The 115343-nt window shown below is 46.6% G+C and carries 103 protein-coding genes, 1 riboswitch and 1 other annotated feature (2 of these 105 running past the window's edge); of the genes, 77 read left to right on the top strand and 26 right to left on the bottom strand.

What is annotated here, in order from left to right; genetic code table 11:
* Together LOZ80_RS18710 and LOZ80_RS18705 are read left to right on the top strand one after the other, a co-directional pair.
* Positions 1-474, top strand: partial view of an RNA polymerase sigma-70 factor gene (locus LOZ80_RS18710; RefSeq protein WP_238172734.1) — the 3' portion only. The gene continues 429 nt to the left of window position 1, outside the view; the window shows 474 of its 903 coding nt (coding positions 430-903); the start codon falls outside the window, past its left edge; it ends in the stop codon at positions 472-474.
* Between the two features lie 39 nt (positions 475-513).
* Entirely contained in the window at positions 514-957 is a 444-nt protein-coding gene (locus tag LOZ80_RS18705; RefSeq protein WP_238172733.1) for a carboxymuconolactone decarboxylase family protein, read from the top strand.
* An 870-nt stretch (positions 958-1827) separates the two neighbouring features.
* Here the strand turns inward: LOZ80_RS18705 and LOZ80_RS18700 are convergent.
* Positions 1828-2457: a peptide-methionine (S)-S-oxide reductase MsrA gene (locus LOZ80_RS18700; RefSeq protein ID WP_238172732.1), complete on the bottom strand. Its 630-nt coding sequence runs from the start codon at positions 2455-2457 to the stop codon at positions 1828-1830.
* A 122-nt stretch (positions 2458-2579) separates the two neighbouring features.
* On the opposite strand from LOZ80_RS18700, the gene LOZ80_RS18695 reads away from it, so the two are divergent.
* From LOZ80_RS18695 to LOZ80_RS18685, 3 genes are all read left to right on the top strand, one after another.
* Positions 2580-2858: a hypothetical protein gene (locus tag LOZ80_RS18695; protein ID WP_238172731.1), complete on the top strand. Its 279-nt coding sequence runs from the start codon at positions 2580-2582 to the stop codon at positions 2856-2858.
* Between the two features lie 58 nt (positions 2859-2916).
* Complete coding sequence (locus LOZ80_RS18690) at positions 2917-3369, top strand: macro domain-containing protein (protein WP_238172730.1); 453 nt, start codon at positions 2917-2919, stop codon at positions 3367-3369.
* 141 nt (positions 3370-3510) lie between these two features.
* Positions 3511-4287 carry an RNA ligase family protein gene (locus LOZ80_RS18685; protein ID WP_238172729.1) on the top strand — a complete coding sequence of 259 codons (777 nt, stop codon included), beginning with the start codon at positions 3511-3513 and terminating at the stop codon, positions 4285-4287.
* Between the two features lie 21 nt (positions 4288-4308).
* On the opposite strand, the gene LOZ80_RS18680 is transcribed toward LOZ80_RS18685, so the two are convergent.
* Together LOZ80_RS18680 and LOZ80_RS18675 are read right to left on the bottom strand one after the other, a co-directional pair.
* The gene (locus LOZ80_RS18680; RefSeq protein WP_238172728.1) at positions 4309-5340 is read right to left on the bottom strand and encodes a sensor histidine kinase; all 1032 of its coding nucleotides are present in this window, start codon (positions 5338-5340) and stop codon (positions 4309-4311) included.
* Positions 5337-6008, bottom strand: a complete 672-nt coding sequence (locus tag LOZ80_RS18675; protein ID WP_238172727.1) for a response regulator transcription factor — start codon at positions 6006-6008, stop codon at positions 5337-5339. The genes LOZ80_RS18680 and LOZ80_RS18675 overlap by 4 nt, the downstream gene beginning before the upstream one ends.
* Positions 6009-6188: 180 nt before the next feature.
* On the opposite strand from LOZ80_RS18675, the gene LOZ80_RS18670 reads away from it, so the two are divergent.
* The 4 genes from LOZ80_RS18670 (at position 6189) to LOZ80_RS18655 (ending at position 10807) form a co-directional block, all read left to right on the top strand.
* Positions 6189-6956: an ABC transporter ATP-binding protein gene (locus tag LOZ80_RS18670; protein ID WP_238172726.1), complete on the top strand. Its 768-nt coding sequence runs from the start codon at positions 6189-6191 to the stop codon at positions 6954-6956.
* Entirely contained in the window at positions 6943-8874 is a 1932-nt protein-coding gene (locus tag LOZ80_RS18665) for an ABC transporter permease (RefSeq protein ID WP_238172725.1), read from the top strand. Before LOZ80_RS18670 ends, LOZ80_RS18665 begins: the two co-directional genes overlap by 14 nt.
* Positions 8875-8913: 39 nt before the next feature.
* Positions 8914-10269, top strand: a complete 1356-nt coding sequence (locus LOZ80_RS18660; protein ID WP_238172724.1) for a TrkH family potassium uptake protein — start codon at positions 8914-8916, stop codon at positions 10267-10269.
* Positions 10270-10351: 82 nt separating this feature from the next.
* Positions 10352-10807, top strand: coding sequence for a GNAT family N-acetyltransferase (locus LOZ80_RS18655; RefSeq protein WP_238172723.1), 456 nt, complete (start codon positions 10352-10354; stop codon positions 10805-10807).
* Positions 10808-10930: 123 nt separating this feature from the next.
* On the opposite strand, the gene tnpC is transcribed toward LOZ80_RS18655, so the two are convergent.
* On the bottom strand, positions 10931-12376 hold the full coding sequence (gene tnpC / locus LOZ80_RS18650) for an IS66 family transposase (RefSeq protein WP_238166678.1): 1446 nt from the start codon (positions 12374-12376) through the stop codon (positions 10931-10933).
* A 282-nt stretch (positions 12377-12658) separates the two neighbouring features.
* Here tnpC and LOZ80_RS18645 point away from each other — a divergent pair, with 282 nt between their 5' ends.
* The 12 genes from LOZ80_RS18645 (at position 12659) to LOZ80_RS18590 (ending at position 23856) form a co-directional block, all read left to right on the top strand.
* Entirely contained in the window at positions 12659-14143 is a 1485-nt protein-coding gene (locus LOZ80_RS18645) for an IS1182 family transposase (RefSeq protein ID WP_238166762.1), read from the top strand.
* 531 nt (positions 14144-14674) lie between these two features.
* On the top strand, positions 14675-14956 hold the full coding sequence (locus LOZ80_RS18640; protein WP_238172722.1) for a hypothetical protein: 282 nt from the start codon (positions 14675-14677) through the stop codon (positions 14954-14956).
* A 194-nt stretch (positions 14957-15150) separates the two neighbouring features.
* Positions 15151-15303, top strand: coding sequence for an aspartyl-phosphate phosphatase Spo0E family protein (locus tag LOZ80_RS18635; RefSeq protein ID WP_238172721.1), 153 nt, complete (start codon positions 15151-15153; stop codon positions 15301-15303).
* 501 nt (positions 15304-15804) lie between these two features.
* Positions 15805-15990 (top strand): hypothetical protein, encoded by a 186-nt coding sequence (locus tag LOZ80_RS18630; protein WP_238172720.1) that lies wholly within the window; start codon positions 15805-15807, stop codon positions 15988-15990.
* A gap of 59 nt (positions 15991-16049) precedes the next feature.
* Entirely contained in the window at positions 16050-16682 is a 633-nt protein-coding gene (locus LOZ80_RS18625) for an SGNH/GDSL hydrolase family protein (RefSeq protein WP_238172719.1), read from the top strand.
* A 442-nt stretch (positions 16683-17124) separates the two neighbouring features.
* Positions 17125-18093 carry a quinone oxidoreductase family protein gene (locus LOZ80_RS18620; RefSeq protein WP_238172718.1) on the top strand — a complete coding sequence of 323 codons (969 nt, stop codon included), beginning with the start codon at positions 17125-17127 and terminating at the stop codon, positions 18091-18093.
* A gap of 260 nt (positions 18094-18353) precedes the next feature.
* Positions 18354-19412, top strand: coding sequence for a Gfo/Idh/MocA family protein (locus LOZ80_RS18615; RefSeq protein WP_238173035.1), 1059 nt, complete (start codon positions 18354-18356; stop codon positions 19410-19412).
* Positions 19413-19437: 25 nt separating this feature from the next.
* Positions 19438-20298, top strand: a complete 861-nt coding sequence (locus LOZ80_RS18610) for a sugar phosphate isomerase/epimerase family protein (protein ID WP_238172717.1) — start codon at positions 19438-19440, stop codon at positions 20296-20298.
* Between the two features lie 56 nt (positions 20299-20354).
* Entirely contained in the window at positions 20355-21227 is an 873-nt protein-coding gene (locus tag LOZ80_RS18605) for a sugar phosphate isomerase/epimerase family protein (protein WP_238172716.1), read from the top strand.
* 216 nt (positions 21228-21443) lie between these two features.
* A complete protein-coding gene (locus LOZ80_RS18600) occupies positions 21444-22448 on the top strand; it encodes a DUF3231 family protein (RefSeq protein WP_238172715.1) in 1005 nt (334 codons plus the stop codon).
* A gap of 474 nt (positions 22449-22922) precedes the next feature.
* The gene (locus LOZ80_RS18595) at positions 22923-23588 is read left to right on the top strand and encodes a GntR family transcriptional regulator (protein ID WP_238172714.1); all 666 of its coding nucleotides are present in this window, start codon (positions 22923-22925) and stop codon (positions 23586-23588) included.
* Positions 23589-23661: 73 nt separating this feature from the next.
* Positions 23662-23856, top strand: a complete 195-nt coding sequence (locus LOZ80_RS18590; protein WP_238172713.1) for a hypothetical protein — start codon at positions 23662-23664, stop codon at positions 23854-23856.
* Positions 23857-23979: 123 nt separating this feature from the next.
* Here LOZ80_RS18590 and LOZ80_RS18585 read toward each other — a convergent pair whose 3' ends face one another.
* Positions 23980-24579: a 50S ribosomal protein L25 gene (locus LOZ80_RS18585; RefSeq protein ID WP_238172712.1), complete on the bottom strand. Its 600-nt coding sequence runs from the start codon at positions 24577-24579 to the stop codon at positions 23980-23982.
* 168 nt (positions 24580-24747) lie between these two features.
* Here LOZ80_RS18585 and LOZ80_RS18580 point away from each other — a divergent pair, with 168 nt between their 5' ends.
* Positions 24748-25038, top strand: coding sequence for a hypothetical protein (locus LOZ80_RS18580; protein WP_189020910.1), 291 nt, complete (start codon positions 24748-24750; stop codon positions 25036-25038).
* A 19-nt stretch (positions 25039-25057) separates the two neighbouring features.
* Here the strand turns inward: LOZ80_RS18580 and LOZ80_RS18575 are convergent, their stop codons facing one another.
* Positions 25058-25918, bottom strand: coding sequence for an AraC family transcriptional regulator (locus tag LOZ80_RS18575; RefSeq protein ID WP_238172711.1), 861 nt, complete (start codon positions 25916-25918; stop codon positions 25058-25060).
* Between the two features lie 135 nt (positions 25919-26053).
* Here LOZ80_RS18575 and LOZ80_RS18570 point away from each other — a divergent pair, with 135 nt between their 5' ends.
* The 6 genes from LOZ80_RS18570 (at position 26054) to LOZ80_RS18545 (ending at position 34933) form a co-directional block, all read left to right on the top strand.
* Positions 26054-29200: a beta-galactosidase, LacZ type gene (locus tag LOZ80_RS18570; RefSeq protein WP_238172710.1), complete on the top strand. Its 3147-nt coding sequence runs from the start codon at positions 26054-26056 to the stop codon at positions 29198-29200.
* 53 nt (positions 29201-29253) lie between these two features.
* Positions 29254-29475, top strand: a complete 222-nt coding sequence (locus LOZ80_RS18565; RefSeq protein ID WP_238172709.1) for a hypothetical protein — start codon at positions 29254-29256, stop codon at positions 29473-29475.
* Between the two features lie 288 nt (positions 29476-29763).
* Complete coding sequence (locus LOZ80_RS18560; protein WP_238172708.1) at positions 29764-30645, top strand: NAD(P)-dependent oxidoreductase; 882 nt, start codon at positions 29764-29766, stop codon at positions 30643-30645.
* Positions 30646-30668: 23 nt separating this feature from the next.
* Positions 30669-31808, top strand: a complete 1140-nt coding sequence (locus LOZ80_RS18555; RefSeq protein ID WP_238172707.1) for a glycerate kinase — start codon at positions 30669-30671, stop codon at positions 31806-31808.
* Positions 31809-32885: 1077 nt separating this feature from the next.
* Positions 32886-34337: a catalase KatA gene (katA, locus tag LOZ80_RS18550; protein ID WP_238172706.1), complete on the top strand. Its 1452-nt coding sequence runs from the start codon at positions 32886-32888 to the stop codon at positions 34335-34337.
* Positions 34338-34441: 104 nt separating this feature from the next.
* The gene (locus LOZ80_RS18545) at positions 34442-34933 is read left to right on the top strand and encodes a hypothetical protein (protein ID WP_238172705.1); all 492 of its coding nucleotides are present in this window, start codon (positions 34442-34444) and stop codon (positions 34931-34933) included.
* On the opposite strand, the gene LOZ80_RS18540 is transcribed toward LOZ80_RS18545, so the two are convergent.
* A complete protein-coding gene (locus LOZ80_RS18540) occupies positions 34927-35136 on the bottom strand; it encodes a hypothetical protein (protein ID WP_238172704.1) in 210 nt (69 codons plus the stop codon). The two genes, LOZ80_RS18545 and LOZ80_RS18540, sit on opposite strands and share 7 nt — an antisense overlap.
* A gap of 267 nt (positions 35137-35403) precedes the next feature.
* Here LOZ80_RS18540 and LOZ80_RS18535 point away from each other — a divergent pair, with 267 nt between their 5' ends.
* A complete protein-coding gene (locus tag LOZ80_RS18535) occupies positions 35404-36309 on the top strand; it encodes a DMT family transporter (RefSeq protein ID WP_238172703.1) in 906 nt (301 codons plus the stop codon).
* Between the two features lie 130 nt (positions 36310-36439).
* Here LOZ80_RS18535 and LOZ80_RS18530 read toward each other — a convergent pair whose 3' ends face one another.
* On the bottom strand, positions 36440-36808 hold the full coding sequence (locus LOZ80_RS18530; RefSeq protein WP_238172702.1) for a hypothetical protein: 369 nt from the start codon (positions 36806-36808) through the stop codon (positions 36440-36442).
* Positions 36809-37050: 242 nt separating this feature from the next.
* Between LOZ80_RS18530 and LOZ80_RS18525 the strand changes: the two genes are divergently transcribed.
* The 16 genes from LOZ80_RS18525 (at position 37051) to ald (ending at position 54871) form a co-directional block, all read left to right on the top strand.
* The gene (locus LOZ80_RS18525; protein WP_238172701.1) at positions 37051-37692 is read left to right on the top strand and encodes a chromate transporter; all 642 of its coding nucleotides are present in this window, start codon (positions 37051-37053) and stop codon (positions 37690-37692) included.
* A gap of 16 nt (positions 37693-37708) precedes the next feature.
* Complete coding sequence (locus LOZ80_RS18520; protein ID WP_189020955.1) at positions 37709-38251, top strand: chromate transporter; 543 nt, start codon at positions 37709-37711, stop codon at positions 38249-38251.
* A gap of 832 nt (positions 38252-39083) precedes the next feature.
* Positions 39084-39719 (top strand): helix-turn-helix transcriptional regulator, encoded by a 636-nt coding sequence (locus tag LOZ80_RS18515; protein ID WP_283214797.1) that lies wholly within the window; start codon positions 39084-39086, stop codon positions 39717-39719.
* A gap of 27 nt (positions 39720-39746) precedes the next feature.
* Positions 39747-40532, top strand: a complete 786-nt coding sequence (locus LOZ80_RS18510; protein WP_238173034.1) for a pyruvate, water dikinase regulatory protein — start codon at positions 39747-39749, stop codon at positions 40530-40532.
* A gap of 48 nt (positions 40533-40580) precedes the next feature.
* Positions 40581-41549: a class II fructose-bisphosphatase gene (gene glpX / locus LOZ80_RS18505; RefSeq protein ID WP_238172699.1), complete on the top strand. Its 969-nt coding sequence runs from the start codon at positions 40581-40583 to the stop codon at positions 41547-41549.
* Positions 41550-41655: 106 nt separating this feature from the next.
* A complete protein-coding gene (locus LOZ80_RS18500) occupies positions 41656-42318 on the top strand; it encodes a hypothetical protein (protein ID WP_238172698.1) in 663 nt (220 codons plus the stop codon).
* A gap of 190 nt (positions 42319-42508) precedes the next feature.
* Complete coding sequence (locus LOZ80_RS18495) at positions 42509-43588, top strand: Gfo/Idh/MocA family protein (protein WP_238172697.1); 1080 nt, start codon at positions 42509-42511, stop codon at positions 43586-43588.
* Positions 43589-43636: 48 nt separating this feature from the next.
* Positions 43637-44722 carry a Gfo/Idh/MocA family protein gene (locus LOZ80_RS18490; RefSeq protein WP_238172696.1) on the top strand — a complete coding sequence of 362 codons (1086 nt, stop codon included), beginning with the start codon at positions 43637-43639 and terminating at the stop codon, positions 44720-44722.
* Positions 44723-44841: 119 nt separating this feature from the next.
* A complete protein-coding gene (locus tag LOZ80_RS18485) occupies positions 44842-45624 on the top strand; it encodes an SDR family NAD(P)-dependent oxidoreductase (protein WP_238172695.1) in 783 nt (260 codons plus the stop codon).
* A 17-nt stretch (positions 45625-45641) separates the two neighbouring features.
* Positions 45642-46586, top strand: a complete 945-nt coding sequence (locus LOZ80_RS18480; protein WP_238172694.1) for an LLM class flavin-dependent oxidoreductase — start codon at positions 45642-45644, stop codon at positions 46584-46586.
* Between the two features lie 410 nt (positions 46587-46996).
* Positions 46997-48346, top strand: a complete 1350-nt coding sequence (locus LOZ80_RS18475) for an ABC transporter substrate-binding protein (RefSeq protein ID WP_238172693.1) — start codon at positions 46997-46999, stop codon at positions 48344-48346.
* A gap of 148 nt (positions 48347-48494) precedes the next feature.
* Entirely contained in the window at positions 48495-49514 is a 1020-nt protein-coding gene (locus LOZ80_RS18470) for a LacI family DNA-binding transcriptional regulator (RefSeq protein ID WP_238172692.1), read from the top strand.
* Between the two features lie 21 nt (positions 49515-49535).
* Entirely contained in the window at positions 49536-50657 is a 1122-nt protein-coding gene (locus LOZ80_RS18465) for a glycoside hydrolase family 88 protein (RefSeq protein WP_238173033.1), read from the top strand.
* On the top strand, positions 50650-51801 hold the full coding sequence (locus tag LOZ80_RS18460; RefSeq protein ID WP_238172691.1) for a DUF2264 domain-containing protein: 1152 nt from the start codon (positions 50650-50652) through the stop codon (positions 51799-51801). Before LOZ80_RS18465 ends, LOZ80_RS18460 begins: the two co-directional genes overlap by 8 nt.
* Before the next feature lie 177 nt (positions 51802-51978).
* Positions 51979-53631 carry a PucR family transcriptional regulator gene (locus tag LOZ80_RS18455; protein ID WP_238172690.1) on the top strand — a complete coding sequence of 551 codons (1653 nt, stop codon included), beginning with the start codon at positions 51979-51981 and terminating at the stop codon, positions 53629-53631.
* 124 nt (positions 53632-53755) lie between these two features.
* Complete coding sequence (gene ald / locus LOZ80_RS18450; protein WP_238172689.1) at positions 53756-54871, top strand: alanine dehydrogenase; 1116 nt, start codon at positions 53756-53758, stop codon at positions 54869-54871.
* A gap of 433 nt (positions 54872-55304) precedes the next feature.
* Here ald and LOZ80_RS18445 read toward each other — a convergent pair whose 3' ends face one another.
* Genes LOZ80_RS18445 through LOZ80_RS18435 form a run of 3 tightly spaced genes read right to left on the bottom strand, consistent with a single transcriptional unit; the run spans position 55305 to position 57887 of the window.
* Positions 55305-56153, bottom strand: coding sequence for a MetQ/NlpA family ABC transporter substrate-binding protein (locus tag LOZ80_RS18445; RefSeq protein WP_238172688.1), 849 nt, complete (start codon positions 56151-56153; stop codon positions 55305-55307).
* 46 nt (positions 56154-56199) lie between these two features.
* The gene (locus tag LOZ80_RS18440) at positions 56200-56862 is read right to left on the bottom strand and encodes a methionine ABC transporter permease (protein ID WP_238172687.1); all 663 of its coding nucleotides are present in this window, start codon (positions 56860-56862) and stop codon (positions 56200-56202) included.
* Positions 56859-57887, bottom strand: a complete 1029-nt coding sequence (locus LOZ80_RS18435; RefSeq protein ID WP_238173032.1) for a methionine ABC transporter ATP-binding protein — start codon at positions 57885-57887, stop codon at positions 56859-56861. Before LOZ80_RS18435 ends, LOZ80_RS18440 begins: the two co-directional genes overlap by 4 nt.
* Before the next feature lie 208 nt (positions 57888-58095).
* Between LOZ80_RS18435 and LOZ80_RS18430 the strand changes: the two genes are divergently transcribed.
* Both LOZ80_RS18430 and LOZ80_RS18425 read left to right on the top strand, forming a co-directional pair.
* On the top strand, positions 58096-59748 hold the full coding sequence (locus tag LOZ80_RS18430; RefSeq protein ID WP_238172686.1) for a hypothetical protein: 1653 nt from the start codon (positions 58096-58098) through the stop codon (positions 59746-59748).
* Positions 59749-59772: 24 nt separating this feature from the next.
* Positions 59773-60732: an alpha/beta fold hydrolase gene (locus LOZ80_RS18425; RefSeq protein ID WP_238172685.1), complete on the top strand. Its 960-nt coding sequence runs from the start codon at positions 59773-59775 to the stop codon at positions 60730-60732.
* Positions 60733-60777: 45 nt separating this feature from the next.
* On the opposite strand, the gene LOZ80_RS18420 is transcribed toward LOZ80_RS18425, so the two are convergent.
* Positions 60778-61662 carry an AraC family transcriptional regulator gene (locus LOZ80_RS18420; RefSeq protein ID WP_238172684.1) on the bottom strand — a complete coding sequence of 295 codons (885 nt, stop codon included), beginning with the start codon at positions 61660-61662 and terminating at the stop codon, positions 60778-60780.
* Positions 61663-61783: 121 nt separating this feature from the next.
* On the opposite strand from LOZ80_RS18420, the gene LOZ80_RS18415 reads away from it, so the two are divergent.
* Entirely contained in the window at positions 61784-64759 is a 2976-nt protein-coding gene (locus tag LOZ80_RS18415) for a family 78 glycoside hydrolase catalytic domain (protein ID WP_238172683.1), read from the top strand.
* A gap of 122 nt (positions 64760-64881) precedes the next feature.
* Here the strand turns inward: LOZ80_RS18415 and LOZ80_RS18410 are convergent, their stop codons facing one another.
* Positions 64882-65619 carry a response regulator gene (locus LOZ80_RS18410; RefSeq protein WP_238172682.1) on the bottom strand — a complete coding sequence of 246 codons (738 nt, stop codon included), beginning with the start codon at positions 65617-65619 and terminating at the stop codon, positions 64882-64884.
* Positions 65567-67225, bottom strand: a complete 1659-nt coding sequence (locus LOZ80_RS18405; protein WP_238172681.1) for an ATP-binding protein — start codon at positions 67223-67225, stop codon at positions 65567-65569. Before LOZ80_RS18405 ends, LOZ80_RS18410 begins: the two co-directional genes overlap by 53 nt.
* 225 nt (positions 67226-67450) lie before the next feature.
* Here LOZ80_RS18405 and LOZ80_RS18400 point away from each other — a divergent pair, with 225 nt between their 5' ends.
* The 5 genes from LOZ80_RS18400 (at position 67451) to LOZ80_RS18380 (ending at position 72325) form a co-directional block, all read left to right on the top strand.
* Positions 67451-68464 carry a Bug family tripartite tricarboxylate transporter substrate binding protein gene (locus tag LOZ80_RS18400; protein ID WP_238172680.1) on the top strand — a complete coding sequence of 338 codons (1014 nt, stop codon included), beginning with the start codon at positions 67451-67453 and terminating at the stop codon, positions 68462-68464.
* Between the two features lie 72 nt (positions 68465-68536).
* Positions 68537-68995 (top strand): tripartite tricarboxylate transporter TctB family protein, encoded by a 459-nt coding sequence (locus LOZ80_RS18395; RefSeq protein ID WP_238172679.1) that lies wholly within the window; start codon positions 68537-68539, stop codon positions 68993-68995.
* 51 nt (positions 68996-69046) lie between these two features.
* Entirely contained in the window at positions 69047-70573 is a 1527-nt protein-coding gene (locus LOZ80_RS18390; RefSeq protein WP_238172678.1) for a tripartite tricarboxylate transporter permease, read from the top strand.
* 73 nt (positions 70574-70646) lie between these two features.
* Positions 70647-72080 carry an NAD-dependent malic enzyme gene (locus LOZ80_RS18385; RefSeq protein ID WP_238172677.1) on the top strand — a complete coding sequence of 478 codons (1434 nt, stop codon included), beginning with the start codon at positions 70647-70649 and terminating at the stop codon, positions 72078-72080.
* On the top strand, positions 72077-72325 hold the full coding sequence (locus LOZ80_RS18380) for an HPr family phosphocarrier protein (protein WP_238172676.1): 249 nt from the start codon (positions 72077-72079) through the stop codon (positions 72323-72325). Before LOZ80_RS18385 ends, LOZ80_RS18380 begins: the two co-directional genes overlap by 4 nt.
* Positions 72326-73280: 955 nt before the next feature.
* Here the strand turns inward: LOZ80_RS18380 and LOZ80_RS18375 are convergent.
* Positions 73281-73490, bottom strand: coding sequence for a YrzA family protein (locus tag LOZ80_RS18375; protein ID WP_238172675.1), 210 nt, complete (start codon positions 73488-73490; stop codon positions 73281-73283).
* 173 nt (positions 73491-73663) lie between these two features.
* On the opposite strand from LOZ80_RS18375, the gene LOZ80_RS18370 reads away from it, so the two are divergent.
* The 9 genes from LOZ80_RS18370 (at position 73664) to LOZ80_RS18330 (ending at position 87878) form a co-directional block, all read left to right on the top strand.
* Positions 73664-75415 carry an ABC transporter ATP-binding protein gene (locus LOZ80_RS18370; protein ID WP_238172674.1) on the top strand — a complete coding sequence of 584 codons (1752 nt, stop codon included), beginning with the start codon at positions 73664-73666 and terminating at the stop codon, positions 75413-75415.
* The gene (locus LOZ80_RS18365; RefSeq protein WP_238172673.1) at positions 75402-77198 is read left to right on the top strand and encodes an ABC transporter ATP-binding protein; all 1797 of its coding nucleotides are present in this window, start codon (positions 75402-75404) and stop codon (positions 77196-77198) included. The genes LOZ80_RS18370 and LOZ80_RS18365 overlap by 14 nt, the downstream gene beginning before the upstream one ends.
* Positions 77199-77447: 249 nt before the next feature.
* Positions 77448-77533: riboswitch (cyclic di-GMP riboswitch) on the top strand.
* Between the two features lie 91 nt (positions 77534-77624).
* The gene (locus tag LOZ80_RS18360) at positions 77625-79292 is read left to right on the top strand and encodes a pyridoxal phosphate-dependent decarboxylase family protein (RefSeq protein ID WP_238172672.1); all 1668 of its coding nucleotides are present in this window, start codon (positions 77625-77627) and stop codon (positions 79290-79292) included.
* Positions 79293-79298: 6 nt separating this feature from the next.
* The gene (locus LOZ80_RS18355; RefSeq protein ID WP_238172671.1) at positions 79299-81041 is read left to right on the top strand and encodes a methyl-accepting chemotaxis protein; all 1743 of its coding nucleotides are present in this window, start codon (positions 79299-79301) and stop codon (positions 81039-81041) included.
* A 164-nt stretch (positions 81042-81205) separates the two neighbouring features.
* Positions 81206-83431, top strand: a complete 2226-nt coding sequence (locus LOZ80_RS18350) for a GDYXXLXY domain-containing protein (RefSeq protein WP_238172670.1) — start codon at positions 81206-81208, stop codon at positions 83429-83431.
* 60 nt (positions 83432-83491) lie between these two features.
* Complete coding sequence (locus tag LOZ80_RS18345; protein WP_238172669.1) at positions 83492-84358, top strand: EamA family transporter; 867 nt, start codon at positions 83492-83494, stop codon at positions 84356-84358.
* A 48-nt stretch (positions 84359-84406) separates the two neighbouring features.
* Positions 84407-84628 (top strand) — a binding site (T-box leader).
* A 55-nt stretch (positions 84629-84683) separates the two neighbouring features.
* Positions 84684-86567 carry an arginine--tRNA ligase gene (locus tag LOZ80_RS18340; protein WP_238172668.1) on the top strand — a complete coding sequence of 628 codons (1884 nt, stop codon included), beginning with the start codon at positions 84684-84686 and terminating at the stop codon, positions 86565-86567.
* Positions 86568-86685: 118 nt separating this feature from the next.
* On the top strand, positions 86686-87315 hold the full coding sequence (locus tag LOZ80_RS18335; protein WP_238172667.1) for a hypothetical protein: 630 nt from the start codon (positions 86686-86688) through the stop codon (positions 87313-87315).
* A gap of 308 nt (positions 87316-87623) precedes the next feature.
* A complete protein-coding gene (locus LOZ80_RS18330; RefSeq protein ID WP_238172666.1) occupies positions 87624-87878 on the top strand; it encodes a hypothetical protein in 255 nt (84 codons plus the stop codon).
* A 20-nt stretch (positions 87879-87898) separates the two neighbouring features.
* On the opposite strand, the gene LOZ80_RS18325 is transcribed toward LOZ80_RS18330, so the two are convergent.
* From LOZ80_RS18325 to panD, 3 genes are read right to left on the bottom strand one after another with little or no spacing between them, the layout of a single operon-like run.
* The gene (locus tag LOZ80_RS18325) at positions 87899-89467 is read right to left on the bottom strand and encodes a threonine synthase (RefSeq protein ID WP_238172665.1); all 1569 of its coding nucleotides are present in this window, start codon (positions 89465-89467) and stop codon (positions 87899-87901) included.
* Complete coding sequence (locus tag LOZ80_RS18320) at positions 89464-90228, bottom strand: YheC/YheD family protein (protein WP_238172664.1); 765 nt, start codon at positions 90226-90228, stop codon at positions 89464-89466. The genes LOZ80_RS18325 and LOZ80_RS18320 overlap by 4 nt, the downstream gene beginning before the upstream one ends.
* Positions 90221-90622 (bottom strand): aspartate 1-decarboxylase, encoded by a 402-nt coding sequence (panD, locus tag LOZ80_RS18315; RefSeq protein ID WP_238172663.1) that lies wholly within the window; start codon positions 90620-90622, stop codon positions 90221-90223. The genes LOZ80_RS18320 and panD overlap by 8 nt, the downstream gene beginning before the upstream one ends.
* Positions 90623-90796: 174 nt before the next feature.
* On the opposite strand from panD, the gene LOZ80_RS18310 reads away from it, so the two are divergent.
* Positions 90797-91513 (top strand): ABC transporter ATP-binding protein, encoded by a 717-nt coding sequence (locus LOZ80_RS18310; protein ID WP_337951036.1) that lies wholly within the window; start codon positions 90797-90799, stop codon positions 91511-91513.
* Between the two features lie 6 nt (positions 91514-91519).
* Positions 91520-92263, top strand: a complete 744-nt coding sequence (locus tag LOZ80_RS18305) for an ABC transporter permease (RefSeq protein WP_238172662.1) — start codon at positions 91520-91522, stop codon at positions 92261-92263.
* A gap of 92 nt (positions 92264-92355) precedes the next feature.
* Here the strand turns inward: LOZ80_RS18305 and LOZ80_RS18300 are convergent, their stop codons facing one another.
* Complete coding sequence (locus LOZ80_RS18300) at positions 92356-93120, bottom strand: sulfite exporter TauE/SafE family protein (RefSeq protein ID WP_238172661.1); 765 nt, start codon at positions 93118-93120, stop codon at positions 92356-92358.
* 196 nt (positions 93121-93316) lie between these two features.
* Here LOZ80_RS18300 and LOZ80_RS18295 point away from each other — a divergent pair, with 196 nt between their 5' ends.
* Positions 93317-94636 carry an MFS transporter gene (locus LOZ80_RS18295; RefSeq protein ID WP_238172660.1) on the top strand — a complete coding sequence of 440 codons (1320 nt, stop codon included), beginning with the start codon at positions 93317-93319 and terminating at the stop codon, positions 94634-94636.
* A 62-nt stretch (positions 94637-94698) separates the two neighbouring features.
* Here the strand turns inward: LOZ80_RS18295 and LOZ80_RS18290 are convergent, their stop codons facing one another.
* Entirely contained in the window at positions 94699-95817 is a 1119-nt protein-coding gene (locus LOZ80_RS18290) for an MHYT domain-containing protein (RefSeq protein WP_238172659.1), read from the bottom strand.
* 184 nt (positions 95818-96001) lie between these two features.
* Here LOZ80_RS18290 and LOZ80_RS18285 point away from each other — a divergent pair, with 184 nt between their 5' ends.
* Both LOZ80_RS18285 and LOZ80_RS18280 read left to right on the top strand, forming a co-directional pair.
* Positions 96002-96652 (top strand): HAD family hydrolase, encoded by a 651-nt coding sequence (locus LOZ80_RS18285; protein WP_238172658.1) that lies wholly within the window; start codon positions 96002-96004, stop codon positions 96650-96652.
* Between the two features lie 32 nt (positions 96653-96684).
* Positions 96685-97122: a GNAT family N-acetyltransferase gene (locus LOZ80_RS18280; protein ID WP_238172657.1), complete on the top strand. Its 438-nt coding sequence runs from the start codon at positions 96685-96687 to the stop codon at positions 97120-97122.
* 294 nt (positions 97123-97416) lie between these two features.
* Here the strand turns inward: LOZ80_RS18280 and LOZ80_RS18275 are convergent, their stop codons facing one another.
* A complete protein-coding gene (locus LOZ80_RS18275) occupies positions 97417-98070 on the bottom strand; it encodes a transcriptional regulator (RefSeq protein ID WP_238173030.1) in 654 nt (217 codons plus the stop codon).
* A 549-nt stretch (positions 98071-98619) separates the two neighbouring features.
* Here LOZ80_RS18275 and LOZ80_RS18270 point away from each other — a divergent pair.
* The 6 genes from LOZ80_RS18270 to LOZ80_RS18245 all read left to right on the top strand — a co-directional run bounded on the left by LOZ80_RS18270 (position 98620) and on the right by LOZ80_RS18245 (position 105186).
* Positions 98620-99453 (top strand): electron transfer flavoprotein subunit beta/FixA family protein, encoded by an 834-nt coding sequence (locus tag LOZ80_RS18270; protein ID WP_238172656.1) that lies wholly within the window; start codon positions 98620-98622, stop codon positions 99451-99453.
* Positions 99454-99469: 16 nt separating this feature from the next.
* The gene (locus tag LOZ80_RS18265; protein WP_238172655.1) at positions 99470-100588 is read left to right on the top strand and encodes an electron transfer flavoprotein subunit alpha/FixB family protein; all 1119 of its coding nucleotides are present in this window, start codon (positions 99470-99472) and stop codon (positions 100586-100588) included.
* Positions 100585-101895, top strand: coding sequence for an FAD-dependent oxidoreductase (locus tag LOZ80_RS18260; RefSeq protein ID WP_238172654.1), 1311 nt, complete (start codon positions 100585-100587; stop codon positions 101893-101895). Before LOZ80_RS18265 ends, LOZ80_RS18260 begins: the two co-directional genes overlap by 4 nt.
* Entirely contained in the window at positions 101892-102179 is a 288-nt protein-coding gene (locus LOZ80_RS18255) for a ferredoxin family protein (protein WP_238172653.1), read from the top strand. Before LOZ80_RS18260 ends, LOZ80_RS18255 begins: the two co-directional genes overlap by 4 nt.
* Before the next feature lie 160 nt (positions 102180-102339).
* Entirely contained in the window at positions 102340-104532 is a 2193-nt protein-coding gene (locus LOZ80_RS18250; protein ID WP_238172652.1) for an alpha-galactosidase, read from the top strand.
* A gap of 141 nt (positions 104533-104673) precedes the next feature.
* Positions 104674-105186 (top strand): DinB family protein, encoded by a 513-nt coding sequence (locus tag LOZ80_RS18245; protein WP_238172651.1) that lies wholly within the window; start codon positions 104674-104676, stop codon positions 105184-105186.
* Positions 105187-105265: 79 nt separating this feature from the next.
* On the opposite strand, the gene LOZ80_RS18240 is transcribed toward LOZ80_RS18245, so the two are convergent.
* Both LOZ80_RS18240 and LOZ80_RS18235 read right to left on the bottom strand, forming a co-directional pair.
* Positions 105266-105493, bottom strand: a complete 228-nt coding sequence (locus LOZ80_RS18240; RefSeq protein WP_090822679.1) for a 3-dehydroquinate dehydratase — start codon at positions 105491-105493, stop codon at positions 105266-105268.
* Between the two features lie 248 nt (positions 105494-105741).
* The gene (locus LOZ80_RS18235; protein ID WP_238172650.1) at positions 105742-106551 is read right to left on the bottom strand and encodes an AraC family transcriptional regulator; all 810 of its coding nucleotides are present in this window, start codon (positions 106549-106551) and stop codon (positions 105742-105744) included.
* 133 nt (positions 106552-106684) lie between these two features.
* On the opposite strand from LOZ80_RS18235, the gene LOZ80_RS18230 reads away from it, so the two are divergent.
* The 3 genes from LOZ80_RS18230 to LOZ80_RS18220 all read left to right on the top strand — a co-directional run bounded on the left by LOZ80_RS18230 (position 106685) and on the right by LOZ80_RS18220 (position 110064).
* A complete protein-coding gene (locus LOZ80_RS18230; RefSeq protein WP_238172649.1) occupies positions 106685-107461 on the top strand; it encodes a sugar phosphate isomerase/epimerase family protein in 777 nt (258 codons plus the stop codon).
* 35 nt (positions 107462-107496) lie between these two features.
* Entirely contained in the window at positions 107497-108516 is a 1020-nt protein-coding gene (locus LOZ80_RS18225; protein WP_238172648.1) for a Gfo/Idh/MocA family protein, read from the top strand.
* Positions 108517-108681: 165 nt separating this feature from the next.
* Entirely contained in the window at positions 108682-110064 is a 1383-nt protein-coding gene (locus LOZ80_RS18220) for an MFS transporter (RefSeq protein ID WP_238172647.1), read from the top strand.
* A 57-nt stretch (positions 110065-110121) separates the two neighbouring features.
* On the opposite strand, the gene LOZ80_RS18215 is transcribed toward LOZ80_RS18220, so the two are convergent.
* Positions 110122-112230: a sulfatase-like hydrolase/transferase gene (locus LOZ80_RS18215; protein WP_238172646.1), complete on the bottom strand. Its 2109-nt coding sequence runs from the start codon at positions 112228-112230 to the stop codon at positions 110122-110124.
* 235 nt (positions 112231-112465) lie between these two features.
* On the opposite strand from LOZ80_RS18215, the gene LOZ80_RS18210 reads away from it, so the two are divergent.
* Positions 112466-113332 carry a YitT family protein gene (locus LOZ80_RS18210; RefSeq protein ID WP_238173029.1) on the top strand — a complete coding sequence of 289 codons (867 nt, stop codon included), beginning with the start codon at positions 112466-112468 and terminating at the stop codon, positions 113330-113332.
* Here LOZ80_RS18210 and LOZ80_RS18205 read toward each other — a convergent pair.
* Both LOZ80_RS18205 and LOZ80_RS18200 read right to left on the bottom strand, forming a co-directional pair.
* A complete protein-coding gene (locus LOZ80_RS18205; RefSeq protein ID WP_238172645.1) occupies positions 113329-114000 on the bottom strand; it encodes a response regulator transcription factor in 672 nt (223 codons plus the stop codon). The two genes, LOZ80_RS18210 and LOZ80_RS18205, sit on opposite strands and share 4 nt — an antisense overlap.
* A 13-nt stretch (positions 114001-114013) precedes the next feature.
* A protein-coding gene (locus tag LOZ80_RS18200) for a sensor histidine kinase (protein WP_238172644.1) crosses the window boundary here: on the bottom strand, positions 114014-115343 show its 3' portion. The gene runs 29 nt beyond the window's last position; 1330 of the gene's 1359 nt are visible here — the last part of the coding sequence; its start codon lies off the right edge, out of view — the gene reads right to left on this strand; the stop codon is at positions 114014-114016.

Here is a 115343-nt window from a genome sequence, read left to right as displayed (position 1 = left end):
CCCAACTGCCGTAAGATTTATAGTCGTGCCAAAGATAAAATCAACAAGGATCAGTCGCAAAATATTGAAATCGGACATACCGAGCCGCTAGTGCAGAAATTTCTGCGCGCCGTCCATACGGGGAACTTTCAAGATTTCGTCGCCATGCTGACGGAGGATGCGGTGCTCATTTCGGATGGCGGTGGCAAAAAGCGTGCCGCGATCAATCCTATTTTGGGCAAACTGCGTATCAAATCTTTCTTTGAAGGTATTGCAGCCAAAGGCTCTATAGCCGGAGAGTGGCAGCCGGTTAGGATGAACGGTCAAATGGGGCTGGTGCTGATCCAGCATGAAGCGATTGAGTTGGTGATTTGTTTTGATGTGAATGAGCAGTTGCAGATGGCCAATCATGTGTATTTTATTAAGAATCCGGATAAGCTTCAACATCTTTCTGTGCAGGATTGTCACAAAACGCCGATCTCCTTTGTCTTATAGAGGCAAACCAAAACTAAACACTAATCGGAGGAGATTCACATGGAAGCTAGAATGAATTATCACGAAGTAAGTCCGGAAGCGACGCAAGTTATGTATAAGCTAGAAGGTTTTATTAAAACAAGCGGTTTGGATGCAAAGCTGTATGAGCTGATCAAAATAAGAGCATCGCAGTTGAACGGCTGTGCTTTTTGTATCGATATGCATACGCGAGATCTGCGCAAAATGGGAGAAACTGATCAACGCATTAACTTGATCACAGCTTGGCGCGAAGCGCCATTTTACTCTGACAAAGAAAGAGCTTTGCTAGAACTGACTGAAGCCGTAACACGCATCTCGGAAAATGGCGTGCCGCAAGCACTCTATGAGAAAGTCCGGAAACACTTTGATGAGAAGGAATATGTCGTTCTTATTATGGCGATCAATACGATCAATGCCTGGAATCGCATTGCTATTTCGACGGGAATGTTCCCGGCTGAGGAGTAATCGCGGGGCTATGGGTGGCCCCGGGTGGGAGTGCTTATTGTGCGTTTATACGCCAAGAAGGAAGGAAATGGAGCAATTAGCACATTAATATGATTACAGAACCTAGCCGCGGGCTAGGTTTTTTGTATTGGCGTCCACCGCAGGCTAATTTGCTGCGGGGGTTATGGTCTCATGGGTGGCACATCTAATGAACTGTATGATGCTTATATAGCGGAAAAAGGCTACTTTGGAGATTTAATGAACTGGATTGGCGTTATCGTGCACTTTATTGGTGAAATGGTGATCATTTAGTTGAAATAGAGCATCTGGGGTTCATTAGATTTTCAGAATGGGCGATTTTGGCCGAATAAAGGGTATTGAGTTCGTTAATGGGGGCTTGGGTTTGCCTCATGGTGCAGATATAGCCAAAAGAATCATTATTGGGAAGTCGAGGGAACCACAGTCGCTATGACCGGAAAAAGTCATTATAGCGAAGTTGAGGGAACTACAGTGCGTTATTTTACCTGAAAGTGTCATTATAGCGAAGTCGAGGGAACTACGGTACGTTATTTTAATTAAAAGTGTCATTATAGCGAAGTTGAGGGAACTACGGTACGTTATTTTGCCGTTTTGATGGGGAATTCAGCGTTTTTTGTGGAAATAAGACACTGTAGTTCCGCTAACTCCCTCGCATCCCTGTTATTTGCCTAAATAGCGGACTAGAGTTCCCTCACCAGATTTCACTAATGGGGTTTCATTAATGGGGTTTCATTAATGGGATTTCATTAACAGGATTCCCTTAACTGGGATTTGTCGCTTTTTAGGTGGACCATCCCTTAGGGCGGTAAAGCCAGCGTGCTTAGGGGGAGAGGGATTCGAATAAACCCCTCCTTACCATTTAATTCGCCGAATTAACCCAGTGAGTGCTTGCTGTTCCTCCAAGCTGATCGGCCAAGTCCGAATATCGACTATGACTCTTTCTAGATTAGTGAAGCCTTTGGCTAGTCCGTTTAAACGAGCTGCCAAGGTTGAGTTTAGCAACGATTCCTCAGTGGGGAAAAGGGTACTGACCTTGCTGATCGCATCGGGAAACCGTTTCAGATAATACTTCTGATGACGCTCCTCTGCCAAATCAAATGTGCGGAACGGAGCGACCTCGGTTTCTGGTCTTCCCAGTCCTTGTTCTTCGCGTCTTTTCATTGCATCAAGAATGATGTTCCGCTGGCTCTCGTCCCGAAACAACGCTAAAGAAAGGTATTGACGGCCCTTGTACTCGTTGATATTCAGGGGATTGTGATGCTGCCAAAATACATCTACAATCCCATCTAATTTGATTTTCTGCGGATCAAAATCGATTTCGACAGTCTCCGTGTGATCGCCAAGATTTCGATAAGTTGGACTCGCGGAAGTGCCTCCCGCATATCCGACGCGGGTTCGAAGAACACCGGGCAGCTGCCCAAATAAAGCATCTGGGCTCCAGAAACAGCCCATCCCAAGTGTGATGGTTTCAATGTTAGCCATAGCATTCACCTCAATTCCATTTTATCATTTCAAGGAAGATTAACGAAATTGCAGGAAGAAGTCGATGCCCACAACCTACTTGAAATGTTATAATATGGAGACCTAACTGAAGGAGGTTCACTATGACAAAGCCTTCCTACAATCCGTTTGACGATACATCCATTCACGCTTCAACCCAGCAGTCTCAAGATGATGCTCAGTCACAAAGGGTTCCTTTCAATGATGTCATCCATCATAATGATGTGGTTCAAGGTATACAAGCGCCTAAACGGGTGGAACAAATGCCAAAGTGGTATCAACAACATCGCAGGAATTCGGCTGCGCTATCGGTTCTTATTTTCGGAGGATTTCTGGTTTATAATGTCATACAGATCATTCTAGACATAGTTGCCGGGAGGTGAGAGTAATTTTAGGAAGTCAATGAAAGCATTCTTTCATTGGAAACAGGGGGATGAAAACATGAGTATTCAGGTGATTGAGGGAGATCTATTAAGTGCAGCTGAGAACATTATTGCTCATCAAGTAAATTGCAGAGCGAAAATGGCTTCAGGTGTTGCAAAGGTGATTAGAGCTAAATACCCAAATGCATATTTACAGTATATGGAGCTATTTAAGAATCATAGAAGTGAATCCTTACTTGGTAGGTGTCAACCAGTAGTTATTGGTGAAAACAAATATGTAGCTAATCTATTTGGTCAATTGAATTATGGATATGGTGGAGAAAAATACACTAATGAAACAGCTTTAAAAATGGCCTTAATCAGCCTTAAGGCGTTCGCAGTTGATAATAGTTTAAGTGTTGCTCTTCCATATAAGATTGGTAGTGATCGCGGCGGAGCAGATTGGAATGAAGTTTATAAAATCATTGATGAAGTGTTTGCTGATTATGAAGTTACACTATACCGACTATAATTGACTCACGATACAACAAAGTGAGAATTTGGTAACAAAATTATTACTTCTTGTCTTTGATTGAATTAAATTTACTTATCATTTTGAGATATTAATTCCTTGGCTTGACGATTCAGCTAATTTAAGAGGAGACGAAAATAAGTGGATTTCAAGAAAATTAATTCTTTGACGAAATATCCAAGCATCCTTACATATCATGAATTAGGTGAGAGGGGGCGCTTGACGAATGGATTATCCGATTCAAAAGGATTTTCTGATTCAGATGATGTATTTGTTTATGAAAAAGTAGATGGTGAGAATTCAAGAATTATCCTATTTAAGAATAATCATAATGAAATTGACTATCTTATTGGCTCCAGAGAAGAATTATTGTATGCAAAAGGCGATAGAATTGGAAATCCATACGGTAACATTGCAGAGTTCCTTAAACCATTAGTTGAAAGAATAATCGACGATATTTCTCTAGAAAACGATTGGGCATTGTCCGTCATTTATCAGGAATCTTATGGAGGGAAGACGAAAGCAGCCAAAAACTATACTGAAAGTAAAACTCAAGGATATCGAGTATTTGATGTGTTTTCTTTAAAGCAGGATGAGTTCGATACGCTTTTGGAGCTACCTCTCGAAAAGATTGCAGAGTGGCGAGATCATGGTAATCAACCATTTTATGATGAAGTTGAGAAGAAGAGATTTGTCGAGAATATGGAATTAGAATTTGCTCCACTGTTAGATACCGTCAAAGGATCTGAATTTCCAATATCATTAGAAAATACATTCTCGCTCTTAAAGAAATTTGAGAGTACAATAGTCGGGATTGATGCATCTGGAAAGTCCGAAGGAATCATTGTTCGTACTTCAGACCGTGGACGGATCAGAAAAATTCGTTTTGAAGACTATGAAAGAACCTTTAGAAAATAAGATAATACTATTTAAGTATAACTATCGCAAATCATCATAATTCCGCACTTTTGGGAAATGGATGGTCACGGTCGTTCCATGTCCTTCCCTTGAAGTTATTGTGAGATGGTGACCAAGTTTTAGCGCCATTTGTTTGGCTAAATACAGGCCCATTCCTGTCGATTTGTGATGCGTTCTGCCGATTGAACCCGTAAATCCCTTGTCGAAAACGCGACCGAGATCTGCTGAGCTTATCCCCACTCCTGTGTCTTGAATCAGCAGTCTCTTCTCGTATTCAAGTTCCTCGGATTGGAAGGATATGGTGCCTCCTGTGTTCGTATAGGTCAAGGCATTTGCAACAATTTGGTTCGTAATATAAGAGAGCCACTTGCTGTCGGTGTTCACGGCATGGGTGAGAGCCTCTATATTCGGGCGTATTTTTTTAGTGATAAAGAGTTTGGCGAACTTCTTAACACTGTCCTTCACGATGGATTGAAGCGGGACATCTGTAATGAAGTAGTCTCTGGAGAACGAATCAATTCTTGAATAATAGAGGGCTTGTTCCACATAATTATCGATTTTACTCAGTTCATCCTCGAGTTTGTCAACGAGCTGGTCGGCCGTTTTGCTGGCGCGATTTTCCATCATAAGGCGGCTTGCTGCAATGGGTACTTTCACTTCATGTATCCAAGACAGAATAAAATCTTGATGGTCTCTGATTTCACTGTGCAGTTGTTGAGTTCCTCTGGATTGTTCTTCATAGAGATGCTCGAGCAGCTTTAGGTAAAGCGTTTGCTCCGTATTTTGAGGTTCGGGCATTGCTGCTACCAGCCATTCCTCCTGCCGGATTCCAACTAAATCATGCAGTTCATTATAGAAAGATTTTCGGTAATAGTAACCTACAAGAAGATAGATGGTTGCGAAAATGAACGAACCCACATTGGCATAGACAATATTGTTGATCGCATCCTGCCATTTCACACTGGCGAGCATAATGAGGGAGATGAAGAGCATCATGATTATATAAAATAAGAAGAAAAAGCGCTTATCCTTTATATAATGGACAAGATTCATAAGATGAGATACCCTTGCCCTTTCTTAGTTGTGATGTAATCTTCTTTGCCCAGCTCGGTCAGTTTTTTGCGTAATCGATTGATGTTCACGGTTAATGTATTATCATCGACGAAACTTTCGTCTTCCCAGAGACCCCGCATCATATGATCGCGGCTGATGATCGTTCCGGGATTTTTCATTAAAATGGTTAAAATTTTGAATTCATTTCGGGTAAGCTCCGTTTTTCGATCTCCGCAAGCAATGTCGCCATCTTTAAGATTGAGGACAATGCCATTATGCTCCATGACACTGGAGCTTGTTTCTATATAAGAATAAGTTCTGCGCAACAGCGCGTTGATTTTGGCTACCAGCACATCCGTATAGAAAGGCTTTTGAATGAAGTCATCGCCCCCCATATTCATCGACATCACCATATCCATCGGCGTATTCCGAGAAGATAAGAACAGGATCGGCACGTTGGATACGGCCCTTATTTGCTGGCACCAATAAAATCCGTCGAATGCGGGCAAGTTGATGTCCATGAGCAGGAGATGAGGACTTTCCTTGATAAAATGGGAGAGCACCGCATCGAACTGCTCGATGATAATCATTTCGAATCCCCATCGGCCCAGTGCTTCCGCGACCATATCGCGTATCGTCTTATCATCTTCAACGATCATAATTTTCATAGCGTTCTCCCAGCTAAGACGAAATGAAAACGTTCATCACAAAATGTTAGCACAATCATGACAAAAATGTAAGATTGCTGCTAGAGATGTAAGCTGCATCGATGTTTGAAAAGAACTAAACCGAGTAGGATTAGGGAGAAGAAGAATCCAACCCGTTTGCTATAGAGGAGGAAATCCCTAATGAAAATCATCGTTGAAGCCAAGCAAGTCAAGAAAGTATACGGGTCAAAAGGCAACGTATACACCGCATTGCAGGAAATCAATCTCACGGTTGAAGAGGGTGAGTTCGTAGGTATTATGGGGCCATCAGGCTCTGGGAAAACGACATTGCTCAATTTATTAGCGACGATTGATCAGCCGACTTCCGGAGAGATTATCATTGATGGGACGCAGTTGGTGAAAATGAATGAAAGTCAGCTATCGGCCTTTCGCCGTGAGAAGCTTGGCTTTATTTTTCAGGATTACAACTTGCTGGATACACTAACGGTCAAAGAAAACATCTTGCTGCCACTTGCGCTGGCGAGGATGAATAGCAAGGAACTGGAACGCAGAGTAGAAGTCATCAGCCGGAAATTCGGCATACACGGGATTATTGACAAATATCCATATCAAATCTCTGGAGGACAGAAACAGCGTACAGCCGCCTGCCGAGCAATTGTTTCATCCCCGAGCTTGGTTTTGGCAGATGAACCTACGGGTTCACTTGATTCCAAATCAGCGACAGAGCTGCTGGAAAGTTTACAGCAATTGAACTCACAGGATAAATCAACAATTCTAATGGTCACACATGACGCGTTTGCGGCCAGTTATTGTTCCCGTGTGCTTTTTATTAAAGATGGGCAAATGTTTACGGAGCTGGTTAAGGGGGCTGCAACACGCAAGGATTATTTCAATAAGGTGATGGACGTGCTATCTGTGCTTGGAGGTGGCGCAAGTGACCTTATTTAGTCTCGCCAAACGAAATGTGCTTGGAAATCTCAAAAACTATTTGATTTACTTCATCTCGATGATTTTCAGTGTTGTGATATACTACACGTTTGTAACTCTGCGTTACAGTGAAGAAATTGCCGTGAATGTGCAGAAATGGGAGGGCATGAGGGAGGTATTCACACAGGCTTCTCTCTTTTTAATCCTTTTTGCTGCGGTCTTTATTTGGTACTCGAATTCCTTTTTTACGAAAAAACGCAAGAAAGAAATTGGCCTATACGCATTGCTCGGTGTGCGAAAACGAACGATCGGCAAAATGCTTTTCTATGAAAATATGTTAATGGGAGTCGGAGCAGTTAGTATAGGAATCATAGTTGGCACAGTGTTATCCAAGTTGTTTGCCATGGTGTTCCTGAAGCTGCTGGATTCTGCAGTTGAAATAAACTTTCGCCTATCAACGAATGCGATACTCCAAACGATCATCGTATTTGCCGTTATTATTCTGCTTACATCAGTCCATAGCTACAGATTGATCTATCGTTTTCGATTAGTTCAGTTGTTTCAAGCCGAGCAAGAAGGAGAACATGTGCCAAAACCATCATCTGTAACAGCTGTCATGGCTATTATCTTACTTGTTTTTGGCTATTGGCTAGTGTTTCAACCTATGACCACAGGCGCCCAGATGGGAAGAAATTTATTGCTCATTTTTGGCAGTATCATTGGAGGGACATATCTGCTGTTCCGTTTTGGCATTATTTATTTATTAAAGCTCGGGCAACGTGTGAAGTCTCGCTACTATCAAGGTATGAATATGATCAGCATCTCTCAGTTGATTTTCCGGATCCAAGGGAATACTCGCATGTTTACGATGATTGCTTTGTTAAGTGCGTTCACATTGTGCGCTGTAACGGTAGGTTCAAGTGCCTATTATACGCTCTCCGAAGTCGCCGACCAAGAAGCTCCATTTAGTTATACGCATACTTCCCAAGGGGAAACCTTGGATAATCAAGTGAAGGAGCTCATAGCATCTGATCAAGCTCACCCTGTGACTGCCCAATTAGATATTTCTACGCTTAGAATAAAGGCAGATTTGACGAAGTTCTACTATCATCCTTCTGGATTCACAGCGAATTCGGTGCCTATCAAACTGCTTTCTATCCGCACATATAATGAGATTGCGAAGACTTTGCATAGAGAAGAACAGAATCCCCTATCGGATCAAGAGATTTTGTTGATCAGGCCGATGTATGCTACTTTCTCGGAAAATGATATTGCCAATGATCGCATTTCCTTTATGTTGCATGAGGTTCAGCTGGAACTTCCAATTAAGCAGATCGTGGAGGGAAGAGTACTGCCTTGGGGGTTTCCTGATTTGTGTTTTATTGTAAGCGACAGCTTATTTGCTCGTCTGCAGCAAGGAGCGGGTTTTGAATTGTTGACCTACAAGGCCTATCAAGTAAAGGATCAACAAACAACAGAGAGAACCTCGGATGCGCTGATGAAGCTGAAAACAAATCAAAATCATATGTCGAGTTATTATTACCAATATCGGCAAGGCATTGAATCAGCGGGAATGAATATTTTCATATTAGGTTTTCTTGGATTGGTGTTTCTTGCCGCCACAGGCAGCATGATTTATTTCAAACAATTGACAGATGCGCACGCAGATAAAGGACGTTACGAGATTCTACGCAAAATTGGTGTCAGCCGGAAAGAAATCCATCGAGCTATTGCCAAACAAACCCTTTTCGTGTTCTTATTACCTTTGATTTTGGGTGTCGTGCATAGTTTGATGATCTTAAAAGCACTAATAACTATTCAAATGATTAGCAGCTTTTTATTGACTCCTATCGTGATAGCCATACTTGCCTATGTGTTCATTTATCTTGGTTATTATGTATTATGTGTCAATTCATTTAACAGGATTGTAAATAAGTGATACAATAGTCGCAAAACATATGTGTACGGAGTTATTGAGATGCCCACTTATACGAAGAAAAAATTTCGCCTGAGTCCGCCGCAAGTGTTGACACTCGGATTCTTATTTATGATTTTCGTTGGAGCTGAGCTGCTGTGGCTGCCAATTTCTTATGCCGGAGAAGGCAGACTCTCCTTCTTGGACGCTTTATTTATGGCTACTTCGGCTACCTGTGTGACAGGATTGTCGATGATAAACACAGGAGCTCATCTATCAACCTTTGGAGAAATCGTATTAATTCTGCTAGTCCAAATAGGTGGTCTGGGTTTTATGACCATGTCCACACTTATTGCGCTCGTGCTGCGTCGGCGAATATCGTTTCAGGAACGATTGATTCTGCAAGAGGCAATGAATCATGATTCCACGGAAGGCGTCGTTCGGCTTGTCCGCAAGGTGTTGATTTATGCGCTCTATATCGAACTTGCCGGAGCTTTGCTGCTTGCCTTGCGATGGTCATTTGAGATGCCGATTGGCCAAGCGCTTTACTTCGGTGTGTTTCACAGCATCTCTATTTTTAATAATGCTGGCTTTGATCTATTCGGGGCTTTGCCACAAAGACCGGGCAGCCTCATGCACTATGTCGAGGACCCTTTTGTTAATATTGTCTCGATGCTGCTGATCATTCTAGGTGGCATTGGCTTTATCGTTATATCGGATTTGTTAACATATCCCAAGAATAAAAAGTTGACGCTGCACAGTAAAGTTGTTCTCACTGCGTCAGCAGCTTTGATTCTGATAGGCACCGTGGTCATTCTGGTATTCGAGTTTACGAATGTGAATACGTTACAGCCCCTATCGCCGATGGGAAAAGTGCTGAGCGCGATGCTTCAATCAGTATCCTCTCGTTCAGCAGGTGTGAATACGGTAGACATTGCTTCGATGCGGCAGGCAACACAGTTTTTCATTGTGATAATGATGTTCATCGGGGCAGCGCCAGGCTCTTCCGGCGGAGGGATCAAAGTGACGACTTTCGTCATTCTCCTAGGAGCTTTGCTTGCGATGGTACGCGGCAAAGAGGAAATCGTATTCTTCCGACGCCGCATATCCAAGGACCGGATTTACAAAGCGATTACGTTCGCGCTGCTTTCCTTTATCCTGATTGTCCTTTCAACTATGATACTATCAACTACTGAAGAGTTTTCCTTCTTGGGGATCTTATTTGAAGTGACTTCCGCTTATGCAACAGCGGGCATGTCACTGGGTCTGACTTCACAGTTAACAGGATTCGGGAAAGTCTTCCTCATAATCCTGATGTTCGTTGGACGTCTGGGACCCGTCTCATTGGCATACACCTTAACGCCTGTGCCTGAAAAAGAGCATTTCCGTTATCCCGAGGGGAAAATTACAATCGGATAACGGATGATTCTGGGCGCGCGTTGTGTGGCTGCCGAATCGTGGCTGTCAACCCCCGGACGATCTAGTCTATAAGGAGAATACTATGGAAATACGTCAATTGCTGCACGACGAATCACCTCCAATGGAGCTGCTGCTATTAGCTGATCCATCGTTGCATATCGTCAAAGGTTATCTACAGCGTGGGCAAATATTCGTTGCCGAGAAGGACAGTATGGTGATAGCTGTTTATGTTATCCTACCTACGAGACCTGAGACCGTTGAATTGGTGAATATTGCTGTGGACGAGCGTCATCATGGCAAAGGTATCGGTAAGTTGATGGTTCTGCACGCATTGGAACAAGCCAAATTGCAAGGATTTGCGACGGTAGATGTTGGCACTGGCAATTCCAGTGTTGGACAGCTAGCCTTGTATCAGAAATGCGGCTTCCGGATCGTGGGCGTGGATCGGGATTTTTTCGTCAGACATTACGCCGAGGATATCGTCGAGAACGGCATACCCTGCCGGGATATGATCCGCTTATCGCAAGACATCAAGTAGATGTAGGGGCTATGTGTAGCAGAACCCTTGAAATAGCAGCTGCCCAAAGGAATAAGAGCCTTTGGGGGCTGCTATTTGTGCGAAAAGGGGGGTTCGGCGCGAAATAAGAGTCCCTAGGGGTTACTACTTACCTTCTTCCAAACGCGGAAAACGAAACTCCCCACGAAAAGTAACAATAAGCGTCGAGAGTACAGGTAAATTTTGTTTACGAAGGGTTGAAATGAAGCCGCGCGCGCGGGCGAACTGATGAGCCCCGTCCCAGGTACGGAATAAGCCGGAGACTTTGGCTTTGACCTTGGCCATCCGCAAGTCTCGTTCGGCGACATTGTTGTCAAAAGGAACACGGACATCTTGAATAAACCGGAGAATCGGTTCCTTGTGACGACGGAAACGTTCACCCAGATTGGCCGATTTACTTTTGCTTTGCCTGCCTTGCGGTCCGGTTTTGGCTTTGGTACGCCCTTGATTCCATTCCAGCTCGCCCTGCTGCAGGATGTCATCGTACCAATTCTCTAGCCATTTAACCGTACTCGGAGCTAAGCAGCACAAGACTTTACGGGCGGCTAGCGTGAGACGCCAGGCTACTTGTAGCAAGCGTTTCATCTGCACGGCCCACTGGTGATGATCATAATCGGCGATTCCTTGGCATTCCCGCAGTAAGTGCGCATTGCATAAGGCATGCTGGAACGTGTATTTTTCTTTAAAATACGGCCCGTTGCAGTCATGCACTAGAATGCCCGAGTAAGCCGGCAGCAGACCGATGGCATCAAAAGCGAGGGTGCCCCGGTTTTCGTGAACCGCCTGGAACGTCCAGTCCACATTAGAGAGGGTGTGCAGCCATCGCTGTTTGCCATCGACGTGAATGCCGGTTTCATCAGCGTGCAAAACATCGGCATTCAGCAGGTTTTGGCGAATTTGTTCCTCATAGGGACCTAGCTGCTTGTGCGATTTCTTCAAATGGGCGATGACCGTAGCCTCGCTCAGCGAATGCCCGGTCAGGTCCGCAAACATCTCGCTCACCCTTTTCAGTGGAATCATATGGTACGCACTCACATACACGATCCAGCCCGTAACACCAGCTCCATATTGGACAGAGGCGCTGACATGCGACGGAAAAGCAGCCTGATGAACCCCGCTACACTGCGGGCAGCAGCTCGTATGAGCGCGAAACTCGGTTGTCTGGATGCGTGGTTCAGGCAGATCGATCTGCTGACGCCGGTCGTAGCCTATACAGTTCTCCTGGTCCATTGGAGCATGACACGCAGGGCAGGTAGTTAGGCAAAAGTCGAGGATGGCATCCGGATCATCCACCATACTAAGTGTGTGTCCTTCATGACCTAGGGGTGCTCCCTTTTTGCCACCAGCGATGCGGGAGTTTGCGGGCTTACGAAACCCGTCACTTGAAGGCGGCTTGCTACTATTCTTGCTGTTAAGCCCTAGCTGGCGCTCCAACTCGGCTACTCTGTTTTCCAGTTCAGTGATCCGTTCTAGCAGTTTCGTAATGACCTTCTCGATTTGATCTGGACTACTGTGGCTAATTTGTTTGATTTCTTCGAGGCTCATTTTCATCCTGATCCCTCTTCTCCATTAAATTCGTTAAGTATTCTTAACCAATTTTTAGGGGTTTGAATAAGGGGACCTAAGTAGTAACCCTTCGGGACTCTTATCGTCCGAAAAACCCCCGAAATAGTGGCATCTCAAAGGAATAAGAGCCTATAGGGGCTGCTATCTGTGCGAAAAGGGGGTTTCGGCGCGAAATAAGAGCTCCTAGGAGTCTGTCCGACGAAACAGGAATTAGTCAAACAATTCCGAATAAGTAGTAGTAAGACTGTAAAAGGATGTGTCGTAGGCATGGCTAAATTCAAAGCATATACCACAGAGCAAGGTGAACTTCTACCTATCTATTTAAGCGAGTGGGTAACAGATGATCATGAAGTTAGACTTGTCAGCGACATCGTCGAGCAGTTAGACCTATCTGCCATTACTAACAAATACTCCAAGCGTGGAGAAGAAGCCTATCATCCTGCCATGCTGCTCAAACTGTGGTTCTATGGGTATGCGACAGGCGTCTTCACGTCTAGGAAACTTCAAATAGCTACGAAAGAAAGCATTCCTTTTCGCTGGTTATGTGGCGGATACCTGCCAGATTTTCGTACGCTGAGTGACTTTCGGAAGAACCACCTGGATACCCTTCCAGGTTTATTCAAACAAGTCATACAAATCGCTATGGAACTGGGCTATATCTCGCTCGGGCATGTGAGCATTGACGGTTCTAAAATAAAGGCAAGCGCCTCTAAACATAAATCGATGTCACGTGAGCGTATGCAAAAACGCCTCGTTCAATTGGAAGACGAAGTCCGGCAAGCATTGGAGTATTCTGCTACCGAGGAAATGTTGGAGGAACCCCATCCGACGAGTCCTTCCCTATCGTTGGAGGAACGCTATGCCCGCATCGCGCAAATAAAATCTGCGCTGGAGAATTTGGAAGAACAGCGGCCAGCGGAACAGGCCGAATCTCCTCAGAGCGATCAATTTAATTTTACCGATGCCGACTCTCGCATCATGAGCACGCGGAACCAAGGTGTCATTCAAGGCTACAATCCACAAATTGCCGTAGACAGCGATCATGGCTTCATCGTTGGACTTCAAATGAGTAACCAAACAACCGATCAACAGCAGTTTGAAAACGTGCTTCATTCCATGAAAACAATGACAGGAGATAGGCCTCAGAAGCTGAGTGCTGATGCAGGGTATTTTAGTGCGTCCAACATTGCAGCGGCGCTGGAGGCTGAAGTGGATGCCTACATTGCTGCCGATCGCGAAAACAAAAAAAAGAATAATGCCTACGACAAGACCAACTTCACTTATGTACCTGAGCTAGATTATTATCTCTGCCCTGCTGGCAAAGAGCTTACACGGAAACGAACCGTGCATGCGAATGATGCAGATAAGCCAACGACTTGGGTTTATGAATGCAGCGTCTGTAGCGAATGTCCTTTTCGAGACGAGTGTGTAAAAAGTAAAACAGGGAAGCGTTCCATCACACGTAGCGAGCATGATCCCCTGCGAGAGGAAATGCGAACGAAAGTGCAAAGTGATGAGGGAACAGCCGTTTACCGAATGCGTAAGGCGATCGTTGAACCGATATGGGGGCAGTTGAAGGAGGTTCAAGGATTTCGTCAATTCCATTTGCGGGGCGAGGATAAAGTATCTGGGGAGTTCATACTGCTCTCTCTAAGCCACAACATCCGCAAATTGCATGCGGCGAAGTATCCCAAACCAGCCACTTTGTACAAACGGGAGAGGTCTGCCCGTAAACAAAGAGTGGCTGGATGAGAGGGAGTAGGCTACGGAAAAACCAGATTGAATAGGGAAAAGCTACAAAGCTACACATAAAGAGCACTCATCGTTCAGTTTCACGATGGAGTGCTCTTTTAATTCTTTTCGTCGGACAGACTCCTAGGGGCTCTTATCGTCCGCCCAAAACCAGTTCTCACCCCAAAATTCGCCTCCCGCCCCAAGACAGCACTAGCCAAACTTATCGCTGTGCTCCATTTCGTGCGGGTGGCAGGAAGGCTGGGAGATCATCGCCATGATACGCTCTGGCTAAGCGTATCCTCGCCCAAATCAAAGAAAAAGAAGTCAAAATCGATGTTTTATTTAACAATGCAGGAGGCAGTCTCGCAGACTTGACCTTCTCCAAACAGGGACGCGAGAAACATTTTGAGCTGCTTCAAACAGTTTGATCCTGATAAACTTGAACACCGAACGGAGTTCACGGCGCTATTCGGACCGTACGAAACTTCCAAACTAGCGCTCTCACTATGGACGCGGGAAGTTGCTTTTAAACCTGCTCAGGAGGAACTCATGATTCGATCTATAGATCCAGATGGCAATAATACGCTGAGAAAAGGGAAAAAGTCCGGTTTGCCCATCTATTTGAGGCCGATGATGAAATTATTTTTCCCGCCTCCGACGAAAGGAGCCTCGCTGTTGTATAATGGCGCTTTTGGTAAAAATAAAGAAGTATCTGGCGATTTTTTTGTCAAAAATCAGGCTACACCATTGAGGTTTTTGGATAAAGGGCAAAAAGTGTTGGAACTTGTCAACTCCATTTATGGAAGAGATTTTCCAGAAAACCTTGAATAGACAATAATTTTATAAATATATGAAAATTGAAGCCCACGAGGCTTCTTTTTTATCGTATAATGGCTAAGGGAATATTACTTTGTCAGGAACAAACTAAATAGTTTGCTAATATTTAATTAATATTATTGGTTTAGAATAAGAGATATCAACAATAGATTCACACAAATAAAGTTAACATATTGGAGGGATGTACAATGGGTCAATTTATTGAATTGGAGAAGAAGATCGAAGCTAAGCGATTTGAGCTTAATCTTGCCAGTCATAGTCATGACCTGCTCTCCGAATATGTGCTAAAACTTTCGATCGAATTAGACGAGCTATTAAATAAGTATAATAAATCAGCGTAAAAGGCTGCGCTAATTACGAATCTTCCCATCTTATAGATGCGGAAGATTTTTTGGGTTGACTGCTCAGTGAGAGCAGCTTCTCATATTCAAAGAAGTATTCTGTCAAAATCAATCAACTCAAGCAATTTCTTGCCAGATTTAGAACCTAGTATCTTCCAAAAGTCTTTGTTGATAGACCCAACCAGCTATGCTATACTCTAGGCAACTTATGGTAAAGGAGGTTGACTAGAATATTTCCGCCAACTGGTTTTGGCATAATTGTCCTTAATAAGGATACCTTGAGAGTTCAGCCGGCCAAGTAAGATGAAAGCAACATTTATGTGTAATCTACCATGAAACCGCTGGCGCTATGGGCTATACATATGGTACGGGCGACAAACAGATGAGAATAAAGAAGTATGCCAAATTGAAATCGCTTTTATCCAGCAACCGTTTCGTCGTACTAGCCTTTTTGTGCAGGGTTTGAAATATCTCACTGCGCTACTTGTGGCGGAGAATCCCATGGTTGAAACGATTCAATTTTGGGCGCCGTCAGGCCAACCAGAACTTACCAAATTGCTCGCCAAGCTCGGTTCCAAGCCGCAGACAAGCAGTACAAAGCTAGGTCCGCTCGACTTTTATCTGATCGATTTCAGGCAATGGCGTATGTTTTGCGAACGATTGACTTGGAACCAATTATCTGGCTAAGACAGATGATTGGTTTTATTTTTAAACATTTTCAGAGAAATGAAGGAGGCAATTATCAGATGTCATCATGGATTCAGCAAGGGGATGTCGTTCTTTTTCAAGGCGACAGTATTACAGATGCAGGACGTGTTCGGGATAATGGTCAAGATTTAGGCAAAGGCTACGCGCTTATGGCGGCAGCTCAGTTCTCGGCGAAGTACCCGGAGAAACAAGTTCAGTTCCTGAACAGAGGAATTTCTGGCAATCGTGTGGTGGATTTGGAACAGCGCTGGAACGAGGATTGTTTGGCGTTGAAACCGAATGTAGTTTCTATTTACATAGGGATTAATGATACTTGGAGAAGATACGATCGCAATGATCCGACTTCGACAGAAGCTTACGAGAAGGGCTACCGTAACCTGCTAGAGCAAACGGCGGAAACTGGCGCGAAACTCGTTCTGATTGAGCCGTTTGTCCTGCCAGTGCCTGAAGATCGCAAATTATGGAGAGAAGATCTGGATCCCAAAATTACCGTTGTTCGGGAGCTGGCAAGAGAGTTTGGAGCACGTCTGGTTTGTCTGGATGGACTATTCGCGCAGGCTTCCACTCGGGCACACGGTTCATTCTGGGCACCTGATGGCGTACATCCATCACCAGCAGGTCATGCGCTTGTGGCAAAAGCATGGCTGCAAACAGTCGGAGCAGAAGAGTAGTTGATCGTAAAGCGTCCCCTGCATTGTTACTTGCAGAGGGACGTTTTTTTGTCGGTGTTTTGGGGTATGTGAGACTTACCCCCAGCTGCTCCAAGCGAAGATAAGGGAACTACAGTACGCTATTCCAGCCAAAAGTGTCAATATTGCGAGGTTGAGGGAACTACAGTGCGCTATTTTGGCTGTTTGATGCGATATTTAGTGCTTTTCGTGGAAATAAGACCCTGTAGTTCCGCTATTGACCTCGCATCCAGGCAAACTGCCAAAATAGAGTACCAGAGTTCCCTCCGACAGAATTGGTTGCTTGTAAGATGCTCACACAGGGCGGCGAAGCCGTTTTTCCCATCTGGCACAAAATTGAAGGGAGCCTCGGACTAGGCTAATTTCAAATTGGCAAGAGGGGTATGGTACAATCGCTGCAAGATTAGTTAGTGGAGGTAGCCAGATGAAAGCATTGATTTTTGAACATTTCGGAGGACCTGAGGTCTTGCAATATAAAGAAATTCCGGATCCGAGCCTCGTATCGGGGCACATCCTTGTAAGAACCAAAGCAGTAGGGATGAATTTTGCCGATATATATCGGAGGCGCGGGAACTACCATTTGGCAGGCAATCCGCCTTTTATTTTGGGGTATGAAGGGGCGGGTGTTGTTGAGCAAGCAGCTCCTGACGTGACGCAGGTGAAGGTTGGAGATCGAATTGCGTTCGTCGATGTTCCCTACGCCAACGCGAAGTTGGTGGCAGTCCCTGTCGATCGGGCTATTCCGCTGCCAGCCGATATTTCGTTTGAGCAAGCAGCAGCCATCCTGCTTCAGGGAATGACAGCGCATTACTTGGTGAACGACAGTTATCGACTGCAAGCAGGGGAGCAAATCCTCGTTCATGCGGCAGCCGGTGGCGTAGGACAGATACTCATCCAACTAGCCAAGAGTAAAGGGGCCAAAGTGATTGGACTAACTTCTTCCGAGCTGAAAAAGGCAGTAGCCATGAACGCAGGGGCGGACGAAGTGTATTTGTATGACTCAAATTGGGTAAAGCAAGTTACGGCTTATACGGAGGGCCAGCAAGGTGTGGACGTCGTTTATGATTCCGTAGGATCTACGCTTATGGACAGTTTCGCTGCCGCCAAAACCAAAGGAACCATTGTTTTCTATGGCATGGCAGGCGGTGATCCACCCCGTATTGATCCAAGAATGCTCATGGATACATCCAAAACGCTGACCGGCGGCGATTTATGGAACCACATTACGTCCTTGTCGGACAGAATTGAGCGTTCGCAGCAATTATTTGAGGCGTTGAGGCAAGCTGTCATTCGAATCGATGATCTGACTACCTTTCCTCTCAGCGAGGGAGCAGACGCGCACAGGCTTCTGGAGAGTAGAAAAAGCACAGGGAAAATTCTGCTGATCCCTTAACATATGTAAGCCAGAAGGTTGCGTTTATTTTCGTTTTTAGGCACTCAGCTCCTGTCCGAGCAGGCCGCCAGTGTATGGCTGCAAATGAGAATGATGCTGCACAATCGCCCCTTTAGCCACCACCGCGGAGTGAACGCCGAGTGGTGGTTATTTTTGATTATATAGTCCATGGATATGCCCATTTTATACATTCTACACCGTTGAAAATCATGATATCCTGAATGCATAAGACAACTAAGGAGATGGGATTTGTAATGAGCATGAACAAGTTGAAAATTGGTGTCATCGGAGCAGGTTCAATCTCAGATATGCATTTTGAGTCATATAGCAAACAAGCAGATGCCCAATTGTTCGCCGTATGTGATTTGAATCGTACACGAGCAGAAGAAAAAGCAGCGAAGTATGGGATTGCACAGATTTATACGGATTATAACGAACTGCTTGCCAATCCGGAGATCGATGCCGTAAGTATTTGCACATGGAATAATACACATGCAGAAATTAGTATAGCAGCTTTGCGGGCAGGCAAAAATGTACTCGTAGAGAAGCCTCTATGCAAAACAGTGGAAGAAGCTAATCGTATTCAGGAAGCTGTGCGTGAGTCCGGCAAAACCTTGCAAGTAGGTTTCGTGCGCCGATATGATGCGAATGCTCAGTTAGTTAAACAGTTTATTGACAATGGCACGTTAGGCGAGTTGTACTATGCCAAAGCGTCATGTCTTCGGAGACTAGGCAACCCGGGAGGCTGGTTTGCGGATGTTGAACGTTCCGGAGGCGGTCCTTTAATCGACATTGGTGTACATGTCATTGACTTGTGCTGGTATTTGATGGGCAGACCTAAACCGATTTCAGTTAGCGGCAACACCTATAACAAACTTGGAAACCGTCCGAATATCCGCAATCTTTCCTTCTATCAAGCGGCTGATTACGACGCTGCACATAACACAGTTGAAGACATGGCTAATGCGTTAATACGTTTTGAGAATGGCGCATCGTTATTGGTTGATGTAAGTTTCACGCTGCATGCCAAAAAAGACGAGATTGCTGTCAAGCTTTATGGTGACAAAGGCGGCGTCGAAGTCGAACCGGAGCTTCTTTTCGTGACGGAAATGCAAGATACGATTGTGAACGTCGCACCTCAAGTCGATGCGAAGTCGCTTAATGTTGTAGATGCTTTTAACAATGAAATTAAGCATTTCCTGGAATGCTGCCGTACGGGGAATACCCCAATTAGTCCTGTTGAAGATGGCGTTACAATGATGAAAATCCTGTGCGGTATCTACGAATCAGCGGCTTCAGGCCGTGAAATCAGTTTATAATCCATAAGGATAGGGGCTTAACAACATGAAAATTGGAGTAAGCACGTATAGTTTATATAGAGCCTTGCAGTCAGGCGAAATGGATATATTTGGAGTCATCGATTGGGTGGCAGATCAAGGCGCAGAACACGTGGAGATTGTTCCTTTGGGATTTGAACTAGCTGGAGATTTTGAGTTAGCAGAGAAAATTCATCAGAAAGCACGATCTCGCGGGCTCGAAGTTTCCAATTATGCTATTGGCGCAAATTTTCTCACAGATTCAGTAGAAGCTTACCAACAGGAAATCGCGCGAGTCAAAGGTGAGGTTGAAATTGCTGCAAAGCTTGGCGTGAAAAAAATGCGTCATGACGTGGCAAAATCAGATGACACTTCAATTGGGAATTTTAACCGTGAGCTTGGAAGAATGACAGAGGCATGTCAGGAAATTGCCGATTACGCCCAAACTTTTGGGATTACAACAAGTGTTGAAAATCATGGTTATTTCGTACAGCATAGTGACCGTGTACAAACATTAATCCAAGCGGTAAATCGTCCGAATTTCCGGACAACGTTGGATGTAGGTAATTTCATGTGTGTCGATGAAAATCCGGTTGCAGCAGTGAACAAAAACCTGCCATACGCTTCCATGGTACATGTGAAAGATTTCTACTTGAGACCGTCCTATCAGAATCCAGGTTCTGGATGGTTTCAGACAACGCAAGGTAATTACTTGCGGGGCGCTATCATAGGTCATGGTGATATCGATATGCGAGAAGTTTTACGAACTGTCAAACATTCCGGTTTTGATGGCTATATTTCGATTGAATTCGAGGGTATGGAAGAGTGCAAAGCAGGAACGCTGATTGGGTTGCAAAATGTAAAGCGTTTATGGGATGATATCCAATAACAGACATAGATTCAATAAATCATGATTCAACCCTGCGAAAGGTGTGCTGACGAAGTATGAAGAATCCAATTGGGATTATGGTGGATAGCCTGCGTCTAGGTATTCGTGAAGGTTTAAAGAAAGCTAAGGAGCTTGGGGCGGATGGGGTGCAAATCTATGCCGTTTCTGGTGAAATGGATCCGGACAACCTTTCGCCTGAAGCGCGTCAAGAATTAAAAGCCTATATCGCGTCTCTAGGTCTACATATCTCTGCCTTATGTGGTGATCTGGGCGGCCATGGCTTTCAGGATCATACCGCTAATGCAGAGAAAATTGAGAAATCCAAACGAATTCTAGACCTGGCCATCGATTTGGGCACAACTGTAGTTACGACTCACATTGGAGTCGTACCTGAGAACAGCGATGATCCTGTTTACCAAACGATGCTTGAGGCTTGCGAGGAACTTGGTGTATATGCAGACAGCTTGGGGGCATATTTTGCTGTGGAAACAGGTCCCGAACCCGCAGCACATTTGAAAAGTTTCCTTGATAAACTGTCCACTAAAGGTGTTTCGGTCAATTTTGACCCAGCCAACATGGTTATGGTGACGGGGGATGATCCTGTTCAAGGCGTATATACCTTGAAGGATTACATCGTTCATACCCATGTGAAGGATGGCGTGCGACTTCGAGAAGTAGATCCGCGTGAGGTGTACGGCGCTCTTGGTTTTGAACCGATGAGCCACGAGAACATTGCTGCAGCCGCGGCAACAGGTGCGACCTATCGGGAGCTTGCTTTGGGCGAAGGGAACGTTGATTTCAAAAGCTATTTTGAAGCGTTACAAGCTATTAACTATACAGGCTATCTAACAATCGAGCGTGAAGTTGGCGATAAACCGGAGATCGACATCGCCAATGCAATTGCCTTTATTCGTACGTACAAAGAATAGTCCATAGCGAGAGGCTCCGAATCCACACGAAGTGGGATTTGGAGCTTTTTTTGCCTGGAGTGAGACGGGCGGGAACGGATGGTCTCCGGCCATATCGGCTTATCAGGTTTTTGCTGTGCCGAACCAAGTTCGACATTCCTGCTATTTTACCAGACGACTCATAAATGTTTGCAATAAGGAGAACCTAAACAAAAATATGGTTAGGATGGTGTTATTTTGACTAAGACGCCTGATGTCTATTTGTCAGCTTCTGAACACTCCGTTTTGTGGGCTACTTATATGAATGATACGATGTCTATTTGCGGCATACAATATTTTTTGAAACATGCCGAAGATGAGGAACTTCGAACTTTACTTGAATTCGCAGAGGAAGTCTCACACAAGCATATTGATAAAATAAAAAAGTTGTATATTGAAGTAAACTATCCGGTTCCTCAGGGTTTTACGGAGTCCGATGTGAATTTATCAGCACCTAGACTATTCTCCGACACGATTATGTTGGACTACATGCTTAACATGGCGAAACTTGGGCTTAATGCCTTCGGTATAGCACTTTCTCACTCGGAACGCGAAGATACGATGGCCTTCTTTTCGGACTGTTTGATGGAGACGAAAGAACTACATAATCGTACGAAAGTGCTTGCGCAAAAGAAAGGCTTATATGTTCGCGGTCCGCAGCTTCCAACACCAACAGGCATTGAATTCGTACATAAGCAAAGCTTTCTTGGCGGACTTTTTTCCGAAAAGAGACCGCTCATTGCCAATGAAATTTCAAATTTGACCTATAATATCAGCCGGAATGTGCTAGGCAAAGCGCTGATTATGGGCTTTAGCCAAGTCGCCAAATCGGAAGACGTTCAGAAATATTTTATTCGAGGCAGAGATATTGCTCAAAAGCAAATCGATATCTTTAGCAAATTTCTTAACGACAATTATTTGCCAACACCTATGATCATGGATTCCGAAGTGACCGATTCTCAAATTCCTCCATTTTCCGAGAAATTGATGATGTTTCACATCGCGGGACTCACGGCAACTGGAATCGGCCAATATGGCATCTCAGTTTCGCAAAGTCCTAGAAGGGATATAGCGGCCACCTATACCCGCTTGGCAGCGGAGATTGGTCACTATGCAGAAGATGGCGCGAATATCATGATTGCTAATGGGTGGATGGAGAAACCGCCACAAGCTGCGGATCGGGAGGCATTGGCGCAGACTTGATAGCCCAATAATTCACAAGATGCTTGCGTCTGCGTAGGGTTACTTTGTAGGGTAATTACCACGTTGATTTGTTGATGATGGGTTAGGGTGGGTTAATACAAGAGGTTTTGGAGTGAACGCGGAGTTACTCAGCTGCATGGTCCGGGCGTAAGGGAACTATGATCCTCTATTCTAGCCAAAAGTGTCTTTTTTGGGGTGGTGAAGGAACTACAGTCCGCTATTTTTCCGTTCTATTGGAAATTCAGCATACTTCGAGGAAATAAGACCCTGTAGTTCCGCTATTACCCTCGCAACCCTACTTTTTGCCTAATTAGCGTCCCCTAGTTCCCTTACTAGATTTTGCTGCTAAGAAGAGACTCATCTATCAGGGCGATGAGGCCGTTTTTCTTGCTATGAATCTTGTAGTACTTGCATTCCGCACCTATATCCGATATATTGCATGTAACTATATGTCAATCAAGGAGTAAAGTGCATATGCCCGTGCCTGTCAATTTTTCTACACCCATTCGCCTGTCGGCGAAGGAACGTGCTTTTTCGCAGATCCAACGATGGATTATCGAGGGGACTTTGCATCCTGGCGAGAAGTTGATCGATGCCGATTTGGCGGAGTCATTGGCTGTGAGTCGGACGCCGATCAGAGAGGCATTTCAGTTGTTAGAGGTGCAAGGCTTGGTTGTGATGCAGCCAGGTAAAGAAACGCGTGTGACGAACATTGAGAAAAAGGATATCCTGAAAATGTATCCAACACTTGCGGCATTGCATGCACTGGCTGCTGAATATGCAGCAGCGCATATCGTCCCGCAGCAGATTGAGAAGCTGAAATCGCTGAATCTGCAATTTAGGGAAGCTATCCAGAATGGGGAACCCTATCAAGCTATGGAATTGGACGAGCAATTTCATCAAGCCATTATCGAGGCAGCAGACAATAATTACGTAGCTGCATTCAGCTCTTCGCTGCAAATTCATATTCGACGCTTTAAATATGTCTTTCTCAAACAGCCGATTACGGGAACTTTAACTTCTGTAGAAGAGCATTCGGCTATCATTCAGGCCTTGGAAAACGGCGATGCAAATGCCGCGGCTGCAGAAATGAAACAGAATTTTATAAGACCTATGAATGAACTGTATGCCCTTATTTAACATAAAAGTTTAATCTCCTACTAATCATATTTTAATGTTTGTGATCTATCATTGAACTAAGGGAGTGATAGAGATGCCAACTACTTTCTTCAATGAATTTTTAGACACTTATAATGACTACATGAGACTCTATGAAATGTTTGGGGATCATGTGTATATGGAACAAGCGAATGAAGTGCTCTGTCATCTGCAAATCATGGCTATCAGAAACGAGCAGCACCAAGCGATCATATGGAAAATTAATAGTCCGACCATCCATGCGTATTAACGTATTGGCATAAATAAAAGCGCTCAGCCGATTCATCGGGCATGAGCGCTTTTTGCTATGGATCATGACGGATACCATTGCAGTTTCTATGCGTAGAGTTGGTTTGTGATACATATAAATGTATTAGACATCGGATGCCACGGCTTCGTCTTCTTGTTCAGCTTTGGATTCGACAGCCTCGTCCAGTTTCTGAATTCCAAGGATCGTTACCAAAATGATTTCTGGATCGGAAAGCACCTCTACATCCTTTGGAATGTCTAGATCAGCAACGGTCAAATGTTCACCAATTCCTAAATGGCTGACATCCAGCGTAAGATGCTCCGGCAGTTTATCCGGCATACAGCGGATCATGACCTCATTCGTTTCGATCTGCAGGATACCGCCTTCTTTGGTTCCTCGCGCTTCTCCAGTCAAGTGAACCGCTAGAGATGTATCGAGATTTTGTTGCATATCGATTTGCAGAAAATCAATATGCAGCAGTTGGCCAGTCAAGCTGTCCTTCTGGACGTGGTGAACGATAACGGGCTGATTCGTATTGGAAGGCAGAGTGACTTGTAAAATCGCATGCGGATTACGCTTCAGTGATGCACGGATTTCTTTTTCCGGGACAGTAACATGTTCGGAGTCCATGCGGGAGCTGTAAACTACAGCAGGGATCTGCCCCTGTGCCCGCAGCTTCTTGACAGGTTCAGTTCTTTCGGATAACAAAATCGTTGTACTCATTGTCTAGCACCTCCGTAGCATTTTGTAAGAGGGAATTAAGCCCTATCTCTATGTACCCTGGATAGAACCTAGTGAAACAGGCAACAATTAGGGATTTTTTTTTATTTTGGGCTTCTTTATCTTTCAAAATAAGAGTAAAATAGAGGACAAGAGGAGGATTGATAAAGAATGAGTACACTGAAAAGTTTCACTGATTCTGATCAACATATTTCTTTGGAGCTAAGAGATGATCATCTAACTGTACTTCGTTTGTACGGTGAAACATCCATTTACCCTTTCAAAAATATTACTCTTGCCTCTGAACCGATTCCTGAGTATCCGTTGAACCGTGTAGCTTTAACGATTATTGACTTTCATACTGGTGTAACCGATTTCAAATTTTCTTCTAGCAAAACGGATTTTGAGATTTTCGTCCAAAAGCTGTTGGAAGTGCATGGTGAATTCATTCCGAATCACTAGATAAGCTGGCTGCAAAGAACTAACGGGGTTCCTCCTGTTGGTTCTTTTTGCTGTATTGATTGCGAAATACTTCGGGCGTTAAGCCGATGGATTTGCGGAAGGTTGAAATGAAATGAGAAGCATCGAGAAATCCGGTTGCATCGGCAATTTGTTTCACCGTTTGATCGGGTTGGGCGATCAGGAACTCCTTGGACTTCTGCAAGCGAAGCTGCAGCAAGTATTGGTAGGGCGACAGTCCGAATGCTTTGCGGAATAAGGTATTGATATGCTGAGGGCTGACGCCGAGAATTTGTGACATCCATGGCAGCCCAATATCGGAAGAAGCGTAGCTGATCTCCAATTGAAACAGCAAGGGAAGAAGGCGCTCATGGCTTTGAGAGAAGGAGGCGCTTTTGTTGACGTTCCCATGCTTTTTGAGCAGCGTAAGGAATTGATACACCTCGAGCGATCCATTCATCCCAGTGAAGTCGTAGCTGTAACGGTATTTTTCGTAATAATATTCGTGAATAGTAGCGAGAGGGGAATCGGGTCCCCAACTAATAGCTGTGGATAACGGGATTTCGAGTGCGTAGACGATTGAGGCGGCCAAAGCGCCGTCGAACGTTACATACCAGGTTGACCACTTGGCGGATGGCACCTTGTATTCGTGCGTCACACCCGCGGGCAGCAGCATCCCCTGATTTTCTGCCAGTTTAACCGCTCCGTTCTCTAGAATGATCTCTCCGCTGCCCTCGATCGTTTGAAGCCAATGGAAACATGGATAGCCTTCCTCACGCTTATAAAATTGCTGATCGTTTTCGTAGCCGACCGTTTCCAAGATGAGGGGAAGCTTGCGATCTGTTTCGGTGATGACGAAAAATTTGCGATAATCAATAGCCATAGTTGAATCATCATCTCTTTCATATTTTAATATCACAAGCGTAGTTTCTTATATTTTAAAAGAAATTATTGTCTTGTACAATAAGAAAGTACTTGAAGATATTTATACTACCTACAGAAGTGAGGAATTCAGCGAATGGCTAATAAGTTCGTCTATACAGCACCTGTAAACGGGTATCCGGAATGGAACAACAACCCGCAGATTTTTCAATTAAATCGCATGGCGGCGCATGCCACATTAATGCCTTATAAATCCGAAAGCGAAGCGCTCACGGGGAATCGCGAAGCTTCTGATGCTTATCAATCGTTAAATGGGACTTGGAAATTTCATTTTGCCGAGAACGCTGAGGGACGTCCGGAATTGTTTTATCAAAATGATTTTGACAGCTCATCTTGGGCTGATATGGAAGTGCCTTCCCACTGGCAGCTGCAAGGGTTTGATTTCCCGCAATATACGAACATTATCTACCCTTGGGTGGGACATGAGGATATTAAGCCGCCTTTTGCACCGGTTAAATATAATCCAGTTGGCTCTTATACGCGCAGTTTCACAGTGCCCGCAGCATGGGCGGATCGGCCTGTTTATCTAAGTTTTCAAGGGGTAGAATCAGCTTTCTACGTTTGGGTGAATGGTGATTTGGTCGGTTTCAGCCAAGATTCCTTTACACCCGCAGATTTTGATATTACGCCTTACTTGGTTGAAGGTGAAAATAAGCTTGCTGTTGAGGTATATCGCTGGAGTGATGCTAGTTGGCTCGAGGATCAAGATTTCTGGCGGCTAAGCGGGATCTTCCGTGATGTCTATCTATACGCGACACCAGTTACTCATATTGCTGATTTCTTTGTCAATACAGATTTGGATGAAGCCTTTGAAGATGCGCAATTGCGAGTTCGAGCGAAGATCAGCAACTATGATACGCTTGGCAAGGGAACACGAAGTGTTGAAGCGCAATTATATGACAGTGAGCTGAAGCCTTTGTGGAGCAAGCCGCTCTCTGTTCAAGTGTCTGTGGATGGGGCAGACCTGCAAGAGATTGAACTTGCAACCAAAGTTGAACGTCCAGCTAAATGGAGTGCAGAGAATCCGTATCTCTACACGCTGGTTTTGAGTTTAAAGGATGAGCAGGGTATTCTGTTGGAGACGGAAAGCTGCAAGATTGGATTCCGTAAATTTGAAATCCAAGACGGGCTAATGAAGATCAACGGTGAGCGGGTTGTGTTTAAAGGCGTGAACCGTCATGAGTTTGACACGGACCGCGGTCGCTCGGTAGATAAAGAAAGTATGTTGGCCGATATTTTGTTGATGAAACAATATAATATTAATGCCGTTCGTACCTCACACTATCCGAATAATCCATATTGGTACGAGTTATGTGATCAATATGGCTTGTATGTCATCGATGAAACCAATCTCGAGACACACGGTTCCTGGACCTATATGCAGGAAACAGAAGGAGAGGCTGTGCCAGGCAGCAAGCCGGAATGGACAGAAGCTGTGCTGGATCGGGCGAATTCGATGCTTCAGAGGGACAAAAATCATCCGTCTATCGTGATCTGGTCACTTGGTAATGAGTCCTTTGGTGGCGATAACTTTATTAAAATGCATGACTTCCTGCGTGAAGCGGATCCTTCCCGAGTCGTTCACTATGAAGGCGTATTTCACTTCCGCGCATCAGAAGCTTCTTCTGATATTGAGAGCCAGATGTATTCCAAGATTGAGAAAATTGAGGAATATGCCAAAATGAATCACAAGAAACCATTTATTCTATGTGAATACAGCCATGCAATGGGGAACTCTTGTGGTAATTTATCTAAGTATTGGGAGTTATTCGACCAGTACCCAGTTCTTCAAGGTGGATTTATTTGGGATTGGATTGATCAATCGATCCGTACCACAACGCCCGATGGCATCACTTATCAAGCTTATGGCGGTGATTTCGGAGATACGCCGAATGACGGCAACTTCTGCGGCAATGGTCTAATCTTCGCAGACCGAACGGTCTCACCGAAATTATATGAGGTTAAAAAGTGCTATCAGAATGCCAAATTTGAAGCGGTCGATCTGGCCAAAGGCCAAGTAAAAGTAACGAATCAATTCCTATTCACAGATTTGGATGAGTTTGCATGGACGTGGAGTATCGCTCGTAATGGCGTCTTAGCAGGCGAAGAGAAACGTGGTCAATTCTCTGTTAAGCCAGGAGAAACGGCTGTTATCGAGCTTGCTCTGGATAAGTTAGAACTGCTGTCACCTAAGGACGAATTCGTGCTGACGATTAGTTTGCAGTTGAATGAAGATACACTGTGGGCGAAGCAAGGCCATGAAGTCGCCTGGGAACAGTATGTTCTGCCTGTGAGCAAATTTGCAAGAACCTACACAGATCAGTTGGCACAGGCCCAAACGGCTGCTGCCGTATCGGTTGAGGATGCGGTTCATATTGAAGCTACGGAATCAGGCATTCTTTTGAAAGGCAGCAATTTCACACTGCAATTCGATAAAGCTACCGGAGATATCACATCGTATGTATACGAGGGTACATCGTTGTTTCTGTCGGGTCCTGTGCCTAATTTCTGGCGTGCTTACACGGATAATGATCGTGGCAACCAGCATCACATTCGCTGTGCGCCATGGAAAGAAGCAGCTAGCAGCCGAACGCTGACGAGTCTTCAAGTGCGGAATAACTGGGAAGGTCAGGCAGAAGTGCGTGTGCGCTATGAGTTAGCCACTCAGCCGGCTTCGGATGTTCAATTGGTTTATACGGTCTCTGCGAATGGAGAGGTAGAAGTTCGCATGGAGCTTACGCCTGGAACGCAATTGCCGGAGATTCCAGAGATCGGCGTCCTCTTCCAATTAGACCGCTCCTTCGAGAATTTGAGCTGGTATGGCCGTGGCCCTCACGAGAACTACTGGGATCGGGCAGTCGGGGCGAAATTGGCTCAACACAGTGGAACTGTAGAAGAGCAAATGGTTCCTTACCTGCGACCGCAGGAATGTGGAAATAAAACGGATGTGCGTTCAGCTACGTTAACTAATGCCGCGGGCCGCGGGCTCCTGATTACAGGTTTGCCAACCGTGGAGCTGAATGCACTGCCTTATACACCTACGGAATTGGAAGCCTATGACCATACGTATAAGCTGCCAACAAGCGACAAAGTCGTGGTGCGCGTGAACTACAAGCAAATGGGAGTTGGCGGCGACGATAGCTGGGGCGCGAGAACGCATCCGGAATTCACGTTGTTTGCGAATCGAACGTATGCCTATGCTTTCACATTCAAGGGGATTTAGAAACTAAAAAAAGCTGCCTCAGGGTTATGAACCCTTAGAGGCGGCTTTTTTTGTTGGCTTCTAAGGTAGACTTCTTTGCTGCTGCGGTTTTCGGTCTCGCTGGTTTTGAGGGGGCAACTAAGGTCATCGTAGGGCATCAAAGTGGATCAAATTTCATCAAATTTCATCAAATTTCATCTAATGAACTGTATGATGCTTATAGACGAGAAAATGGCTGCTTTGGAAATTTAATGAACTGGAAAGGCGTTATAGAGCGCTTTTTGATGAAAAAGTGATCGTTTACTTGAGATAGCGCATCTGGAAATCGTTAGATTTTCAGAATGAGCGATTTTGATCGAATAAAGGGTATTGAGTTCGTTATCGGAGCTTGCCTCATGCTTCAGGAGTATTGACTTCGCATGCTTCATCAACGTTAACCTTCAGCTCCTAATTTACATTTTGAGGGCGAAGTGCTATGTCTGTCGGTAGTTTGTTTTGCGCGGTCATCAATATTGACCGAAGCCACTGTGGGTGATAAGTTTAAGTTAAAATCGTTTGATGTTTTGGAAAGGTGGAAGAAGAACGTGGTTTTCAATCCGTCGCAAACAGCTATTGGCTTAATCGGTACAGGTGTTATGGGTAAAAGTATGGCAAGCCATTTTATGCAAGCGGGGTATCAAGTACATATTTACAATCGCACGAAATCTAAGGCGCAGGATTTGATCGAACAAGGTGCTCAGTGGCAGGTATCGCCTGGCGAGTTGGCTGAGCGGTGTCAGGTTATTGTAACCATGGTAGGGTTTCCTTCGGACGTGGATGAGATATATTTTGGTCAGAACGGGATTCTCTCCCATGTTAAACAAGGAAGTTATTTAGTCGATATGACGACATCAAGTCCAATTCTGGCTAAACGCATCTACGATGAGGCCTTGTCGAAGCAAGTGTTTTCCTTGGATGCGCCTGTTTCCGGAGGGGATATCGGTGCCAGAGAAGCCCGCTTATCGATCATGGTTGGCGGAGCTCGTGAAGTTTTCGATGAAGTGCTGCCTTTATTTGAAAAGTTGGGCACGAACATTGTGTACCAAGGAGCGGCAGGAGCCGGCCAGCATACCAAAATGTGCAACCAGATCGCCATTGCCAGCAATATGATGGGTGTCGTGGAAGCTCTTGTCTATGCCCAAAAAGCGGGGCTCGACCCAACGACTGTGCTCAAAAATATAGAATCCGGCGCTGCGGGCAGCTGGTCTTTAAGCAACTTGGCTCCGCGTATTATTGCAGGCAATTTTGCGCCAGGTTTTTATGTGAAACATTTTATCAAGGATATGAAAATTGCTTTGCAGGTTGCAGATGAAATGAATCTTACATTGCCGGGACTTTCTTTGGCGAAATCACTTTACGAGCAGCTAGCCGCAAGCGGCGAAGAGGATAGCGGTACGCATGCGTTGTTTAAATTAATTTCTAACTAGTCGCAGTGGAAGGAAGAGGCCATTTGAAAATTGTGATTGCACCTGATTCTTTCAAGGGCAGCCTAAGCGCGCGAGAAGCGGCTGCCGCTATCGAACAAGGAATCCTTCTGGCAGCGCCGCAAGCGGAAACCGTACTTATCCCGATGGCCGATGGGGGAGAAGGAACACGCGATAGTTTGATTAATACTACGCGCGGGACTACTTATGCGGTCGAAGTGCTGGGTCCGCTCGGCCAAGAGATAACCGCCGAATATGGTGTTCTTGGGGACGGAACCACTTGCGTGATTGAAATGGCGGACGCGTCAGGCTTATGTTTGATACCGTCCGATCAACGCAATCCGCTGCTGACTACCACCTATGGTACAGGTCAATTGATTAAGCATGCCCTGGATAGCGGCTATCGTGAATTTATTCTTGCTATCGGCGGCAGCGCGACCAATGATGGCGGCGCGGGCATGCTGCAAGCGCTGGGATTGGAACTGCTCGATGAAGCCGGACAGCCTGTGGGAGCTGGCGGACAAGCACTAGCGCGTATTCGGCAAATCAATGGCACGCGTCTGGATTCGCGAATCCAGGCATCGCGGTTTACGATTGCTTCGGATGTGACGAATCCTTTTATCGGGCCACGTGGCGCTTCAGCTGTGTTTGGCCCCCAAAAAGGCGCGACCCCAGCCATGGTGGCAGAGTTGGATGAAGCTCTCCATCACTGGGCGGACCAGATGGAGCAGAGTACCGGCATCGCGGTTCATCATCTGCCGAGTGCAGGGGCAGCAGGCGGGCTAAGCGGCGCTTGCCTGGCTTTCTTTCCATCAACGGTGCGCCCGGGGATTGAGATTGTTATGGAGAAGACCCAGCTTCACGCTCAGCTGGCTGGTGCTGACCTCGTCATCACGGGAGAAGGGCGAACGGATGCGCAGACAGCTTCAGGCAAAGCGCCGATGGGTATTGCACAAGCAGCGCAAAGACTGGGGATTCCAGTCTTTGTTCTGGCCGGCTCTGTCGGTGACGGCATAGAGGCGCTATATGCGCATGGCATCACGAGCATCCACAGTATTATGGATGGTCCCATGCAGCTCGAGGACGCGATGCAGCGCACGGCCGAATTGCTATCGCACACAGCGGAGCAGGTGCTTAGGACTTATCTGGCTGGGCGGCATGCCTAGCACTAATGCCCGCGATTCCCGCTGTTTGGGAATCGGGGGTGTTTGTGCTGCGCTTTACGGGCAGCCGTGGGGACTGTTGCTGCGATGAATGTGCAGCAGCGGAGCGTTGTTTAAAGGAACAGCGTTCCTTGTCAGGGGAGTTCGTGGGGGAGCGCGTCAGGGGGCGGGGCGTCAGAGATTTCGTCAGAGCTTCTCTGAGATTTTCTCTGTGAGTTTCTCTGAGAGCTTCTCTGAGAGCTTCTCAGAGAATTCCTCCGAGATTTCGTCAGAGTTCCTTAGAGAGTTCCTCAGAGAGTTCCTCAGGAATTTCGTCAGGATGGTTCAATCTGATTGTTGAAAGTCAGATACTTGACCTAACGAACTCAGTAGACTTTATTTGATCAAAAACCATCGAATTGAAGAGTAATACGAACTCCAGATGCGCTAATCCATGCAAAAGTTCATCAATCCATCCATATACTGCTCCGTAACGCTGATTCAGTTCGTTATAACAAAAAAGATGCCATATTTCCGCGTATAAAGACGATACGGTTCGTTAGAGCATCTGTTGGAATTGATAATGCCTCCTATTTGTTCTAAACACAATTGCAGCTTGAAGATCGTTAGTTGAAGAGGATCGACCTTCCACCTCAAGCATGTATTGGCTGTTTTTGTCACAGATAGAGGAACGTCGTTCCTCTATTTCTGCAAATCCCCACGATTCTACGCCACAAAGGGAACTCAGATACGTTATTTCATCGTTTTGGGGTCCCTAATCGCGTTTTCCTAACGGATAGAGGATCGTAGTTCCGCTTCATGTACGTTTTCCCTGTTTTTGTCACAGATAGAGGAACATAGTTCCGCGACATCTAGCACTTGTTACTCCGCGCGCCGTGCGCCCCCGCGCCATGCGCGCCGTGCGCCTTCGCCCCCCGCGCCCCAAGCCAATCTTGTTCCGAGTATCATAACAAGACAGGTTCTCGAATACTTATGGAATAGGGACATACAGGGTTGTCACATTTGTGCGCTGAGGAGCGAATGAGAGCGCTTCACAGCGGAGCAGCAGCTTTACTATTCCAATGATGAGGTGAGTCGATTATGAGCGAGGACAAGAAAAAACTTACTACGAGTTGGGGAGCTCCTGTCGGAGATAATCAAAACTCGATAACCGCAGGTTCGCGAGGTCCGACGTTAATTCAGGACGTCCATCTGTTAGAGAAGTTGGCCCATTTCAACCGGGAACGTGTGCCGGAGCGGGTCGTACATGCGAAGGGGGCTGGCGCTCACGGGTATTTTGAAGTGACGCAGGATTTGACGTCATATACGAAAGCTAGTTTGTTCGCGGAGGTTGGCAAACGGACACCGCTGTTTGTTCGATTTTCCACGGTTGCAGGCGAAAATGGCTCGTCAGACACCGTGCGAGACCCCCGCGGCTTTGCGGTGAAATTTTATACGGATGAAGGGAATTATGACTTGGTTGGCAATAATACGCCTGTCTTTTTCATCCGCGATGCCATCAAGTTTCCTGACTTTATCCATACGCAGAAGCGTCACCCGCAAACGCATTTGAAGAATCCGAATGCCGTTTGGGATTTCTGGTCGCTATCACCGGAATCGCTGCATCAAGTGACAATTCTGATGTCGGACAGAGGAATTCCTGCTACGCTTAGGCATATGCACGGGTTCGGCAGTCACACGTTCAAATGGGTCAATGCCGAGGGGCAAGGCGTCTGGGTGAAGTATCATTTTAAAACGGAACAAGGAGTGCAGAATTTAGCCCCGGAGGTGGCAGCGAAGCTTGCTGCGGATAATCCGGATTATCATACGGAAGATTTGTTTAATGCGATTGCTCAAGGGGATTTCCCTTCATGGAAATTGTCCGTGCAGATCATGCCGATTGAGGATGCAGATGTGTATCGTTTTGACCCATTTGATGTAACGAAGGTTTGGTCGCAGAAAGATTATCCGCTCATTGAAGTGGGTCGTATGGTGTTGGATCGGAACCCGGAGAACTATTTTGCAGAAGTTGAGCAAGCTACTTTCTCGCCGGGCACTTTCGTGCCAGGGATTGAAGCTTCGCCGGATAAAATGCTGCAAGGCCGCTTATTCGCTTATGGTGATGCCCACCGCTACAGGGTAGGGGCCAATCATCAGTCCTTGCCGATTAACCGGCCGCATAGTGAAGTGAATACGTACCAGCGGGATGGTCAAATGCGAGCGGACAACAATGGCGGAGGTTCTGTTTATTATGAACCGAACAGTGCCGGTGGACCTGCTGAATCGGCAGCTCATAAAACGAGTCCTTACGAAGTCGGCGGCGCTGCGGATAGTGTGGCCTATGATCACAATGATCATTACACTCAGCCAGGGGATTTATACCGTTTGCTCAGTGAAGAGGAGCGAACGCGACTGGTTCAAACTATCGTGGGCGCTATGCAGCCAGTCGAGAGTGATGAAATCAAACGAAGACAGATTGGTCATTTCTATAAAGCTGATCCTGAATACGGTATCCGTATTGCAGAGGGGCTTGGTTTATCCATACCGGAATAATGAACAAAGTGAGAGTCAGTTTCCTTTTTGGAAGAAAGGAGAACTGACTCTTTTTTTGGCATATGCTGTAAGAGAAGGGCCATTGGTGAGGAGAGGTGATTTGAGTGGGAACTCGTCTATTATCCGAACAGCAAGTGAAGAATCGTTTTCCACAACTGAGCTATATCCGAATTCATACGCCTTCCAAGCATAAAGCAACGATTTACGCTTGGAATGGACAATTGCATCTGCCGGAGAAAGAAGCTAATTTGTTGAAGAAGTATGCAAACGGTTACTTATATCCATATGTTTGTTACCAAATCAAACCGTATCATTTGGTGGCCGATGATGGGGTACCGCTGTTGAACGAGATGCCGCCTGCTGTCATTCAAACTGCCAAACGCAGGGATTTGAACCAGTACGGAATTATCGAAACAATCAATCAATTATTTCCTTATGGTCGATTATCTTTCGCGAAATACGATGCGGCAGAAAGCATGATTCATTTTGACTTTCATGCTATTCGACTAGTACCGGACCGTGATAAGGAACGTATGTATCAGTATTTGAATGAGCTGATTCCACTGGGTTCTTATTGTGAAATCAACTACTATTGAGGATGGAATTCAATCCGCAGCTCAGTCTCATCCCGTAGAAAGCTGGTTTCTCCGATGCTGACATGATAGGGGGTATATTTGGTGATGATCCCTGAAGTGACGAAAACGGGTATATCATCCGCTGTACGCTGGATGACAACGACGATGGCTTGCGAAAGCGCCGCCGCGAATAACTCCATATCTGTTGAAAGTGTTCTAATCATCTATGCATTCACCTCCGGTGCACCAAAGTCGTTAGCTGTTCCTAGGCTGAGAAACCAGGAACCGTTACGAGTACGGTGTCCGGAATTTGAATGACCTGCGTACAACTACTTAGACATAGTATGGGGTAGGAAATCTAGCTGTCAATGCTTTTGCAAGAATAAGTCTTCAACGAATCATTCCGTAGTTGCAAAACTATCCACTTTAGGCTGGCGTGATATGGTATTATGGACAAATCAGATCTTGCGAATAAAGGAGTTTGGATAGTTATGTTAAAACGTTCCCCCTACCTGCTGCTAGTGCTTGCAACTTGTATTTGGGGAGGGAATTTTGTTGCAGGTAAAGCGCTTGTTCTGCATATTCCGCCTATTACCTTGGCTACGCTGCGTTGGACGCTTGCTTTTTGCTTTCTGCTGCCTTTCTTTGGCAAGCAAGTGTGGGAGTTGCGCAAGGCTTTTCTGCATACCTGGAAAATGGTGCTGTTCCTGTCTCTGACGGGAATTGCCGGGTTTAATACGTTAACTTATGTCGCTGTGCAATATACAGGTTCCATTAATGCATCCTTGATGAATTCTGCGACACCAATCATTGTGGTGCTGCTGACTTGGTTCATGATGAAAGAGCGCTTGGCGTGGTCGGCTTTGCCAGGTATTCTAATCTCGATGGCTGGCGTTAGTTGGATTATTAGCCGAGGCAGCCTGTCTGCCTTGCTCCATCTTTCGTTCAACAAAGGTGATTTATTTATGATCGGGGCTGTCATCTGTTGGGGATTGTATTCGGTTGGCATGAAGAAAATAGCTGGCCGCATTCCCTCCAGTCCTTTCCTGCTCATGCAAGTCGCTACAGCGTTAGTGCTGATGATTCCATTGTCCCTTATCGAGTGGTCGATTAAGCTGCCGGAAGTTGAATGGAATTTGTCCCTTGCCTCAGGTCTCCTTTACATCGGATTGTTCGCTTCGATCGTTTCTTTTCTGAGCTGGAATCGGGCGATAGAACTGGTAGGGCCTCAGCGCTGCGCAGGATTCTTGAACTTAATTCCTCTATTTAGTGCGGTATTTGCCACTGTTTTTACAGGGGAATCGCTGCAATTGTATCATCTCTTGGGGGCAATTTGGATTGTCATTGGCGTTTACTTGACGAACTATGCAATGAAGAAACGGCAGCCTGCCGTCTAACTTGGACCATGCGGCAGCACGAGCATTGGTTAAAGGATCTACGATCCTTCTGAGCGGAATTTGTTCGGTTGTTGGAGCTAGAAAAGAAAACCTTGATCCCATTAAAAGCGGGATCAAGGTTTTTTCGCGTCTATTCGTCAAACTTCTCCAAATGAGCGTGATTGCGTCGGAGGAGATCAACGGCTCCCAAGTAATCCGCATCGTTGACTTTGGCGGAGAGCACGTATTGGAGGGAATCCTCATCTTCTTCCAGATATCTTTCTGAATCCAGCGCCCCGACCACTGGCATTACGCCAACAACTCCGACACCATTAGTCGGGTTAACAGCCGTACCGGTTCCGACGCCATCAACCAAAGGAAGCAGCACCCGGCCGTTGCCAGTGTAGCCTTCCGGCAAGCGGCCGACTTCCAACTTGTCTGGATTGTACTTGAGCAGCAATACCTTCGCGTCTTCAGCTTGATTCTCCGTATGGAAGTAAGCTTGTATCATTTTGCTCATGAAATATCACTCCTTCAGTGGGATGTAAGGTGTTCATAGGCAGTCATTACCCCCTGACAGATAAAATCTTACCTTTCGTCCAAAATAAATTAAACTCACATTATTAATCGGGATGATAGGAATTAATATAGTCATTCATCCGGCATTATAAGGATAATTCTGCAAACAGATTAAATAAATTGATTGGACAGTTCCTCGTCTTTAGTTCAAAATAGAATTAAGTGCAGAGGAGGTCAACCAACATGCCATTAAAACAGTTAGATCAACTATTACGTATTTTCTGGACATTCCTTCGTATTAGCCCACTGACCTTTGGAGGTGGCTACGCTATGCTGCCAGCCATTCAAAGAGAAGTGGTCGTTACGAATCAGTGGATGTCCGACGATGAGATGGCGGAGCTGATGACCGTTTCTGGGGCTGCCCCAGGCGGCGTAGGTGTGAATGTATCAGCGTTAGTCGGGTATCATTTAGCAGGAGTTAGAGGAGCAGTAGCAGCCGTCATCGGCATTACACTTCCTACCTTTTTCATTGTTCTCCTGCTAAGCATTGTGTATGCATTTCTGCAAAGCTATCCCAAAATGCAAGCGATTATGGAAGGCATTCACGCTGCTGTTGTCGGGCTTATTGCTGCAGCCGCGTACAAGATGGCGAAATCCTCCATTATCGATAAAATTACGCTATTTGCCGCAGCCAGCACAGTTGCTATCTTATTATTTATTCCCGTTTCTCCGATTGTAATGATTCTATTCGGGTTAATTCTTGGCTTGCTTGCTGTCTATTTAAAAGAAAGATGGGGGATGAAGGACCCGCTTGCTCCCAAGGAAAGGAAAACTGTAAGCAAATCAATTACGACAGAATATTATTACTTCGCAGATGGGATTTAAGGAATGAGGTGAGCATATGCTTCTGAGTTTATTTGTAACTTTTTTTAAGATTGGATTAGTCTCCTTTGGCGGCGGCTATGCCATGATGCCAGTGATTCAACGCGAGGTGGTCGAACAGAATTGGCTGTCAGCGGAGGCGTTTAACCAAGTTATCACATTAGCAGGAACTGGGCCGGGGCCAATCGCAACGAATAGCGCAACTTTGGTCGGGCTGCAAATAGCCGGAGTGCCCGGAGCAATCGCGGCTACGTTCGGCATGGTGCTGCCATCTTTGTTGCTGATCATTTTGCTAGCGGCATTCCTGTACAAATGGCATACGAATAAATGGTTTAAATCGTCTTTTTATGGATTGAAACCAGTTGTTACTGGATTTATTATTTTTGCCGCCATTCATTTCGGCTTGGCAGGTTGGGGAACGGCAGATCTGCAAATTTCGTGGGATCGCATTGCGACGGTTCTCATAACGGTGGGCGCTTTTTTCGGAATTATTAAATTCAAATTGCATCCCTTTCTCGTGATTGTTTCCTCAGGTTTAATGGGTATTGTTTTTTTTCAATAATGATAAAAATAGGACTCTCTAATCATTCCTTTTCAGGCGTGATAGAGGGTCTTTTTTTTGCCGTTGTGATAGTGTAGTATACCGCTAAGTCTGCGCAAAGGGGGCTAAAACGAGGATTTAGATACAAAATTAGGTAGCTGAAAGTGCTTATTTGCTCGAATCGCGCCTGAAATAGAAAAAATAGGCAAGCTAGGCGTGCTCATTCTCCCTCCATACATCTGGAAAGTCCGGAAATGCAGCGAATAAGCACATCTTGTGGTCTTGTCTCACGTGATGCAACCCAATTAGCAGAAATAAGCACATGCAGGTTGCCTATTATTCCGCCCCCGCCCCCGCACTCGCACCCACACCCACACCCGCACCCGCCCCCGCCCCCGCCCCCGCCCCCGCCCCCGCCCCCGCCCCCGCACCCGCACCCGCACTCGTACCCGCACCCGCACCCGCACCCCCATCCGCACCCACACCCCCTCGCTGCTAACGAACTGCAAGGTGCTTATTGAGCAAAAAACAGCTACTTTTTTGAGCTAACGAACTCAGGCGGTGTTATGTAGTTACATTTAGGGGGATTAGTGACCATTTACTTGTAATAAGGCTGCTGGAATTCGTTGCCCCCCTCAGATACGCGTATTTTAATCAAATAAGGCTTATTGAGTTCATTAAGGCGATCCACACGCACAGAGGCATAATATCTGAAATAGTGTTATAAAAGTGATAAAAATTTCTTTTATGTGCTATAAACATCTTTATTTTCTTTTGAATTGCGATATAATATACAATATATATTAAATAGAACATACTATATAGGTGGTTCTGATTCATTTAGGAGGAGAACATCATCGAGCTGACAACCCGACAATTGGAAATTATTGAACTTGTGGGTAAACACGCCCCGATAACCGGGGAACGTATCGCGGAGCTTTTGGGCATAAGCCGGCCGACGATTCGATCAGACCTCGCTGTTCTGGTCATGCTTCAGCATATTGATGCGAAACCTAAAGTCGGTTATTTTCTAGGCAAAGCGGCACTGGAGGTCGATTCTCCATTTAAACATATCGAAGCTATGAAGGTGAAAGAGATCATGGGGATTCCCGTCGTTTTGCGCGAAACGGTAACGGTGAGTGATGCGGTTGTAACCCTGTTTCTCGAAAATGTGGGGAGTCTGATGATCGTCAATCTGCAAGGCGCATTAGTTGGCATTGTCTCCAGGAAAGATTTGCTCAAAGTAACGCTTGGGCAAGGCACGGCGAATACGATGCCGGTTTCCATGGTTATGACGAGACATCCGAATATTGTGACTGTAAGTCCCGAAGACAGTGTTCTAGAAGCAGCTAGAAAAATGATTCATCATGACGTAGACAGCCTGCCTGTTGTCAAAGCAGCATCCGAACATGGCCACGATGAAGTGGTCGGCCGCATTACCAAAACAACAATGACCAAATTGCTGCTCGATAGCGCACTAGGGACTTAATCAGGGGGAATTAACGTGGGAGAGAAGATGCATACGATTTTTGTATGTTCGGATGCGGTTGGGGAAACGGCGAACACGGTTGTGCAAGCGACCATCCGCCAATTCAATGCAAGCCAAGTACAAGTCAAACGTTACGGCACCATTCGAACTGAAGATGAGGTGCGTTCTGTTGTGGAAGAAGCAGCACGCGTTGGCGGGTTTATCGCTTATACGCTGGTGCTGCCTGAACTTCGCGAGATGATGCGGCAGGAAGCGATTCGCGTGAATGTCAATGCGATCGATATTATGGGACCCATGATGCAAGCTTTTATTGATACTTTCAAAGGTTCACCGAAACGCAAAGTGGGTCTCTTATACCAGTTGGATGAGCAGTATTATCAACGTGTTGAAGCGATTGAATTCACCGTGAACAGTGACGATGGGAAGGATCCCAATGCGATGAAGCAAGCTAACATTGTGCTTCTCGGCCCTTCGCGCACGTCCAAGACACCGCTGAGCATCTATTTGGCGCACAAAGGCAATAAGGTGGCGAATTACCCGTTAGTTCCCGAGGTGAGGCCGCCAGCAACGATATATGAACTAGAACCAAGCAAGGTAATTGGATTAACGATGAAGCCGGATTATCTGGTGCGTATCCGTTCCGAACGCTTGAAAGCGGTTGGCCTTCCTTTTGGCGCCAAATATGCGACTCGGGAGCGGGTTGATGAAGAACTGGCTTTTGCTATGAAGCTGTACAAGGAACTAGGCTGCAGGATCATTGATGTCAGTGGAAAAGCGATTGAAGAAACCGCAGGACTTATTCTGGAAGATTAGTAACAGGGATTCAAACAACAACGTAAATTCGAAAGGGTGAATGGATGTATGCAAAGAGATTTGTCACTGGAAATTGTACGAGTTACAGAGTCCGCAGCTTTAGCGTCCGCACGATGGACAGGAAAAGGGAATAAACACAGCGCTGATGAGGCGGCAACTTCTGCCATGCGTGCTATTTTTAGCTCCATTCCGTTTCGAGGAACGGTTGTGATTGGAGAAGGCGAGATGGATGAAGCGCCGATGCTTTACATTGGAGAACCTGTAGGCAATGGACTGGGGCCAGAATATGATGTAGCGGTAGATCCGTTGGAAGGAACGGATATTGTAGCCAGTGGCAGGAACAATGCGCTTTCTGTGGTCGCAATTGCGGAGAAAGGGAATCTGCTGAATGCCCCGGACATGTATATGGAAAAGCTGGCGGTCGGGCCGCGCCTGGCAGGCAAACTCAGTTTGGATGATTCGCTCGAGGAGACGGTCCATAAAGCTGCCGCGCTTTTGAATAAAGAGGTGACTGAGCTGACGGTATCCATCTTGGATCGTAAACGACATGCGGATAAAATACTTGTTTTACGCACGCTGGGCGTAAAAATTCACTTGCTTAGCGATGGCGATGTCGCTGGGGCAATGGCGACGGCCTTCCCTGAAACGGGCATCGATCTACACGTGGGTTCCGGCGGTGCGCCGGAAGGCGTGCTGGCTGCCGCTGCGCTGCGCTGCATGGGCGGCGAATTCCAAGGCAGGCTGCTTCCAGACAGCGAGGCTGAGACGCAGCGCTGCATCGAGATGGGCATACGGGACCCATCCAAAGTACTTGGGATGAGCGACTTAGTAGGCGAATCTGATATTTATTTCGCAGCTACAGGCGTGACTTCCGGCGATTTCCTTAGCGGTGTGAAATTCACTTTAGGTGGACGCGCCGAGACCCACTCCGTTGTAATGCGCGCTGAAACGCAAACGGTTCGTTTCATCCAATGTGTTCATCAAACACATGATTACCGGCAGCTGGGCAGTGCCTAAGCACAACCATCCATACTAAATTGGGTTTCTGCGTATTTACCACTCATGGGCCAAGTCCGCTCTCGCATATACTTTACTTGATTATAATGCGAAAAGAGGGATAACAATGAGTGTGACCCAATTTGATTTCCTTTCCGTCGTCCGAAGCTGTATACCTAAGGAAGCTGAGGTCGTTCAATTGGAGCAGCAAGGTAATCCCGCAGCTATTCTTTATGCGGATGTGGACGGGGACGGACAGCCGGAAATTACAGCTTTGTACCGCTATCTAGGCAATCAATATTTATTTTCGATCAAGGATTATTCGGGCAATTGGTTTCCAATCGGTTCGTCGTCTACAGGGAGATTGCAGGCTGTGACGGATTTCGCGGCAGCTCCCGTTTCTCGCCGAGAAGGGTGGGATTTGCTCATCGGTTGGCAGAATGATGATAATTTCTCCGAGCTCGATATCGTGCAATGGACACCTACGGGCTTCCAACGCTTGATTCCGCCAGGAACCACTTATTCGCATTTGGAAATTGAAGATATGCCGAGCCGGGACGGCAGAGACGGACTCTGTGAGATTGCCTTGTGGGTGAAGGATGCGGATCGGGCGTATCAAGTACAAACCTATCGCTGGGACCCCTACCGGCTCATTCCTAACCACGATGTGCATCCGTACTATTTTCAAAAAGTTGCCCGTTATTATGAAGATCTGGTCAGAGAGCAACCGGATCAACCTGCATACAGAAGCTATTTGGAGGATGCGCAAAAAAAAGCTGGTGGCAAATAGCCGGCTGTCACGCCTATTTGAATAGAACATCTAAATGCCAGTGGGGGTTTGGTCCTGCTGGTATTTTTGCCCTTTTCATCATGTCGTAATTTCTGAACTGAATTGTCCGAATGTTACACTAAAAATAACCTATTGCCTGTGCTACATTAATGGAGGATGTCTTAATTTCAGATAGCGAAGAGGGAATTCCATGACCAGAAGATTGAAGATTGGCATAATTGGAAGCGGAGGCATTGCAGGCGCGCATGTGCAGGCCTACCAAGAGCTTGCAGACGTAGATGTGGTAGCAGTAGCGGATATGATCCCCGGAAAAGCAGCTCAGTTTATTGATTTCTGGAAATTACCGTCTGCGGTACCCTTTGATGACTATCGGAAGCTGCTAGAGCTTGAGCTGGATGGGGTGAGTATCTGTACGCCGAATGTGGCTCACTATCAAACTACCGTAGATGCTTTGCGAGCCGGCAAACATGTAATGCTGGAGAAGCCGATGTCTGTAACGCTGGAAGAAGCGGTCGAGATGGCTGAGACGGCGAAGCAAACTGGTTATATGTTGAATGTAGGCTTTCAACCGAGATATGATCCCAATATGAAAATCATTCAGGATGTCGTCCAGTCAGGTCAACTCGGCAAGGTCTATTACGTAGAAACCGGCGGTGGACGGCGCAGAGGCATGCCTGGCGGAACATTTATTAGTAAGGAAATAGCAGGTGCAGGCGCGATGGCCGATATTGGCTGTTACTCACTAGATATGGCGTTGAATGCGATGGGTTATCCGAAACCGCTTACCGTATCCGCTTACAGCAGTAATTATTTTGGGACTAACCCGCTCTATCACAATGAAGCTAGCCGCTTTGATGTGGAAGACTTCGGGGTTGCGATGATCCGATTCGAAGATGATCTCGTGCTTAATTTTAAAATATCATGGGCCATGCATATGGACACGCTGGGTCCAACATTATTTCTGGGCACAGATGGCGGTCTCAAGGTGACGCCTGCGGGCAAGGGCCCATGGAGCGGGGTTTTTGATGGAAGTGTGGGGGCGATTACGTATTTCCATGATGTGCGTGGTCATCATACAGAGAGTCAAATTCCATTAGTCGATCACAAGATTAATTTATTTCATGAAAAAGTTCGCGATTTTGTGGAAGCTGTGCGTGACGGTAAGCCCGCGCCGATTCCAGGTGAGCAAATTGTACGCAATCAAGCCATTATTGATGGCATCATTCGGTCATCCGCTTCCAAGCGGGAAGTAACGATCGATTTACGTTAGTTGAACATCATTTCATATAAAACTATATTCAACCTGGAGGTATTATCTATGTCACGTAAATTTCGAATTGGTATTATTGGTTGCGGTGGTATTGCCAATGGCAAGCACTTGCCGAGTTTGACGAAACTAGCCAATGTTGAATTGGTTGCTTTTTGTGATATTGAAGAAGATCGCGCAGTAACAGCTGCCGAAAAATATGGCGCAGAGGGTGCTGAAGTGTATGTGGATTACACAGAACTTCTGCAGGATTCCACGATTGACATCGTTCATGTGTTGACGCCAAATGATTCGCATGCTGAAATTGCCATTGCGGCGCTGGAAGCAGGGAAACATGTTATGTGTGAGAAGCCGATGGCCAAAACGGCGGCTGATGCCAAGCGTATGGCAGAAACAGCGAAACGCACAGGCAAGAAATTAACGATTGGGTATAACAACCGCTTCCGTCCGGATAGCCAGCATTTGAAACGTGTCTGTGCAGAAGGTGAGCTCGGTGAGATTTATTATGCGAAAGCGCATGCTATTCGTCGCCGTGCCGTTCCGACTTGGGGCGTTTTTCTGGATGAAGAGAAGCAAGGCGGCGGACCGCTGATTGATATCGGCACGCACGCATTGGATTTGACACTATGGATGATGGACAACTACAAGCCGAAAGTCGTGCTGGGAACTTCGTACCATAAGCTGTCGCAAAAAGAAAATGCCGCGAATGCATGGGGCCCGTGGGATCCAAGCAAATTCACAGTGGAGGATTCCGCATTCGGTATGATCGTGATGGAGAACGGCGCAACGATTGTGCTGGAATCCAGTTGGGCACTCAACACACTGGAAGTGGATGAAGCCAAATGTTCCCTTAGCGGCACAGAAGGCGGCGCTGACATGAAGGGTGGACTTCGCATTAACGGAGAGAAGCACAGCCGTCTATTCACGACAGAAGTGGACTTGAAAGCGGGCGGAGTTGCCTTCTACGACGGTGCCACAGAAAGCGCTGCTGATCTCGAAATGCGCACGTGGATCAAATCGATTGAAGAGGACACGGACCCTGTTGTGACGCCGGAGCAAGCTTATGTTGTTTCGCAAATTCTGGAAGCAATTTATGAATCAGCTCGCACAGGTGAAGCTGTATATTTGAACGCTTAATCTCGATTTCTATTGGTGATTTAAGAGGGGCTTACAGCCTCTCTTTTTTGCATTTGTAACTTGCCGTCAAAGTGGAGTATGCTTGAATTATTCTGGCATGATGGAAAGGATGGAAGAAGATGCAATTAGGATTGCAAGGGAAAGTAGCACTCATAACAGGTGGAAGCAAAGGGATTGGTTTGGCAACAGCGATTGCTCTCTCTCGCGAGGGAGCCAAGGTTGCCATATGTGCACGAAATCAAGAGCAGTTGCAAGAAGCTGCCATCCATATTGCTAATATAACCGAAGGACAAGTTATTGCGGTTCAAGCGGATGTTACCTCAGAAGCGGATTGTCAGCGTGCTGTTGAGGAAACGGTGAAGCGATTCGGCAGTTTGGATATTCTGGTCAACAATGCGGGTACGTCGGCAGCGCAGCCATTTGAACAAGTAGGAACAGAAATTTGGCGGCAAGATTTGGAATTAAAGCTGTTCGGAGCGATACATTGCTCCCGGTATGCAATCCCCTATATGCGTCAAGCGGGTGGTGGCTCGATTGTGAACTTGACAACTTCCGCGGCCAAAACACCTCCAGCTTCATCCTTGCCAACGTCTGTCAGCCGTGCAGCAGGACTGGCTTTGACGAATGCGATGAGCAAGGATCTTGCTGCTGATCAGATTCGTGTCAATACGGTATGCATAGGCATGATTCGCAGCGATCAGCTGGAGAAGGGTTGGAAACGCGCAGCGCCGGAGTTGACATGGGACGAATATGCACATGACGCAAGGCATGACATCCCGCTGGGGCGCATCGGTAACGCTGAGGAAGCCGCCAATGTGATTACTTTCCTATCCTCGGCGGCAGCATCGTATGTGACAGGGACTTCTGTCAATATCGATGGCGGCAAAGGGGCGGCGTTATAACCAAGGTGACTACGCGAATGAAACTTGGCGTGTTGGATCTCGTCCCCGTGATTTCCCCCGCCGATCCGGGGTTCGCCTTGGAACAGGCTGTTCAACTGGCCCAGCAAGCAGAAAAATGGGGTTATTCGCGCTACTGGGTCGCCGAACATCATGATATGCCGGGTTTAGCCTGCACATCCCCTGAGGTGCTGCTGGCGCATATCGGGGCCAGAACGCAGCATATCAGACTTGGCTCTGGAGCGCTGCTGCTGCCTCATTACAAACCGTTGAAAGTGGCAGAGAACTTTCATATGCTTGCGACCTTATATCCAGGAAGAGTGGATTTGGGCATCGGCAGAGCTCCCGGGGGGTCGGCTCAGGTTACGATCGCATTAAGCGGCAACTTCCTGGAAAACGTGAGGCAGCTGCCAACTTCATTAGAATCGTTGATGGCCTTGCTGGACAATCAGTATGAGTGTGAAGGACAAGTCGTTCATGCCAGGCCGCTGCCTGCGACTCCGCCCGATGTCTGGTTGCTAGGCACGAATCGGAAAAGTGCCGAATTCGCCGCTGCCTATGGAACGGGCTACGTGTTTGGGCAATTTATGAGTGACAGTGATATGTTGGAGATGTTATCGGTTTATCGGCAAAACTTCCAACCTTCTAAGGCCTCGGCCGTGCCGCGGACCCTTGTGGCCATAGGTGTGATTTGCGCACCTACGGATGAAGAAGCGCAGGCGTTGGCTTCTTCAGGCGTGCCTTGGCTGCAGTCAGCATCCAAAGAGGAAACCGTGCATCACCTTAAAGAGAAGACGTCCTACTCGGAACGCAAAGTGCTCATAGGGAGTGCAGCAAGTATCAAGCACCAACTGGAGCAAATGGCGCAGCAATGTGGTATTGATGAGTTCCTCATCGTCACGCCCATTCCGGATTATGAGAAGCGGCTGCGATCTTATGAACTGCTGCGGACGATAGTGGAATAGTCAGAAGTAAAAGGCGGCATCCTCGTAGAGAATTTACGAGGATGCCGCCTTCTTGGCATATAAGTTTTCGCACATTAGTCTTATTGTAGGGTTTGCGTTGTGTTACGCTCTTCGTTTCTTACGTAAATACCAGACCAACATGGAGATGGCGTCACGGATTGAAGCGGTTTGGTGAAAAGCAAGTGTCATTGTCATAAGCAAGAAACCTCCCTAACCCTGGAAAATGAAATGCATAATTAGTAGTACGCAAAAAAGGTGGCGTTGGTTTTATTTTTTTTTATCCCTTTTTTTATCACTGTTTTTTAAACAAACACCTCTACTTTCTGCATTAAGTTTTGCGGAGAAAAGTTGGATAATAAACATGTAAGCGTTATCCAAATTCGATCGGCTCACTTAGGGGAGGAATAGAGATGAAAAAAGTATTCACTTTAGCGTTGTCACTATCCATGATGTTTACCGCAGTCGCTTGTTCATCCGGCAGCACAACAACACCATCCGCAAGCACGGAACCTACCAAGTCGGCAGCAGCAACTGCAGCAGCGAGCACAGCACCAAGTAAAGATCCAGTTAAGCTTCGTGTAGCATGGTGGGGGGGACAAGCGCGTCATGATTACACATTGAAAGTTATCGAGATGTACGAGAAGGCGCATCCAAATGTCAAAATTGAAGCGGAGTATGCCCCTTTTGATGACTATTGGAAAAAACTTGCGCCACAAGCATCCGCTAACCAGTTGCCAGACGTGATTCAAATGGATATCTCTTACCTCACGCAATACGGCGGGAAAAATCAGCTGGCTGATCTCTCGGCTTACACCAAAAATGGTTTGATTGATGTTTCCTCTATCAGCCCTAACGCAGTATCCGGCGGTGAAGTCGGCGGCAAACTGGTTGCTATGAACTTAGGTGTGAATGCACTTGCTACGACATTGGATGTGAATACGTTCAAGAGTCTTGGCATCGATGTTCCGAGCAAAGATTGGACATGGGAAGATTATGATGCGATTGCAGCCAAAGCGAAAGCGAAAGGCAAACAAATCGGCGGTTTCGCGCTTCATCATGAAGTATTCTTCCCTTACTACCTGCGCACCCTCGATCAAAAAATGTATAAGGCAGACGGAACCGCGCTTGGTTTCAATGATGATAAACCGTTAGTTGATTACTTCAAACGCTACCAGAAATGGTATGATTCAGGCAGCATCCTTTCCCTCGACAAAGAGTCGCAAAAGAAAGGTGTAGCAGAGGAAGATGAGATTATGTTAGGCAATGCCATCACTGGCAACGGATGGTCTAACCAATTCTTGGCTGTGGCTAACTTGGTCAAAGATCGTCCGCTTGAATTGGCGCCGCTTCCAGGTCGCAATGGGAACAAAGGTCTGTTCCTGAAGCCGAGCATGTATTTCTCCATCGCGAACAGTTCGAAACAGAAGGAAGAAGCAGCGAAATTCATCAGCTTCTTCGTGAATGATATTGAAGCGAACAAATTGATTAAAGGCGACCGCGGTGTGCCGGTTTCCTCCAAAGTAAAAGATGCTTTGAAACCGCTGCTGTCACCGAACGAAGTTAAAATCTTCGATTACGTGGCATGGGCTGAGCAAAACAGCAGTCAAATGGATCCTCCTAACCCCGTTGGTTCCATCGAGGTGGAGAAATTATTGAAAGCAACAAGCGAGCAAATTCTGTATAAAAAAGCAACGGTTGAAGAAGCGGCAGCGAAATTCCGCAAGGATGCCAATGCCATTTTGGAGAAAAATAAAAAGTAAGCCATCCAGTAGCAAAAAAAGATCGAGAAGCCTTCGTACGTGGAGGTCATCGGTCTTTTTTTTGTTATTTTCAGCTTGACAGGTTAAACGTTTCAAATTAAGCTAATATAGTATGTTAAACGTTTAACAAGACGGAGCTGAACCAAGGATGAGTAAACCCAAACAAGTCACAATTGTAGAAGTGGCAAAAGCAGCAGGCGTCTCCATTGCCACCGTCTCCAATGTGCTGAATCGAGGTGGTATTCGTTCGTCCAAAGAGACGATTCGCAAGGTCGAATTGGCAGCCGAAGCGCTGGGATATCGACGCAACACGATGGCAGCAGGGCTTAGCCGCAACAAAACGTATGAGATTGGTTTGATCGTGCCTGGTTTGACTTCCTACTACGGCCAGTTAGCGGAGCATTTGCAGATTGAGGCCCATCAAGCCGGGTATCACTTATCTGTCTTTTCATCAGGGGGATTCGATCCCGATATTGAACGAAGGAATTTGGAGGTATTGCTGCAGCGCAGAGTCGATGGATTGATTTGTCACGGTCTGGCCATGGGAATAGAATCCACGCGATCTATCGTGAACAGCGGCACGCCATTAGTCCTCATCAATGGTTGGAATTGGCCCGAAGATATTTCGATTGGCTCGGTGAATCTAGGGTTCGCTGAGGCCAGCAAGCAATCATGCCGAGTGTTGGCGGACCGCGGCTGTGAAGCGATCTACTACATAGGCAGCAAACGTTCGAAAGCCATTGATGAACAACGGAGAATTGGGATTGAGGACGGCATTCAGCAATACGCCAGTCATTTGTTTCATGAAATTATCGACTTCCATGGGATGGATGTGGAAGCGACGCTGCAGGCGCTGCTTGCGCGGCACACGAAGCCGATAGGCTTGATTGCTTTTGATGATCACATCGCATTTCGGCTGCTTTCTGGAGCTAACAAACTAGACATTCGTATCCCAGATCAGCTGCGGATTATCGGTATTAATAATGATTTTATTGCTCAGCAAAGCTATCCTGGTATTTCCAGTTGGGATATTCCTTATACGTATCAAGCCAGAATGGCGATACAGAAATTACTTGCGAAGTTTGACAATCAACCGATTGAGGCCATGGAAGTTCGAGAGATTGAAGTGCCTCTTACTTTCATCGAGCGTGAATCAACCCATTCATAAGAGAAGCGGAGTGAACAGATGATGTGGAAACAAGCCATTGAGGATGCCTTGCAAAAAACAAAAGTGAATATTGAACGTTTTGGTGATTTATTCCCCCATGTCAGTGAGAATGACGTGTACCATCTGAATCCGAATACGGATTGGACAGACGGCTTTTGGTCCGGTATTTTGTGGCTCGGTTATCAATACAGCGGTGACGAAGCTTATCGCCAAGCAGCTGTGAAAACGGTTGCGAGTTTCAAACAAAGACTTGAAAATAATGTAGCGCTGGATCACCACGATATCGGTTTCCTCTATTCGCTTTCTTCCAAAGCGCAGTGGATTATTGAGAAAGATGAGTCTGCTAAAGCACTTACGCTGCAAGCAGCCGATGTTCTTATGAACCGTTGGAGACCGAAAGGTCAGTATATTCAAGCTTGGGGTCCTGAAGGGAATGAAGAGAACGGAGGCCGTATTATCATCGATTGCCTGATGAACTTGCCGCTGCTGTACTGGGCATACGAGCAAACGGGCGATGCCAAATACAAAGAAGTAGCTACGATCCACGCCGATTTAAGCCGCCGTTATTTGGTGCGCGGCGATGATTCGTCGTATCACACATTCTACTTCGACCAAGAAACGGGCGATCCGCTGCGCGGCGGCACACACCAAGGTTATCAAGACGGTTCCACTTGGACACGCGGCCAAGCTTGGGGTATCTATGGCTTCGCGCTTTCGTACCACTATACGAAAAACCCGCTCTATCTGGAAACGGCTAAACGTCAGGCTCGTTATTTCTTCGATCGTTTGCCAGCCGATGACGTTGTCTATTGGGACTTCAATGCGCCGGTGAATGCTGAAACGAAACGGGACAGTTCAGCATCCGCCATTGCTTCAGCCGGAGCTTTGGAAATTCTTGAGCATCTGGCTGCTGATGATCCGGACCGCGCTTATTTGGAAAGTGCCATCCAACGCTCCATGGCCGGCTTAGTGAAGTCCTACGCGACAATCGGCAAGCCGGATGCGCAAGGCTTTATCGAACGCGGATCGTACAGTGTGCGCGGCGGCAATGCACCGGATGACTTCATGATCTGGGGCGATTATTACTACTTGGAAGCCTTGGTGCGCTTAGAGAAGGGAATCAAAGGGTACTGGTATGAGTAACAGCTGCGCAGACAGCACAGAACGCTCTTATTGGGTCGCGACGATGCTTCGCATTGCCGACCCCGTATTAAGCGCATTAGCATCAAGAAAACTGCGAGCTACAATGCCTGTTGAAAATAAAAAAGAAGAACAACTGCAGTATTCCCATCTGGAAGCCTTCGGCCGCACCTTGGTCGGCATCTCCGCATGGTTGGAGACGCCTGCGCTGGATGCGGAAGAAGAGCAGCAGCGGCTTCATTACGGCGAGCTGGCAAGAGCAGCGCTGGATGCCGGGACGGACCCGGAGTCGCCGGATTTCTTGAACTTCGGCCAAGGGATGCAGCCGATTGTCGATACGGCTTTCCTGGCGAATGCCATCCTAAGAGCCCCGAATACGCTATGGCATCAGTTGGATAGCCGGGTCCAAGCGAATTTGGCCAAAGCGATGAAAGCGACAAGAACACGCAAGCCGGTGTTCAGCAACTGGCTGCTGTTTGCCGCGATGACAGAAACAGCGCTTAGGTTCATGGGCGAAGACTGGGATCCCATGCGGATCGATTTCGCCTTGAAGCAGCATGAACAGTGGTATCTCGGTGACGGGATGTACGGCGATGGCCCGAATTACCATGCGGATTATTACAATAGCTTTGTCATCCAGCCAATGTTGGTGGATATCATTGAGCATGTAAGCGATCACTATGAGGATTGGGCTGCAATGCGCATGTCCTTCATCGCGCGCGCACAGCGCTACGCGGTGGTTCAGGAGCGCTCGATCTCTCCTGAGGGCACATTCCCTGTCATCGGACGTTCATTAGCTTATCGTTTTGGCGCCTTCCAGTCGTTGGCGCAAACGGCCTTGCGCGGTGAACTGCCAGCCGAAATCGTGCCAGCTCAGGTTCGTGGCGCGCTTGGCGCTGTCATTCGCAGGCTCATTGAAGCACCTGGTACTTTCGATGAGGGAGGCTGGCTTCGCATTGGGCTATGCGGTCATCAGCCAGAGCTGGGTGAAGCGTATATTTCGACAGGCAGCTTATATTTATGTACGGCGGTATTCCTTCCTTTGGGCTTAAGCGCAGATGATGCCTTCTGGCAGGGGGCTGACACACCGTGGACATCTCAAAAGGTGTGGTCAGGAGTTCCTGTTACTATTGATAAAGCCCTGTAAGCCATATGGTTGCTTGAAGCGTTCTGTTTCCTAGTGAAACAGGCGCTTTTTTCATGTAAACTAAGGGGAATGTTAGAAGCAAATGACATATTCTCGTTGGGGTCATTATCCACAAATAGCTTTATCATGAATCTGTGGATAACTTTATGCGGATGATTAGAAAGTTGAGGGACTCTTTTGAATCAAGATTATCAGTTAACGGTGCAGGAAGTGCTTGAGCGCCCGACTTTTCAGCAGGCTTATCTGGCAGCAGGCCAAGAGGGCTTGCTGCGACTTGTCCGCTGGGTACATATTATCGAAGTCATCCATTTTGAACAATTGCTGCAAGGCGGCGAAATGATTCTGACGACCGGCGCAGCTTTTAAAAGCGATACGTCGGCATTCATGACTTATTTGGATCAATTGATCCATAATCAGGTAGCCTGTCTATGCATCGAAATGGGACACAACTTGACGGCCATTCCGCAGGAATGGATCGCAGCCGCTGACGCGTGTCAGCTTCCCTTGATCATTTTTCCGCAAAGCGTTCGGTTTATTGACATTACGCAGGATATTCATGCCTATATGATTAACCAGCACCATAAAGTTTTGCAGGATTTGGAAAAAATATCACGGGAATTTCATCGGATGACCCTGACTTCGCAAGGTGTCTCGCATGTCCTGGGCTTACTGCAAAGCAGTACCAAAGCGCAAGTGATCTACGTGCCGCTGGAAGGACAGCCTAAGTTCATCCCTCCGTTAGCCAGTCGCGAAACGGAGCCGTGGCTGGTCTTTCTGGCGGGCAAGTTGGAACAGAGTCTAGAGAACAGCCATGCAGCTTCGCCCTCAGTATGGGACGTGAACGGACAGACGATTATTATTCAGCCTGTAGGCGCAATGGGCAAAACCTGGGCACATCTGCTGCTCGTCCTCAGCCGTAAGCCACAGGAATATGAGTATTTGATACTGGATTCGGCGTCCTTGTCGATTGCCCAGGATTTGTTGCGCAAACGCTATATGGATGAGCGCAAGTTATACACCCAGACTCTTTGGGTGGATGATCTGCTGCATCTGCGGATTCGCGATGAAGAGCAAATCAAAGTGCTGATAGGCAACGAGTTCAAGAAGCTGAATGAGCTTGCGTTCTATGTCATTCTCATTGAATTTGAGCACGACCAAGATGAACAGCAAAATTTGCCGGATGAAGGCATGGAATCGCTCGGCATTCACCTGTCCCTTGTGGTTCGCTCCCTATTCGAACAGCATACGTTTCATCCGTTGATCACGCTAAAAAATAACAGACTTGTTATCGTTGCCTTTGATAAGGCGCCAAAGCGGCCTTCCAAAGATAGGCTGCAGATGATTTTCCAGTCCCTTCTCCAGATGAAAGCGGAGGAGCGCATGAAGCTGATTATTGGCGTCGGTCAGCGCAATCACAGTTTTATGCAGGCCCATGTGAGCTATCAGGAAGCTATCCAAGCGATTTCTATGGCGCCTACGCTGCATGGTACTGTCATGTTTTTTGATCAATTAGGTGTCTTTCAATTGCTGTTTCATATTGCGGACAAAGGGGTTTTGCAAGGTTTTGTACGTACTTATTTGGGACCGATTATCGATCATGATCAGCAGAAAGGCAGTGAACTTTTACGCACCCTCAAAGTATATCTGGATAATGACGGCTCGAAGCAAGTCGCTGCCCAGCAGCTTTACATCGTCCGGCAATCGCTTTATTATCGTTTGGAGAAAATAGAGGAGCTGTTAGGTTCCGATTACATGCTGCCTGAGAAGCGACTTGCGCTGCAGGTCGGAATTCGCGCTTATCAACTCGTCAACCCGCAGGTGCAATTGTGAAAAGAATGCTATGAGATTTTTGACAATTTGTCTAATGGAACGAAGGGGGATCCGTTTTATACTTGAAAACGACAAGATGAGACAGATCCTGATCGGATGGGATTCTAAGAGAGGTAGATGCCTAATGATTATCGGAGTTCCTAAAGAAATCAAAAATAATGAGTTTCGTGTGGGCATGACACCTAGTTCGGTACATTCTTTCAAAAAAGCAGGCCATGAAGTGCTCGTAGAAACCTTGGCGGGATACAGCATCGGATTCACAGATGAGGAATATCTAGAAGCAGGCGCGACTATCGTATCAACAGCAGCGGAAGCATGGGCTGCTGAAATGGTGGTCAAAGTCAAAGAACCGCTTCCGCAAGAGTATGGGTACTTTCATGAGGGCTTGATTCTGTATACCTATTTGCATTTAGCGCCAGAGGCGGAATTGACACACGCCTTAGCCCGCACTAAAGTAACCGCCATTGCCTACGAAACGATTCAGCTCGATAATGGCAGTCTTCCGCTGCTGACGCCGATGAGCGAGGTTGCTGGGCGGATGTCGGTGCAGATTGGCGCTCATTTCCTGGAGAAAGCGCATGGGGGCAAAGGCATTCTGCTGAGCGGCGTTCCCGGCGTTGAGCCAGGGAAAGTCGCGATAATCGGCGGCGGCATTGTTGGTGCCAATGCGGCGAAGATGGCGATCGGACTCGGTGCGGATGTCAGCATCGTGGACTTGAATCCTGATCGGCTGCGCCAGCTGGATGATCAGTTCCAAGGCCGGGTGAAAACGATTATGTCGAATCCGTATAACATCGCGGAAGTTGTGCGTCATGCGGATCTGGTCGTTGGAGCTGTACTGATTCCCGGAGCTCGCGCTCCGCGCCTTGTGACGGAAGAGATGGTACAGCGGATGAGCCCTGGCAGCGTCATCGTGGACGTCGCCATTGATCAAGGTGGATCCATCGAGACAATTGACCGCATTACGACGCATGATGAGCCCACTTATGTGAAGCATGGCGTGATTCATTATGCGGTGGCGAACATGCCAGGAGCCGTAGCACGGACTTCGACGCTGGCGCTCACGAATGTGACAACGCCTTATGGTCTGCAAATTGCCAGTAAAGGCTATGTCAAGGCCGCTTTGGAAAACAAAGCTATCGCCAAAGGCATTAACGCAGCAGCGGGGCATATCACTTATCAAGCTGTTGCCGAAGCGCATGGGTACACGTACACGGATATTTATTCGATTTTACAATAGTAATCGCTGGACTGCATCAAGGTCGAATTTCCTTGATGCAGCCCTTTTGCTGCCGTGCAAAGGTAAAGTCCTTAGCAGCGATGACAGAGAGCTCTGCGTATGTGAAAGAACCTAGCCGCAGGTCGCAGGCTAGGTTCTTTCACATATGTTCTAGAGTGATTGGGGAGTTTCCCGGCTGCTCGCGGACAGAAGGGAACTACAGTACGCTATTCTAGCCAAAAGTGTCAATATAGCGAGTTTGAGGGAACTACAGTGCGCTATTCTGCTGTTTGCAGGGAAATTCAGCATTTTTCGTGGAAATAAGACCCTATAGTTCCGCTAATGTCTCAGCATCCCCGCTTTTTGCCTAAATAGAGCCCTTTAGTTCCCCCCTAATAGGATTTGTCGCTTGTAAGAAGCTCATCTTTTAGGGCGACGATGCCCGATAGCAACTTTAGAAAGCAGGGACAATCGCGCCTTTGTACTTCTCTTCAATGAATTTTTTCGTGTCGGCGGAGTTCAATTCCTTTGCCAGTTTTTGCATCGCTTCGGTGTCCTTGTTGTCCGGACGGGAGACGAGAATGTTGACGTAAGGCGAGTTTTTATCTTCAATAAACAACGCATCCTTCGTCGGCAATAAATTGGCTTGCAGCGCATAATTCGTATTGATTAAGGCGAGATCGAATTCGCCAATGGTGCGCGGCAGCATGGCAGGATCAAGTTCCTTGATTTGCAGTTTCTTCGCATTTTCCACGACATCTTGAACGGTTCCTTTGATGCCGACGCCGTCTTTCAACTTGATGAGACCATTCTTTTCCATCAAAGCAAGCGCACGACCTGCATTGGAAGGGTCATTGGGGATGGCGACTGTTGCCCCTTCTTTTAAATCAGCGGCTGCTTTCACTTTTTGAGAATACGCACCGAATGGCTCGATGTGGACGCCGACGACTTTCACGAGGTTTTGCTTTTTATCCGTGTTGAATTGGTCTAGATAAGGCTGATGCTGAAAGAAGTTCGCATCCAGCTGTTTCTCGAACACTTGTACATTCGGCTGCACATAGTCGTTGAATTCGATCACTTCCAAATTAACGCCTTGTGTCTTTAATTTAGCTTTCACGCTGTTCAGGATCTCAGCATGGGGGACGGAGGACGCTCCAACCTTGAGCGTTACTTCTTTGCCAGCCGCAGGTGCTGTTGAGGCGGCAGGGGCAGAACTTGCTGGCGTTTCAGTTGCCTTTTGCCCGCAAGCAGCTAAGGCAAGCACCAGAAATAAGGAAACGATGGATATAGAAATTTTCTTCACGATGTATAACCTCCATGGTGGGATTGATAGGATGGACAATGTCCAGTTATTTCCGGGAAAACTTGGTGACCAGGCGATCCCCCAGCATTTGCAGCAGCTGGACGAAGAGCACAAGGATCACGACAGTCACGATCATGATATCTGTTCGAAACCGCATGTAGCCGTAGCGGAGCGCGAGATCGCCAAGTCCGCCGCCTCCGACGACGCCTGACATGGCTGAGTAGGAGAGCAGGGCAACGGCCGTGACAGTAACGGCGGAGATCAGGCCCGGGCGCGCTTCTGGGAGCAGGACGCGCCAAACGATTTGCCAAGGCGTTGCGCCCATCGATTGAGCGGCTTCAATGACGCCGCTCTCGATTTCGCGCAGCGCAGATTCGACCAGCCGCGCGAGAAACGGCGCGGCCGCAATGACGAGCGGCGGGATAGCGCCTTTCACGCCAATGGTTGTATGCACGAGCACCTTGGTGATCGGGAAGACCGAGATCATGAGGATCACGAAGGGAACGGATCGCAGGATGTTGACGACAAGCGAAAGCACGCTGTACAGCGGCAAGTTTTGCAGCAGCTGACCTCTGGAGCTAAGAAACAAAATGATGCCAAGCGCCATGCCAATAAGGAAAGTAAATATCAAGGACCATCCCAGCATGATAAGTGTGTCGCCAGTGGCTTTGATGATCTCCGACCAGTTGATCTCCCAAGTCATGCTCATTGTGCAATCACCTCCACATCAATGTCTTCCTGCCGCAGTTTGGCGATGACCAACTCGGTGTCGCCGGGCTGTCCACCTGTTAGGCGAACGACCAATTGACCATAAGGAACGCCTTTCATCGAGGAAATGGTACCTTGTAAAATGGCAAAGGAAACCGTCGTCGACTTGACGATTTCGAACAGGATCGGTTCGTACGTTTGTTGCCCGATATACGTAATGCGAATCAATATTCCGGCAGCAGAATCACTTGGAACAGCCAGGTGGGCACTGCTTGTCTGCGCTGTGAAGTCAGAAACCTGCCCCACAAAGTCCTTCGTCACAGGGTGTTGGGGCTTGAGGAAGACATCCAGCACATTGCCGGTCTCGACGATCAAGCCTTTCTCCATCACGGCAACACGATCGCAGATGGCCCGAATGACCTGCATCTCATGTGTAATCAGCAGGATAGTAATTCCCAACTTGCGATTAATATCGAGCAGTAAGGCGAGAATGGCGTTCGTAGTTTGCGGGTCCAGAGCGGAAGTAGCTTCATCACATAGCAAAATGTCGGGATGATTGGCCAAAGCTCTGGCTATGCCAACACGCTGCTTCTGACCGCCAGACAACTGATTCGGATATTTGCTCGCATGTTCCAGCAAGCCGACCAGTTCAAGCAGCTCCTGAATGCGAGCTTGAATCTTGACTTGTCCCATACCGGATAGCTTTAGCGGGAAAGCCACGTTTTCAGCCACTGTAGCGGAAGAGAGCAGATTAAAATGCTGGAATATCATTCCGATTTTCCGTCGCTTCGCTTGCAGCTGCTTGGCATCCAGGCGCATCATTTCTTCACCATCGATACGGATGGTTCCCGATGTAGGCCGTTCCAACAAGTTAACACAGCGCAGCAAGGTGCTCTTGCCAGCACCGGAATGTCCGATGATGCCGAATATTTCGCCCCGCTTAATATGTAAATGGATGCGATCGATCGCCGGCAATCGTCCTGGCGTATCCGCATACACTTTTTGCAAATTGTCGATATGAATCAGGGTGAATACCTCCTAGGACATGCCAATGGGTTGATTGTATATTTTAACCAACGGTAAATTATTTTATAAAAATTATCCAGTGAAAGCAACCATCAGAATATGGGAATGGCGTTTTCATTGTGCATTGACGCCTTATTTAATTGGATATAAACTGAGGTTAAACGTTTCAATTTCAAGATACACCTATTTTTCAAGGGGGAAGACACCTATGACGAATGTCAAGCAGCGACAAGATGAGATTATCATGTTAATTGCCAATAAGGCCTACAACCAGCCACTTCTAGATAGCGGATTACTATTTCAACAAGACGTACGGGACAATTTCTATTATGCCTCCTATTTATTTGCTGCGGCTGAGGATCAAGCCTTGCCGTTTGCCGGTGATCGGGAAGCAGCGAAAAGCAAAGCCGAGAACGTCTTATTTCACTTGCTTGAGCTTCAGGATCAAAGTGCAGAGAGCGAGACTTACGGGCATTGGCCATTAAGTTTGTGGCCTACCCCGCAAGAGGCAGCGAAGAATACGCTGCCGGTAGAACTAATGGGCAGTTTGATGGTTTATTTTTATAAGCGTTATGCACATGCGATGAATTCCGAGCTGCGCAGTTCTTTTGACACTGTGTTGAAGCATATTTATCAAAGTAATTTCTATCGGAAGCCAGTATCCTCTTATAATCATCACGAGGCGAAGTACACGGCAGCTAAGCTTGTTTTCGGACAGCTTTATGAGGATAAGGCTTTGGTAGAGGATGGCTATCAGTCCTTGTGTTTGACACTTGACCGAATTAAGACGACAGGGATGGTGGAGTATGGCGCGCTGCCTTGGTTTTGGCACTGGGTGCAAGCTTTTACATGTGCTTGGGAGCTAACGGAAGATAAAGCCATCCAAACATCCTTGGCGCAGATGCTGGATTATTTATGGGACGTTCGTGCTACCTATTATTTGGGCGGTGCTTGGGTAGGTTCGCACTCGCGGATATGGCCGCATGATATGCCAAGAGACACGAATGTGCTGCACGATTATGTGCAGTTCGGCGACTTCCGCTTATCAGATGTAATGCCGCGCACGGAATATGCAGGTTTTCTCGTTTATGAAGCATCAGCGGTCGTGAGGGACAAAGCGCTAAACCGCTCAGCTGCGACGGAAATCAAGCGCCAAGTGCCGAAGCAAGTAGGACAAGCGAGCAATGAAGCGGATGTTCTGCATACGTATGCATATTTAACAGAGAACTTCGCTGTAGGCGGGATTTGGGAACGTATTGCTGAATTTGACAATGAACAGCACCGCTGGGATATCAGCTTGCCGCTGGATGCTGCTGCGGGTGTAAATCATTTGTACTTTTTTCACCCTGGCGACAAATTCAAGGAAGGAGATTTGCGTCACCAAAGCGAATATACAGAGGTGCTTTTTCATCGCAACACGGTTATAGCTTCCTATCTTATTCCAGATGACCAACCTCAGCAAATTTGGGGATGTTTGCCTATTGGCGAGTGGGTAGAGATGTCTAACGGCCTGTTCGGTTTATGCGGCAATGTGTTGATCGCGATCTTTATTCAGCAGGCTTATCAAAGAGAGCTGCAATCCGATCGTTCTGTCGTTACCAGTACTAACAATCAGAATGCCGTTGTCGTCGAAGTGATTGATTTACTTGCGGCGCAAGCTCAAGGAATTGAAAGTCTTCAGCAATTTGCAAGCAGCATGAACTCTAGACAACCCGCTTTTCTAACATCTAATGATGAGTTTAGCCTTACATATAAGACTTTGAGCGCGGAAGCTTTGGTTTTAACCTGTGGCACGGATAGGAAAATCACTAGACTTGTGAATGGTCAACCCGTTGATTTTGCAGCCTACACGGTCACATGAAAAAAATAGAAAAGAGGAAGTACAATGCCATTAGTTGATTTACCGTTAGAAAAGCTAGTCACGTATGAAGGGCGCAATCCACGTCCGGAAGATTTCGATGCGTATTGGGAGCGCGCAATTGCTGAAATGAAAGCGCTAGATCCTCAGATCGAGCTTCGCCCAAGCGAGTTTCAAGTGCCGTATGCAGAATGTTTTGATCTCTATTTCACTGGTGTAAAAGGTGCCCGCATTTATGCGAAATATGTGCGTCCTAAGCAGTCAACATCCCCACATCCGGCAGTTGTTCAATTCCACGGCTACTCCGGCAGCTCTGGTGATTGGTCTGATAAAATTCAATATGCGGCGCTGGGTTATTCCTTCTTTTCCATGGATTGCCGTGGTCAAGGCGGGTTATCCGAAGATGCAGGCGGCGTCAAAGGGACGACACTGCGCGGACATATTGTCCGTGGTTTAGACGATCATCCGGATCAACTGTTGTTCCGTGATATCTTCCTGGATACCGCTCAACTAGCTGGTATTGCCATGAATATGCCGGAAGTGGATGCTGAGCGTGTCGGTGTCATTGGCGGATCGCAAGGCGGAGCTCTGACGATTGCCTGTGCCGCACTTGAGCCGCGCGTTAAGCGTTTGGCGCCGATGTACCCATTCCTAAGTGATTACAAACGCGTCTGGGAGATGGATTTGGCGAAGGATGCCTATCAAGAGCTGAAGGATTTCTTCCGTCGTCATGATCCGCAGCATAAGCGGGAAGATGAAATTTTCACAAAGCTCGGCTATATTGATATCCAATATTTGGCTGACCGCATTCAAGGGGAAGTTATGATGGCTGTTGGTTTAGTCGATACGGTTTGTCCGCCTTCTACCCAATTTGCGGCTTACAACAAAATTAAAGCCAAAAAAAGCTATGAATTGTATCCAGATTACGGCCATGAAGGTCTGCCTGGATTCAGCGATAAAACAATCCAGTTCATGTTGGGCCTATAAGTACCTGAAAAAGCCTCTCTCATCTAAAGATGTGAGGGGCTTTTTTCAGGTGCGATGCTGCTGCCGGTAAGCGCGAGGTGTCACGCCGGTCATTTTTTTGAAAAGCTGATTGAAAAACTTCATATCCTGATACCCAACCGTTGCTGCAATATCACTGATTTTGTGGTCTGTTAATCGCAGTTGGCGGCAGCAAGCCTCGATTCTTGCCTGCTGCACATAGGCTGTGAAGGACATTCCCGTATGTTTCTTCAGCTGCCTATGCAGTTGACGTTCACTGATGGACAGACGGGCAGCGGCTGCTGTAAGCGAAATAGGGTGACTGCAATTGCTGCGAATATGCGCAAGTAAGCGGTCCAGTTCTTGCAGCTTCGCCTCCGTCATATCCAGTGGATGATCGACCTGCGAACGGTGCATGAACACGAGCAGCTGAGCGACACAGGCTTGGAAAATGGTCATAAAGCCGCTGAGATGAGCATTATACTCGAAATGCAGCCGTTCGAATAAAGGTTGGAATTCACTGTTGCTCTCTTTAAAAGACAACCAGGAAGATTGCTCGATGGCTTGTGTGAAAAGGACATTGAAATCATCTTTGGTCCCCTTCGATTGTTTGCTTAGAAGCTGTTCCATCCAATCCTGCGTGAACAGACAATTGTATACGACCAGAGGGTTTTTGTTAGCCGTTGAGGATGGCCGGAACACGTGAGAGACCCCAACAGGAATGAAAAAGAGATCCCCTTTGGATACAGACAGCGAGGTATTCTCGATGTAATGGGCTCCGCTCCCCTCTGCTACATAGCTGATTTCAATGAAATCGTGCGTGTGCTGGAGCATTGCGAAGGACTCGTGAACACGGTTGACGTAGAACGGTAAATCCGGGAGAAAAAACTGCTCGCCAGCCGTTTCCATAATGCTGCGTTTAATGGTCATCATTTTCCTCCCTGATGGCAGATTAGACCCTAATGAATGTCGGAATAAGCCCTAAAAATGAGTACGCTCTCATCATAAAATAAGGTCATAGAAGACACAATCATTTTTTTATGGAGGCTGTAAAATGGGAGATTCAGTGATCAACTGGCAGGCGCAATGGATTTGGGGAGAGGGAGAAGAAAGCCCGCGCAATGAATGGCGCTGCTTTCGCAAAACATTTCAAGTGCCCGCAGAAGGCTGGCGCGGAGGCAGGCTGTCATTAACAGCAGATTCCAGGTATGTTCTGTACGTGAATGGGACCCGTGTTGGACGCGGTCCGGTTCGCTCGTGGCCATTTGAGCTGGCATACGACACGTATGAGATTGAGCATTTGCTTCGCAAAGGTCAGCAAAATACGATTAGCGTACTGGTCATGCATTTTGGTCTGTCCAACTTTTATTATTTGCGGGGAAGAGGCGGCTTGTTAGTCCAAGTGGAAAGCGAGCTGGCAGGTCAAACGAAGATTGAACTGGTTTCCGATGCCAGCTGGCAAACCTCTCTGTATGAGGGATACGATACCCGCTCAGGACGGATGTCCTGCCAGCAAGGCTTTGCTGAGCGAATGGATGCTAGAGTATGGCGGGAGGAGTGGGTTCAGAACACGTTCGATGATCATAGCTGGAAAGCTGCATCTGCACTTGGCGTTGTCGGTATGGAGCCGTGGAGTAAGCTAGTTCCCCGGGATATCCCATACTTGACAGAGGAACGAATATGGCCAATTCGCATCGAAGCTTTGCATAAAGTGAAGCCAGTTGCTTGGACAGCATCGATCGATGTTCGGAATCAGATGGTTCCAGACAGTGTCAATCATGCTAATCCTGTAGGTTACGTGGGCTATATGGCGACAGTTGTGCGGACGGCTAAGGCTGCGAAAGGAACACTCGGTTTGGTTCAGCCTAGCTGTGTCCAAGCTTGCAGTGTGAATGGCATTTGGCTGGAAGAAAGTGCGTATATAGGTACTTTGCCTGAACGATATGCAGAGATTCAATTGAAAGCGGGAGACAACTTCCTCTTGTTTGAAACAACGGGTGTAGATCATGGTAGAACCTTGCAGTTTGGCTTAGATTGCGAGACACCGTTTGAGTTGATTTCTCCATCGTCAGACGCTGGTAGCGCAGATTCCGTTTTCATTTCTATTGGCCCATTTGCTTCCTGTGTGTCGATAGATCATCAAGATAACTTGGAGCCTTTGCAAAACTATAAAGGTTTCAATCCCTTTTCATCCGTTGGTGAGGTGAAGGAGAAGTTAGACGCCGATGCTTTTGCGGATTTTGCGGTCTATGAGGAAGTTAGATCTTTGGCGAGCTCTTCTGCGCTAAGTCTTTATCAGGACTGGATTCGGCCGTTTCCGCTTGAATTGGTAAGCCGGGATTCTGTTTTTGCTTTAAGTGTTTGGAAAAAAGAAGCTGAAACCCAGCCGATTCCTTACAGCCTGCAGCAAGCTGTCATCCCGAATGGAAGCCCAGCGCCGATCCCTTGGTACGAAGGGGCAGACACGGAATTTATCATTGATTTTGGCAAGGAATGGTCTGGTTTCCTTGAGTTTGAAGTTGATGCTTCAGAGGGGACGGTACTTGATTTCTACGGTTTTGAATACATGCGGGACGGCTGGCGGCAGGACACCTTCGATTTGGACAATACACTGCGCTATACATGCGCTGAGGGACGTCAATCGTATACGTCTCAAGTGCGAAGAGGATTCCGTTACTTAATGGTGACTGTCAGGAATGCGGCAACTGCTGTGAAGCTTCATGGTGTGCAGATGTGGCAAAGCAACTACCCCGTTGCGGAAATTGGGCGGTTTCAAAGTTCAGATGCGCTGCTAAATGATATTTGGCAAATTAGCAGGCACACGACCCGACTCTGTATGGAAGACACGTTCGTAGATTGTCCGGCCTATGAGCAGGTTTTCTGGGTAGGGGATAGCCGGAATGAAGCGCTTGTCAATTATTACGTCTTTGGCGCGACCGATATTGTGGAGCGTTGTTTGCGGCTGGTTCCCGGGTCACGCACACAAACGCCGTTGTATGTGGACCAGGTTCCGAGTGGTTGGAGCAGCGTTATCCCCAATTGGACGTTTTTCTGGGCGCTTGCCAGCTGCGAGTTCTATGAGCATACCGGAGATGAAGCGTTTGCTCGTGACATGTGGCCGCATATTCGAAATACATTGGAGCATTATGAACAAAAGTTGGATGAACGCGGCTTATTATTTATCAAGGGCTGGAATCTACTCGATTGGGCGCCCATTGATCAACCGAACGATGGTGTTGTCACCCATCAGAATATGATCCTGGTCAAAACGCTGCACAGTGCCGCTGGCTTGGCAAGGGCCGTCGGAGATAACGAAGAAGCGGCAGCCTACGATGCTAAAGCCACGCGGCTCTGTGCAGCCATTAACGAGCATCTCTGGCATCAGGAGCGCGGTGCGTATCTGGACTGCATCCATGCGGATGGCCGACCTTCGACTGTGTTCAGCATGCAGACGCAGGTGATTGCTTACTTATGCGGGATCCCAGAGGGGGAACGTGCTGAGCAGCTTAGGAGTTATTTGTTTGCGCCGCCGGCAGATTTTGTGCAAATCGGGAGTCCATTTATGTCGTTCTTCTACTATGAGGCCTTGGCCAAATTGGGCGGTGCCGGTACTGACCGGATGATCATGGATATGCGTCAACATTTTGGGCAAATGATCGACTACGATGCGACGACCTGTTGGGAAATGTATCCGAATTTCAAGGAGAATCGCGCGAATCCCGATATGCTCACGCGCAGCCATTGCCATGCGTGGTCCTCGGCGCCGGGCTATTTCCTCGGTGCGAATGTTCTTGGCGTTACGTCCGCCGACAAGGGCTGGCGGAAGGTGGTTGTAGCTCCACAGCCCGCTGATTTGCAGTGGGCGAGGGGGACGGTGCCGCTGCCGCGGGAAGGACGCATCGATGTCGCCTGGCGGCTCGAGGAGGACGGACGCGTGATGCGGCTGCAGGTCTGGGCACCGCGCAGCGTAGAGCTGGAGATTCGCATCCCGGACGGTTTGGACGGGATTGTGGAGCGGCACGAAGTTTAGCAAGGCGAGACGAAACGGCGCTGTGTCGATCGTAGGGAGAACGACGACGCGGCAGCACGTCCATCGCAAGAGGAACGACGATCCTCTATTTGTGACAAATCGGCTGATTTGGCGTTCCTGCATCATTTGTTCTTCCGGTAAACGCGTTCAGGCCTGCCGACAACACCGTAGGATAAGTCGGCGTACAAATCACCTGAGCTGACTAAATGCTCCAGATAGCGGCGGCCGGTCGATCGGCTGACACCAATTTCTTTGGCGATTTGCTCGGCTGTTAGGCCGCTTTCTGCAACCGATATTGCCTGAACAATTTTCACAAGTGTTAGCTTGTCGATCCCTTTGGGCAGAAAGAAGGTGTCGGAGCTCGCCTCCTTTTTGGATGAGCCTAACAAAAGGCGATCCACATCACTTTGATTAATCATCCCGCTTTCGTTCATCCTGCGCAATTCGCGGTGGAAATTCAGGTAGCGAAGCAGTGTTTCTTGCAGCCGGTTAAAGACAAGGGGCTTCATGATGTAGTCGAAAGCTCCGCCGCGGATAGCCTCGCGAATGGCATCCATTTCTTTGGCAGCTGTGATCATAATGACGTCAGTTTCACGGTAATGCTGGCGGATAAAGGAAAGCATATCCAAGCCGTTCGCGCCAGGTAAATACACATCAAGCAGGACGAGATGAGGGGTTAGCACCTCCAACTGCTCTTCGGCTTGTCCGGAATCGGTGGCGATACCGACGACATGGAATCCAGCTACTTTTTCAACAAAACGCCGATTGATTTCGGCAATTTTCACGTCATCTTCCACAATCAATACATCAACAGTCGGATTGAGAGGTTCTCTCCGATCCATCTGTTCCATCTTTTCCATAAGTCCGACTCCTTTCTGCAAGATCTGTTAGCTTGGGAATAGCGACGGTGAAAATGGTGCCGCCTTCAGGATTTTTATGAAAAGTAATGTACCCGTTCAATTTGCCGACAGCGTGTTGGACCAGTGCGAGTCCGATCCCCCGATGTTCGCCTGCTTTGGTGGAAAATCCTTTCACAAAAACATTCCCACCCGTTTCCTCCGAAATTCCGATGCCCCGATCTTCACATTCAATGATGAGATCATCTCCCAGATCGGTAAGAAATAATTTGACATAACGATCGTCGTGATTGCCTTTGGCAAGTACAGCTTCCATGGCGTTATCGATCAAGTTGCCAATGATAGTAATAAGTAAATTGCGCTCCATGGAAGCCGGAATGTCGCGGAACGAGCTTTCATGATCAATTTCGAACGTCAGCTTCAATTCCTGTGCATGATTAAATTTCCCGATAAGCAGCCCGCCTATCATAGGATCAGGGATTTCCCGCATAATGAATTGCACCCAATTCTGGTGGACGTCAGCTTCACGTGTGATCAGCTCGACCGCTTCCTGATAAGATTCCAGTTGGATAAGCCCCGAGATAACATAAAGTTTATTCGAGAATTCATGCGTTTGTGCGCGAAGAGCCTCAGCGAATCGTTTGACTTGAGACAATTCCTCGGCAAGCCGGTACAGTTCTGATTTGCTGCGGAAGCTGGAGACAGCTCCGGTCACACTGGATTTTCGTTCAATAATGGGCACTCGATTAACAATGACTTCATGGTCGCCAATCAGCATTTCATGGTCAAACTCAGCTTGGCCAGTACGAACGACTTCGACTAGACGTGTATTCGGAATGACATCCTCGATATGTCTACCTGTAATTTTGGCTGTGACTGGCAGTTCCAGCAGTTGCAGCGCGTAGCGGTTTGCCATCGTAATCACACCCTCTTGATTGACAGCAATAATGCCTTCACGAATGGACTCCAGAATGGCCTTTTTCTCCGTATACAATGCGCCAATTTCCTTCGGCTCCAAACCATGAATGGAACGCCGGACATTGCGGGCAATGAGCACAGAACCTAATAGACCCACGACCAAAACAAGCAAGGAGATCAGCTCGATGCGTGTTTGATATTTATCTGTAACAAGCTCAATGTCCTCTGTCAGAAAGCCAACAGACACGATGCCTATGACTTGACTCTGGTCGCCAAATACTGGCGCTTTACCACGGAGAGAGGGGCCAAGAGAGCCGATAGCTTTGGAAATAATGGATTTTCCCGCGAGTACAGGTGCATTGTCACCACCGACCATTTCTTTGCCAATCCGATCCAAAACAGGGTGAGAATAACGAATGCCTTCGCGGTTTCCGACAACGATATACTCGGCATCAATTTTCTCCCTTACGGCTTCAGCGATTGGTTGAATAATGGACGACGGATCTTGGAGCGAGAAGGCATGTTGGATTTCGGGCATGCTGGCTACCGTTTCAGCAACCTTGAGAGCGCGTGTCCCAATCTGCTCCTCAAGCGCAGTCTTCATCAAGTAATAGAAAATACCGCCGAGACTGAAGACGAGGAAGACAAGCAGTGAACAAATAATGAGTATCAGCTTGGTTTGCAGCCTCATGACCGGAAGTAGCCTCCTGTTTTTTGCTAGTATTGTATCATAAAGCGCTATCATTTAGAGCGAAAAGGGGTCGGTGCTGTCGTGAACAATATGAACAAAATGCGCAAAACGAAGTTATTACAACTAATTTTGTTAAACTTCTCTAATTTCTATGCAGGTGATATTCTGAAAGCGCTTCATAGAAAGCGCATACAAATATCGCCACATTAATTGGAGGGGTTTCATTTGATAAAAAACGTCATCACAGCATCTTTAAAAGTAACATCGATCAGCATATTGGCCGTCTCATTAGCAGCATGCGGTAATGGTGCAACGAAAACAGCATCCTCCTATCCAGAGAAGGCGCTTAGTATCATCGCACCATCCGGCGCTGGCGGCGGTTGGGATATGACAGCTCGAACGATCGCCAAAGTTTTGACGGAAACCAAAGCGATGGATAAGCCTATATCCGTTGAAAATAAACCGGGCGGAGGCGGTGCTGTCTTCATGGCAGAATATGCCACCAAAGATGTGAAAGACAATTATAAATTGTTTGTCAGCTCTCCGCCGATTCTCATTAATCATTTGAAAAAGGAAGGCAACACGCCTTATGGCTATGCTGATACCACACCGCTTGCCCAGTTGACCAAAGATTATGGCGCAATTGCTGTAGCGGCGAATTCGAAATACAAAGATTTGAAATCACTGCTCGATGATTTGAAAGCGGATCCTACGAAGTTGACAGTTGCGGGTGGTTCTGCGCCAGGGTCGATGGATCATTTGGTCTCTATTCTTCCAGCTTTTAAATACGGCATCGATCCCAAAAAAGTGAAATATGTGTCCTATGATGGCGGCGGGGAAGCTGTCACTGCGCTGCTGGGTGGAAATGCCGATGTGCTTGGTACGGATGCCTCTTCCTTGGATCAATACGTCAAAGCGGGGAAAATTCGTGTGCTGGCTGTTGCCGCTCCACAGCGTCTTGGCAGCATGAAGGATGTGCCAACGATGAAAGAGCAGGGCGTTGATGCAGAGTTTCTCATCTGGCGGGGTTTCTTCGGGCCTAAAAATATGGATGCCGGAGCGAAAAAATTCTGGGATGACGCGATCAAGAAAATGGTGGATTCCGACGCTTGGAAAAAGGAAATGACAGCGAATAATTGGGAAACGGATTATAAAAAATCCGATGATTTCAAAGCCTTCCTCGCTCAGCAGGAAACACAATTGAAAGATATGCTGACAGCGTTAGGGATGCAGAAATAAGAGAGATTCTAGGTAAAGGGAGAAGCCGATGAAGGCTTTTCTCCCTCCTTAGAGCGGGAGGTTGTTGAAGAGATGACGACAAGATTTGACCGGTATGCAGGCATCGTATTTTTGGCTATCGGCACCGCATTTATGATCGGAAGCCGATGCATTTCTACAAGCGCATACGGCAGCAATGTTGGCGCTAACATTTTTCCTATGATACTGGGAGCATTCCTGGCTTTAATGAGTATCCGACTCATTTACGAAACATTTCGCAAGCAGAAAGCTGACAGTTACAAAGAGAATTTGGATTATAAAAGATTCGGCATTATTTTCATTGCCGCTGTCCTCTATGCGTTATTTCTCGAAAATATCGGCTTCGTTATTTCCACATTTCTGTTCTTAATGATCGGCTTTCAAACGATGCAAAGAGGTCGGGTTTGGGTTTCACTCGTGATTTCGGCAGCTTTTTCCTGCGGTGTTTACTATTTGTACGTGCATGTACTGGATGGATCGCTTCCAGGATTTCCAGCTTGGTTAAACTTCTAAGATGATGTTGATGCAGTGAGTTTGCGAAGGCAAACGATAGGGGGGATAGAAATGAGCACGATGGATTATGTGCTTCATGGCTTGGGTACTGCGATGCAGTGGCACAATGTCGTGTTTGTTTTTTTAGGCGTACTAATTGGTACAGTGGTAGGTGTACTGCCCGGGATTGGGCCTATGAGCGGTGTTGCTCTCCTCATCCCGATTACAGCGACAATGACTGCAGGATTGGGTCCGGAAGAAGCCGCGACAAGCTCTATTATTTTGCTGGCTGGCGTCTATTATGGAGCGATGTATGGGGGTTCGACGACCTCTATTCTGCTGAATACACCAGGTGAATCCTCATCCGTTGTTACAACGTTAGATGGGTATCAGATGGCTAAGCAAGGTAGAGCAGGAGCAGCGCTTGCGATTTCGGCGATCGGTTCCTTTGCCGCTGGGATTATTTCTTTAATTGGTCTGATCTTCCTGGCGCGTCCGCTCTCCGCCGTTGCCATTAAATTCGGCCCGGCTGAATATTTCTCCCTTATGGTTCTTGGATTGCTGGCTATTAGCGGACTAGCGGGAAAATCGATGGTCAAGGCTTTGATGATGACAGCTTTTGGACTGCTGCTCGCTACGATCGGAATTGATAACGTTTCCGGTGTGGAACGCTTCACTTTTAACATTCCAGAGCTGTATCAAGGCTTGGAATTTCTGACAGTTGCCGTGGGTACCTTCGCGGTTGGGGAAGTGTTCAAGACCATTTTGCAGCGTGAAGGCAACGATGGCGAGTTGGCCAAAATCAATCGAATCCTGCCCTCCAAGCAGGACCTGAAAGACAGCGCCGCGCCCATCGCGCGCGGCTCCGTATTAGGCTTTTTCATTGGGCTTCTGCCTGGCGCCGGTGCTATTCTTGCTTCGTTTTTCGCCTATATTGTGGAGAAGAAGATCAGTAAAAACCCTGAGAAATTCGGGAAAGGCGCCATTGAAGGAGTAGCTTCTCCCGAGGCTGCGAACAATGCGGCATCCGGCGGAGCGATGATCCCACTGTTAACACTGGGCATCCCGTCCTCCGGCACAACCGCCATACTCATGGGCGCGTTCATTATGTACAATGTTCAGCCGGGTCCCTTGCTTTTCCAAGATCACCCGCAGCTGGCTTGGGGTGTTATTGCCAGCATGTTCGTGGGCAACTTGATGCTGCTTATTCTGAACATGCCGCTCGTTAAAGTATTTGCGAAGGTGATCGAAACGCCAACCAAATACCTGATTCCTTTGATTATCGTCTTTTCCGTATTCGGTGTGTATGCCGTTCAGTATTCAACGTTTGATCTGCTATTAATTATGGGCTGCGGACTTGTGGGATACTTTTTATCCAAAAATGATTATCCATTAGCGCCGCTGGTGCTTGGTCTTATTCTTGGACCGATGCTCGAAAATAATATGCGCAGAGCATTAACCATTTCCAATGGCGATTTCATGATTTTCTTGCAAAAACCAGTCTCCCTCGTCTTTTTGATCATTGGGTTCCTGTGGTTGACAATTCCCTTGATCCTTAAGCGGAGAGGTAAAAACGTGCTTGTCAACGAGGAAGCGTAAGCATTACGACGATTGCTCATATATCCAAACTATATTTTTAAGTGGAGAAATCTGCAGGAATGGGGAAGTTGTCATGAAGGATACACTTGGCGGTAAAAGTATTATTCTGCGTTTGGAACTGCAAACGGAGATGATTCATTTTGGTCATTTGATTACGGTGATTACCGAAAATGGCGGAGATGTGATCGCGATTGACGTGATACAAACCGGGCCGAATTGGACTGTGCGGGACATTACCGTATCTGCTTTGGAGCAAGCGCAATTAGAGGCCGTCACCCGCGCGATGAAGGAGCTGCCTGGCATTCGACTTATTCATGTATCCGATCGCACCTTTTTGCTTCATTTGGGCGGCAAGATTGAGATGAAACCCAAAGTGCCGATTCAGAACCGAGACGATCTATCCCGTGTTTATACACCGGATGTAGCAAGAGTTTGTATGGCTATTCATGAAAAGCAGGACAATGCCTATAAGCTTACGATCAAACGCAACACAGTAGCTGTTGTGTCAGATGGCAGCGCTGTTCTAGGTCTTGGAAATATTGGTCCCTACGCGGCCATGCCGGTAATGGAGGGAAAGGCTATGCTGTTCAAACAGCTGGCGGATGTCGATGCCTTTCCCATCTGCTTGGATACGCAGAGCACAGAGGAGATTATTACCACGATCAAGCATCTGGCTCCAACTTTCGGCGGAATTAATCTAGAGGATATCTCATCGCCGCGCTGCTTTGAAATTGAAGAGAGACTTCGCGATGAACTCGATATTCCCGTATTCCATGATGATCAGCATGGCACCGCTGTCGTCCTCTACGCAGGCTTGATCAACGCGTTGAAAGTGGTAGGGAAAACAATTGGCGAAGCGAAGGTCGTCGTCTGCGGTATCGGGGCGGCTGGAATCGCCTGCTCCAAAATTCTTCTCGCCGCAGGCGTGAAGGAATTGATTGGCGTCGACCGCGAGGGAGCTTTGGTCAGCAGTCAAACATACGCCAACTCCATGTGGAACTGGTATGCGCAGCATACGAACCCGAAACAAGTGACGGGGGCGCTGTCTGACATTATCGCGGATGCGGATGTATTTATCGGTCTATCCGCCGGAGGCGTGCTGAAGCGAAGCGATGTTGAGAAAATGGCGCAGCATCCTGTAGTCTTCGTGATGGCCAATCCGACCCCTGAGATCCTCCCGGATGAAATAGAAGATATTGCCGGCGTAATCGCCACAGGGAGATCGGATTTTCCCAATCAGATCAACAATGTCCTATGCTTCCCGGGTATATTTCGGGCCGCGCTGGACTGTGAAGCGATGACGATCAACGAAGAAATGAAGCTCGCTGCCTCAGCGGCAATTGCTTCCGTTGTCGCTCCGCAAGAATTGAATAAGCTGTATATTATTCCAAGCGTGTTTAATCAAGAAGTGGTGAGGCTCATTCGAAAAGCAGTCATTGAAGCAGCCATCCGAACCGGAGTCGCTCGCAGAACGCCGCGCGAATACAGGGGAGGAGGAACGCTATGAGCGGATTAGGAACTAGAGCGATTGTGGAAATCAATCAGGCAGCCAATCAATTTCAATCCAGCATCGTGATTAAAGTCGGCAAACGCTACATTGATGTCAAAAGCATCCTCGGGCTAAGCATAACGCTGTTCAGCAACGAAACTTATCAGCTAGACATTCATGGGCCAGACGAGGCCGAAGCTAAACAGACGATGAATCAACTGTTCCACAAATATGGACTGCCGCTTGCGGACCTGCACCCCTAAATCTGCGCTGTGGACCTCCATTGCGGGTTCGATGCGCTCGGAAAAAGGTAGCTGAACGGACTTATTCGTGTGAATGGCTGCTGCTTTGGATGTTTAAGCAAATTAGGAGTGCCTATTGTTCATTTTTGGCGGAAATAAGCCCATCTAGCTTGCTTATTTACCCCCAAGTGCACAAGTGTAAAAAACCTAGCCGCAGGCTAGGTTTTTTACATTGGCTTCCACCACAGACTTCTTTGCTGTGGCTTTCACCCCAGACTTCTTTGCTATGGCTTCCACCACAGACTACTTTGCTTTGGAGGTTTTCGGTCTGAAGGGTATCTTAATGAACTGTATGATGCTTATAGACGAGAAATTGGCTACTTTGGAGATTTAATGAACTGAATTGGCGCTATCGAGCAGATTTTAGGTGGAAAGGTGGTCGTTTTCTTGTAATAGAGCTATTGGAGTTCATAAGATTTTCAGAATGAGCGATTTTGATCAAATAAAGGGTATTGAGTTCGTTGGGGGATGGTGGTTTCCCTCAAGGTACATTGACTGGGGTACCTAGCAGCAATTCTATCAAAAAGTACCATGATAGCGAGGTTGAGGGAACTACAGTGCGCTATATTGGCGAAAAGTGGAATTATTGCGAGGCTCGGGGAACTACAGGCCGTTATTTTGCTATTTCCTGGGAAGTTCAGCGCTTTTCGTGGAAATAAGACCCTGTAGTTCCGCTATCTCCCTCGCATCCCTGCTATTTGCCTAATTAGCGTCCTACAGTTCCCTTAATCGGATTTGCCGCTTGCAGGAGGCTCATCTCTCAAGCCGGCGAAGCCGGTTTTCTTAGTTGTCTGGACGGTGCGGCAGTATGTCCATCACAAGAGGAACCACAATCCGCAAAAGTCCCATTTTGCATGTTTTCCGTCCAAACAGCGATTCTGCGATCGCTGGGAAGCCCTATTTTGCATGCCGCTGGCTACGATTTCACCTTGAAATGCACAACGGCACTGTACAGCATTTTGCCGGCATTCGGATCAAAAACAATATGGTGTTGGATGGCGAACACATCTAGCAGTAAGGCCTTGTTATTATCGACTTGATCGTTGATTTTCCGTTCAAGTGTTTGCATGTCATAGGCTTGAAAAAACTCGATTTTATTTTCGATCCGATCCAATATAAAATCCATGTGGGGAAATCCTCCTTGAGCGATCATGTTAAGATTAGATGACTTCTCTATTATAACGTCAATATCTGATATAGGAAGTGAATCTGAATAGGCGTATACTGTAAGGGGATACAAGGCAAACTTTTCCTTGAAAGGTTGAGTGCCGACTACAAGTAATAGGAAGTGATGTCGTTGTGAAATCTACACGGTTATTAGTTGATTTTTTCAGAGTGAAATGGCCGTTGTACGTCATTGCCGCATTGTCCATTTCGGTAGGTAACATCGTTTACTCGTATTACCCTAAGCTGCTCGGTCAATTTACAGATCAACTCAAGCAAGGCGGGCTTAACAAAGCTACTATTATTGACTACAGTTTACAGTTATTATTTATTGGTTTGACATTTGGTATTTTGGCTGGGATTGGTCAGTACATGATCATGCGGAACGGAAGAACGTTTGAGTTTGTTTCGCGGAATCGCTTGTTCGATCACTTTACGAAGCTTGGAGCGACCTTTTATTCGAAGAATGGGGTAGGCAAGCTGCTGAGTTACATCATGAACGATGTGACGGTGATTCGAGAATCGATCTCGATGGGGATCAACCAAGTGGTGAACTCCGCGATATTAATCATCGCCGTCATCATAACGATGTTGTTCAGCTCGATTCCGTTATATTTGATTGCTGTTTGCATCATCCCCCTGCTGTTAATTCCCATCTTGACGGTCAAATTTCAACCAGTGATCAAAAAAAGATCCTCACAAGTTCAAGAGGCTCTGGGCAAAATGACCGAGTCAGCGGAAGAACAATTCGGAGGCATCCGGGTTGCCAAAAAGTTTGCCGTAGAACCGATCATGGTACGCAGATTCAGTGAAACGGTTGACAAGATTCGTGACAGTCAACTGAGTTTGATCCGCCTCTCCTCGTTATTTGAAGCGCTGATCCCATTTCTGGGCGCTATTTCGCTCATCATTGCGATTGCATTTGGTGGCTTTTTGACGATTCATGAGCGGATCACGATTGGTAATTTCGTAGAATTAACGCTATACATACGCATGATGGTTAATCCCTTGCAGCAAATTGGTCGCGTTATCAATGCGATGCAGCGCTCCAAGGCTTCTCTGGAGAGAATGAATGAACTGCTCGATTTGAAATCAGAGGTGGTTGAGAAGGAACTTGCCCAGATATCTGATCTGGATCATGAAGGAATTCGCATTGAACACTTATCCTTCGCGTATCCCGATGATGAGGATGAGGTGCTGCATGATATCTCTCTGACGATTGAACCGGGTAAGTCGATTGGCATAATCGGGAAAACAGGCAGCGGCAAATCGACGCTGGTGAAGCTGATGCTGCGCATCTATGACCCGCCTGAGGGCACGGTCTGGATTGGCGAGACGGATATTCGCGATGTGACGCTAGAAAGTCTGCGCAATCAAATTGCCTATGTGCCGCAGGAAGGGTTCCTGTTCAGCACGACGATTCGGGATAATATTGCTTTTTATAAAAGGGAATCCCCTCTGGAGCAAGTGGAGTATGCGGCTAAGAAAGCCCAGATTCTTGCGAGTATCACATCGTTCCCCGAAAAGTTCGAAACCAAACTTGGCGAACGAGGCGTTACGCTCTCTGGCGGGCAGCGCCAACGAACCAGCCTAGCCAGAGGCATTATCAAGGATTCTCCGCTGATGATTCTCGACGATAGTGTAAGCGCAGTCGATTCGGTAACCGAGAAGCATATTATCGATACGATCCGCAAAGAAAGATGGAATAAAACGACGATCTGGATCGCCCATCGCATCTCTGCCTTAAAGCATACAGATGAAATTATCGTGCTGCATGAAGGCAGAATCGTACAACGTGGAACACATGAACAATTGATTGAGCAAGAGGGCTTGTACGCGGAGCTGCACGCTATACAAGAAGGAGGTAACCACGATGAGAGTTCCTAAAAACCAGCTGGATCTGCCTGAGACACTTTCGCCTTTCCGCTTTTTATCAGGCTACGCCAAGCCGCATCGCTGGACCTTCATCGCTGTCGTATTCTGCGCCTTGCTAGGGATTGCCGCGGATTTGTTTCAGCCCTATCTAGTTAAAATTGCGATAGATGATAATTTGATGATTGGCAAAAATGATTACAATTCGTTGATTTTGATCTGTTTGTTCTATGTGGGCCTTTCAGTGAGCAGTTTATTTTTCAGCTATTTGCAAAACAATTTGCTCCAGTTTGCCGGACAAAGCGTCGTGGCGAAAATCCGCAAGGATTTGTTCGCACATATTTTCAAACAATCCATGTCCTACTATGACAAGACGCCAAGCGGCAGCCTGATTACCCATGTGTCGAGTGATACGGAGACGTTAAACCAATTTTTTACACAAGTGCTGCTCAGCTTGGTGCGAGATGGCATGACGCTGATTTTCATCGTTGTTCTCATGTATCACTTAGACCCGACACTGACCTTGTACAGCATGATTGTTATTCCCATTATCGCAATAATTGCAGCCAGCTTCCGCCGGTATATGCGTAAAACGTATCAGCTTTCGAGGACGCAGCTCTCTCAAATGGTCGCATTTGCCGCTGAAAATTTATCAGGCATGCATCTGATTCAAGCGTTTCATCAAGAAAAAGAGCAGATGAACCGGTTTACTGAACGAAATCATAGTTATCTTCGCGCGAACTTGCGGGAGATAAGGACGAACGTCTTGTTCAATCGTTCCTTTGATATATTGGGCAATGTATCGGTGGCCTTTATTACTTGGATAGGCGGTATGGCTGTATTTGATAAAACGATCGAATTCGGTGTCTTATATGCCTTTATTACGTATATCCGGCAGTTTTTCCAACCGATTAACAACATCACGCAGCAGTGGAATACGCTTCAATCGACAACCGTTTCCTTGAATCGAATTTGGAAAATTTTCTCTACACAACCGGATGTGAAGGACAAGGAAAATGCCAAACCTATTGCTGACAGCGATCTGAAAGGCGAGATCCATTTCAATCATGTTCAGTTCGGATATGTGCAGGAGAGAACGATCATTGAGGACCTGGACCTCCATATTCAGCCTGGAGAGATGATTGGCATCGTCGGAACGACAGGTGCGGGGAAGAGCTCGCTTATTAGTCTTCTATGCCGCTTCTACGATGTGCAGAAGGGCAGTATCCAGATTGATGAGACGGATATTCGCGATCTCCCGCAGGCTGCTTTGCACCGGATGGTTGGACTCGTGCAGCAGGAACCTTATTTATATGCAGGAAGCATTCTCGATAATGTGCGGATGTTCGATGAGACGATTTCGCGTGAAGATGTGATTCGGGCATGTCAACTCGTTGGTGCCGACAGCCTGATTACGCGATTAAAGGATGGTTATGATTCACGAATTTCTGAACGCGGAAGCGGGCTTTCAGCGGGGGAAAGACAACTGATCTCCTTTGCGCGGATTATCGTCTTTGAACCGAAAGTGTTAATTCTGGATGAGGCGACAGCGAATTTGGATTCCAAGACGGAGCAATTGATCCAAACGGCGTTGGCGGTTGTGGCGGAAGGGCGAACAACGCTGGTTATTGCCCATCGGATCTCGACGATCCTTCATGCCAATCGCATCCTTGTGATGAGTCAGGGCCAAATTGTTGAAGAAGGCAACCATGCTGAACTGCTTGCCCTTCATGGATACTACGAGCAATTGTACCTGCATTCGCAAGGAAATATGGATGCGGCCCAAACTTTTTCATAGCCGCAAGTTCATACAGAGCTTTGCCTTAAGTCCTCTTGGAGAGGTTAGGGCAAAGCTATTTTTTTGTCATAAGCTAATGTTTTACCAATGGTTAAATATATACAAAAATAGCAAGTTAGTGTCATATTAATATCTTAACAAACAATATTGGTAAATTGTGTTGTTTTATTTCTTTTACTATACTATACTGATGTATAAAATTGTAAAGTTTTTTGTCGATTAATGTCGAAGATGGAAACGATCGCCACAACTTTATAATGGCAAACCTATTGAAAAATAGGGACGCAAAGCTAGAGGGACTACATCCAACAAGGATATGTCAGCCAGTTGCACGGGGAGCAATTGGTGGAATAGGACTTAAAGCCTGTTTACGCCTTTTTGGTGCGAGCATTTTCTTCAAACGATTCTATCGATAGGAGTGAAATTATGAGAGAAAAGAAAGCTAATGTTCAGCAGTTATTTCCAAGTGAAGATGGTAACCCTCAAACGCGTCAAATATTTATGAAGCTTATTGAACAGATTGTCACAGGTGCAGATGAGCTGAAAAACCCGGATGGCGTTAATCTCAAGGGAGAGAAGAATCGATCAGGGCATTTCTACAACAATCTTATCCGTGAAAGCGCCATTCCCCATGGCAGCATTCCAATGGAAGAAGTGAATGTTGAGCTGCTAAAGCTGCTTCATGACCATCCTTACCATACCAAATATTTTTTGACGAACATTTTGCCCATGGCCAGTCTTCCCGGCATTTTGGGGATGATTACAGCTTTCATGGTGAATGGCAACAATTTGTGGGATGTCTATGGCCCGGCTGGAGCAGAAGCGGAAGTGCGAGTCACCAGCATGATGTCCAAATTAATCGGTTACGATGCGCTGCAAAGCGGGGGGTATACAACTTGGGGAGGACAAGGCGCGGTATTTTCTGGACTCCGACTAGCGATTGCCAAATATGCTCCTGATGCCTTGCAAAAAGGAGTTCCCAACAATTTGTATGCGTTTTGTTCCGAAGCTGCGCATTACAGCTTGTTTAAATCGATGGAAGCATCAGGTATCGGAAGCGATCGCTTGATCAGGATTCGTACGCATGCGGACAGCTCTATGGATGTGGATGATTTGGCAATCAAGCAGTCAGAAGTCATTGCTCAAGGCGGAATTCCGATTTACATCGTCGCTACAACAGGAACGACAGATGCCATGGGCATTGATGATGTGGCGCACATTTATGAAGTTTCTTCCCAATTAGCCAATCAGCATGGATTGTCCAGACCTCATATTCACGCAGATTCTGCCTTGGGTGGATTCTTTGCTTTCTTTAATGATTATGATTTCGATGTTAATCCACTTGCGTTCAGTCAAGAAGTTGTGCAAGCATTAATCGCGATTCAAAGTAAAATGAAACATCTACATATGGCGGATTCATTGTGCTTCGATTTCCAGAAGCTAGGCCAAACTCCCTATTTGACAAGCTTATTTCTAGTGAAAGACGCGGCTGATTTACGGCTCATGGATCTGCATCCGGATGAAACACCGTATGTCGGCCATCGTGGTTATGGGCAGTATCACACAGGCTATACGCTGGAATGCTCGCGAATGGCTAGCTCGATTAGCATTTACAGCGCACTGCTCGCATTCGGTATTCAAGGGTATCAACAATTGCTAGCCCAATTCGTTGAAGTGAATCTTACTTTCCGCGCAGCGCTTAAGCGGGAGATCCCTCAAGTAGAGATTGTCAATGATGATAACCCAGGTATCATTACACTGTTCCGTATTTACCCGGATAGCAAACCTGGATTCCAGGCTGAAATTTCAGGTACGTGCACACTCAAGGAAATAGAACGAAATAACAAATTCAACGAGCGGCTGTTTGAAATGCTTGGGGATCATCGCGATCGTATCTTTTTTGGAGATACCAAGAAGCATTTGTTAGTTCAAACGAAGGATGACAGCTCCATCGCTTTATACGCGACAAAAATCTTCGTGATCTCCCCGTATACGGAGACTAGGCACGTAGAAGAAATTATTCAATATTTAAAAACGACGATTACACAAGTCTACGAAAAATACTCGGAGTCATCCATGTTAAGCAGGAGGTAATTGAATGTGGCTAAGCAAGTTGGGACAACAATCATAAACTGGTTCCGTGGACATATCGCGGTGAAGATGACCCTCAGCATCTTACTGCTGCTGTTCTTTGTATGTGCGGCTTTTTCCGTTTCTGGCTATATGACCAGTCGAAGCTTATCGACCAAGCTCGAAGATCAATTCGTTCTAAGATTAACAACCAATATTGAAAATGTCTCGAAATATCTTTCTTCCATTCCTGAGCATGCGGATGAAATTACAGGCAAAGAGCATCCGGCCTATATCAAAATCAAACAACAATTCGAGCAATTCAAAAAGCAGGATACGCTTGAAAATGTTTATGTTTTGAAAAAGGTGCAAGACAAGGATCAAATCGTTATTTTAACAGGTGTAGACGATGATTTGGGCACAGAGTACCCATTCACAGCCGAAATGAATAGCGCCATCAAAGAAAATAAAGCAACGATCAGCGATATTTACAAAGATGAATTTGGCATTCATAAATCCATATTTGTTCCTCTCAAGAACAGCAAGGGTGACAATATCGGCATTGTCGGCATTGATTTGGACGCTGCTGTGATAACGAAAACGAAACAGGATTTGGTATGGGCGACATCCTTAATCACTTTGATCGTTGTGGTTATTGGAAGTTTGATTGCTTATTTCATCAGCCAAAGTGTCACGAGACCTGTTGTTCAACTGATGCGCTTGACGGAGAAAGTTGCAGCCGGAGATTTATCCGAACAAGTCATCATTGGGCGCGTTGATGAAATCGGGAAACTGGCTAATTCTTTTAATGAAATGCGGCGAAGTTTGGATGTGATTATCCGTCAAATCTTCTCATCCTCAGATCTCCTTACGAATACCAGCGCACAATTGTATCAATCGGCGGATGAGTCCAGCGCAAGTGCGGGGCAGGTTGCCGTTTCGATGAACAGCATGAATGAAGGTGTAGCAGAGGTTGTTTCTTCCATCTCAGATAGTACCATTTCGATTGTGGAGATCAACTCTGAATTGTCGGAGGTCACGCATGAAGTTAAAGAGATGCAGGAAATGGCGCATCAAGTCAGCGTACATTCAGCAGACGGCCAACAACTTGTAGAGAAGACTTTGCACCAAATGAATGCCATTCAAAAAGAAATGAAACATTCCCAAGAAGCTGCTCAACAGTTGGGGAATCGTTCCAAAGAAATCGGCGAAATCATCCATATCATTACGGAAATTGCGCAACAGACAAATCTGCTGGCTCTGAATGCTTCGATTGAAGCAGCGCGGGTAGGCGAACAAGGAAAAGGCTTTGCCGTAGTTGCAGGTGAAGTGAAGAAACTGTCCGAGCAATCGACCAATGCCGCAAGCTCCATTACAGAGCTCGTTTCCAGCACCCAGAAGGATAGCCTGCTCGTTATGGAAAGCATCCTGCAGGGGAATCAAGCTGTCGAACAAGGTCAAACTTGGATCAATGACACCTATGAGAATTTTAAAGTTATTTTTAATGGCATTTCGGGCTTTTCGGATCGTACCGATCACTTGCTGGTTACCCTAGAAAAAGCTGTGAAATCTTTTGAAGTCATTTCCAATGCCATGCAGAAAATTTCTGGCATTACGGAGGAACAATCTGCAGGCTATGAAGAAGTAGCAGCCGCTGCGCAGGAACAAAGTGCTTCTATTCAGGAAATAACATCCGCCATTCGCCAATTATCGGAAATGACGGTAGGGCTGCAAAATTCGGTGCAAAACTTTAGAATTACGAAAACCAAATGATAGTACGTACTGGCCAGCCCCGAGCTGGCTTTTTTTATGCAAATATACCTTCCGTTTTGAATCTGTCGTACTGGGGTAATGATCTGGTACTAGGAATAGATAGTACTTCACAGGGGAAGGATCTCCTGTACAATTAGAAGTAAGACGGAAGGGGGAAGACGATCATGAAATCCAAATTTGTAACGATTCAATTAGGGTATGTGTTGGGTGCAAGCGCGCTATTAACCGCCATCGTATATTTCTTTGCAACAAACTGGGAAAAGTTGAACCGCTGGGAGAAATTCGTTCCTGTTTTTGTGCTGATACTCGGCTTTTATGGGTTATCCCTTTGGCTTTCACACAAGCCTGGCAGGCATTTTCTAAGCCGATTGAGCTTATTTGCAAGCTGCGTCTCTTTTGGCGTAGGTGTTGGGCTGATCGGTCAGACATACAATTCACATGCGGATAGCTATAGTTTGTTCGCAGTTTGGTTTATTCCGGCAATCCTATTCTCGTTTCTAACCAGATGGCAGCCGTTTTATATACTTTCTTATGTGCTGGGTCACATCGCATATGGGCTTTATTTTTTCCCAAAATGGGGCTCAGGTGCTGAGGATGAAATGATTCAAATCGCAATCCTGCTAGGCCTGGTTGTAATCAATGGTATGCTGTATGTGCTTACCGAACGTGAAGCCGTGCACTCTCCTTTTTTGAAATGGGTGTCTTTCCAAGCGGCAATGGCTCTTCTCTTATTCCTTTCAATCTCCCACATCTTCGAAGAAAACGGGATTGTCATGAACGTTCCGCTTATCGCAGCCTTGGTGCTGGCTGTCGGTTATGCCCACCGAACAAGGAACAAAACGTATCTGCTTTTTGCAGGTCTATGGGTTTCAGCCACGGTTACGGTGAAGTATATTGAGGTGGTTATTGACCATTATAATGAGCTGTTTTTTGTCGTTAGTTTGTTGTTCCTGATCGCTTTCATTGCGGCGAATGTTAAATTTATGAGCTATATTCGGGCTTGGAATCCTGCTCCCAAACAGGATGAGACAGAGACTTTAACAGACGAAGCAGGGAAAGCGCATAACGACTTTACCAAATGGATTGTTCGTGTTCTCACGGTTACGGTTATTATCATCGGGTCGTTATTAGGAAGCTTGACCATTATTGGGATTGTCACAGTGGTTCTGGGATTCGAGCACCCAGAAAAGGTGCTTATGGGGTATGGTCTGCTCTCCGTAATCGCCATGATTGCTGCTTCAAAGCTGAATTCGCTAGCAAGATATACAATTCTAATTAGTGGCCTATTGCTAGGAGCCGGGACTTCGGTGGTTATGGAAAATGAAACGATGATGCTCGTTTTCCTCGCTGTAACGATCCTTGCTTTCGTCCTCATGAGGGGCTTGCTGCATCGCGTGTTTTTCTTCTTGGCAGCAATCAGTATAACGGCCTGCTTGCTCGTAAGATGGATAGATAGCGAAATAATTGTTCTGACCGTACTTGCAGGAGTGCTTGCTGTTCTCTTTGCAGGCAGTAGTGTGCTTAAGAACGATACTTTGAAACTGCCGATCTTATACAGCAGCTATCCATCTTTTTTGATGATCTTATTCTCGCTCACTTTTATTACCGAAAAGGCTTGGTATTTTATTTCCAACATCCTATTCTTTCTCATCGTCGTAACAGCCTTAGTTATCAGTAAACAAAAATTGATCAAATGGATGTACGCTTGGTCTATGGGATTTTGGATCGCATACTTGGTGTACAAATATTATGATTTGGCTTGGAAGCTGCTTCATAAATCAGTTACATTCGCCATCATCGGGATTGTGCTCCTTACGTTCACCGTTTGGTATGAACATAGGCATCGTCAGGAAGCTATTGAGTCCAAGGAAACGAATGCTATTTTTAAAATGAATCGTTGGATCATCGCACTATTGGTGCTGCTCCAAGTACTGGCTATGTCTTTGCAAATAGGCAAAAGCGAATGGCTTCTTGCACACGGGCAGCTAATTAAGCTCAAGCTCGAACCGCTGGATCCACGATCGCTGATCCAAGGGGATTATGTTCGTTTGAGATATACAATATCTAATCTTGAAATTTTTCAAACGATGGAGCCTGATACTTTTTCGAATAAAAAATTAGCAGTTGTGCTTGCACCGAACAAGGCAACCGGCGTGTATGACTTTAAACGTGTTTATCGGGAAGATGAGATACTTGCACCAGATGAAGTGAAGCTCAACGGAACGCTGACGGGTTATGACAATGTTGCCTATGGCATAGAAACGTATTTCATCCCGGAAGGCACAGGAAGCATCTATGAACGGGATGCCAAGTTTGCCGAAGTGAAGGTATCGGCTGGCGGTGATGCTATTCTTGTACGTTTGCTGCTAGCGCCAAGTATTGTCCAGTGAGAAGGAATGTGGTAAAATAACCCGATCTTTGTGAGCGAAAGAAAGGGGTAACTGCATTTCATGTGGCTTTTATTTTCTGTACTTGCAGCGTGCTGCTTCGGGCTGCGAGGCATCTTGTATCATTGGACCAGTCAACAATCTTTGAATCGTAATGTGCTGCTGTGCGGTACGTTTTTTATGGGGGCGCTCATCAGTATCGTGTGTGCCCTCGTTCTACATCAAGCTTGGACCATGTCAGCTTTGATTGGTGTCCAGATGGGGCTTTTTTCGTTCGGAGCCAATGCCAGTATGTTCAAAGGCTTTGCTGTTGGCAAAGCTTCGCTCGTCGCGATCCTTACAGGATTGCCTTCGGTAATCGTGGTAGTATTCGCCTACTTTCTATGGAATGAAAGGCTCAATCTGCTGCAATTTTTTGCATTCGTGGTCATTGTAGTTGGGATTCTAGTCGTTCGCTACTCGAATGATATAACGCTGCGTAATTTGCAGGGAGCAGGCTGGGGACTTCTGGCGATGCTTCTTTTTGCGGGAAATGACTTGTCCAGCAAATGGACAACACTGGTGAAAGCCCCGCTGTTTCCAACGTTATTCTTCATGTTTATAACGGGAACCTGCTGCTTTGCGCTGTGGTGGATCAAAGACCGACTCCAAGAAAAGCCTGACAATAGGGTCAGCACAAAATGGAGCGAGAAACAAACCTTTGTGATCGGCATGGGCGTAGGCATCACCAATGTTGCTGGGATGATTCTAATTATTCACGGCTTTGCACATGGCAAGGCGGGATTGGTTTCCGCTGTCGTTGCGCTCAATGTACTGATTGTTCTGCTGTACACCCGCTTTATTTTGAAGGACAGATTTTCCCGGTTGGAGCAGTCAGGACTTGCTTTAGCACTCATAGGAATCTTGATGATGAAACTGGTAGCATCTTGACAACAGAAGTGGGTTGCTGTAATATTCAGTAAATTCATAATTTCATATGTAACATTGGTGAACAGGACAGTAGTTCTTGTCAGACAGTCGCAGCGAGCCGGAAATGGTGGGAACCGGTACGAATGTCAGGAGCGAAGCGGGCCTGGGAAATGGTCTTCCGAAGCAAGTCGTAGGGAGATCCGGCATGAGCCGTTATCGAACGAGTGGTTAAATCCAAGTGATTTAACACATAGAGTGGTACCGCGGGAATGAACAGCTCTCGTCTCTTGATATAGAGACGGGGGCTTTTTTGCGTTCAAATCAGATAATAAGGAGGAACAGGACAATGCTTCAACAACTGTTATTCAACGAAATTTCTTTGCATGTAGACAAATTACTTCAAGAGGGCGGAGTGGAACGTCCGGGGACACTGAAAATTTTGACGGAACACCCGGCGCATATCGACCATGGGGATTACAGTTCGAATATAGCTATGCTTATGGCGAAAATACTTCATAAGGCTCCGATGTTAGTCGCTCAGGATTTGCAATCTCGGATCGTGGAAAATGGATGTATCGAAGGTCTGTTTTACAGGGTTGAGGCAGTTGCACCTGGATTCCTTAACTTTTATATTCAATGGGATGCTTGGGCAAAGTGGAAATCACAAACAATCTCCCAGGGGGAATCTGGTCCTAGAAAGAAAGTCGTCGTCGAACATACCTCCATCAATCCGAACAAAGCTGCACACGTAGGACATTTGCGAAATTCCTGTATCGGCGATTCGTTGTCGCGTATGTTGGCACATGCCGGGTATGAGGTTGAGGTGCATAACTATATTGATGATTTGGGCAATCAGCTTGCGGATACCGTTGTAGGTATGCTTCATACTTCATCAGACGAGACGTTCGAGCGATTCGGGGATTTCTGTTGGGAAACCTATGCCAAAGTAAACCAGGCTTATCGGAATCAGCCAGACCTGGTCCAGCAGCGTTCCGTTGTTCTGCATGCCTTAGAGAATGGTAACTCCAACCTGGCTTGGATGGGTGCTCTGGTGGCTGAACGCATTGTTCGTGAACAATTGGACGAAATGAAGCAATTCGGCATTCAGTACGATGTACTGGTGTGGGAAAGCAGCATTGTCCAAGCTGGATTCTGGGACACTACTTTCGAGCTGCTCAGCCAAACGGATATGTTTTATAAGGTGGCAGATGGTAAGTTAGCAGGCTGCTGGGTGCTCAGGAATGTTGAGCAGAAGTCAGATGCGGAGGATGAGAATGAAGATTACCAAGGCGATAAAGTGCTCGTTCGGTCCAATGGCATTCTAACCTATACAGCCAAAGACATCGCTTATCATCTCTGGAAATTCGGATTGCTCAAGAATGATTTTGCCTACAAAAAATGGGGAGATGGCCTGTGGTCAACTGTTTCCCGGGGCAGTAAGAAATCGATTGGACGTGCGGACAAAGTCATTAATGTCATTGATTATCGTCAACAATATCCACAGGAGATGGTGAAGCTGGCCTTGCAGGCGCTTGGCTTTGAGAGCGAAGCAAATGAGCTTAAACATGTGAGCTACGGTGTTGTTTCGTTAAGTCCGAGTACAGCGGCAGGTTTAGGAATCGATACGGCGGATGGCAAAAGTTCCTACGCGATGTCTGGCCGCCAAGGTATCGGGATCAAAGTGGCCGATCTGCTGGACCGCATGGAAAGTGTCATCCATGAGAAGCGTCCGAGGAAAGCTGGCATCTCCAGCCGCACGCTTGCAGCCGCATCGATTCGCTACTATTTGCTCAAATATCAACTGTTAACCGAAGTGGTCTTCGACTTGGAACAAGCGACAGAAGTAACAGGGAATACAGGCGTTTACTTGCTCTATGCCTACAGCAGAGCCAATAGTATTATGGACAAAGCCACTAACGATGCTCGCCTCCACATGATTGAGCCGAACTTTGATGCAGCTTTGCTGGAAGATCAGGAGTACCAACTGCTGAGGCATATGGCGTATTGGCCTGAAACATTGAAAGCTTCCATCCAGCAATTAGCGCCTAGCTTAATATGTCATTATGCGTTTGAGTTGGCATCCCTGTTTAACCATTTCTATAGTGCTTGTCCTGTCTTGAAAGGCACTGATTCCCTCGTCGCACATCGACTCTGGATCACGCAGACTTACCAGCAAACACTTCACCAAGCGCTCGCGTTACTGGGGATGCCGACCCCCAAACGACTGTAGAACTGCTGAAGAGCTGAATTTTGCCCCAAAATGCAACTATAGCTTTCTGATCGGAAGCAAATGCGGTACAATAAGAATATTCGTGCCAATTAGAATGATTCAGGAGGCTTTTACCACAATGACAGAAAAAGATATCGAAACCCAAGCTGAAGAAGTGAATGAACAAGATCAAGAACGCGAGCAAGCCCAGATCATTATGACTTGGTTTCAACACATTCAAGAAGTGATGAAAGAACAATTTCCTGAATATGAAGTGGATGGTCAAATCGGTAATAATCCGACTTATGGTCCAATGTTTGCTTTTACGCTTACGAGAGAAGAGAAGTCCACTTCCTGCGGGTTTTTCTTGAATGAAATTATGCGAAACTTCCAAACGAATCCGAATGCCGGTCTCTGGCTCTCTTCTTTCTTCGTAGATTTATTGCGCAGCCCGGACAGTCATCCGCTGCCCAATCCGCCGCAATCCGAAGATGAAGCCAAAGATTTGTTGGATAAACATATCGTTCCTTACTGTGCCAAAACGGTACGCGAAGAGTTCCCGGATCAGAAGATCTACGTTGATCTAGAGCTTAATGAAGAGCACGGCCCTGTGCTCGAAGCCGGCTTCGTAGCTGTCGAAGATGGCAACAACACCTGCGCGCTGCCGCTGCAATATTTAATGACGTTATACTTATTAAATCGTGATCCGGCTGAGCCGCTTATCCAAGCGATGTATCGTTTGTATGAGGAAAATAATTTAGGTCAATAACTTAGAAGTGCTTTCAATGGATTGATCCATTGGAAGCACTTTTTTTGACGCCAGAAATTGTGTTTCTGGTTTGGGGGCGTTTCAAGGGGCACAGGAAATGGAGCAGATAAGCACGCGCTGTGGTCTTATTTCATGAGTTTCCGCGATGTTGGCGGGGATAAGCCCATTTAGCATGCCTATTGGTGCTGAGCTCATCCCTTGTAGATGACCTAATCGAAGGTTAGGTATCTCACGGCAATCGCCGCGGAAGCAGGAGGGATGTATAAATCCGATGTAAATCGGGTTTTATGCCGAAATGGAGGATTTCATTGGAGATATCCAATGGAAATCGGGTTTTCATGCCTAAAAAGAGGGTTACATTGGATAAATCCAATGTAAATCAGGGTTTTATGCCAAAAAGGAGGGTTTCATTGGAGAAATCCAATGTAATCCCTTTTCAGGCAGCAAAAAGAATGATTTCAATGGATTTATCCATTGTAAGTTATGTTAAAATGATAGAACATTCGATTTCAATGGATTTATCCAATGATATCAACAGAGCCCCCGCCTCAGATCCACGATAGGAGCTGAAGCGGGGGCTTCCCTATGGAAGCAAATGATGCTTCCGGTAGTCTTCATAACTGCGGATAATCGGCAGTTGTGAACTGTGAGCTAGCTGCGTATATTTCATCGCATGCGACGTGTTGAACAAGACGACGGAGTCGCTAGGTCGCAGCCATCCGTTGTCGCAGAGGGCAAGGAGCCCTGCCCAAGTGGCGGAGCCCTCCGGCGAGGAAGAGATTCCTTGTGAGCCTAATGTGCGCGTTGCGTCAGCGATCTGGCTCTTGGACAGAGCGATGGCGGTGCCGCCGCTTTCCACTATGATGGAAAGGATGAGCTCCACATCAGGTGGCTTCGGTACGCGCATGCCTGTCGGACTCGCCCCATCAGCTCGCACTTCAGCCGCTCGAGCTCCTGCGAGCTCACGCCCCATCTGCTCATTCACCGCTCCCTCGCTCGCCGTAGTCATTGGCTCGCATATCTGCCCGCTCACGCCACCCGCGCGCACATTAGTCGTTATCTCGCTCGCCTGCTCACTAGTCATTGGCTCGCTTCTCTGCCCGCTCACGCCGCCCGCGCTCGCCGTAGTCATTGGCTCGCATATCTGCCCGCTCACGCCACCCGCGCGCACATTAGTCGTTATCTCGCTCGCCGTAGTCATTGGCTCGCTTCTCTGCCCGCTATCGCCGTTCACCTGCCCGCTATCGCCGCTCACCTGCTCACTAGTCGTTGTCTCCTTTGCCCCGCCCGAGCCTACAGCTTGGCCGAAAACAATCAAACCATCGACGATGGGCTGGCAGCCCTCCTCCTGCACGCAGACGAATCTTGGCAGGGGGCCGTCGATCCAACCCATAGCTTTGAGCTCGTGGTAAGCTTTCCACATGCCAATAATGCCGGAGCCACCGCCAGTCGGGTAAATAATGACGTCAGGGAACGTCCAATTTAGCTGTTCAGCGAGCTCGAGTCCCATTGTCTTTTTGCCTTCGACGCGTCCAGGCTCCTTCAACGTGCCAACGTTCACCCAGCCTTGCTCTTGTTTGCCATCTTCGATAATCGCTGCTGCATCGTGAATAAAACCATCAACTAGATAAGTGGCAGCGCCGTATAAAGGACACTCGTCCACGATAAGCGGTGGACAGTCAAGCGGGATAAACACAGAAGCAGCTATGCCAGCGCAAGCTGCATAAGCCGCTAGAGCCCCCGCTGCATTGCCATTGGAGGGGACGGCAGCTTTGGTTGCTCCTAATTCTTTGAGCAGTGAAACGGCAACAGAGAATCCTCTGGATTTGAAGCTTCCCGTTGGGTTTTGTTCTTCTCTTTTGAGCCAAAGCTGTCTAATCGGCAGTTTCTGCTCCCACGCCTTCAACCGTAGAAGCGGTGTCCACCCTTCGCCCAGGGTAGTGATACAATCGGGGTTGCTGACAGGAAGCAAATCTTTGTATCTCCACATGGATGGGTAGCGTGTTTGAATGACTTCCTTCGTTAATGTTCTGCGAATTCGCTCCCAATCATAATCGACTAGCAGGGTTCCGCCGCAGTCGCATTTCATGTCCAGATATCGGAAAGGGAGCTTAGCAGAACATCGTGAGCAATATAGCCCCAATCGGTTCATCTCCGGGCCCCCTCACTGTTCTCAGCAGGAAAACGTTGAAAAGACTTGATTTGACGAAACATCGACTTATCTTTCAATTTCAAAAACAATTCCAGCATCGGTGCAAAATTGACTTCAATAATCCAAATGTTACCTTTCTTATCAAAAGCCATATCGATCCCCATCGTATCCACCCAACGATACGACGGACTTAATTGTTCGGCAGCTAATAAGGCAACTTTGTCGAGCTGTGCGAGAAGTTTCTTGGCGTTCATGAAGCTAAGTTCCGATTGTTTAAGCGCGTTTTCAACAGTGACAACTTTGCCGCCGCTGAGTCGAATGTTGGTGACGATAAACCCAGAACCAGCTACTTTGGCTAGTTTCCCTGTGACTTGCCAAGGCGTATTGCGGCGGCGCTGGACCATTACCCTGAGATCGAAAGGGCGACCATTCGCTGTAGCTAGCGGAACGCGCTGCTGAACGATGAAGTTTTTGCTGATCTTTTTACGAAAGGAAGCCGATAGTGCGGACCGTTCGGTATACAGCTTCTTTTTGGCTCCATTTTGTACCTCGTAAGCGTTGTCGTCCGTCTGTTTAATCCGAATAACACCATTCCCGCCATAACTGCCTGTCGGCTTGACGATGATTTGGCCGTATTTTGTAAGCATGCGCCAGAAGGACTTCTCTTTCAGCCAAGCTGTTTCCGGGAGGTATACGCTAAGTTTAGACGACTTTCGAAGAATTTTATATTTAGTCCATTTGCTTGTGCTTAATTTACTCATAGGGCTTCACTTCCTGCTCTGCAATAACGATATCATGTTCCTCCACACGGACCAGTTGATTATGATCATCCACAAAAACGACCTGTGGTTTCAGTAAACTGATTTCAGAATCGTCCAAGAGCCCCATGCTAAGGATGATGACAAGATCACCAGGAGCAAACAGATGAGCAGGAGGGCCATTCAAGCCGATTTTCCCGCTTCCTTCAGGTGCAGGAATTGCGTATGTTTTCCAACGGGTGGCATTGCGAAGACTAGTAATTTGAACCATTTCATAGGGTAAAATATGGGCTTTACGCATCAGCAAAAGATCGATGGTAATACTTCCCACATAATTCAGGTCGGCTTCCGTCACTGTCGCACGATGGATCTTCCCTTTACACATAAGACGCTGCATATGAAGTAGCTCCTTTATGGTCACTTTAGGTGTTATCACAACGTATGACAAGATAAGGTCTTATGGTTTAGGTATAAACCCGATTTAGCTGAAAATGGGCAAGCATCTCTATTGAATTAGGCTGTGCTATACTTAGAAAACATAGACTATGACAAAATGAAGGAGTGAGCAGTTCTGTCTTCCCCCATTCTAGTTATTGAACACTTACATAAAAAACACCCAAACGGCAGCTCTGCACCAATATTTCAGCAAATTTGTGCACAAGTATCGCCACAGGATCGCATTATTATCCTCGGGCCATCCGGTCAAGGAAAGAGTACGTTGCTTCGCGTATTAGCCACATTAGAAAGTAAAGATGGGGGCCATATAACACTGCATGGTAAACATTCTGGAAACTGGAACCCTGCGGAATGGCGAAAGAAAGTTTGCTACGTTCCGCAGCAGCCGTCCATGCTGCCAATTACGGTTGCAGATAATCTGGCGATTGTAAGCAAACTCCATCAACGCGCTTTTGATCAGCGTTTGGCCGCAGATTTAATGGGTCAAGTAGGTTTGGGAGATCTGGACTGGTCACAGAAAGCAGCAGATTTATCAGGTGGACAGAAGCAGCGTGTGCAGTTGGTAAGATCTATGCTGCTGGGTTCCGATCTTCTGTTGCTGGACGAGGCGACATCAGCGCTTGATGCGCAAAGCAAACAAGCAGTTGAAACGACACTGATGAAATGGCACGAAGAAAGAGGGACGGCATTGATTTGGGTGACCCATGAGGCGCAGCAAGCTCGGCGGGTAGGCAATCACTATTGGCATTTGCAAGGCGGGGCTTTGACAGAAGTCAATGAAGAAGAAGCTCTCGTTAAAAGTGATTCGATGCTTAACGAAGGAGGTGCCTAATTTCGGATGTCAACATTAGCTCTTGGTTTCACACTAACCTTTGTAATGATTACAATCGCTTTATCCAAATGGCAGAAGTTAGGGCTCGAAAAGGACATCGCGATGGGAACAATTCGCGGTTCCTTGCAGATGTTGTTTATCGGGTATGTGCTTCATTTTGTTTTTCAAACGGAGAATATGGCACTTATCTTCCTTATGATCGCGATCATGATTGCTATAGCTACTCATAATGCAGGCAAACGAGCGGAGGGCTTGCAAGGTATTCATTGGCGGATAGCAGCATCTATTGCCATAACTGAAATTTTGACGATGTCGTTGATGCTCGGGCTGCATATTATTCAACCTACAACACAATTCATAATTCCTATTAGCGGGATGACAATCGGCAGTTCCATGATTGTTTGCGGCTTATTTTTAAACCAAATGAATCGTGAGATCGCTTCTTCCAAAGAAGAAATTGAGGCGCTGCTAGCTCTGGGATCTTCGCTTCGTCAGGCCATTCAGCAAGCTTTGCAGCGCTCCGTGAAGGCCAGTATGATACCGACTATTGACGGGATGAAGACGGTTGGTTTGGTTCAGTTGCCGGGGATGATGACCGGGATGATTATCGCAGGAGCCAATCCGATTGAAGCGGTGCGTTATCAGATTTTAATTTTGTTTGCTTTCACGGCAGCAGCAGCCATCACAAGTATTTTATTAAGCATGTTAAGTTATAAGCTGTGGTTCACTCGTGAAATGACGCTGAAATAGAGCGTATTTCCCGGGGAATCGTAAAGTTCGACACGCCAAAAACCTGAGGCCAGACTGGTTGAGACCAGCAGCACCTCAGGTTTTTTGGTAATTTAAATTAATTTAAGGCCGCTAATTAAAACTAAGCTAGCAATAATCATCCGCAGGATATTGGTTGGCGCTTTGATTGACAACATGCTGCCGATGAGGACGCCGGGAATGGAACCAATGAGTAGGTTCAGCACAAGCATATAATTGACATTTCCCATACTGGCATGCAGGATTCCGGCTGTTGTCGCCAAGAAGAAAGCATGAGCAATATCGGTTCCAACCAGCTGTGCGGGATTCATGCGAAAAAAGTACAACATTGCAATCGCATACAAAGAACCCGATCCTATAGAGGTAAGCCCAACGATGAATCCAAGAACAGCCCCGATTGTGATCGTTAAGCCGCGTTTTTCCTGCAAACTCTTAAGCTGCCAGCGATTCTCTTTAAGCTTGTGCCCAAAGAAAACTTTAAACAAGGTGGCAAACGCGACCAAAATCAGAACATAGCCGAGAGCATGTTTGATGATGACCTCTTGATTATCAAAGAACGAATTGAATAATTTCAAAAAAACAACGGCAAGAATGACGCCAGGAATACTGCCCATGGCCAACATTTTAACCAATTTGAAATCAATCGTTTTTTGCCGCCAATGCTGTATCGTCCCAAAAAGCTTCGTGATCGAGTTATACAACAGATCGGTGCCAACCGCGATAGAGGGATGAATGCCGATTAGAATCAGAATCGGGGTCAACAGTGAAGCGCCGCCAACACCGGTTAAACCAACCAAAAAACCAACGAATACCCCCATAAGTAATACACTTAAAGTCATGTTGTCATGTCCCCATTTCGATTACCCACTAATCAAATTGGATTAATTTTATTACATGGAAATGCAGTATGTAAAGAGAAATTTTTAAATACAGCTTAGAATAAGCTTTTTATATCCCGAACTTTCTGTTCTTCATTCACGGAATCAGGTACAATGTGATGATGTGACGAAATCGACAGTAGGGAGAGGAGTGCTTATGAGTAATAGAACGACAGTTATGGTCAGCATTGTTCTAGCCATGTTGGTGGCTTCAATGGATACAACAATTGCCAACACGACAATGCCGATTATTGTAAAAGAAATTGGTGGAAATGACTTGTATGCCTGGGCATTCACCTCATATATGGTCTTATCTACTGTACTAGCGCCTTTAGCGGGAAGATTATCTGATTTATTCGGACGCAAACGCATTTATGGTGCTGGCATTATTTTGTTTTTAGGCGGATCCATCCTATGCGGTTTGTCGCAAAGCATGCTGCAGCTTATTATTTTCAGAGCGATTCAAGGGATTGGAGCAGGCGTCATGATGCCGTTTCCCTCTATTATTGCGGGGGATATTTATCCCGTAGAACAGCGCGGCAAAGTGCAGGCCTTTTTCACGGCTATGTGGGGATTGTCAGCGGTATTAGCGCCACTTCTGGGCACATTTTTTGTAACTTATCTAAGCTGGCGGTGGATTTTTTTCGTGAATATCCCGATTTGCATCGTCTCGCTAATTGCTCTTCAACCTTATAAAGAAGTGTATCAGCCTAAGAAATCCGTCGTTGATTATGGCGGTGCGATTTTATTTGCTGGAGGTATTTCGCTGCTCTTATTAACGACAACCGTAGATCATTATAATTTTATATTTGGCGTGGTTGGAGCGCTGCTGATGATTGCTTTTATTTTTTATGAGAAAAGGCACAGTGCCCCGATCGTCCCATTAAACATTTTGCGCAATCGTCCGGTTGCGATTATGATCGCAGGTTCTTTCATAAGCTGTGCGGCTTTGTTCGGCACCTCCAGCTTTTTGCCGTTATTTCTGCAAAATCAAGGGCACTCGCTTTTTATTAGCGGAATTGCACTCTTGGGAACTTCGATAGGTTGGATGGCCGTCGCTGTCCCATCGGGGAAATGGGTGCTGCGCTATGGCTATAAGCCACTTCTGATTGCCGGCAATTGTCTGCTCGTAGCAACAGCTATCATGTTGTTTTTTATACGGGAAAGCACCTCATTCTGGTACTCCTTTGGTGCCTTAACGCTGCTGGGGCTCGCTTTTGGTTTGATTTTCACAGTTTCTACAATCGGTGCTCAACAGCTAGTTGAGGCGAATCAAAAAGGGATTTCCACGTCTTTACAGTTGTTCGCGAGAAATATCGGAACTGCGATTAGCGTAACCATCATGGGGGCGATTCTAACGCATTCGAATGCTTTTTATAGCGGGTTTCATGGGATGTTCGTTTTTGGACTCATCGTAAGTATCGCAGCCTTTGCAACTCCTTTTGCCATTCGCACAACGGATAAACAAACCGCATAGAACATCTGCGGCATAAAAAAGAGCCAGTATAGCGGCAATCCGCTTTTCTGGCTCTTCCCTCATTACCCAACTTTTTCTTGCAGCATGGTGCGCGGCTCGCTTTTGCTCAAATCTCTCAAACAAGCGGTATAGACAGTTTTACCTTCGTATTGAAAGCCCGTAATCGTCATTTCAGCGGGAAATTCACTGCGATCAGCTCGGTAGGCTGTGACTTCGAATCTTTTGCCGATCAAACTGTCATCCTGTCGTGCAAGATGACCATATAACGAAGCCGCTGCTTTCCCGTCCTGATTGAAAGGGAACAAGAAATCAAGCATAGTTAGGCTAAGCGCATGTTTGCGGGAATAACCAAAGGTAGCCTCAGCGGCTGGATTAAATTCAATAATCCAGCCACGACTGTTAAACATTAGGATGCAGTCCATGCTGTAAGTCAGAATAGACGCCTGAAGAGCAATTTGTTCAAAAAGTTTTTGATCGGTTTTGAGAGAGCTTAGTAAACTGATACACAAGAGGATGATTGTTCCAAAAGCAACGATTACAGCTAAAACGAATTTATCGACATAGACGGAATGCATATGTGAGGGGAGTTTCTCCGAGTATGTAATATTTGCCGCCAACATGCCCACATAATGAACACACATTAGCAAGGAACTCATGATCAAACCACTGAAAATGAATGTCTGATTTTGAATAGCAGATAAGTAAAGAACGATAATTGCAACGCCTACCGAGAGGACAATGGATAAAATAAAGGGAAAAGGAAAGTAGTGGATTACGACGTCATTTAAAGCCCCCAATTCAATGAAATGCATGCCGGATAGGCTAAGTCCCATGAAAGTTCCGCCAACTATTAATTTGGGTATAACCAGTTTGGAGCGGTACATGACAAAAAAACCGATGAGAGCACCTATGACAGCAATGGACACAGAGATCAAGACGGTCTGGATATCATAAGTCAATCCGGCCGGGAAGGGATAAGCAAGTAGTGATATAAAATGCATAGCCCAGATCCCGATACCCAGTGATAAAGCACTGCTAGCAATCCACAGTTTTTGTTGCCACGCAGTGGATGAGGCGACTTTTCGCGTTAAATTCAGGCTGGTTAGCGAAGCGATTAGAACTAGGATAAAGGCTAGAATGGCAATAGCTAAGTTGTATGTATGAGTATTCAAATGCTGCATAGGTTATCCTCTCATTGATGGATCATGAAATCTTTGGTTTCAGTACCCGCAGTAGTGAAAATAGAATCTTTTTTGTTATATTATAGTAGGCGGCTAAGTCAACTGTATATAGCAGTAAATGTTGGTTTTTGTCTTTCCCTGTCGAATTGTACTAAGACTTCACATAGTACAGAGAGGAGTGCGAATGAACAAACTTATCGGGATACAAGGACTTATTTTTGATATGGATAATACGCTGCTTGAGTCTCGCATTCATTTTAAAGCAATGAAAGAAGAGATCGCTTTTTTTCTTGCAAACAGGGGGTACTTACCCGATTCATTTCCTCTGGAGACGCATACGACATCTACCCTTCTTGCCTATGTCCAAGAGCGCGGAGCCAGCAAGGAAACGCTTGATGATGCACTTCGCATAGCCGAAAAACATGAGCTTCAAGGGATGGAGGGAGCTGATCTGGAAGCCGGTGCGGCACAATTGATCGCCTCTTTGCATGGTCGATACAAATTGGTTATTGTAACGAACAATGCACATGCGGCAGCAGTACGAGCACTGGATCTAACTGGAATTAAAAATCGTTTTGATTATATCGTCGGCAGGGAGCAGATGACAGCTATGAAGCCCTCTCCATCAGGTTACCTAACGGCAAAGCAGCATTTCCCTCATATTCCGGACCAAGGCTGGCTATCGATCGGCGACTCGTGGATAGATGGCCGAGCGTCCATGGAGGCACAGATCCCATTTATCAGCTATGGCAAGATGGGAAATTCGATGGTCGATAAAGGAGTGAAACCGATCGCTCACATTGACAAGTTGTTGAGTCTGTTAGATTATGTATAGATTGAAAAGCTAAAGAGAAAGAGTGATGATGGATGCTAATCGATGTTAAATCCAAAATTCAAGAACCCGAAATTCAAGAAATGTTGAGTTATAGTGTGTTTCCTGACCCGGATCATTTGGTGCAAACGATTGAACAATATGAGAGTAAGTCAGATATGTGGCTGTATGGGTACGAATCCGAAGGTGTGATGGTCGGAATTATCGGTTTTCGAATCAATGATGCGCAAGAGATGACGATTGCCCATTTGGCTGTAGAACCAGAAAGCAGAGGCGTGGGATTCGGGAGAGGCATCATCCTCGAAATTATTGAAGAGATGCATCCACTGCGAATTGAGGCTGAAACCGATGAAGATACGGTGCAATTCTATCGGAACATTGGATTCGTTATACGCAGCTTAGGAGAAAAGTATCCGGGTGTTGAGCGGTTTCTATGCACGTATGATGTTGATGGCGATATGGACGAGGAATGATGTTGAAGCTAGCTGGAGCACCAACGAACTGTTGGGTGTTCCTTTTTTTTGTGGTGCTTGTATAGAGGAGCTCCTCTTGTTGTGGCGCTAACGAACTGTATAGAGGAGCTCCTCTTGTTGTGGCGCCAACGAACTGTATACTCTCTATATGAGTGAAATTGGATGATTTGAAAATATAATGAACTCCAGATGCTTTATTCCATGCAAAAGCACCCAATAACACTTGATAACTATGACATAACGCCGATTGAGTTCATTAGTTTAAAAAAATAGCTGTTTTTGGGCAAATAAGAGTTATTGAGTTCGTAATGCGTACGAACGATATCGTTGTCTGCCACTGGCGACAAATAAAAGTTGCTGCTCCACTAAATGGTGAAGAATCCGCCTTGCATGCTGATCTGTAATTCGTAGATGGGTGGCTAACTCTGATGGACTGAACGGGCGAAGCGATCTTCTCGCATAACGAATCGTTTCAGCTTCAAGCCAGGCAAAATTCTTGGGCACATCGCTCGCGATGAACTTGCCGATGAAGGAAAGGACAAGCTGTTGGCAGCGCTTGGCTTCATCCGTAATGGATAGATAGGCAATTGGAATGAAAATCCATTCATCAAGCGACAGTAAACAATATCGCCAACATAGGTCCTTAAAACGCCGAACATCAAGGTCCCTTGCGTGGGGGCCATGTCCTTGTATCTCGATACCTCCCTTTACATCTCCGCCAGGCATATAAGCTAAATCCAGATATCGATAACCGTTGTTGAAATCACGCACTTCCCATTCGGGATACAAATCATTAAAGTTCCGCACAACAGGATACCAGACCAAACGTAAAAATTCCTGTGTATCGTGGCCGAGTCCTTTCTCCAGTAATTCCCTCCTTCGGTGATTTTCTTCTTGAGCAATATTCAAATTCATCCATTCTTCGTAAGCTTGTTCAAATCTTGAAATGGCAAGCCACATCCTTTCATTCCATTGGCCGCAGAACAACAAAAGCCGCTTCGACACAATCTCATCCATGAAATGGAAGTTGTATCAAGGCGGCGTGTGCTTCACGACCATTATTTATATGGTTAAGTATAACGGAAATGAGAAAAATTACAATTGTTTTCTTGCAATTTTCATTGAAGTGGTTGTGTAAGCGGAGTGAGTCTAGTTAGGGGCGCATTGGTGAAATAGAGGATCTACGATCCCTCTGGAGCTGGGTTTGTGTTGGTGATGGAGTTAGATAGAAGGTTGGGAGAACGGCTTTGGTGAATGCAAGGGAAAGTAGCCGAATAGATGGAGATAGGCGCAGCGCGTCTACAGATGACTTGGACAAAAGTAAGTGTCATGTTAACAAGTTTAGTGCATATATTGTTGTAGGTTAATATCCAAGAATTCAACTTGAAAGCGGTTTCCATTTCGTGATTTAAGTGACAAAATTCACAATGATGACAAGTTCTTCGTGAGTTCGGCCAGAGGTGAGCAGAAGATATCGATAAACGGGAGGGTGCAGAAATGCTGCATATCGTTGTGTGTATTAAGCAGGTACCTGACTCCAGAGAAATTCGGATTGATCCTAAGAACAATACATTGATCAGGCAGGGTGTTCCGAGTATTGTCAATTTTTATGATATGCATGGTCTCGAAGAAGCACTTCGCATTAAGGATGAACACGGCGCACGGATCACGGTGGTAACGATGGGGCCGCCGCCTGCGGAGAAGGGCTTGAAAGAATGTATTTCGCTCGGCGCAGACGAAGCTGTCTTAGTCACGGATCGGGGCTTTGCCGGAGCGGATACGCTGGCTACTTCCTATGTGGTTGCCCGAACGATTCAGAAGATTGCCGAGACTTGGGGGCAAGTGGATATTGTGTTTTGCGGAAAACAGACGTTGGATGGCGATACGGGTCAAGTTGGACCTGGTGTAGCCTGTCGATTGGACTTGGAACAGCTGACTTATGTTAACAAAGTTGTCAATGTGGATGAAGAGAATCGGAAAGTTCGCGTTCATCGTCTTCTGGAAGATGGGGTAGAAGTCGTTGAGACAAGCATGCCTGTTCTGATCACAGCGCTCAAGGAGTTGAATAAAGTGAGGCGCGCTTCGCTGCCGGGAATGGTGCGAGCGGCGCGGTATAAGCCAACGGTTTGGACGACGGCTGATTTCCCTGACTTGGAAAAGGCCAAAATTGGACTCAAAGGCTCTCCGACGATCGTTTCGAAAACATGGGTACCCGAAATCAAATCTGTAAAAACGCAAATGATTGCCTATGATTCGCCTGAAGCGGCTGCCGCACAATTAGCTGATCAGCTCTGGTCGAAGGAGATACAGACTTTGTTGGATTGGACTTAACAAGGAGGTTAACACGATGGCTAATGAACAATCACAGGAGCAAGCCGATACAGGGATGCCCGATTGGTCCGCATATCGGGGCGTTCTGATCGTTGTGGAGCAGCGAGATGGAGCTGCTAAGAAAGTATCCTGGCAGCTCTTAGGCGAAGGCAAGAAGCTGGCAGCGAAGCTGGAGGCGCCGCTCATGGCGCTCGTCCTCGGCGATGATGTCGCACATCTCGCCGAGGAAGCCGTGCATTACGGCGCTGACCGGGTGTTCCTCTGCGAAGCGCCGGAGCTTCGCACCTACAGAACCCGGCCGTATAGCCGGGTCTGCCTGAAGCTGATCGAGGAAGCGAAGCCCGAGATCGTGCTGTTCGGCGCGACAGCAACGGGGCGCGACCTGGCAGGCGCCATTGCGACGCACCTGCCGACGGGATTGACGGCCGACACGACGCAGCTCGACGTGGAGCCGCCGCCGTCAAGGCTGCTGCTGGCCAGCCGGCCGGCTTTCTCCGAGAAGATGATGGCCACCATCCTCTGCAAACAATACCGACCGCAGATGGCGACAGCCCGCGCCGGCGTCTTTCAAGCGCTGCCGAAGGATGCCGCGCGGGAGGGCGAAATCGTGCGCATCGAGGCGACGATGCGCGAGGAAGAGATCGCCGCGCAGGTCCTCGACTTCCTGCGCGAAACCGGCAAGCTCAATCTCGAGGAGTCCGAGATTATCGTCGCAGGCGGCCGCGGACTTGGCGGTCCCGATGCATTCGGGCTGCTCGCTGACCTGGCGGACGCGCTCGGCGGCGTCGTAGGCGCCTCGCGTGCCGCTGTTGACGCAGGTTGGATCGGGCATGAACACCAGGTCGGTCAGACTGGTGCAACGGTGAGGCCAAAGCTATATTTTGCCATCGGGATTTCAGGAGCCGTGCAGCATACCGTTGGCATGAGCCATGCGGATGTGGTCGTCGCCATAAATAAAGATGAAAAAGCGCCTATTTTTCAATTTGCGCACTATGGCATTGTCGGCGACCTCTTCAAAATCGTACCGGCGATTGCCGAAGAGATTCGGCAGCGACGCACCTTATTTGGCATCAAGGTTGGTAGCGCCGAGAACTCATTGTCAGCCGATGCGTTGGAGAGGAGTGAAGCCAAATGAATGAGAAATTCAATGCCATCGTTGTTGGCGGAGGACCGGCAGGGGCAGCAGCAGCATTAACGATGGCGCGAGCGGGCTTATCTGTTGTGCTTTTGGAAAGAGGGGAGTTCCCAGGAGCCAAAAATATTTTTGGCGGCGTCCTCTATCGCAAGCAAATTGAAGAGCTCGTTCCCGAGTTTTGGAAAGAAAAGAATTTTCCGATGGAACGATATATTGTGGAGCAGCGAATCTGGATGATGGGCAAAGAATCCATGGTCACGTTTGGACACCGCAATGAGGCTTATAAGGAACCCTATAACTGCTTTACTGGTTTGCGGGTGAAGTTTGATCAATGGTTTGCCGAGAAAGCTGTTGCAGCTGGAGCCATTCCTATTTATGAAACTGTTGCGCTTGATGTGATTCGGGAAGGAAACAGGGTTGTAGGTGTTCGAACGGACCGGGAAGACGGTGATCTCTACGCCGATGTTGTTGTTATAGCGGATGGCGTCAACTCCTTGCTGGGCAAGGCGATGGGCATTCATAAGGAGTGGATGCCGGATGAGGTATCCTTGGCCGTGAAAGAAGTGATAGCCTTGCCGCGCGAGAAAATCGAGGATCGTTTTGGTCTTGAAGGCGATGAAGGCGTTACGATTGAATTCATGGGCGAAACTTCGCTCGGGATGGCGGGCATGGGGTTTTTGTATACGAATAAGGACACGATTTCCTTAGGCGTCGGTGTAATGGTGAATCATCTACGCGATAAAAAAGTAAAGCCGTACGCTGTGTTGGATGCGGTGAAACAGCACCCGATGATTCGTAAATTAATTCAAGGAGGTGAAACGAAGGAATACTCTGGGCATTTGATTCCCGAAGGAGGCTTTCACTCGATCCCGCCGTTATCCGGCGAAGGTTGGTGCGTCTGTGGCGATGCCGCCCAATTGATTAATTTTGTCCATCGGGAAGGGACGAATTTAGCGATGACCTCAGGTCGTTTAGCCGGCGAGGCGATTGTGGAAGCCAAGGAGCGGGGAGATTTCTCAGCAGTCTCTCTGCATGCTTATGATGAGAAAATTAAGGCTTCCTTTGTGCATAAAGATTTGCAGAAATATAAAGGCATGCACCAATTCCTCAAGCAGCAGGACCCTGAACTGTTATTTGATAAATTGCCAAGAGCATTGAATGAGGCGGCCTACAACATGTTCCTTGTGGATGGAATTACCAAAGCGGATAAGCAGAAAATGGCCATGAAGCTGATTAAAAATGCGGCAGGCGGCACGGTTAATTTAATGAAACTCGGCTACAAAGGATGGAGGGCGATGAACGGATGAGCCCATGCGACATTTCAGATAAATTGTTTACCATTCGTTACAAATGCGACGATAAGTCGCACCTCGTCATTAAAGATACACAGACTTGCTTGAATTGTACCACCAAGGACTGTAATTATTTTTGTCCGTCGGATGTGTATGAATGGGAAAAGATACTCAAAATCACGACAGTGGCCTACGAAAACTGCATCGAATGCGGAACGTGCCGAATAGCCTGTCCATCCTACAACATTGATTGGGTTTATCCCAAGGGCGGATATGGCATGACGTACAAATTCGGTTGATGGCAAAGCCCTCTTCGAAGTCTATTAGACTCGGAGGGGGCTTATTTACATGGAAATGCAGCATAGCGATTAAAACTACATTTCTCCATATGTAGGTGCATATCCTCCATAGTTTTGTTCCAGCAAGGGTAAGATAATAGAAGATAGGAGGGATTTAACTATGCAAATTTCATTTGAACCTACACAAGGGATCTTTCATTTACAGAACAAACAGATGAGTTATGTGATTCAACTCATTCATCAGGCTTATCCAGCACATGTTTACTGGGGACGCCCTATAAGACCTGGCCAACTAGGCACAATCATTCAATATAAAGAAAGATGTTCCTTTCATCCGAATCCGATTGTGGAAGATCGCAAAATTACATTTGACACGCTTCCCCAGGAATATCCTGCTTATGGAACAAGCGACTATCGTGAACCAGCTTACCAGGTCGCACTGCCGAATGGATCTACGATTACTGAACTCGTCTATGAGAATCATCGAATTATTCCGGGCAAACCTGCTCTCGAAGGTCTTCCAGCTACTTATGTTGAGAGTGACGACGAAGCTCAAACACTTGAACTTGAATTAGTGGACAAGCTGATTGGACTTAGAGTGTTTCTTTCTTATACGATTTTCAAAGATCATGCAGCTATTACGCGATCCGTTCGTTTTGTCAACGAAGGTTCAGCTTCGCTCAAGTTGCTTCGCGCATACAGTGCAAGCGTTGACTTTGAGCATGGCGACTTCGATCTGCTGCAGCTTTCGGGCGCATGGGTCAGAGAGCGCGATATCGTTAGACGACCGCTGGCTCCGGGTACATTAACGGTGGAAAGCCGCCGCGGCTCCAGCAGTCATCAGCATAATCCTTTTGTGGCGCTGCTATCCAAAGATGCCGGTGAGGATCATGGTGATGTGTATGGGTTCAGCCTTGTATACAGCGGCAATTTCGCTGCGCATGCGGAAGTTGGACCCTATGGAACGGCCCGCGTCTCCATGGGGATCAATTCCTTCGATTTCAGTTGGCTGCTGGAGTCGGGCCAACAGTTTCAAACACCAGAAGCTGTCATGGTTTACTCCAGCGAGGGGCTCGGCAACATGTCGAGATCCTATCACAAGCTTTATCGGACTCGACTCAGCCGTGGAGAATTCCGCGACCGTGTAAGACCCGTACTTGTGAACAACTGGGAAGCTACTTATTTCCAATTTAATGCGGACAAAATTGAAAGTATCGCCAAAGCAGGCAAAGAGCTGGGCATCGAGTTATTCGTACTAGATGACGGTTGGTTTGGCAAGCGCGACAGCGACAACAGTTCATTGGGGGATTGGGTTGTCGATAAAACCAAGCTGCCGAACGGGTTGGAAGATCTCGTAGCAAGAGTTAATGATCTTGGGCTCGAGTTTGGACTTTGGTTTGAGCCTGAAATGGTTTCACCAGACAGCGACTTGTACCGGAAACACCCGGATTGGTGTCTGCATGTGCCAGACCGCCGCCGCACGGAGGGGCGTCAGCAGTTGATTTTGGATTTCTCCCGCGCAGACGTGTGTGAAGAAATTACAGCGATGATTCGCAGAATTCTCCAAAGTGCTCCGATCACTTATATCAAATGGGATATGAACCGGAACATGACTGAGATTGGTTCCGCAGCGCTTCCTCCGGAAAGACAACGCGAAACGGCTCATCGGTACATGTTGGGGTTGTATGGCGTATTAGAGAAATTAACAACGGAATTTCCACATATTTTATTCGAAAGTTGTTCTGGCGGTGGCGGACGCTTTGATCCAGGAATGCTGCATTACATGCCGCAAACGTGGACAAGCGATAATTCCGATGCGATTTCTCGCTTGAAAATTCAGTATGGAACAAGCATCGTTTACCCAATTAGTTCCATGGGAGCACACGTTTCCGCAGTGCCGAACCATCAAGTACACCGGAATACATCCTTGGAAATGCGCGGCGATGTGGCTATGTCAGGAAACTTCGGCTATGAACTTGATCTCACGGTGTTCACCGACGAGGAGAAAGAAATCGTCAAAAAGCAAATTGCCGATTATAAGCAGCTTCGTCCGTTGGTTCAGTTTGGCGATATGTACCGTCTGCTTAGCCCCTTCGAAGGCAATGAAACGGCTTGGATGATTGTGTCCGAAGATAAATCCCAAGCGATGGTGGCTTATTTCCGTGTTCTGGCGGAAGCGAACGCTGCGACCAAAACGCTGCGCCTCAAAGGGCTGAACCCAGAGTTCGACTACCAGATCGCAGGCATTCCAGGCGAATATCCTGGTGATCATTTGCTGTATGCTGGTCTTCCGGTTGCTGGTCTTCACGGAGACTTCCAAAGTAAAATTTGGCTGCTTGAGCGTAAGCAGTAATCAAATATAAACGGACAAAACCCAATCTTCCTAAGCGGAGGCTGGGTTTTGTTCGTTTTCATTTACCTGTCCATGGTATATGATATTGTTAATAGGAATATCATCTACATAAATTTTTATTTAGGAGAGGATGTTTAACTTATGCTGAAGAGACCTAATCATGAAGAATACTCGCCTTATTTCGAAGGCTACATTAGTCAAGTTCCTGAAGGTGATTATCAAGCCTTTTTACAAAGTCAACTTGATGAGATCGTAGCGATATATGCCCAAATGACAGACGAACAAGCGCTGCTGCGGTATGCGCCGGGCAAGTGGAGTTTGAAGGAACTCTTAGGTCACATCACGGATACAGAGCGCGTAATGAGCTACAGGATGCTGCGTATTGCTCGTGGTGATACGACGAATCTCCCTGGATTTGATCAAGATGTATTTATCGCGAATGCCGCCTTCGATGACATTGCTGTCGCAGATCTTTTGCGTGATTTCCAAGCTGTGCGGCAAGCGACGTTCACATTGTTAACAACGATTCAAGAAGCCGCTTGGCCGCGTCTTGGCGTTTCGAACAGCTCGGCGATGTCAGCGCGTGCCCTAGCATATATTGTAGCCGGTCATGCGCAGCATCATCTTAACGTCATCCAAGCGCGTTATATCTAAATGAACATCGGTAACGAACAACTTAAAAAACCTCCAACCCACAAGATCAAGTGGTGTTGGAGGTTTTTAAGTTACGCTGTTAGTAAAGTGAAAGTGCCAATGAGTCTCGTTCGTTAAATGAATGCAGGATCGCCTCGCAACCTACGATTTCGATGCTGATGATAGAGTCCAAACATTTCTTAATGGTGGCTCTACCTTTAATCACTTTGGCTTCTAACGCTGATTTCAATAAGTTGAATTTCTTTTTATTTTTCTCATCGGAGTAGACAGGCACAGGTTTGTTGTGAATCGTAATGAACATTTTCATAGTTTTCACCATCCTAGGAATTGGATATAGTCATAAGCATATAGGAGGATTATTAATTTAACCTTAAAATAGTTTTACAATTTTGAAACAAAATGTTGTTTTTCTGAGTATTCGCCATAACTATTCGTCAAAACCGTTCATTTTGAGTCTATGTATTTGTAAGTTTTTCCTGCTATAAGATATATACGATTGAGAGAGCAAAAATGTTTCATACTTCATGGCTAACTCCATGAAGAATTTGTGAATTATTAATTTCCGGTTTTTAACTGTCCATTTTGACGGAAAAGTTTGGGTGATTGCCCGAATCGCTGCTTGAACGCCCGATGAAAGTAAGCGTAGCTGCCAAAACCGCAGCTCAAGGCAATTTGCTCCAATGACATGGAACTGTCATGCATGCGTTCTACGGCACTGGACAACCGGACTTCAAGCGCATATTGAATCATCGTTTTGTCGAAGCATTCTTTGAACAAGTGAACGGCGCGGGATACGCTGAGACCAACGTGGCTGGCAACATCATCTACCTTAAATGTTACTGTGGCATGTGCCTCGATAAACCGCTTCATACGTGTGCCCGTGAAAGGACGTCCTTGCAAAGTGACGGTCTCCGTCATGGCTCGTTCCAGATAAAGACACAAAGCTTGCAGCAAATAACCGCTCAATTCTGTATTTTCTTCTTCCATTCGGCGCTTCTCGAGAATTAACTGCCGCCAAAGCGAAATTAAACGGGCGTCTAGGTCAATCCGTGTACAAGTTTGTTTGGGTGTGCGCTTCCACCAAGCATCAATCCAAGGACCATTACAAAATATGTAGTAATCGCCACTGGCAATTTTGCTTTCTGGCTGATTGCTGTCATATTCAATTCGCAGTTCATAAGGGTCGCCAGGCTGAAACAGGAGCATATGACCAGCTTCAATGCGCTGGTAGTGTCCATCGATCAATGCTTCGGAAGTGCCTTCCGACTGTAATCGAAAAAGATAGTATTTGAGCCCTGATTTGGTGCTCACATTAAATGGCTCCATATGAAAGGAGTAGCCGCAGGTTAAAAGTTCTGTATCCATGTCATTCACCTTTCATAGCCAAATAGGAGATGTTTCGATTATATCGTGAATGGTCATCCTAGGCTAGGATCTATTATACTATGCACATAGGTGTTAAACATTAAAATTAGATGAAGTGAAAAGAGGAGATATCATGGGACGTTTAGGGATTGGTTTGCAGTTATACACACTTCGTGATGATATGAAGAATGACTTTGAGGGGACGCTGCGTCATGTTGCTAAATTAGGATATGAAGGCGTTGAATTCGCAGGCTATTATGACAGACCTGCTAATGAAGTAAAAGCATTGCTGGATGAGCTTGGTTTGAAAGCATTTGGAAGCCACATTAGCTTGGAGAGATTCCGCAATAATTTGCAAGGGGAAATCGACTATTTGCATACAATTGGTGCTAAATATGCGATCTGTCCTTATGTAGGCGCTGAAGAACGCGATTCTGCGGAACAATGGAAAGCACTTATCGCGGAATGCGAAGCGCTTGCTGCTGAGACGAAAAAACAAGGCTTGCAATTCTTGTATCATAATCATGACTTCGAATTCCATTATAAAGTGAACGATGAGTTCGTCTTTGATGCGATGTATGCCAAAACAGGTGAAGACGCAATCAACGTTGAGATGGACGTTTGTTGGGTTCAATACGCAGGTCAAGATCCACTTGCCTACATTGCCAAATATGCGGGGCGTTTGCCGCTTGTCCACTTTAAGGATTTCACCAAAGATGCAGAAGGCAAGTTAGTTACATTGGAACTTGGCTTAGGCGACGTTCCTTTGCAAGACGTTATTAAAGCTGCTGAGAAAGCAGGCGTGGAATGGCTTGTAGTGGAACAAGACAATTGCCAGAAGGCGCCGCTTGTCAGCGTTGAGAATAGCTTGAACTGGGTTAAAGAACATTACACGAACGTTCATAATTAATCATAATTATTATTTCTAAGGAGCATTAGTATACCATGAGCAAAATTAAAGTAGCCGTAGTAGGATGCGGCGCCATTTCCAAACATAGACATATCCCGGAATACGCTTGGAATTCCAATGTTGAGCTTGTTGCTTTCGTAGATCCGATTATCGAAAGAGCAGAGCACTATGCCGCACAGCACGGCGGGAAAGCTTACAGCAGCTACGTAGAAATGCTGAAACAAGAGAAAGTTGACGCAGTTAGTGTATGTACACCTAACTTTCTTCATGCAGAAGTAGCTATTGCCGCGGCGAATGCTGGCGCGCATGTTCTTGTTGAGAAGCCGATGGCATCCACAGCAGAAGAAGCGGAAGCGATGATTGCTGCTGCCAAGAACAATGGCGTTTTCCTCATGGTAGGCCACAACCAACGTCTGATGCCTCCACATGTGAAAGCAAAAGAAATCTTGGAATCCGGCAAACTTGGCAAAGTGTTGACATTCCGTACGTCTTTCGGCCATCCTGGACCGGAAGGTTGGAGCGTTGACGGACGTGAGAGCTGGTTCTTCCGCAAAGAAGAAGCGATCATGGGTGCTATGGGCGATCTTGGCGTTCATAAGTCAGACTTGATCCGTTGGTTATTGGCTGATGAAGTTGCGCAAGTAGCGGCATTCGTTGGTACGCTTCACAAAGAGGGTACCGACGTCGATGACAACGCAACTTGCTTGCTTCGCATGAAGAGCGGCGCTACAGGCTCTTTGGTAGCAAGCTGGACTTACTACAAAGGGCAAGACAACTCTACCGTCCTTTGGTGTGAAAATGGCGTGATCAAAATCGATACGGATCCGAATGATCAAGTGATCGTTGAACTTCGTGATGGAACAGTAGAACGCTACAAAGTGGGACAAATCGCAACGAACGATAAACAAACGCACAGCGGCGTGATTGATGAATTCGTAACTTCAATTGTCCAAGGTAAAGCGCCACGTATTTCTGGAGAAGAAGGACTTCGTGCATTAAAAGTCATTCTGGCTGCATTTGAATCAGAAGCAACTGGTAAAGTGATTTCTTTGTAAGCTCATAGGAAAACTAAGTAAGAGGCTCTGTCAAAAGGTTGTTAACCTTGCGACCAGCCTCTTTTTTTTCTGTCTTGCGCGAAGTGTTCTCTTGTGGGATGAGAAGGAATGTGATAAAGTTTTATTGTTCGATAGTTGTCGAACAATAAAACGGAGGTGATTTTTATGACAGCTGATAATGCTTCGCCTATAGCTGCAACACAAGAGCAGGAAGTCATTCGGGAGCGACTTATTCTTGGACTTTGGAGTTTGGCCGTAATGCTTATTACGATGAATACAACGATGTTCAATGTTGCCTTGCCGCAAATTATGAAGCAGTTCGCCTTAACTTCAACAACGGCTTCATGGATCGTAACAGGATATTCCATCGTTTTCGCGATATCTTCGATTACTTTTAGCCGGCTGTCTGATTACTTGCCGATTCGCCGATTATTGACGATAGGGATTATTTTTCTGGGCGCTGGCTCCTTATTAGGCATGTTCAGTCATCATTTTATTATGTTATTTGCTTCAAGAGTGCTGCAAGCCGTCGGTGCGGGTTCCGGTATATCTCTGGGTGTCATGCTCGTTACACGCTATATACCTATGAGTAGACGAGGCCGTTCCATGTCTATGATTATCTCGACAGCAACGTTTGGGATGGGTTTAGGCCCAGTTCTGGGCGGTGTCATAACCGAATTTTGGGGATGGAATGGATTATTCCTGATAACAGGGCTTATTGTATTCGTTTTGCCCTTCTTATTCCGCTTACTGCCTACGGAACAGGCTCAAAACGTGCGATTTGATTTCGCTGGAGCGTTCTCCATTGGCGTAGGTGTAACGGGATTGCTGTTGTTTATGACGACGAATTCCTTGTACGCTCTTGCCGCCGGTGTCATCTTCCTCTACGCATTCTGGATGCGCATCAAACGTGCAAGCGGACCCTTCGTTCAGCCAGCTCTACTTAAAAATATGCCATACATGCTGCTTAGTTTTATTGTTTTCGCGGCATTTGCGGCGCACTTCGCAACGCTGTTCCTCATGCCCTTAATGCTTAGCCGATTATTTGGCTTGAGCTCTGTTTATACGGGACTGATCATTTTCCCGGGAGCTATGCTGTCCGCCTTATTATCCAATGTTGTTGGCCGCATGATCGACCGATATGGCAACCATCTTATTTTACGTATAGGAAGTATCTTGATGTTGCTGGGTGCTGTACTGTTTGGTTTTTTCAGCTCGATTTCACCGATTGCCATCTTAATCGTGTATATTCCACTCAGCTTAGGCGTTACGATGCTGACAACAAGTGTATCTAATGAGATGTCGCGGATTCTCCCGAAAGAGCAGATAGGTGCTGGTATGGGGCTCTCTCAGCTCATTCAGTTCGTTGGAGGTGCATTTGGTGTTGCCCTCAGCGGTAAAAGTATAGCTTGGCAAAAGGCGATTCCACTAAGTTCAGCTTTCACTCATATTTATTGGGGGGTTGCGGCAATGGTTTTTCTCGCTGGGATCAGCTACTTGCTGTATCGCGCCAAACAGTTGTCTTCTCTAACTTTAGCCGCGAAATAACAGTAGAAAACCCCTTCTCGTGAAGAGAGAAGGGGTTTTGGTGTCCGTGCCTAGCGCTTAGCGACCGCCAATTTCGATAGCCAAAGTGTTGGATTTACCGACGGTGGTTTCTTTGGAGTCCTTGACATGGACTTGAATGTCCCAGATACCGGATTTTAATAAGTTGCCTTCGACTTTTGCTGTAACGCGATGTTCATTTTCCCAGGTGGTTGGAACGTTTTTGCCATTCAAGGTCACGATGCCAAGCGGCGGCAAATTACTCCCGCTCACGGTTAAAGTAACACTGGATTTACCGGATAAATCTAAGCTATCCGCTTCTACTTTATCGAGTGTAATCGGGCCAAATCCGAGCATATACTTGGAATTAATAATGGGTACTTTATAGTCTTTGTACGCATGTCGTTCACCGAACATAATGTCATATTGCAAAGTATCATAATCCTTGAGATCCTGCTCATTGATATGCATCGCCTCATAATGATCTTTGGGGGGAATGACAGGGATTTTTTTGGAAAGCTGGCTTAAGAAATCGGTATAATAGCTGCCTTGCTGTTTGGACAATTCAATCAAATAAGGACCTAAGAAGGAAGGACTGATATTCAATGTATCCTTGCGTTCGTCAAAATTGTTCCAAATGACAAGCGGAACACTGTACATTTTTTTGAGGAAGTCAGGATCGTCTTTGCCGCTAATATATTTCGTATCCATGTAAGTGGCATAATCATCGCCTAAGGCTGGAAGATGATCTCCCCAGAAAGCGATAATCGTAGGCTCATTCTTCTTCTCGTAGTACTCGACTAGTTCTTTCAACATGTTGTCTGAAGCATTAATGCCTTGCGCCAGCGTCTCCAGCATACCTCTCGAAGAAGCTGACATATCACCGGAAACGTCAAAATTGTTCTTGGGAAATTTGCCCGGGTAGAAATGAAAGTGATTTTCCATCGTGTTGGCAAAGATGAAATCCGGACCTTCGCTAAGTTCCGTCGCATGAATAATGTTGGCAGCGACTTCGTGATCCGCGATATAAGGACCTGAATAGTTGGGTTTAAAATATTCAATTGGAATATACTTCGAGAAGCCAAAATCCTTGTAAATCCGATTGCTGTTAAAGTACCAATTATAGAATGGGCTGATCGCTGTTGATGTGTATCCTTGCCTTGCGTAAATACTGGCTAAGGAATCGACTTCATTCGTAATGAACTGATTGTACGCAATAGATCCTTGCGGCAAAAATCGCATGGAATTCCCGGTTAAAACCTCAAACTCCACATTCGCAGTGCCGCCGCCATATTGGGGGGAGAGCATAGTGCCGCTCGTTCCTTGCTGCTGCAGCTTATGGAAGAAGGGAATCGGATCCTTACTAAAAGTAGCCCCTTTAATTACGGTAGGATCCCAGAAGGCCTCGCTTAGCACGACAATCACGTTTGGTTTGATCGGCGTATCGGAATCTCCGGCTTTAATCGGCTTGGGGGTTTGACTGACGATAGCTTCTACGGCTTTGTCGTCATAACCCTCACGTTTATCATTCAACATCGATTTCGTATTAAGAACTGTAGCAAATGCATAGCCATTCGTTGCTGTATTCTCAACTTGGTTCCAGACGGACGCTTGGATGCCACGCCATTTCTGAATGGGAAGAGGTGCATCCGTGTAGACCGCGGCCAGCATGGCTAGAGCAATGACAGCCAAAATTCCTCGTTCTTTTAGCGCTACTTTTTTCATAAATAAGGTTGTGCGGTATAAGAGGTAATAGCTGATGGCTACAAAAAGTAGCAAAATAAATAAAATATTGAAACTAAAAATATTGGAAATATATTTCACCATATCCGATGCTTCACCGGCTAGAACAAGGTCCCATGGTGTCAAAGGGACGCCGAGAATCTTAAGTTTAATCCCGCTTATCAATGCTAAGATAAGCAGAAAAGCAGCAATAATCCAATAGGCAATGCGTGTGCGTCCAATTATCGCGATGAATAGGAGCAGCAAACTGAGTACGATCCATTCATTAAAAAGGAGCTCAAGCACGTGCTTATAACTCCAAGTGAGCGTTTCTATATAATGCCCGCGGCTCAGTATTTCCATAATGACTACTGGGATAAAAGCAAGCAAAACTAGCGGCCACCGTTGCTTAGTCAATAGCAATAAGCGATCAAGTTGATTTTTCATAGATTCTCCTGTTATTGAGGATTAAGAAATTGTAAATGACAACTGACATTATACCATGCGTGGCAGCAATATTCGATGGCAGAATATCTAACAATTTTTATAAGATTCGGAGATTGAAAATCATTGTAATAGGGAGGAAATTGCAAGGTTTGTCGAGAAATAGGGAGATAGAGAAATGAAACGGAGGGGATTCGCCTTGGCCACTGAACAAGTCCAATATCAGAAGAAAGCCGCGATGCCGACGCAGCATCGAAGAATGACCAAAAGCACCCTATTGCGCAGAAGTGTTTTCTTGTTTATAGGAGCCGCTTTAATGTCCGTGGGACTGGAGATTTTCCTGGTTCCCAACAAAATTATTGACGGAGGCATTACCGGGATATCGATTATATTGTCGTATCTGACCCATTGGCAAGTCGGGATATTTTTGACAATCTTGAACATCCCTTTCTTGTTTATCGGTTACAAAATGATTGGCAAAACGTTTGCTCTTTCGACATTTTTCGCGATTTTGGTCATGTCGATTGGAACGGCGCTGCTGCATCCGGTCAAAGAGCTGACGAATGATCCTTTGCTCGCGGCTGTATTCGGAGGGATTATACTGGGGATCGGCGTAGGAATGGTCATCAGGTTCGGGGGCTCGCTGGACGGGACTGAAATTATTGCTATTCTGGTTTCCAAGAAGCTGCCCTTTTCTGTAGGCGAAATTGTGATGTTTTTCAACTTATTCATTCTTGGCAGTGCTGGCTTTGTTTACAGTTGGGACCGTGCGATGTATTCATTAATTGCCTATTTCATTGCTTATAAAATGATTGACGTGACGATAGAAGGGTTTGATGAGTCCAAATCCGTTTGGATTATCAGCGATCGTTTCAGACAAATAGGGGAAGCTATCCTAGACAGGCTGGGACGCGGAGTGACTTATCTCGAAGGGGAAGGCGGGTTCACAGGAGAGGACAAGAAAGTGATCTTTTGTGTTATTACGCGGCTGGAAGAGGCTAAATTAAAGTCCATCGTGGATGAGCTCGATCCGAAGGCATTCCTGGCAGTCGGCAATATCCACGATGTCAAAGGCGGACGCTTCAAGAAGAAGGATATTCACTAATCTTTCTTATCGAATAACCCAAGTTCCCTAAGTTTCTGGGCTGCATCCTTGCTGCTTGGACTTCCCAGTTTTTTCAAAATATGACCGACATGAATTTTGACCGTTCGCAAGGAGATAAAGAAACGGCTTGCAATCTCCGTTTGTGTATGTCCTTGATCGATCATCTCCAACACTTGAAGCTCCGTTGGTGTAATCATGTCGCTCACTTCTTTGACCTTGAATTGTTGTTCCAACTTTTTGAGTCGGCGGAATTCTTCGCGCAATTGCTCGGCAACTGCTGCATTTATGGCGGATTGGCGAGCATGCACGGCGCGAATAATGCCCGGGAGCTCCTCATAACGGGATTTGATTTGATAATCGATTGCGCCAGCTTGGAAAGAGCGGAAGATGAAATCCTTTTCTTCCATGGAAGTAAGCATAATGACTTTAACTCCCCAAGACAGCACTGCCTGCTCCGCAAGTCCGATGCCTGCGGGTTCATCCTGCAGCATAATATCCATCAACAAGACGTCAACGCCAGGATCAGCGCTTGTAAATAATTCTCTGGCTTCCTCAGCGGTAGAGACAGTGCCTACAACGGTCAGATCGGCATGGCGATCGAGATAAGCTTTAAGACCGCGCAGCCAATCCCAATCATCTTCAACGATAAAAACGCGAATTGGTTCCAAAGCGGAGACCCCCTTATGTCTGTAATCGATTGCTAGGGAAGGTTAGAAAGACGCTGGTTCCTATCCCTAGTTCACTGCTTAGTTCCAGTGATCCTCCATGCTTCTTCATAACGCTGTAGCAATAGGCGAGACCGAGTCCGAAATTATTGCGACTGCCGCTCTTGGTCGTATAGAAGGGCTCCAACACTTGCTTGAGCACTGCTTTTTCCATACCTATACCGGAATCTTTGATCTCAATAACTAGATTTTTCTTGGCTTGAAAAGCGCGGATTGTTAGAGTCCCGCCTTGCGGCATAGCCTCAACCGCATTCATTAGGATATTGGTTAATGTTTCGGCAATTTGAACCTGATCCAAGAGAAGGATTAGGTTGTCGGAGACATTTTGCTGTACGTTGACCTTGGTGAGATAAGGCCCAAGAGGCAGCAGAACGTCATGGATCAGAACAGCCACATGCACAGGAGTTTCCCTAAGCGGAAGCTCCTGTGTTTGCTCATGCACGCGCGTTATCATATCGCGGATATGGATGGAGGCATTCATCACCACATCTATGTCCTGAATGAGCTCAGGTTGGTTCGTTTCTTCCGCATGCTGTTTCATCTTCTCGAGAAATAGCCGCATTTTACCGACGTCATTCTTAATGGCGTGATTTAAAATGGCGGTGCCCGAGGTGATGGCGCGGAGTGTGGAATCCAGCTTGCGGCGCTCAATGAGAAGCCTCATGCCGAGAAAGCCATATTTGAAAAAAATGTAGACGAAGAACGGGACCATGAAAGCCAAAATCCAAACGTGATAGACCCACATCCGATAAAAGCCAAAGCTGGGCATCACGTAGTTCAGCACGCCAACGCACATAATCGGTGGCAGCAGGGCCAAGCAGGTGTAAAAGTGCGTGCGTTTTGAGGCAGGCAGCCTTTCTTTTTTTAAGATGATCAGGATGGTTCCAACTAGGATATAAGGGAAGGCCCAAACAGCTACGATAGGGAAAGCAATGGGCATTTCTTCCGTATAGGCAGGTGTGAAAAGCAAGCAAGCCAAGACAGGGACAAGCAGCGCGAAGGGAAGCCAGGTCCGCATAGCTGCGCTTTGCCAGGGTGCATTATATTTCAAGGAAAGCATGGCAAATGAATACGGCAAGCCGTAGTATGAAATCAACGAACAGATCCCCATGAAATGGTACAGTAATGAACTGATTGACGGATTAGGCACCGTTTGTTGGATGTAGGGGATGAAGGACTCTGATAACACGGCAGCTAAAGCGCCGAATCCTCCCGTAAAAACAACGGCGCTCATCCAACGCATCGTACTGGATCTAGGATCAACAATGACCAGTCCGAGTGCGATA

Source organism: Paenibacillus sp. HWE-109 (assembly GCF_022163125.1).
GTDB lineage: Bacteria > Bacillota > Bacilli > Paenibacillales > NBRC-103111 > Paenibacillus_E.
This window is presented reverse-complemented; position numbering and strand designations above follow the sequence as displayed.

What these genes read in the sequence shown, in the direction of transcription:
- LOZ80_RS18705 (WP_238172733.1), top strand. Translation starts at nt 514, where the DNA reads ATGGAAGCTAGAATGAATTATCACGAAGTAAGTCCGGAAGCGACGCAA.
- LOZ80_RS18700 (WP_238172732.1), bottom strand. Translation starts at nt 2,457, where the DNA reads ATGGCTAACATTGAAACCATCACACTTGGGATGGGCTGTTTCTGGAGC.
- LOZ80_RS18695 (WP_238172731.1), top strand. Translation starts at nt 2,580, where the DNA reads ATGACAAAGCCTTCCTACAATCCGTTTGACGATACATCCATTCACGCT.
- LOZ80_RS18690 (WP_238172730.1), top strand. Translation starts at nt 2,917, where the DNA reads ATGAGTATTCAGGTGATTGAGGGAGATCTATTAAGTGCAGCTGAGAAC.
- LOZ80_RS18680 (WP_238172728.1), bottom strand. Translation starts at nt 5,340, where the DNA reads ATGAATCTTGTCCATTATATAAAGGATAAGCGCTTTTTCTTCTTATTT.
- LOZ80_RS18675 (WP_238172727.1), bottom strand. Translation starts at nt 6,008, where the DNA reads ATGAAAATTATGATCGTTGAAGATGATAAGACGATACGCGATATGGTC.
- LOZ80_RS18670 (WP_238172726.1), top strand. Translation starts at nt 6,189, where the DNA reads ATGAAAATCATCGTTGAAGCCAAGCAAGTCAAGAAAGTATACGGGTCA.
- LOZ80_RS18660 (WP_238172724.1), top strand. Translation starts at nt 8,914, where the DNA reads ATGCCCACTTATACGAAGAAAAAATTTCGCCTGAGTCCGCCGCAAGTG.
- LOZ80_RS18655 (WP_238172723.1), top strand. Translation starts at nt 10,352, where the DNA reads ATGGAAATACGTCAATTGCTGCACGACGAATCACCTCCAATGGAGCTG.
- tnpC (WP_238166678.1), bottom strand. Translation starts at nt 12,376, where the DNA reads ATGAAAATGAGCCTCGAAGAAATCAAACAAATTAGCCACAGTAGTCCA.
- LOZ80_RS18645 (WP_238166762.1), top strand. Translation starts at nt 12,659, where the DNA reads ATGGCTAAATTCAAAGCATATACCACAGAGCAAGGTGAACTTCTACCT.
- LOZ80_RS18640 (WP_238172722.1), top strand. Translation starts at nt 14,675, where the DNA reads ATGATTCGATCTATAGATCCAGATGGCAATAATACGCTGAGAAAAGGG.
- LOZ80_RS18635 (WP_238172721.1), top strand. Translation starts at nt 15,151, where the DNA reads ATGGGTCAATTTATTGAATTGGAGAAGAAGATCGAAGCTAAGCGATTT.
- LOZ80_RS18630 (WP_238172720.1), top strand. Translation starts at nt 15,805, where the DNA reads ATGGTTGAAACGATTCAATTTTGGGCGCCGTCAGGCCAACCAGAACTT.
- LOZ80_RS18625 (WP_238172719.1), top strand. Translation starts at nt 16,050, where the DNA reads ATGTCATCATGGATTCAGCAAGGGGATGTCGTTCTTTTTCAAGGCGAC.
- LOZ80_RS18620 (WP_238172718.1), top strand. Translation starts at nt 17,125, where the DNA reads ATGAAAGCATTGATTTTTGAACATTTCGGAGGACCTGAGGTCTTGCAA.
- LOZ80_RS18615 (WP_238173035.1), top strand. Translation starts at nt 18,354, where the DNA reads ATGAACAAGTTGAAAATTGGTGTCATCGGAGCAGGTTCAATCTCAGAT.
- LOZ80_RS18610 (WP_238172717.1), top strand. Translation starts at nt 19,438, where the DNA reads ATGAAAATTGGAGTAAGCACGTATAGTTTATATAGAGCCTTGCAGTCA.
- LOZ80_RS18605 (WP_238172716.1), top strand. Translation starts at nt 20,355, where the DNA reads ATGAAGAATCCAATTGGGATTATGGTGGATAGCCTGCGTCTAGGTATT.
- LOZ80_RS18595 (WP_238172714.1), top strand. Translation starts at nt 22,923, where the DNA reads ATGCCCGTGCCTGTCAATTTTTCTACACCCATTCGCCTGTCGGCGAAG.
- LOZ80_RS18590 (WP_238172713.1), top strand. Translation starts at nt 23,662, where the DNA reads ATGCCAACTACTTTCTTCAATGAATTTTTAGACACTTATAATGACTAC.
- LOZ80_RS18585 (WP_238172712.1), bottom strand. Translation starts at nt 24,579, where the DNA reads ATGAGTACAACGATTTTGTTATCCGAAAGAACTGAACCTGTCAAGAAG.
- LOZ80_RS18580 (WP_189020910.1), top strand. Translation starts at nt 24,748, where the DNA reads ATGAGTACACTGAAAAGTTTCACTGATTCTGATCAACATATTTCTTTG.
- LOZ80_RS18575 (WP_238172711.1), bottom strand. Translation starts at nt 25,918, where the DNA reads ATGGCTATTGATTATCGCAAATTTTTCGTCATCACCGAAACAGATCGC.
- LOZ80_RS18570 (WP_238172710.1), top strand. Translation starts at nt 26,054, where the DNA reads ATGGCTAATAAGTTCGTCTATACAGCACCTGTAAACGGGTATCCGGAA.
- katA (WP_238172706.1), top strand. Translation starts at nt 32,886, where the DNA reads ATGAGCGAGGACAAGAAAAAACTTACTACGAGTTGGGGAGCTCCTGTC.
- LOZ80_RS18540 (WP_238172704.1), bottom strand. Translation starts at nt 35,136, where the DNA reads ATGATTAGAACACTTTCAACAGATATGGAGTTATTCGCGGCGGCGCTT.
- LOZ80_RS18535 (WP_238172703.1), top strand. Translation starts at nt 35,404, where the DNA reads ATGTTAAAACGTTCCCCCTACCTGCTGCTAGTGCTTGCAACTTGTATT.
- LOZ80_RS18530 (WP_238172702.1), bottom strand. Translation starts at nt 36,808, where the DNA reads ATGAGCAAAATGATACAAGCTTACTTCCATACGGAGAATCAAGCTGAA.
- LOZ80_RS18525 (WP_238172701.1), top strand. Translation starts at nt 37,051, where the DNA reads ATGCCATTAAAACAGTTAGATCAACTATTACGTATTTTCTGGACATTC.
- LOZ80_RS18520 (WP_189020955.1), top strand. Translation starts at nt 37,709, where the DNA reads ATGCTTCTGAGTTTATTTGTAACTTTTTTTAAGATTGGATTAGTCTCC.
- LOZ80_RS18510 (WP_238173034.1), top strand. Translation starts at nt 39,747, where the DNA reads ATGCATACGATTTTTGTATGTTCGGATGCGGTTGGGGAAACGGCGAAC.
- glpX (WP_238172699.1), top strand. Translation starts at nt 40,581, where the DNA reads ATGCAAAGAGATTTGTCACTGGAAATTGTACGAGTTACAGAGTCCGCA.
- LOZ80_RS18500 (WP_238172698.1), top strand. Translation starts at nt 41,656, where the DNA reads ATGAGTGTGACCCAATTTGATTTCCTTTCCGTCGTCCGAAGCTGTATA.
- LOZ80_RS18495 (WP_238172697.1), top strand. Translation starts at nt 42,509, where the DNA reads ATGACCAGAAGATTGAAGATTGGCATAATTGGAAGCGGAGGCATTGCA.
- LOZ80_RS18490 (WP_238172696.1), top strand. Translation starts at nt 43,637, where the DNA reads ATGTCACGTAAATTTCGAATTGGTATTATTGGTTGCGGTGGTATTGCC.
- LOZ80_RS18485 (WP_238172695.1), top strand. Translation starts at nt 44,842, where the DNA reads ATGCAATTAGGATTGCAAGGGAAAGTAGCACTCATAACAGGTGGAAGC.
- LOZ80_RS18480 (WP_238172694.1), top strand. Translation starts at nt 45,642, where the DNA reads ATGAAACTTGGCGTGTTGGATCTCGTCCCCGTGATTTCCCCCGCCGAT.
- LOZ80_RS18475 (WP_238172693.1), top strand. Translation starts at nt 46,997, where the DNA reads ATGAAAAAAGTATTCACTTTAGCGTTGTCACTATCCATGATGTTTACC.
- LOZ80_RS18470 (WP_238172692.1), top strand. Translation starts at nt 48,495, where the DNA reads ATGAGTAAACCCAAACAAGTCACAATTGTAGAAGTGGCAAAAGCAGCA.
- LOZ80_RS18465 (WP_238173033.1), top strand. Translation starts at nt 49,536, where the DNA reads ATGTGGAAACAAGCCATTGAGGATGCCTTGCAAAAAACAAAAGTGAAT.
- LOZ80_RS18460 (WP_238172691.1), top strand. Translation starts at nt 50,650, where the DNA reads ATGAGTAACAGCTGCGCAGACAGCACAGAACGCTCTTATTGGGTCGCG.
- ald (WP_238172689.1), top strand. Translation starts at nt 53,756, where the DNA reads ATGATTATCGGAGTTCCTAAAGAAATCAAAAATAATGAGTTTCGTGTG.
- LOZ80_RS18440 (WP_238172687.1), bottom strand. Translation starts at nt 56,862, where the DNA reads ATGAGCATGACTTGGGAGATCAACTGGTCGGAGATCATCAAAGCCACT.
- LOZ80_RS18430 (WP_238172686.1), top strand. Translation starts at nt 58,096, where the DNA reads ATGACGAATGTCAAGCAGCGACAAGATGAGATTATCATGTTAATTGCC.
- LOZ80_RS18425 (WP_238172685.1), top strand. Translation starts at nt 59,773, where the DNA reads ATGCCATTAGTTGATTTACCGTTAGAAAAGCTAGTCACGTATGAAGGG.
- LOZ80_RS18420 (WP_238172684.1), bottom strand. Translation starts at nt 61,662, where the DNA reads ATGATGACCATTAAACGCAGCATTATGGAAACGGCTGGCGAGCAGTTT.
- LOZ80_RS18415 (WP_238172683.1), top strand. Translation starts at nt 61,784, where the DNA reads ATGGGAGATTCAGTGATCAACTGGCAGGCGCAATGGATTTGGGGAGAG.
- LOZ80_RS18410 (WP_238172682.1), bottom strand. Translation starts at nt 65,619, where the DNA reads ATGGAAAAGATGGAACAGATGGATCGGAGAGAACCTCTCAATCCGACT.
- LOZ80_RS18405 (WP_238172681.1), bottom strand. Translation starts at nt 67,225, where the DNA reads ATGAGGCTGCAAACCAAGCTGATACTCATTATTTGTTCACTGCTTGTC.
- LOZ80_RS18395 (WP_238172679.1), top strand. Translation starts at nt 68,537, where the DNA reads ATGACGACAAGATTTGACCGGTATGCAGGCATCGTATTTTTGGCTATC.
- LOZ80_RS18390 (WP_238172678.1), top strand. Translation starts at nt 69,047, where the DNA reads ATGAGCACGATGGATTATGTGCTTCATGGCTTGGGTACTGCGATGCAG.
- LOZ80_RS18385 (WP_238172677.1), top strand. Translation starts at nt 70,647, where the DNA reads ATGAAGGATACACTTGGCGGTAAAAGTATTATTCTGCGTTTGGAACTG.
- LOZ80_RS18380 (WP_238172676.1), top strand. Translation starts at nt 72,077, where the DNA reads ATGAGCGGATTAGGAACTAGAGCGATTGTGGAAATCAATCAGGCAGCC.
- LOZ80_RS18375 (WP_238172675.1), bottom strand. Translation starts at nt 73,490, where the DNA reads ATGGATTTTATATTGGATCGGATCGAAAATAAAATCGAGTTTTTTCAA.
- LOZ80_RS18365 (WP_238172673.1), top strand. Translation starts at nt 75,402, where the DNA reads ATGAGAGTTCCTAAAAACCAGCTGGATCTGCCTGAGACACTTTCGCCT.
- LOZ80_RS18360 (WP_238172672.1), top strand. Translation starts at nt 77,625, where the DNA reads ATGAGAGAAAAGAAAGCTAATGTTCAGCAGTTATTTCCAAGTGAAGAT.
- LOZ80_RS18350 (WP_238172670.1), top strand. Translation starts at nt 81,206, where the DNA reads ATGAAATCCAAATTTGTAACGATTCAATTAGGGTATGTGTTGGGTGCA.
- LOZ80_RS18345 (WP_238172669.1), top strand. Translation starts at nt 83,492, where the DNA reads ATGTGGCTTTTATTTTCTGTACTTGCAGCGTGCTGCTTCGGGCTGCGA.
- LOZ80_RS18340 (WP_238172668.1), top strand. Translation starts at nt 84,684, where the DNA reads ATGCTTCAACAACTGTTATTCAACGAAATTTCTTTGCATGTAGACAAA.
- LOZ80_RS18335 (WP_238172667.1), top strand. Translation starts at nt 86,686, where the DNA reads ATGACAGAAAAAGATATCGAAACCCAAGCTGAAGAAGTGAATGAACAA.
- LOZ80_RS18325 (WP_238172665.1), bottom strand. Translation starts at nt 89,467, where the DNA reads ATGAACCGATTGGGGCTATATTGCTCACGATGTTCTGCTAAGCTCCCT.
- LOZ80_RS18320 (WP_238172664.1), bottom strand. Translation starts at nt 90,228, where the DNA reads ATGAGTAAATTAAGCACAAGCAAATGGACTAAATATAAAATTCTTCGA.
- panD (WP_238172663.1), bottom strand. Translation starts at nt 90,622, where the DNA reads ATGCAGCGTCTTATGTGTAAAGGGAAGATCCATCGTGCGACAGTGACG.
- LOZ80_RS18305 (WP_238172662.1), top strand. Translation starts at nt 91,520, where the DNA reads ATGTCAACATTAGCTCTTGGTTTCACACTAACCTTTGTAATGATTACA.
- LOZ80_RS18300 (WP_238172661.1), bottom strand. Translation starts at nt 93,120, where the DNA reads ATGACTTTAAGTGTATTACTTATGGGGGTATTCGTTGGTTTTTTGGTT.
- LOZ80_RS18295 (WP_238172660.1), top strand. Translation starts at nt 93,317, where the DNA reads ATGAGTAATAGAACGACAGTTATGGTCAGCATTGTTCTAGCCATGTTG.
- LOZ80_RS18290 (WP_238172659.1), bottom strand. Translation starts at nt 95,817, where the DNA reads ATGCAGCATTTGAATACTCATACATACAACTTAGCTATTGCCATTCTA.
- LOZ80_RS18285 (WP_238172658.1), top strand. Translation starts at nt 96,002, where the DNA reads ATGAACAAACTTATCGGGATACAAGGACTTATTTTTGATATGGATAAT.
- LOZ80_RS18280 (WP_238172657.1), top strand. Translation starts at nt 96,685, where the DNA reads ATGCTAATCGATGTTAAATCCAAAATTCAAGAACCCGAAATTCAAGAA.
- LOZ80_RS18270 (WP_238172656.1), top strand. Translation starts at nt 98,620, where the DNA reads ATGCTGCATATCGTTGTGTGTATTAAGCAGGTACCTGACTCCAGAGAA.
- LOZ80_RS18265 (WP_238172655.1), top strand. Translation starts at nt 99,470, where the DNA reads ATGGCTAATGAACAATCACAGGAGCAAGCCGATACAGGGATGCCCGAT.
- LOZ80_RS18260 (WP_238172654.1), top strand. Translation starts at nt 100,585, where the DNA reads ATGAATGAGAAATTCAATGCCATCGTTGTTGGCGGAGGACCGGCAGGG.
- LOZ80_RS18255 (WP_238172653.1), top strand. Translation starts at nt 101,892, where the DNA reads ATGAGCCCATGCGACATTTCAGATAAATTGTTTACCATTCGTTACAAA.
- LOZ80_RS18250 (WP_238172652.1), top strand. Translation starts at nt 102,340, where the DNA reads ATGCAAATTTCATTTGAACCTACACAAGGGATCTTTCATTTACAGAAC.
- LOZ80_RS18245 (WP_238172651.1), top strand. Translation starts at nt 104,674, where the DNA reads ATGCTGAAGAGACCTAATCATGAAGAATACTCGCCTTATTTCGAAGGC.
- LOZ80_RS18240 (WP_090822679.1), bottom strand. Translation starts at nt 105,493, where the DNA reads ATGAAAATGTTCATTACGATTCACAACAAACCTGTGCCTGTCTACTCC.
- LOZ80_RS18235 (WP_238172650.1), bottom strand. Translation starts at nt 106,551, where the DNA reads ATGGATACAGAACTTTTAACCTGCGGCTACTCCTTTCATATGGAGCCA.
- LOZ80_RS18230 (WP_238172649.1), top strand. Translation starts at nt 106,685, where the DNA reads ATGGGACGTTTAGGGATTGGTTTGCAGTTATACACACTTCGTGATGAT.
- LOZ80_RS18225 (WP_238172648.1), top strand. Translation starts at nt 107,497, where the DNA reads ATGAGCAAAATTAAAGTAGCCGTAGTAGGATGCGGCGCCATTTCCAAA.
- LOZ80_RS18220 (WP_238172647.1), top strand. Translation starts at nt 108,682, where the DNA reads ATGACAGCTGATAATGCTTCGCCTATAGCTGCAACACAAGAGCAGGAA.
- LOZ80_RS18215 (WP_238172646.1), bottom strand. Translation starts at nt 112,230, where the DNA reads ATGAAAAATCAACTTGATCGCTTATTGCTATTGACTAAGCAACGGTGG.
- LOZ80_RS18210 (WP_238173029.1), top strand. Translation starts at nt 112,466, where the DNA reads ATGCCGACGCAGCATCGAAGAATGACCAAAAGCACCCTATTGCGCAGA.